This is a genomic window from Oharaeibacter diazotrophicus, assembly GCF_004362745.1.
Taxonomy (GTDB): domain Bacteria; phylum Pseudomonadota; class Alphaproteobacteria; order Rhizobiales; family Pleomorphomonadaceae; genus Oharaeibacter; species Oharaeibacter diazotrophicus.
In genome coordinates, this window is the sequence record NZ_SNXY01000006.1 from 505,108 (window position 1) to 616,050 (window position 110,943).

Genomic DNA, 110,943 nt, shown 5'->3' on the forward strand with positions numbered 1-110,943 from the left:
AAGCGGTTGGCGAGGCGGCCTGTGGCCGGGTCGCGCAGCACGAAGCACTTCTGGTTGGCGCGGATGGTGGCGCGGATCACCTCGTCCGGCACGTCGAGGAAGGCCGGGTCGAAGGCGCCCATCAGCACCACCGGCCACTCGACGAGGCCGGCGACCTCGGCGAGCAGGCCCTCGTCCTCGACCAGTTCGAGGCCGGAGGCGAAGGCGAGGTCGCGGGCGTCGTGCAGGATGATGTCGCGCCGGCGGGCCGGGTCGAGCACCACCTTGGCCTTCTCCAGCGCCTGGACGTAATCGTCGAAGCGCTTCACCTTGATCGCGGCCGGGGCGAGGAAGCGGTGGCCGTGGGTGACGTTGCCCGAGCGCACGCCCTCGACCTCGAAGTCGACCACCTCGGGCTCCTCGGTCTCGGGGCCGAAGGTGCAGACGATGCCGTGCAGCGGGCGGACCCAGCGCATGGTGCCGGCACCCCAGCGCATCGACTTCGGCCACGGGAAGCCGCGGATCACCTGCGTCACCACCTCGGCGACGATCGCCTCGGCGACCCGGCCCGGCTTGACCACGTCGGCGACCAGAAAGTCGCCCTTCTTCGGGTCGGAGACGACGCGGGCGTCGGCGCGCGAGGCGAGCCCCGCGCTCTTCAGGAAGCCGGCGACGGCGGCGTCGGGCGCGTCGACGCGCGGGCCTTTGCGCTCTTCGCGGAGGTCCGGCGAGCGGGCGGTGAGACCGTGGACCGTGAGCGCGAGCCGGCGCGGCGTCGCGAAGGCCTTGGCGCCCTCGTAGGTCAGGCCGGCCTCGACCAGACCGCCCGTGACCAGCGCCCGGAGGTCGTCGGCCGCCTTGGCCTGCATGCGGGCGGGGATCTCTTCGGAGAAGAGTTCGAGGAGGAGGTCGGGCATCTCGCAGCGGGTCCCTGGGGGAAAAAGCCGTCGAGGGTCTAGCCGGTCGGGGCGGAAATGTCACGGGGGCCGGTCGCCTCGCGCGCGAGGGCCCTTTCTTCCGTCACGCGGCGTCGGTACTGCTGCGGATGGCGGGGCGCGATCCGGTGGGAGGGGCGAGATGACCGAGGACGGACACGCGGCCCCGGCCGACGACGACGTCGCCGCAATTCCCCTCCGCGACGACGAGGGCGACCTCAACCCCGCCTTCGTCGAGATGCTGGAGGCCGCCGTCGAGGCGGCCGACCGCGACCGCGTCCGCGCGCTCGCCGGCGATCTCCACGAGGCCGACGTCGGCGACCTCCTCGACGCGCTGGCGCCGGACCTGCGCACGCCGCTGGTCGAACTCCTCGGCGACGACTTCGACTTCACCGCCCTGACCGAGGTCGACGAGACCGTCCGCGTCCAGATCATCGAGGAACTGCCGACGGCCACGGTCGTCGAGGGCCTCCGCGACATGGAGAGCGACGACGCGGTCTACCTGCTCGAGGACCTCGACGAGGCCGACAAGGCCGAGATCCTCGCCGGCCTGCCGTTCCCGGACCGGATCGCGCTGCAGCGCAGCCTCGACTATCCGGAGGAGACCGCGGGACGGCGGATGCAGACGGACTTCATCGCCGTCCCGCCGTTCTGGACCGTCGGCCAGACCATCGACTACCTGCGCGACCACGACGACCTGCCGGAGGAGTTCTACGAGATCTTCGTGATCGACCCCGGCTTCCGCCTGCTCGGCTCGGTGCCGCTGAACCGGCTGCTCAGGGCGCGCCGGACGACGCGGATCGACGGCGTCATGGCCGAGACGCGCCACCTCGTCCGCGCCACCGACGACCAGGAGGAGGTCGCCCGCCAGTTCGAGCGCTACAACCTCGTCTCCGCCGCCGTCACCGACGACGCCGACCGGCTCGTCGGCGTCATCACCGTCGACGACATCGTCGACGTCATCCAGGCCGAGGCGGAGGAGGACATCCGCGCCATGGCCGGCGTCGGCGACGAGGAGATCTCCGACAGCGTGGTCTACACGGTGAAGACGCGCTCGGTCTGGCTGCTGGTCAACCTCGCCACCGCCTTCCTGGCCTCCTCGGTGATCGGCCTGTTCGAGGCCTCGATCGAGAAGCTGGTGGCGCTCGCCGTGCTGATGCCCATCGTCGCGTCCATGGGCGGCAACGCCGGCACCCAGACCATGACGGTCGCCGTGCGCGCCCTCGCCACCCGCGAGCTCGACGCCAACAACGCCGGCCGCCTCGCGCTGCGCGAGATCGCGGTCGGCCTCGTCAACGGCGTCGGCTTCGCGATCCTGGTGGGCGGCATCGCCGGGCTCTGGTTTCGCGACCCGACTCTCGGCATGGTGTTCGGCGCCGCCATGATCGTCAACATGTTGGCCGCGGCCGCCGCCGGCATCGCGATCCCGCTCACGCTCGACCGGTTCGACGTCGATCCGGCCGTGGCGTCCGGCGTGTTCGTGACCACGGTGACGGACTGCGTCGGCTTCCTCGCGTTCCTCGGGCTCGCCACATGGATCCTCGTCAGCTGAAGCCGCGCCGCCCGTCCGCCGAGCGGCGCCCCGCCGGCAAGGGCCGCACCGGCAAGGGTCGGAAGAGGGCGCCGGCGCGGCCGTCCCGGCTGGCGCGGGCGGTCCGCGCGACGGCGATCGCGGCGGCCGGGTTCGTCACCTTCGCCGCCTGCGCGGTGATCGAGATCGCGCCCGAGGTGGCCGGGGTCTACCCGGTGCGCGGCATCGACGTGTCCTATTTCCAGGGCGACATCGACTGGCCGACGGTGTCGCAGGCCGGCACCCTGTTCGCCTGGATCAAGGCCACCGAGGGCGGCGACCGCTTCGACCCGATGTTCGATCGCAACTTCGCCGCCGCCGCCTCCGCCGGCGTGCAGCGCGGCGCCTACCACTTCTACTATTTCTGCCGGCCGGTGGAGGATCAGGTCGCCTGGTTCATCCGCAACGTACCGGTCGATCCGACCGCCCTGCCGCCGGCGCTCGACATGGAGTGGAACCCGCTGTCGCCGACCTGCCGCAAGCGCCCGCCGCGCGAGGAGGTGCTCGCCGACATGCGGACGTGGCTGACCGCGATCGAGGCGCACTACGGCAAGCGGCCGGTGATCTACACGACGGTCGACTTCCACCGCGACCGGCTCGAGGGCGCCTTCCCGGACTACCACATCTGGGTCCGTTCGGTCGCCGGACACCCCTCCCTGCGGTACGGCGAGCGCAAATGGCACTTCTGGCAGCACACCGCGACGGGTAGGGTCGCGGGCGTCCGCGGCGACGTCGACCAGAACGTCTTCTACGGCACGCCGGACCAGTGGAAGAGCTTCCTCACCGGCGAACTCGACCCGAACGCCTGATCGCCCCGTCCCGAGCCCGAGGTCACCCGATGTCCCGCCTCCGCCTGCTGCCGCTCGTAGCGGCGACGCTGTTCGCCTCCGCCGCGCCGGTCTTCGCCGAGGACGATCCGGCGGTGCCGACCGAGACCGACCGGCAGATGATCGACATGTGCCTCGACGAGAAGAAGCAGAACGGCGAGGTCGCCGAGGTCTGTGTCGGCCTCGTCGCCGAGCCCTGCCTCGCCGAGCCGGACAATCAGTCGACCCCGATGATGGGCGCCTGCCTCGACAAGGAGGCCACCATCTGGGACGACAATCTCAACGCGTGGTACAAGCAGCTCGTCGGCAAGCTCGAGGACGATCAGGTCACCGCGCTGAAGGAGAGCCAGCGCGCTTGGATCGCCATGCGCGATTCCACCTGCGCCTTCCAGGCCTCGCTCTGGGGCGGCGGCACCGGCGCCGGCCCGGCCGCCATCGAGTGCTTCATGCGCGAGACCGGCCACCGCGCGCTGTTCCTGCGGGCGCAGCTCGAGTTCGTCTCGGGCTGACATCGGGCGAGGGGGCTGCCGGGCGCGGTCGGCTCTTCTCGCCACCGGCCGTTCACCTTGGCCCGGTGCGGCGGGGCTGGCCGGGTTGCCGGGGGCGACTTACATGCGTAAGCATGGTGCGGAGGATCGCGCGCGAGCTCCGGCGCCGAATCAGTTCGAGAAGAAGGTTCCCATGATCTCCAAGGATCAGGCATTCGCCCGCCTCGACGACGAGGAGGAGAAGGACGAGAAGGCCAAGGACGCCGCGCCGGCGCCGCAGGTCGACAAGTATCTCTTCAAGTCGCGCACGGTGCTGATCACCGGTCAGGTTTCGCAGGAGCTCGCCCGCGACGTCACCGCCCGCCTGCTCGCCCTCTCGGAGGCGAGCGCCACCGACCCGATCACCGTGATCGTGTCCTCGCCGGGCGGCCACGTCGAATCCGGCGACATGATCCACGACATGATCCGCTTCGTGCCGGCCCCGGTGAACATCATCGGCACGGGCTGGGTGGCGAGCGCGGGGGCGCTGATCTACGTCTCGGTGCCGCGCGAGCGTCGCTTCTGCACCCCGAACACCCGCTTCCTGCTGCATCAACCGTCGGGCGGCGCCGGCGGCATGGCCACCGACATCGAGATCCAGGCCCGCGAGATCATCAAGATGCGCGACCGCCTGAACAAGATCTTCTCGGTCGCCACCGGCCAGCCGATCGAGCGGATCGAGAAGGACACCGACCGCGACTACTGGATGAGCGCGGCCGAGGCGATCGACTACGGCCTCGTCGGCCGCATCGTCGGCACCGCGGACGAGGTCGCCTGACGCATCCCGCACGGGGCACCGGCACGGCGCCGGCGCCCCGTCGCCACGGCGCGACGACGCAATTTCACGAGGGGCGCGTGATGATCCGATTCCGTTGTGTCCTGGCGGCGTCGGTCGTGGCCGTCCTGTCGGCCGCGCCGGCCTTCGCGATCGCGCCGAGCCCATACGACATGACCTACCGCATCCGCGGCGGCGGCGAGACCGCGCTGCTCGCCGACATGAAGGAGGGTGCCGGCCGCGTCGGCACGATCCCCGCCGGCGCCGAGGGCATCGTGCTGCGCTGGTGCCGCAGCGAGATCCCCTTCGGCGCCTGGCAGTTCGGCAGCCGCAAGGAGCAGCTGAAGCTGCTCGACGCGCGCTGGTGCGAGGTTTCCTACAAGGGCAAGGTCGGCGACGTCCCCGGTTCGGCGCTCGAACCGGAATGAGCCGGTCAGGGCTGTGAGGGGGCGGGGACGGCCGTGTTCTACCTGCTCTCCAAGCTCGCGTTCCTGGCCGTCCGCCCGTCGAACGCGGTCATCCTGGCGATGCTGATCGGGCTGGTCGCCCGCGGCACGCGCTTCCGCAAGTTCGGCACCCGGCTCGGTCTGTTCGGCCTGTTCGCGCTCGTCGTGTTCGCCTGGACCGGCGCGGGCGACGTGCTGATCAATCCGCTCGAGCGCCGCTTCCCGTTTCCCGAGCTCGGCGACACCCCGCCGACCGGCATCATCGTTCTCGGCGGCGTGCTCGACCCCTGGTCGACCCGGATGCACCACACCCCGCAGACCATCGACGGCGCCGAGCGGATCGCCGCCGGCATCGACCTCGCGCGCCGCTATCCGAGCGCACGGTTGGTCTATTCCGGCGGCACCGCCGACGCCCCGCCCGCGCTCGAGCCCGAGGCCGACATCGTCGGGCGCATGTTCGCCGAGGCCGGCATCGCGCCGGACCGCGTCGTGCTCGAGAAGCGCTCGCTCAACACCCGAGAGAACGCGCTGTTCTCCTACGATCTCGTCGGCCCGCGCTCCGGCGAGCGCTGGATCGTCGTCACATCCGCCTTCCACATGCCCCGGGCGATCGGATGCCTGCGCGCGGCCGGTTGGACCGGCCTCGTCGCCTACCCGGTCGACTATCGCGGCGATCCCCTGCCGGACATCGTCGACCTGAAGTCGGCGAGCGAGTCGCTGCTGCGCACCGACCTCGCGGTCAAGGAGTGGATCGGGCTGGTCGTCTACCGCTTCGGCGGCTTCACCGACGCACTGTTCCCGGCGCCCTGAAGCCGCGCTTTACCGGTGAGGATGATCAATCCTCGTCGTCGTCGAAATCGAAGTCGTCGAGGTCGTCGTCCTCGTCGGTCGGGGCCGGGGCGGCCGCGCGCGGCTCGAACACCGGCGGCGCCTCGCCCTCGGCGAGCGCACGGAAGCGCCAGAGGCCGCGCAGCGTCTCGGGATCGGTCGGCTTGCCCTTGCGCAGCACGACGATCTCGCCGGCGGCGGCGAGGCGCTTGGCCTCCTCCTTGATCGGCTTCATCAGCCGGCGCCAGATCTTCTCGTCGTGGCCGGCGATGGCGACGGCGACCTCCATCGGGTCGACGTTGCGGCCCGGGCCGCGTTCGGCGGCGAGGGACGTCATGCGGGCGCGGATCTCCGCCGCCTTCACGCGGCGCGGGTCGATGGTCAAGACAGGGCTCCGTAGAGCGCGTTGCGCGACTTCGAGAAGAACTGCCGGCGGACGAGGACGATCAGCACCAGGGTCGCCGACACCGTCAGGGCGTAGGGGCCGAAGTACCAGCCGAGAAAGCCGACCGACATGAAGAAGGCGCGCAGACCGCGGTTGAAGTGGGTGCCGGCGTACTGCACCAGACGGGTCGCGCGCAAGATGGCGGCCTCCATCTCCGGGGTGCCGGCATGGTCGCGGCCGGGAACGGCGCCGACCAGGATCGAGGCGTAGTTGAACAGCCGGTAGGCCCAGCCGAACTTGAAGAACGCATAGGCGTAGATCGACCCGAGGCACAGCGTCTTGACCTCGTAGGCGCCGCGGACGGAGGCCATTTCGAACGGCAGGTCGGCGACGATCGCGAGCACCTTGTCGGAAGCGTTGAGCAGCGCGAAGCAGCCGCCGAGCGCCAGCAGCGAGGTCGAGGCGAAGAAGGCGGTGCCGTTCTGCAGGCCCTGCATGATCGAGGTGTCGATCATCCGGAGGTCGCGCTTGCTCATCTGCCGGATCCAATCCTCCCGCGCCCGCGTCATGGCGTGGTTCAGCGACCGCCCGGCCCAGGGGCTGCTCTCGGCGAGCCAGGACTGGATCAGCCACGCGAACAGGAACCACGACGCGGCGAGAATGTCGGCGAGGGCGAACAGGGCGGCCTCCGGAGGCGAACGCACGGGAAGTGATCGTGCCGTCCGAGTCCGCCGCGATCAAGGCGTCGCCGTCGATTCGACGCCGGCCGCACGAAAGAAGGCCCGGCACCGCTGCGAGACGGGCCGGGCCTTGAAAGTCAGGGCCTTGGAGGATCAGGACAAAGGTCCTCGCCCTCATGAACGTCCGACCGGCCGGAAGGTTCCCGATTCTCGACGAGGCGAGGCCAGCCCCGAAACGACGAGGGCCCGGTTCCGTTCGGAACAGGGCCCTCGGGGGAGCGTCGGCGAGGGGGAGGGGGATCGACTCAGAATCATGGCGGTCGTACGGGTAGTGCCTTTCGCGCCACAAAGGGGAGTTGCGTCGATCAATCGCCGGGCTCAGGATATCGTCGTCAGCATACCTGCGATCCGTCCGAGCACTATCGTGAAGACTCGCCAAGTAGTCTGCCAGAACCTCGCGGAATCGCGTCCTCTCGCCGACGGAGGAGCAAGGTATGGGCGAGGTTGTAACGACGTAGGATTCCTGGAGCAATGACCGCGAAGTTTACGATTGTCCTCGCCAGCATCCCCGATCAAGAAAATGTTGTTGCGGAGATTTGGTGGGGGGATTCGATGTTTGCCGAGCTCCATCGTGGCCAGCGCGGCGAGGTCATGATCGAGATATTCACCGCGTCATCTCGTGACACGTGGCAATTTGAGTATACTGAAATGTTGAATGTAATTGATGAAGCCAAGCGCAAATTGTATTAGTATTTTACATATTTGATCACGGAGATGAGGGAGTCCTCATGATCGTCGACCAAAGACAGATGCAGGCTGTGCTTGCGCTTCCGGGTGACAGGCGATTCCTACACTTTGTAAAAGTGGTTGCCGATCGTCAGGAGGCCTGGGGCTTGTATCAGGATGGCTGGGCACTCGCGGCTACCGATGACGGAGTGCCGGTATTCCCGTTGTGGCCCGCGAGAGAGTATGCGGAGGCTTGTGCAGTCGGCGCGTGGGTCGACTATTCACCGCGCGGAATAAAACTCGACGACATTACGACTCAACTATTGCCGCGATTGAACGAAGATGGGGTATTGCCGGGTATATTTATGACGACAAAAGATAAAGCCCTTACGCCGACTATCGGAGAGCTTTTGGAATCAATTGAGGCGGAACTGAAAAAGTACTAGCATCAATGCAAAATACTCAACTTCGAGGCTTCATTGTTCTGCGGTGGGGCTTTGCTGTGCCCTCGCGCGCAGGTCTGTTGGTCGAAGTGGTCGCCGGACCGCGCACGCGCGCCGATAAAATGAGACCCTTCGCGGCGATCGCTTCAGCGATCGACCCGCCGGGGCGCCGGCGGCTCAGTTGCGGGCGGGGAGGGCGTAGAGATTGGAGAAGCCGGCGTCGAGGTTGGCGTCCTCGAGGGTCAGCGTCGGCGCGCTCGCGCGGTCGGCGGCGATCAGGTCGCCCTTCTCGACGACGTCGCCGGCCGGGGCGCGGTCCACAGCGTAGGCGGCGCCGACCAGGGCGAAACCGATCGAAACGGCGCAGGCCATCGTCACCAGCGCCATCGAGGCGCGCGGACGCAGGGAGCCACGGTCCGAGGCGGGGGCCGGCAGCAGGTCGGTGTCTTCGTCTTCCTGGAAGAGGCTCATGTCGGCCCCCTTCTTGGCTGGTTTCGAGAAGACCATAGTCGTTTCCCCGTACACGTCCCAATCACGGGTGCGCGACGACGCTTCACCATGTCAACGTCGCAGCGCGGCCCTTGTTCCACCCTATGGTTACGGGACGACGGGAATCGTCAGTTGGCGACCTGCTCGACCACGGTCAGCCCGGGCATGACCATGTAGGCCTCGGTCACGGTGTGCGGCAGCGCCACACCCGCGCACACGTCGGTCGCGGCGCCGGCGTCGCCGCGGCAGTCGGCCACCGAGGCGGCGCGGTCGTCCTTGGAGATCGGCGCGAAGTCGTACTCGGCGGCGCCGAGGTTCGTAAGGGCCACCGCGGCGACACCCGCCGCAATCGCCACGCGGACAAGTCCGCGTATCGCCGTCTTCGCCATCGTCTCGACCTCCGGGGGTTACTGGAACGCTCCCCACGAGACGACTTTCGGTCCGCTCGGTTATCGGATCCTGAATCGAATGTCGGGCAATCCGGTGAGGTTTGCGTAGGGTTTACGATCGGTTGACGACCTGTTGCCGAACGGTTGCGCGCCCTTGTTGCCACGTCGCGCCGATGCGGCTAATCCTTCCGGCCATGACGACCGCGCTCTATTCCGGCTCCTTCGACCCGGCCACCTTCGGCCATCTCGACGTCGTGCGCCGCGCCGCCCGGCTGTTCGACCGGCTGGTGATCGCGGTCGGCGCCCACCATTCCAAGTCCGCGGTGTTCACCCCCGAGGAGCGCGTCGAGATGCTGCGCGCGCTCGTGGCCCCGATCGCCGCCGAGACCGGCCGCACCATCGAGGTCGCGACCTTCGACGGGCTCGTCGTCGACGCCGCCCGCGCCGCCGGCGCGGGTGCGATCGTGCGCGGCCTCAGGAGCGTCACCGACTTCGACTACGAGGTCCAGATGGGTGGCATGAACGGCGCGATGGCGCCGGAAATCGACGTGGTCTACCTCGCCGCCGCCGCGGACGTGCGCCATATCGCCTCCAGCCTCGTCCGCCAGATCGCCGCGCTCGGCGGACCGGTCGAGGCCTTCGTCCCGGCCCTGGTGGCCGAGCGCCTCGTGGACCGTTACCGGACGCCGCGCTGATCGGCGCCGGCGCCAGACTGGGAGGAACGCCTTGCTAAAGACCCTCGCCGCGGCCCTGGCCGCCCTGTTCCTGATGGCCGTGGCGCCCGTGGCCGCCTCGGCCGCGGACACGCTGGTGATGGAGACCACCAAGGGCCGCGTCGTCATCAAGCTCCGGCCGGACCTCGCGCCCAAGCACGTGGCGCAGATCGAGAAGCTGGTGTCGCAGAAGTTCTACGACGGCATCGTCTTCCACCGCGTCATCGAGGGCTTCATGGCCCAGACCGGCGATCCCACCGGCACCGGTGCCGGCGGCTCGGACCTGCCGGACATCCCGGCCGAGTTCTCGCGCGCCCACTTCGCCCGCGGCACCGTCGGAATGGCCCGCGCCCAGGACCCGGACAGCGCCAACTCGCAGTTCTTCATCATGTTCGCCGACGGCGGCTTCCTCGACGGCCAGTACACCGTGTGGGGCGAGGTCGTCGAAGGTATGGAGACCGTGGACAAGATCGAGCGCGGCGAGCCGCCGGCGAACCCGGACAAGATCGTCTCGATGCGCCTCGGCCAGTGACGGCCGCGGGCACGAACGAAACCGACTTGAGAAGGAGGGCCGTCATGGCCGACATCAAGGATCCCGAGAACACCCTGGTCATGGAGACGACCAAGGGCCGCGTCGTCATCGAGATGCGGCCCGACCTCGCCCCGGGCCACGTCGACCACATCAAGAAGCTCGCCCGCGAGGGCTTCTACGACGGCATCGTGTTCCACCGCGTGATCGAGGGCTTCATGGCCCAGACCGGCTGCCCGCACGGCACCGGCACCGGCGGCTCGAAGTACCCGAACCTCAAGGCCGAGTTCAACGCCGAGCCGCACGTGCGCGGCACGGCCTCGATGGCCCGCGCGCAGAACCCGAACAGCGCCAACTCGCAGTTCTTCATCTGCTTCGACGACGCCCGCTTCCTCGACCGCCAGTACACGGTCTGGGGCAAGGTGATCGAGGGCATGGACAACGTCGACAAGATCAAGCGCGGCGAGCCCGTGCGCGATCCCGACAAGATCGTGTCGATGAAGGTCGCGGCCGACATCCCGGCCTGACCCTTCGCACATCCGATCCCGTCGGACGGGGCGGCGGCGGACCGGACGGTCGCCGCCGCCCCGTTCCGTTTCCGCCCGGCGGCGTTGCCAAGGCGCCCGGGCCCGCGCTACTCGTCGGCCATGGACGTCTCCCTCTTCGACTTCGACCTGCCGCCCGAATCGATCGCGCTGCGCCCGGCTTCGCCGCGGGATTCCGCACGGCTGCTGCTGGTGCCGCCGGACGGCGGCTTCGTCGACCACGTCGTCCGCGACCTGCCGGACCTGCTCGGCCCGGGCGACGTGCTCGTCTTCAACGACACCAAGGTGATCCCGGCCCAGCTCGCGGGCCTGCGCCTGCGCGAGGGCGCCGCCCCCGTGGCGATCTCGGCGACGCTGCACATGCGCGTCGGGCCCGACCGCTGGAAGGCCTTCGTCAAGGGCGCGCGCAAGCTCGCGGTCGGCGACCGCGTCGCCTTCGGCGCACAGGCGGGCGAGGGCGGCGCGCCGGCCTGCCTCGCCGGCGCGCTCGACGCCACCGTCGCCGAGCGCGGCGAGGACGGCGAGACCACCTTCGCCTTCGACCTCTCCGGCCCCGACCTCGACACCGCGATCGCCACGGTCGGTCACATCCCGCTGCCGCCCTACATCGCTGCCCGCCGTCCCGAGGACGCCCGCGACAGGGCCGACTACCAGACCGTCTACGCCCGCGAAGAGGGCGCGGTCGCGGCCCCGACCGCGGGCCTGCACTTCACGCCGGAACTGATGGCGCGGCTCGACGCCCGCGGCGTCGAGCGCCGGTTCGTCACGCTCCACGTCGGCGCCGGCACCTTCCTGCCGGTCAAGGCGGAGGACACCGCCGACCACCGCATGCACGCCGAGATCGGCCACGTCGACGCCGAAACCGCAGCGGCGCTGAACGCGGCGCGGGCCCGCGGCGGCCGGGTGATCGCGGTCGGCACCACCTCGCTGCGGCTGCTCGAAAGCGCGGCGGACGCCGACGGCACGATTCGCCCCTTTGCCGCCGCGACCGAGATCTTCATCACGCCCGGCTATCGGTTCCGGGCGGTCGACGGCCTCGTCACCAATTTCCACCTGCCGCGCTCGACGCTGTTCATGCTGGTGTCGGCCTTCGCGGGGCTGGAGCGGATGCGCGCGGCCTACGCCCACGCCATCGCGACGGGCTACCGCTTCTATTCCTACGGCGACGGCTCGCTTCTGCTGCCGGGCCGGCAAGGTCGAACGCCGGACGAATGAATATTGTGCGCCGGTGACGCGGCGGACTTTCTTCGTTCATGTCGGACAAGGAAGTATAGCAGGGTCGCACCACGTGACCGGGCCGATCCTTGTCGTCTCCGAACCGGGCGGATATAGAGCGCGTTGGAAACCTGCCGCGCGAGGCCCGGAGCGGACGAGGAGCGATCGAATGCGTGTTGCCGTACTCACGATGCAGAAGGACGAGGGGCGGCTACTGGAGAGCTGGATCGCCTATCACGGCCAGCTGTTCGGTACCGACGGCCTTCACATCGTCGACAACGGCTCGACCGACCCCTACACCCTCGACGTCCTCGGCAACGCCGCGCGCGCCGGCGCCAAGATCTTCCACAATCCGAGCCCGCGCGACTTCGAGCGCAAGGGCGAGATCATCAGCCGGATCATCGCCGAACGCTGCCGTCGGTTCGACATCTGCTTTCCGCTCGACGCCGACGAGTTCCTGGTCCGCTTCGACGACCGCCAGCCGACCTCGGACAAGGCCGCGATCGAGGCCGAGCTGCAGGAGTTCCTCGACAGCGGCAAGCAGGTATCGCGCCTCCTGGCGGCGATCTGGAACGAGCCGGGCTCGACGTTCGGCCACCACGCCCACCAGTACAAGGTCGGCCTGCGCTCGGACTTTCCGGTCAAGCTCGACCTCGGCCTCCACCTCTACGACCACGCCAACCGCCGCGACCTCGTCGACGCCGAACTGATCCACCGCGGCCGGCTCGGCATCATGCACTTCCACAACCGCCCCTTTGCCGACACGCTCGGGCGGGCGCGGTTGAAGCTGGCGCAGCGCGTTCGCGACTTCGAGCCGGCGACGCTGCGCGACTACAACGGCGCCGGCGGCCATCTCATCAAGTATTTCTTCATGACGCCGCAGGAGTACTACGCCCAGTTCTCCAAGCACGAGGTCGACCTCGCGCCGCTGTTCGCGCCCTACGGTCTCGAAGTTCCGTTCTCCCGCCTGCCGGACGAAGACGCCTCGACGTTGAGCGCCGCGATCGCGGCCAAGCCGAAGGCCAAGGGGAAGCCCGCGCCGAACACCGCCCCGGGCCTGACCGCGGCCGAACTGGAGCTGTTCCTGTCGGCCCTCAGGGTCGCGACCAACGTGCTCGAGTTCGGCATGGGCGGCAAGACCATCCTCGCCCGCGGCGTCGTCCGCGGCAGCCTGGTCGCCGCCCATTCGGATCCCGCCATGATCGAGAAGGTGCGCGGCGAGATCGGGGCCGGTCCGGGGAGCTTCGAACTGCTGCACGCCGACATCGGTCCGGTCGGCGCCTGGGGGTTTCCGACCAGCAAGCAGCAGAACCACCTCGACAACTATCACCTCGGCCTCGCGAACCGGATCACGCCCGACGTCGACTTCTTCCTGATCGATGGTCGGTTCCGTGTCGCCTGTGCGGCGATGGTCGCCGGCGCCATGGCGGCCGACGCCGTGGTCGCGATCCACAACTACCGGCCCCGCCCGCACTACCACGTCGTCGAGACGGTGCTGCGGCCGATCGCCGAGACCGGCGAGCTGACGCTGTTCGTGCGCCGGCGCGACGTCGACGCCGACACGATCGCCGCGCTGTTCGCCGACCACCGCGCCGATCCGCGCTGACGGAACGGCGCCTCGCGGATCGCCATCTCGCCGCAAACCCCGGACGCGTTCCGGCGCCCGCGTTCGCGCGGCCGCCGAACCGGCGCCGGCCGTGCCGCCACGTCGCCGAGACCATGCCGCGGCCCACCGGCGAGCCGACGCCGACGCGCGCCGATGGCATGCCCACCGGTCATTGCCGACCCGTGTCGGGGAATGGAATTGCGTTTCGGCGGGGTGTTCGCGCGGCCAGGGCGAAAGCATCTCCATTTTGAGGTTCCCTGACCTTCGCGACTGCGATATTCCTTCGCGCACGGTTTCGAGGCGAGTTCATTCCCGCGAACAGAAAGGATTTGGCAATGAAGGCTTTCGTCGTCGGTTTTCCGAAGTCGGGCACCACGAGCATCGACAAGGCGCTCGCGGCTTCCGGCATGCGGTCGGCTCACTGGAAGACGACGAAGGGTTACGTCGGTCAGATCATCTACCGCAATCTCTTCGCGGGCATCGATCCGCTCGCGGGTCTCGAGAACTTCGCCGCGATCACGCAGGCCGACGTCTGCCTGCCCAAGGAAAAGCTCAACTTCTGGCCGAACCTGGACTTCGCGGTGCTGCGTCAGATCCGCCGCTACCATCCGGAATGCGTGTTCATCCTGAACTACCGCGAGCCGCGTCTGACCGCCGACAGCATCCGTCGCTGGGGCGATCTGCGCCAGCGCATCAAGCAGTCGGACATCCCGGGCCTGCCGGCCGGCTACGGCGGCAACGACGAGCAGCTGATCACCTGGATCGAGAACCACTTCGCCGCCGTCCGCCACTTCTTCAAGGACGATCCGAAGTTCCTGGAACTCGACATCGCCGCGGCGGATGCGCCATACAAGCTCGGTGACGCCCTCGGCGTGGAGCTGAAGTGGTGGGGCAAGGCGAACATCAACCAGGTCAAGCCGATCGACGGCGGGCCGGCGATGGGCACCGGCGCGGTGGCGGCGGCGACGGGGGTCGAGACCTTCGAGCTGAAGCCGCGGTCGGCGGCACCGGCGGCGTGACGGGCGCGCTCGGCCGACCACGGACGGGATCTCGATGACCGAAGACACGACCGGGGCGGACGGCGGGGAATCCGCCGCCCGTCCGTTCTCGTTCCGCCTGCTCGCCACCGACGGCACCGCCCGCCGCGGCGAGATCACGACGCCGCACGGCGTGGTGCGCACCCCGGCCTTCATGCCGGTCGGCACGCAGGGCACCGTCAAGGCGATGTTCATGGACGACGTCCGCGCCACCGGCGCCGACGTCGTGCTCGGCAACACCTACCACCTGATGCTGCGCCCGGGCGCCGAGCGGGTCGCCGCCCTCGGCGGCCTGCACCGCTTCGCCAACTGGCCGCACACGATCCTGACCGACTCCGGCGGCTTCCAGGTGATGTCGCTCGCCCAGCTCCGCAAGCTCGACGAGACCGGCGTCACCTTCCAGAGCCACATCGACGGCCGCCGCTACGAGCTGACGCCGGAGCGCTCGATCGAGATCCAGGGCCTGCTCGGCTCCGACATCCAGATGCAGCTCGACGAATGCGTCCGCCTGCCGGCGCCGCCGGCCGAGGTCGAGCGTGGCATGCGGCTGTCGCTGCGCTGGGCCGACCGGTCGCGCCGCGCCTTCGAGGCGATGGGCGGGCCGGGCAAGGGGCAGGGGCTCTATGGCATCGTCCAGGGCGGCGACGTGCCGGCGCTGCGCGCCGAGAGCGCGCGGGCGCTCGCCGCGATGCCGTTCGAGGGCTATTCGGTCGGTGGCCTCGCGGTCGGCGAACCGCAGGCGGTCATGCTGGCGATGATCGAGGTGGTCGAGCCGCTGCTGCCCGTGGACAAGCCGCGCTACCTGATGGGCGTCGGCACCCCCGACGACATCCTCGAGAGCGTCGCCCGCGGCATCGACCAGTTCGACTGCGTGATGCCGACCCGCGCCGGCCGCCACGGCCTCGCCTACACCCGTTTCGGCAAGCTCAACTTCCGCAACGCCCGCCACGCCGACGATCCCCGGCCGATCGATCCCGAATCGTCCTGCCCGGCGGCGCGCGACTACAGCCGCGCCTATCTGCACCACCTCGTGCGCACCGGCGAGGCGCTCGGCGCCATGTTGCTGACCTGGGTCAACGTCGACTACTACCAGCGCCTGATGCAGGGCGCGCGCGACGCCATCGAGGCCGGCCGCTACGCCGACTACGTCGCCGAGACCAAGGACGGTTGGCGGCGCGGCGAGGGCTGACGCGCGTCAGGCCGCCGTGCCGGCGGCCTTGACCAGCTTGCAGCCGGCGATCCGCAGGCTGCCGTCGGGCTGGGTCTCGAGAAGGTAGAGCGCGGTGTAGCCGTCGCCGTCGGGGCCGACGACGAAGACTTCCTGGGCGAAGCCGCCCGGCACCGCCTGGAAGCGTCCGAAGGTGACCGACTTCGGCCGGTAGACCGGAGCGTATCCGCTCTTGACCATGCCCATGAAGACGTCGGCGCTCGGAAAGATCTCGCGCAGCCGCGGCGTCGCCAGCGACCATGCCGCGGCGCCGTCGTCGCTGCGGAAGGCGGAGATCTGGCGGTCGATCACCGCCCGGACGTCCGCCGCCTCGTCGGCGAGGACCGGGGAGGCGAGGATCGTCAGCACCGTCGCGGCCGCGAGCAATGTCCGCATGCTTCCCTCCGGGAGGCGGAGGCGCCGGGCGCCCCCTGGTGAATCGCCGATGCATGAAAAGGCTAGCATCGCCGCGCCGCCTGGAAAGGGGCGGATCGGCGACGACGGCGGCTTTCATGAAAATGTGATCGGTAGCAGGCGAATCGGGCGGGGGGATCAGAGCCGGCGCAGGTCCTCGGCGCGTTCGGCGACGTTAAGGCGGTCGACGAAGCCCTGCAGGATGAAGGTGGCGGCGAGCTTGTCGACCACCTCGCCGCGGCGTCGGCGCGAGGTGTCGGCCTCGATCAGCGTGCGGGTGACCGCGGCGGTGGAGAGCCGTTCGTCCCAGTAGAACACCGGCAGCGGCGTCAGCGGCGCGAGGTTGCGCACGAAGGCGCGGGTCGACTGGCAGCGCGGCCCCTCGCTGCCGTCCATGTTGACGGGCAGCCCGATCACCAGGCCGCCGACCTCGTGGCGGGCGGCGATCGCCAGCAGCTTCTCGGCGTCCTTGCCGAACTTGACGCGGGCGATCGTCTCGAGCGGCGAGGCGATCCGGCGGCCGACGTCGGAGAGCGCGAGGCCGATGGTCTTGGTGCCGAGATCGAGGCCGAGCAGGCGGGTGCCGGCGGGCAGGGCGGCGACGAAGGCGATCGGATCGGCGGACGGGGACGTGGTCATCGTCACCGCGTAGCACGCGGCGGCCGGCCGGTCACGCGGCGGCGTCGTCCCGGTCGGCGGGCTCGGACTCGGGCGGGATCAGCCGGCGCTCGAGGCTGGAGAGCAGGCGCGACGCAGCGGCTGGATCGGCGGCGGCGAGCGCCCCGAAAGCCTCCTCGGCGCGGTCCTCGAGGCTGCGGGCGTGGTGGGCCTTGATGGTCTCGACCCGGGTCACGATCGAGCGCAGGCGCTCGACCCCCGCACCCTGGCGCTCGTCGGCGATCTCGAGCACGGCCTCTGCGAGAATGCCGAGTTGCTTGCCGAAGCTCGCGACCTCCGCCACCACCTGCGCCTCGACCGTGCGGTCGCCGGCGTAGGTCTCGTCGGCGCGCGGGCGCGGCTCGTCCGGGGTGGTTCCGAGCAGGCCGAGCCAGGGGAAGGGCAGTCCGATCATGGCGTCGCTCTTGTGCGTTGCAGCAAGACTAGCCCGAAACGGCACGCCGGCGAAAGGGTTCAGTTGACCTGCACGGCATCGAAAGCCCGGCAATTCGCCGCAGCGGGCGAGCGGTTTTCCCTTTTCCCGCGCCGCGGGATCCCTAGATTGACCGGCGCGGGTGGACGAGGCGCCCGCGACAGCGCGGGAGACGAGACGTGAAGATCACCTGGTACGGACACTCGGCGTTCCGGATCGACTACGCCGACGCGGTCGTCCTGATCGACCCCTTCCTCAGCCACAATCCCTCCTTCGCCGGCAAGGTCGAGGACGTGACGGCGGGCGCGACCCACGTGGTGCTGACCCACGGCCACGGCGACCACCTCGGCGACACCGCGCCGATCGCCGAGAGGACCGGCGCCGTCGTCGTCGCCAACGCCGACATCTGCGGCTATCTCGGCGGTCTCGGACTGTCGCGCTTCGAGCCGATGAACACCGGCGGCACCGTGCGGCTCGGCGCCTTCTCGGTGACGATGGTCAACGCGCTGCACTCGTCGGCGACCCAGGTCGGCGGCATCTCGCACGCCCTCGGCAACCCCAACGGCGTGATCCTGAAGGCGGCCGGCGAGAAGGTGCTCTACCACATGGGCGACACCGACATCTTCGGCGACATGGCGCTGATCGACGAACTGCACCGGCCGCGGATCGGCATCGTGCCGATCGGCGACCGCTTCACCATGGGCGGCGAGGTCGCGGCCCACGCCTGCCGGCGCTTCTTCTCGTTCGAGACGGTGATCCCGTGCCACTACGGCACCTTCCCGCTGCTCGATCCCACCGCCGACGTCTTCGTCGAGGCGATGGGCGACCAGGCGGGCCGCGTGAAGGTGCTCGCCCCCGGCGGCTCGCTGATGGCCTGACGCCGTCAGCCGCGGCCCCGCTCCGGCGGGGCCGCGCAGACGCGGTTGCGGCCGGTGTGCTTGGCCTCGTAGAGCGCGGTGTCGGCGCGGCGGTAGAGGTCGCCGGCACTGCCGCCGAAGGCCATCGTGGCGACGCCGAAGCTCGCCGTGCACGAAATGCGGTGCCCCACGGCATCGATCGCCATGGCTTCGATCTGCTGGCGCAGATGCTCGGCCACCGAGAGCGCACCGTCGAGCGGCAGGTCCGGCAGCATCAGCGCGAATTCCTCGCCGCCGATGCGGCCGAGGAAGGTGTCCGGCGGGATCTTCAAGCTGCGGATCGCCTTGATGACCGCGTCGCCGCAGGAGTGACCGAACCTGTCGTTGATGCTCTTGAAGTGGTCGATGTCGAACACGATCAGCGACGTGCAGCCGTCGCGGCCCATCGCGGTGATGGCGCCGTGGGCGCGCTCGCGGAAGGCGTGGCGGTTCAAGAGGCCCGACAGGCTGTCGATGGTGGCGAGTTCGATCAGCCTGCGCTGCATCTTCAATGTCCGCTCGGCGACGCGCAGGCGCGCGCTGAGTTCGTTGGCCTTGGGCGGCTTCGACATGAAGTCGTCGGCACCGGCGTCGAGCACGCCGATCAGATGCTGGGCGTCGGCATTGGCGGACATGGCGATCACGTAGATCGGCCGACCGGCGTTGGCGAGCAGGCGCAGTTCCCAGCAGAGCTCGGTACCGGAGATCCCGGTCAGCTCGAGGCCGGTGACGACGACCTCGACCTCCGGTGTCGCCCGGATGTAGTCGAGCGCCATCTTGCCGTCGGTGAACATCACGACGTCCTCGGCGCGCGGCTCGAGGATCTGTTGGACGTAGAGCACTCCCGTGCGGCTTCCGTCCACGACGACGATGTGCATGGGCCCTCGGGGGATCTCGTTCGACGCTGATTCGGGTGGTGGCGCCACCAGTTGTCCACCATCGTGTGCACAGATCCTTAGCGCGGCGTTTCCCGGGCCGGCAAGACGGTCAAATGTACCCGTATCCTGCCGTGCGGCCGTGTCGCCTGGACGTTGGCGCGTGGGGCGCGGCTCTGCTATACGGCCGCGAACATCGCGAATGCAGAGAAGAGGTCGAGAGATCCATGTCCGTCGATACGGCCACCGTCCGCCGCGTCGCCCGCCTCGCGCGCATCAAGGTGAGCGACGACGAGGCCGAGCGGATGACGCACGAACTCAACTCGATCCTCGGCTTCGTCGAGCAGCTCGGCGAAGTCGACGTCGAGGGTGTCGAGCCGATGACCTCGGTGGTCTCCATGTCGATGCGCATGCGCGAGGACGTGGTCACCGAGGGGGCGGATCCGGCGCGCGTGCTCGCCAACGCCCCGGTCTCCGACCAGGACTTCTACACCGTGCCGAAGGTCGTCGAGTGAGCGGCGCCCGCCGCCCGCGCCGCCTTCGCCGCCCCTGCCAGACACCTCGCCGACGGGACCGGATCTCGTGACCGACCTCACCGCCTTCACCCTCGCCGAAGCCCGCGACCGCCTCGCCGCCGGCGACTTCACCGCGCTCGAGCTGACCGAGGCCTATCTCGCCGCCATCGAGCGCGCGCGCGTCCTCAACGCCTACGTGGTGGAGACGCCGGAGCGCGCCCTCGCCATGGCGAAGGCCTCCGACGCGCGCCGCGCCGCCGGCACGGTCGGGGCGCTCGAGGGCATCCCGCTCGGCATCAAGGACCTGTTCGCCACCGAGGGCGTCCACACCCAGGCCTGCAGCCACGTGCTCGACGGCTTCCGGCCGACCTACGAGAGCACCGTCTCGGCCAACCTCTGGGCCGACGGCGCCGTGATGCTCGGCAAGCTCAACATGGACGAGTTCGCCATGGGCTCGTCGAACGAGACGTCCTACTACGGCCCGGTCGCCAGCCCCTGGCGGCGCGCCGGTTCCAACGCCACGCTGGTGCCGGGCGGCTCGTCGGGCGGCTCGGCCGCCGCGGTCGCCGCGCGGCTCTGCCTCGGCGCCACCGCCACCGACACCGGCGGCTCGATCCGCCAGCCGGCCGCCTTCACGGGCACCGTCGGCATCAAGCCGACCTACGGCCGCTGCTCGCGCTGGGGCATCGTCGCCTTCGCGTCCTCGCTGGATCAAGCCGGCCCGATCGCCCGCACCGTCCGCGACGCCGCGATCCTCCTCCGCTCGATGGCCTCGGTGGACCCCAAGGACACCACCTCGGTCGACCGGCCGGTGCCCGACTACGAGGCGGCCGTCGGCAAGGGCGTCCGCGGCCTGAAGATCGGCATTCCCCGCGAATACCGCCTCGACGGCATGCCCGCCGAGATCGACGCGCTGTGGGAACGCGGCATCGCCATCCTGCGCGAGGCCGGCGCCGAGATCGTCGACATCTCGCTGCCGCACACGAAATACGCCCTGCCGGCCTACTACATCGTCGCGCCGGCCGAGGCCTCGTCGAACCTCGCCCGCTACGACGGCGTGCGCTACGGCCTGCGCGTGCCCGGCGACGACATCGTTGACATGTACGAGAAGAGCCGGGCCGCCGGCTTCGGCGCCGAGGTCAAGCGCCGCATCCTGATCGGCACCTACGTGCTCTCGGCCGGCTATTACGACGCCTACTACCTGCGCGCCCAGAAGGTGCGCACCCTGATCAAGCGCGACTTCGAACTCGCCTACGCGAATGGCGTCGACGCCATCCTGACGCCGGCGACGCCGTCCGCGGCCTTCGGCCAGGGCGAGAAGGGCGGCGGCGATCCGGTGGAGATGTATCTCAACGACGTCTTCACCGTGACGGTGAACATGGCCGGCCTGCCCGGCCTCGCGGTCCCCGCCGGCACCTCGTCCGAGGGCCTGCCGCTCGGCCTCCAGCTGATCGGCCGCCCGTTCGACGAGGAGACGCTGTTCACCATCGGCCGGGTGATCGAGGAAGCCGCCGGCACGCCGTCGCCGACGCCGTGGTGGTGAGGGGCGGGCGAGCTCGGATTCTCGCGCCAAGTGTTTGATTGCAAAGGATTTGCCACGATCGGTGCCCCATCCGGGACCCGATGGTGGCAAATCGAATGACATCAATGCCTTGGGCGGTTTCGATTTGCGCCGGAAACGATTGGGCGCGTCCCGGCCCCCGCCGATCGGCGCGTATGACAGCGGTCGCGGCGGCTGCTAGGCTCCGTGTCCGTTGAATCCCCGACGCGGCGTGCCCGAGATGACCCGTTCGACACTCCTCTGGCTCCAGGCCGGCAGTTGCGGCGGCTGCACCATGGCGGTGCTGGAGGAGGGCGCGCGCGGATGGTTCCGGGCGCTCGACGACGCCGGCATCGATCTTCTCTGGCACCCTTCCGCGAGCCTCGAGACCGGCGCCGAGGTGCGCGACATCCTCGTCGCGGTCGAGGACGGCGCGCGGCCGCTCGACATCCTCTGCGTCGAGGGCTCGATCCTGTGCGGGCCGAACGGCACCGGCCGCTTCAACCGGCTCGCCGGCACCGAACGCACCATGATGGACTGGGTGCGGGCGCTGGCACCGCGGGCGGGCGTGACCGTGGCGGTCGGCAGTTGTGCGGCCTTCGGCGGGATCCCGGCCGCGGGGCCGGACCCGACCGACGCCCGCGGCTTGGTCTTCACCAAGGAGACCCCCGGCGGCGTGCTCGGCGCCGGCTACCGCTCGCGCCTTGGCCTGCCGGTGGTGTCGGTGGCCGGTTGCGCGCCGCATCCGGGCTGGATCATGGAGACGCTGGCCGCGCTCGCCGCCGGCGACCTCTCCGCCCGCGACCTCGACGCCTTCGGCCGGCCGCGCTTCTACGCCGACCACCTCGCCCACCACGGCTGCAGCCGCAACGAGTTCTACGAGTTCAAGGCCAGCGCCGAGCGGCCGTCCGACCGCGGCTGCCTGATGGAGCACCTCGGCTGCAAGGCGACCCAGGCGGTCGGCGACTGCAACCAGCGCGCCTGGAACGGCGGCGGCAGCTGTACCGACGCCGGCTACGCCTGCGTCGCCTGCACCGCGCCGGCCTTCGAGGACATCCGCGGCTATCTGGCGACGCCGAAGGTGGCCGGCATCCCGGTCGGCCTGCCGCTCGACATGCCGAAGGCGTGGTTCGTGGCGCTCGCGGCGTTGTCGAAGTCGGCGACGCCGCGCCGGGTGCGCGACAACGCCCGCGCCGACCGGGTCGTGGTGCCGCCGGGCCGCGGCGAGGGCGGTCGATGACGCGTCTGGTGGTCGGGCCGTTCAACCGCGTCGAGGGCGACCTCGAAGTGACGCTCGACGTCGAGGACGGCGTCGTCGCCTCGGCCCGGGTGTCGACGCCGCTCTACCGCGGCTTCGAGCAGATCCTCGTCGGCCGTCCCGCCGGCGACGCGCTGGTGATCGCGCCGAGGATCTGCGGGATCTGCTCGGTGTCGCAGTCGATGGCGGCGGTGGCGGCGCTCCGGGCGCTCGGCGGCGTCGAGCCGGAGTCGAACGGGGTGCTGGCCGCCAACCTCGCCCACGCGGCGGAGAACATCGCCGACCATCTGACCCATTTCGCCGTGTTCTTCATGCCGGACTTCACCCGGCCGGTCTACGCGGGCCGATCCTGGTACGAGGCGGCCGCGACGCGCTACGCGGCGGTGTCGGGCACGGCGGCCGAGGAGTTCCTGCCGGCGCGGGCCCGGCTCCTCCAGATCATGGGCCTCGTCGCCGGCAAGTGGCCGCACAGCCTCGCCTTCCAGCCCGGCGGCACCACGCGCACGCTCGACCTCGGCGCGCGGATGCGGCTCCGGGCGATCCTGCGCGACCTCCGCGGCTTCTTCGAGCGCACCGTGATCGGCACCGGCCTCGACGCCTTTCTCGCGATCGCGACGCCGGACGCGCTCGCCGCCTACGCCGAGGCCGGACGCGGCGATCTGCCGGCCTTCCTGCGCATCGCCGCCGACGTCGGCCTCGACCGGCTCGGGCCGGGACCGGGGCCGCTGGCGAGCTTCGGCGCCTATCACGGCGACGGCGGCCCGCTGTTCGCCGCCGGCTCGTTCGACGCGGCGACCGGCTTCGCACCGCTCGATCCCGACCGCATCGCCGAGGACGTCACCCACGCCTCGATGCGCGGCGCCGGCGCGGTCCACCCGGCCCGCGGCGACACCGTGCCGGACGTCGACAAGGCCGACGGCTATTCCTTCGCCAAGGCGCCGCGGCTCGGCGGCCGGCCGGCCGAGGTCGGCGCGCTCGCCCGGCAGGCGGTCGACGGCCAGCCGCTGATCCGGGCGCTGCTCGCCCGGGACGGCGGCTCGCGGGTGACGACGCGCATCCTCGCCCGCATGGTCGAGATCGCGAGGCTCCTGCCGGCGATGGAGGGCTGGGTGTCTTCGCTCGATCCGTCGGCGCCGTTCTGCGCCGACGGCCGGTTGCCGACCGACGGCGTCGGCGAGGGGCTGGTGGAGGCGGCGCGCGGCGCGCTCGGCCACTGGATCGCGGTCCGCGGCGGCAAGCTCTCGCACTACCAGATCGTGGCGCCGACGACCTGGAACTTCTCCCCGCGCGACGCCGCCGGCGTGCCCGGCCCGCTCGAAGGCGCGCTGGAAGGCACCGTCGTCGGCGCCGAGGGCGCCGGCTCGGTGGCGGTGCAGCACGTGGTGCGCTCGTTCGACCCCTGCATGGTCTGCACCGCGCACTGAAGAAGTGCGCGGAACAGGCTGGCAAAGCTCGATTTTCTCTTCGTGCGGTCAGGTCCGCCCGGCGGCCCAGGCGGCGAGGTCGCCGGCCGGCGCGGCGCCGGTGAGGCTGCGGGCAATGCCGTCGCCCATCAGCGGCGCCAGCTTGAAGCCGTGGCCGGAGCAGGCCGACTGCACCGTGGCGCGGGCGCCGAGGGCGCGGACGTGGAACGCCTCGTCCTCGGTGACGGTGTAGAAGCAGGCCTTGCGCTCGAGGATGGTGTAGCGGTCGAAGTCGCGGTAGGCGAGGCGGGCCGCCGTCATCAGCCGCGCGACGTCGGCGTCGGTGCCCTCGCGGTCGCCGTCTGGATCGCCCGAGCGGGAGAACTCGTGGTCGCCGACCTTGAGGCGGGTGCCGGGGCGCGGCGGCAGCGTGTAGGTGCCGCTGTCCTTGCCGATGTCGATGAACACCGGCGCGTCGGCCCAGGCGCGGGCGAGATCGGTCGGGGGGGCGAGGAAGGCGACGGCCTGACGCGACGGCACGGTGACCGGCGCGAGATCCGGCACCAGCTTGGTCAGCCAGGCACCGGCGGCGATCACCACGTGGTCGCCGGAGAATTCGCGGCCGTTGACGGTGACGGTGCCGCGCTCGGCGTCGATCGCCGTCACCTTGTGGCGCGGATGGAAGACGACGCCGCGGTTCGCGAGCGTGCGGACGAGGTCGGTCAGGATGCGGATCGGGAACAGCACGCCGCCGCCGTCGGTCTCGACGACGCGGGAAAGGCCGGCGGTCTCGAGCATCGGATAGCGCGCGGGCACAGACGCGAGCGGCAGCTCGCGCCAGCCGACGTGGAGGGCGTCGAGGTCGGCGAGCGAGGCGTTCAGCCAGGGCACGTCCTCGCGCTGGACCACGACCACCGGCATCGGCTCGAAATGGCGGGCGCCGATGTCGCCGAACAGGGCGTCCCAGACCTGGAACGCCGCCGGCATCAGCCGGGCGTAGCCGTGCATCTCGCCGTAGGCGTGGCGGGTGATGCGGTGCTCGTCGTAGGAGGTCGCGACCGGGCAGGGCACCGGACCCTGCTCGAACACCTCGACCTGGACGCCGCGGCGGGTGAGCGCCCAGGCGGTGGAGAGGCCGGCGATGCCGGCACCGACGACGAGGACCTTCATGGACGACTTCCGGGATGGATGCGGCGGGGCGGCACGGTGGTAGCAACTCCGCCGGAGCTTGTCGACGACGGCGCCGATGCCCGCCGGGGCGACCGGCAACCATCGGACGCGATTTCCCGCGTCCGGGGATTTCCCGATCCCGAACTTGCGTCTAGCTTCCTCCGGTCCAACCGGAGGGTCCCATGACCAGACACCACGCCTCGGCCGCGCTCGTCGGCGCCGTCCTCGCGGCGACGCCCGCGCTCGCCAACGACGAGTTCTTCCCGACCTTCGGCAACACCGGCTACGACGTCCAGAGCTACGACATCGCCCTCGACGTCGACCCGGCCAAGAACACGATCGCCGGCGTCGCCACCCTGACGGTGGTCGCCGAACGCCAGCTCGGCGTGTTCACCCTCGATCTTGCCGGCCTCACCGTGTCGTCGGTGAAGGTGGACGGCGTCGCCGCCAAGTTCTCGCGCGACGCGGACAAGCTGAAGGTCGCCTCGCCCTTCCCGGTGCGCAAGGGCAACACAGCCCGCGTCGAGGTGCGCTACGGTGGCACGCCGACGCCGATCCAGGATCCGACCGCGCCGGGCGACCCGGACTACGTGCTCGGCTGGATGCACTACAAGTCGGCGCCCTACGCCCTCAGCGAGCCGGTCGGCGCGTCGACCTTCTACCCAGCCAACGACGAGCCGACCGACCGCGCCGCCTTCCGCTTCCGCATCACCGTGGACGAGCCGTTCACCGCGGTCGCCAACGGCGACCTCGTCGACGTGATCGACCGCGGCGCGCGCCGCACCTTCGTCTGGTCGATGCCGCAGCCGATGACGACGTGGCTCGCCACCGTGCACGTCAACAAGTTCAAGCTTTCGACCGCGATGGCCGGCCGCCGGCCGGTGCGGGTCTACGCGACCGCCGCCACCAAGCCCGCCGACGTCAAGGGCTACCTGAAGGCGGCCGCGATGATCACGTGGTTGGAGCCGCTGGTCGGGCCCTATCCCTACGCCTCCTACGGCTCGGTGACCGTCGACGACCCGGCGCTCTACTACGCGCTCGAGACCCAGGCGATGTCGACCTTCCCGACCGGCGCGGCCGACGAGTCGATCGTCGTGCACGAGCTGGCGCACCAGTGGTTCGGCGATTCGGTTTCGGTGCAGGAATGGCGGGACCTCTGGCTCGCCGAGGGCTTCGCCACCTACATCGAGACGCTGTGGCCGAACCGGAACGATCCCGCCGCGTTCGACGCGGCCATGGCCGGCCTCTACGACTACGCCAAGCAGAAGGCGCTCGGCCCGGCTGTGGTGGACGGCCCGGAGGAGATCTTCTCCAACCGCACCTACGTGCGCGGCGGCCTGACGCTCTACGCGCTCCGCCAGAAGGTCGGCGACAAGGTGTTCTTCCAGATCCTGAAGAGCTGGGCGTCCTGGTTCCGCGGCCAGGCGGTCGACACCCAGGACTTCATCGACACCGCCGTGCTCGTCAGCGGCGACCAGTCGGTGCGTCCGCTGCTCGACGCCTGGCTCTACCAGAAGCCGCTGCCGGACTTCCCGGCCGCGGCCTCCGGCGCCGCGCCGGTTGCGGCGAACGCCGCGGCGGTCGCCAACCTCGTCGGCCTGCGCTGCGGCCTCGGCCGTGCCCATGGGAGCCCGGCGGCGTCCTGCGGGAACTGAGCCGGCTCGACGACGAAGGCCCGGCGGTCCCCGTGTCCGCCGGGCGGGCCGGCCGGAGGTTTACACCGCGAGGTCCCGACCCTATGTTCCGCCCGCCGCGTCGGACGTCCGCCGCGGCGGGTGGCGGGGCCCGACGACCCCGGCCGGCCCGAACGTCACCTCAGCGACAAGGATCTCTCCCATGAGAGCCGAGACCGAGGCCATCGTCGACGAGATCAGGCAGGGTATGGCCCTGCTGAGGAGGCATCTTTGACTGGGATGCCTCCCAGCAGCGCATGGCCGAGCTGAACGGCTTCGTCGAGGATCCCACCCTCTGGAACGACCCGGAGCGCGCGCAGAAGATCATGCGCGAGCGCACCGATCTGGAATCGCGCATCAACGGCTACCTGAAGCTCGAGCGCGAGCTCGGTGACAATCTGGAGCTGATCGAGCTCGGCGAGATGGAAGGCGACGATACCGTCGTGACCGACGCCGAGGCGATGCTGCGCGAGCTTTCCAAGGAGGTCGTCCACCAGCAGACGGAGTCGATGCTCTCCGGCGAGGCCGACGGCAACGACGCCTACGTCGAGATCAACTCGGGCGCCGGCGGCACCGAGAGTCAGGACTGGGCGAACATCCTCTTGCGCATGTACACCCGCTGGGCGCAGCGCCGCGGCTACAAGGTCGAGGTGCTCGAGATGCACGACGGCGAAGAGGCCGGCATCAAGAGCGCGACCATCCAGATCAAGGGCCACAACGCCTACGGCTGGCTGAAGACCGAGTCGGGCGTGCACCGCCTCGTGCGCATCTCTCCCTTCGACAGCCAGGCCCGCCGGCACACCTCGTTCGCCTCGGTCTGGGTCTACCCGGTGGTCGATGACAAGATCGCCATCGAAGTCAACGAGGCCGACGTGCGCATCGACACCTACCGGTCGTCGGGCGCGGGCGGCCAGCACGTCAACACCACCGATTCGGCCGTGCGCATCACCCATCTGCCGACCGGCATCGCGGTGGCGTGCCAGAACGAGCGCTCGCAGCACAAGAACCGCGCCACGGCGTGGCAGATGCTGAAAGCCCGCCTCTACGAGGTCGAGCTGAAGAAGCGCGAGGAGAAGGCGATGGCCGACGCCGCCGGCAAGACCGACATCGGCTGGGGCCACCAGATCCGCTCCTACGTCCTGCAGCCCTACCAGCTGGTCAAGGACCTCCGGACCGGCGTCGAGAGCACCGCGCCCGGCGACGTCCTCGACGGCGACCTCGACGGCTTCATGGAGGCGACCCTCGCTCAGCGCGCCTTCGGCAAGCAGCCGCTGGAGATCAAGGACGTCGACTGACGGTCGCGTTCGCGGGTCCGAGAAGCGTTCGGCCCTCCCGCAAGGGAGGGCCGTTTTGCATTTGGCGTGGCGGTGTCCTGCCGTTCGGCCCACCGATCCGGATGACGTGTCGAGACCGTCCCGCCCCTACCGCAGGATGGCGCGGATGCGGTCGCCGGCCGAGAGGTAGGTCTCGGGGTTGACGGCGATGCCATTGACGCGGGTCTCGTAGTGCAGGTGCGGGCCCGTCGAGCGGCCGGTCGAGCCGACCTCGCCGATCACGGTGCCGCGGCGGACCTCCTGGCCGACCTCGACGTCGATCTGCGACAGGTGGGCGTAGCGGGTGGAAAGGCCGCGGCCGTGGTCGATCTCGACCATGTTGCCGTAGCCGCCGGTCGGGCCGGCGTTGACCACCCGGCCGGGCGCCGTCGCCTCGACGGCCTTTCCGGAGGGCGAGCGGAAGTCGATGCCGGCGTGGAAGGCGACCGAGCCGAGGAACGGATCGGTGCGCGAGCCGAAGTTCGAGGTGCGGTCGGCGCCCTCGATCGGCACCACCAGCGGCAGCCGTGCCACCGCCCCGCGGACCTTGCCGAGGGTGTCGAAGGCCTGGGAGGCGTCGGCCATGGCGGACGCCAGCGCCTCGGCGCTGCCGAGCGGCACGAAGGGCCCGCCGACGGCGTCGAGGGCGTCGGAGGCGTCCGCCTTTGTCGGCGCGGCGACCGCGAGCGTGACGCCGAGGCGGCCGACGACGCGGATGACCTCGTCGGCGCGCGCCTCGGCGGCGGCGGCGATGGTGCGGACCGTGCGGGCCTGCGCGGCGTCGAGGGCGGCGATCTCGGCACCGACGGCGGCGACGTCGACCTTGCCCTCCGAATCGGTCAGCGGCGCGGCGGAGCCGGTGACGATCGGATCGGCCTCGAGGCCACGGAAGGACGCGGCGGCCGATGCCTCGGCGCTCGGCGCGTAGCCGAGGGCGGCGGGGGCGGTCGAACCGGCGTCGGCGTGGTCGTCGTCACCGATCAGGCCGGAGGCGCGCGCCTTCTCGATCAGCTCGGACACCGCGCGCTGGCGGTCGCCGAGGCTGCGCTGGGCCGACAGCAGCCGCTCGACCTTCTCGTCGTAGGCGACCTGGTCGAGGATCTGCCGGCTGGCGATCTTGTCGATCTCGGCGCGCAGCGAGGCGATGCGGTCCTCGTAGGCCTGCTGGAGATCGGCGTTGCGGGCGAGCACCGTGTCGATCAGGTCGTCGCGGAAGACGAGATAGGCGGTGGCGCCGAGGAAGGCGACCGAGAGGGCGGCCCCGAGGGTCGCCACCGTCGCCGCCACCCACGGCCGGACCGTGAAGGTCCGCGTGGCGTCACCGCTGATGAGGACGATGCGGCGGACCGGGGCACGCTTGCGATACCGGTCCTCATCCCTGGCTCTGGCCATGATCCGCGCGACGCTCCCGATCACCCTGAACAGTTCTTGGGCAATTAGGAACCGTTAGGGTTAACGAAGGTTTAGCCGCATCGCGAAGTCTACGCCGCCGTCAGCCGGAAATGCGGGCGAGCGGTTTGTAGAAGCCCGGGGTCAGGCCGGCCTCGGCGCGGGCGCGGTCGTTGAACGGTGGCTTCAGCGCCCCGCGGAAACAGGTGCGGACCAGGGCGTGGAAGGTCGGTTCCGGGGCGCGGCGCTCGCGGTCGCACAGGAATCGGAACCATTTCGAGCCGAAGGCGACGTGGCGCTTCTCGTCGCGGTAGATCACGTCGAGGATGGCGGCGGTGTCGTCGTCGCCGTTGCGGCGGAGGTTGTCGGCCATGCCCGGCGTGACGTCGAGGCCGCGCGCCTCCAGCACCAGGGGAATCACCGCGAGGCGGGCGGTGAGGTCGTGGCCGGTCGATTCGGCCGCCTGCCAGAGGCCGTCGTGGGCCGGCAGGTCGCCGTAGGCGGCGCCGAGTTCGCCGAGGCGGCGGTCGAGCAGGCGGAAGTGCTTGGCCTCCTCGAGCCCGACCTGGACCCAGTCGTCGAAGAAGGAGCGCGGCACCTCGGCGTCGACGAAGCGGCCGACGAGGTCCCAGGTGAGGTCGACCGCGTTGAGCTCGATGTGGGCGAGGGCGTGGACCAGCGCGAGCTTGCCGGCTCCGGCCCCGCCGCCGCGGGTGCGCCGGGGCATCTCGCTCGGCGGCACCAGGATCGGCCGCTCCGGGCGCCCCGGCCGCGCCGGCATCGGCCGGCCGGTCAGGGCGGTGCCGCGGGCGAGGCGGCGGGCGAACCAGTCGTGCGCGGTGCGGTAGGCGAGGGCGGTCTTGGCCTCGAGGTCGGCGGTGGCGACGATGGCGCGCGCCCGTTCGTAGAGCGTCGCGCCGTCGGCCTCCGTCGGGCCCGGGTCGTCCACCGCGGTCACCTCAGAGCGCCTTGGCGGCGGCGAGCACGGCCTCGGCGTGGCCCGGCACCTTCACCTTGTGCCATGCCTTGGCGACCTTGCCGTCGCGCCCGATCAGGAAGGTGGAGCGCTCGACGCCCATGTAGGCGCGGCCGTACATCGACTTCTCGACCCACACCCCGTAGGCCTCGATCGCCTTGCGCTCCTCGTCGGCGCCGAGGACGACCTTGAGCTCGTGCTTGGCGCGGAATTTCTCGTGGCTCTTGACCCCGTCGGGCGAGATGCCGATCACCACCGCCCCGATCGCGTCGAATTCGTCGGCCAGACAGGAGAAGCCGATGGCCTCCTTGGTGCAGCCCGAGGTGTCGTCCTTCGGGTAGAAATAGACCACCACCGGCCGTCCGGCGAAGGCCGAGAGTGCGACGGTGCCGCCACCGTCGGTCGGGAGCGTGAAGTCGGGGGCGACGCTGCCTTCCGTGATCATGGTGTCCTTCGTCTCCTCGGGTGCCCGGGTCGTTCCGGCCGACGTCGCTTGTCGCACCGGCCGGAGGATCTACGCAAGCGAGGCGCGGGCGGATCCACGGCGCGGTGATGGCGCGGCGGGACGGCGATTGGTAGACTCGCCCATGCCGGATTGCACGGGTGGTTGGACGAGGAACCGGCGAGGCTGGATGGATTCCGAACACGACGACCTCGCGACCGCGGCCACGCCGGTGTCGCCGCGCCCCCGCCGGCGCGGCCGTCGCCTCGCTTGGACCGTCGTCGCATTGCTGGCGCTCCTCGTGGTCGGCGCCGGCGTCCTTGTGGCGCGCCTGCTCTCCGGGCCGATCTGGACCTCCGTCGGCACCGGCCGCGTCTCGGCCGAGGTGGCGGCGCGGCTCGGCCCCGGCGCGACGGCGGCCGTCGGCGTCGTCGGGCTGTCCCTGGACGAGACCTTCGCGCCGGTCGTCCATCTGCGCGACATTCACGTCGGCGTGCCCGAGTCGGGCACCGTCTCGATCGACACCCTCGAGATCGCCACCGTCTGGGGCGCGCTGACCGGCGGCGAGATTCGGCTGACGTCGATCGAGGCCGACCACGTGCTCGCCGACGTCACCGGCGGCGGCGGGGGACCGCCGCCGAGCGTGCCCGGCATCCTCGCCGCCCTCGACGGCGTGCTGCAGCAGACCGGCGTCGCCCACGCCGAGATCGATTCGCTGACGCTGCGCCGCCCCGGCGCCGACGGCGCGCCCGACACCATCCTCGACGCCGTCGCGGTCGACGCCGACGCCGCCGACGAGAGCGCGGTCACCGCCACGCTCGCCGGTGGCGGCGCCCGCGGCTCCTGGGCGATCACCGCCTCGATCGGCCCCGGCGACGACCGGGTGGCGCGGCGGATGACGCTGCGCACCCGCGGCCTCGACATCGCCGACGTCCAGGGCATGGCCGGCGACGACGCCCCCGCCTTCGGCGGCCCGGTGTCGCTGACCGGCACGGTCGGCATCGCCGCCGACGGCGCCGTGCTGGAGGCGCGCGGCGAGGTGGTGTTCGGGCCGGTCGAGCCCGCCGACGGCGGCGAGGCGCTGCTGCCGAACCAGAGCCGCGTCGGCATCACCTATGACGCCGACACCGGCACCATCGAGGTGGCGCCGTCGACCGTGCGCCTCGAGACCGCCCACGCCCTCGTCGGCGGCACCGTGCGGCCTCCGACCGCCGCCGACCGGCGTTGGACCTTCCGCCTCGCCGCGCGCGCCAGCGAGGACGACGGCACCAGCGCCGACGCCGTCACCGCCGGCAGCTACGATCCCGGCCAGCACCTGCTCTCGATCGACGAGTTCTCCGTCACCGGCGAAGGCACCCGCTTCGCCGCGGCGATGCGGCTGTCGCAGAGCGCGGGCGGCCTCGCCGGTGCCGTCTCCGGCGCCTTCGCCGAGATGCCGGTGGCGACGCTGAAGTCGATCTGGCCGCCGATGGTCGCCAAGGACGCGCGGCGCTGGGTGGTCGAGAACGTGGTCGCCGGCACGATTTCCGACGCCGCGGTCGACGTCACCGTCACGGCGGACGCGCTCTCGGCGACCGCGCGCACCGACGCGCGCGCCACCCTGGACTTCCGCTTCTCCGGCCTCGCCTTCCGCTCCTTCGACGACGGCCCCTTCATCCGCGACGCCGTCGGTACCGGCCGCTACGCCGACGACCGCTTCGAGATCGCGCTCGCCAGCGGCGTCGTCGACCTCGAGAACGGCCGGACGATGGCGATCGGTCCGGCCACCTTCACGGTGCCACTCGTTTCCAAGGACCCGCCCGACGGCGCCGTGCGCGTCCATCTCGAGGGCGACGGCCCGGCGACGCTGGCGCTGTGGAAACGGCTGCCGCTCGGCGACGGCGCCGCGCTCGACCTCGCCCCGGAGGACGTCGCCGGCCGGGCGGTCGCCGACGTCGACCTGACGCTGCCGCTGGTGCGGGACCTGCGCGCCGACCAGGTCACCTACCAGGGCCGGATCGCGCTCTCCGATGTCGATCTCGCCAAACCGATCGAGGGCCGGGCGCTCCGCGACGGCCAGCTGACCGTCGACGTCGGCGGCGGCGTCGCGCGGATCCATGGCAAGGCCATGGTCGACGGCGTTTCCGCCGACATCGACCTCTCCGAACCGCTCGACGCCGGCAAGCCCGGCTCCTCGGTGGTCCGGATGACGCTCGACGCCGCGGCGCGGCGCAAGCTCGGCCTGCCGTTCCCGGAGATGGTGTCGGGGGTGGTCGACGTCGCCGTCGAGACCGTGCCGTCGGATGGCGGCGCGCGCCGCCGCAAGATCTCGGTCGACCTCGCCAAGGCGGCGGTCGACCTGCCGGCCGTCGGCTTCGCCAAGCCGAAGGGCAAGCCGGGGACGCTGGTGTTCACGCTGGTGGAGGCGCGCGGCGGCACCGAGATCGACGACCTCGCGTTCCGCGCCGGGCCGGCCGCGGTCGAGGGCTCGATCCTGCTCGACGGCGACGGCGAGGTGCAGCGCGGCGTGCTCTCGACGCTGCGCTTCGCCGCCGGCGACGATCTCTCGATGAAACTCTCCCGCCGCGACGGCCGGCTCGTCGCCACCGTGGCCGGGCGTTCCCTCGACGGCCGCGCCCTGATCCGCCGCCAGCTGAAGGCCGGCGACGACGCCGGCGGCGACGAGGGCTCCGGCGGCGGGCCGGACCTCGACCTCGACGTCTCGATCGACGCCGTCACCGGCTTCGGCGACGAGCGGCTCTCGGGCGTCAACCTCTCCGCCCGCCTCGCCGGCGGCAGCGTCCGGGCGCTGTCGGTGACCGCCCAGACCGCCGGCGGCGGCGCCACCTCGGCGACGCTGACCCCGTTCGAGGCCGGCCGGCGCATCAGCGTCGAGGTCGGCGAGGTCGGCCGCGTGCTGCGGTTCCTCGACGTCTACGGCCGGGTCTTCGGCGGCCGCGCCACGGTCACCGGCTCGATCGACGACGCCGGCGTGCTGCGCGCCTCCCTCGACGGCTCGCGCTGGCGCATCGTCGAGGAACCGGCGCTGGCGCGGCTGTCGACGGCGGCGCAGGACGGCCCGACCGAAGGCTTGTCGACCGCCGACATCGGCCGCCTCCTCGCCGACATCACCTTCGCCGACGGTCGGCTCGGCATCGAGGACGGCGTCGTGCGTGCCGCCAGCGCCGGCCTGTCGCTGCAGGGCGACGTCGACTTCCGCCGCGACGTGCTCAGCCTCGGCGGCACCTACCTGCCGGCGAGCAGCCTCGACAGCCTGATCGGCAAGATCCCGCTCCTCGGCCAGACCGTCTTCGCCGGCGGCCGCGCCGGTCTCCTCGGCGTCTCCTTCCGCCTCACCGGCCCCCTCGACGACCCGAAACTCGGCGTCAACCCGCTGAGCGTGATCGCGCCGGGGATATTCAGGAAGCTGTTCGAGTTGAGGTGAAGGGGACGGTCGGCCGTCGGGCTTCGGCAGTAGGCAGTCGGGCTTCGGCAGTCGGCAGTAGGGCCTCGCGACGGTGATGCTCGGCGCGACACTCGCGTCCAGGCGCGCGATCGTTCTGCACACGCCCCTCGTCCGGCACGGAACCCCATCGCCCTCGGTTCCCGCCCGATTGGCACGGAAGCCCGCCGTTCTCTCTCCCCCCTCGAGGGGGAGAGTTGGAGAGAGGGGTGAGCGACACGTCCGCCGGTGCGGCGGTGGAGGCCGCGCACACCCCTCTCCCTGACCCTCCCCCACAAGGGGGGAGGGAACATGTCGAGGGGATGGACGGCGCAGTGCGAGTGCGGGATGCCTTCACTGCCGACTGCCGACTGCCGACTGCCGACTGCCGACTGCCGACTGCCGACTGCCGACTGCCGACTGCCGACTGCCGACTGCCGACTGCCGACTGCCGACTGCCGACTGCCGACTGCCGACTGCCGACTGCCGACTGCCGACTGCCGACTGCCGACTGCCGACTGCCGACTGCCGACTGCCGACTGCCGACTGCCGACTGCCGACCGCCGACCGCCGACTGCCGACTTCACACCGGCTGCAGTAGCCCGCGCGTCCGGCGATCGAGCGGCGGCCCCGTCGCGGAGCCGCCGGCCGAAGATCTGATCAGAACAGCTGACCGCGAATGGCCCCTTCGGGGAACTTCGTCGTGTGCAGGTTGACGTAGTACCGCTGCGGGTGCTCGAAGATCTCCTTCACGAGATTGCTGTCGACCACCGCGAGGCAACCCGACGCTGCCCCGGGATTGCCCGCGGTCGGCGGCGTCAGGGCGATCGCCACGTCGCCGTTGGCGCCGGCGATGCCCTTGTGGATGTGGAGCTCGGTCGGCGTGTCGAGGCCGAAGACCGTCACGCCCCAGCAGATCGTATTGTTGTTCACCTTGGTCAGGGTCGCCGTGCCGTGGCCCTTCACACTGCCGGCCAGCCCCACCTGATAGGCGCCGACCATGACCGCGAAGGCGTCGTCGGCAAGGGCCAGGGTCGGCGAAATCAGCAGCAGGACGGTCGCCGCCGCGGCGGCCTTCAATGTCGAAGTCATAGTGCCCCCCTCAAAATCAAATCCGGCCGAATGTGACGCGGACGGGCCGTAAACTTTGCGTAGTTTGCGGTGCCGTCAGGGAGGAATTACGGCGGAAAAGTGTCCGAGATGGAAAGTCGTTCTCGAATTCGTGGTAAGTATGCATGACGCAAGTCGAAGCGAGCCGAATTTGTGCTTGTTCTGTTTGGATTTCAACCCCGCGACTGGGCGCTTGCAAAGAAATTCAGCGTCGCGCCGTGCATCGCGCTCCAGACGGACGGAGTTCGCGCGTCACTGCGCCGTCGTGACCTTGCTTCTGACGGGGGGGGAAGCGGCCACGTGCCGGACGACGCGACGTTGGAAGTGTCGCGCACCCCGCTCCCCAACTCTCCCCACGAGGAGGAGGGGAGACGCCGAGGAGGTGGACAGCGTAACGCAGCGGAATACCTTCACTGCCGACTGCCGACTGCCGACTGCCGACTGCCGACTGCCGACTGCCGACTGCCGACTGCCGACTGCCGACTGCCGACTGCCGACCGCCCAAGCCCGACTGCCTTTCCCCCGTCACACCGGCTTCAGCAGCACGTGCTTCTTGCGGCCGAGCGAGAGCTTGATCGCGCCGACGTCCGAGAGGTCGGCGAGGCCGAGGACGCGCTTGGGGTCGGTCACGGTCTCGTCGTTGACCTTGAGGCCACCACCGTCGACCGAGCGGCGCGCTTCGCCGTTGGAGGCGGCGAGGCCGGCGCGGACGAAGGCGGCGAGGACGCCGAGGCCGGCCTCGAGCTCGGCGCGCGGGATCTCCACCGTGGGCAGGTCGGCGGCGAGGGCGCCTTCCTCGAAGGTGCGGCGCGCGGTCTCGGCCGCCGCGTCGGCGGCCTCGCGGCCGTGCAGCATGGCGGTGACCTCGGTGGCGAGCAGCTTCTTGGCCTCGTTGATCTCGGCACCGCCGAGGGCGGCGAGGCGGGCGACCTCGGTGAGCGGCAGCGTGGTGTAGAGCTTCAGGAAGCGTTCGACGTCGGCGTCCTCGGTGTTGCGCCAGAACTGCCAGAACTCGTAGGGGCTGGTCAGCTCGGCGTTGAGCCAGACCGCGCCTGCCGCGGTCTTGCCCATCTTGGCACCGGAGGCGGTGGTGAGCAGCGGCGAGGTCAGCGCGAACAGCTGGGGCGTGCCCATCTTGTGGCCGAGGTCGATGCCGTTGACGATGTTGCCCCACTGGTCGGAGCCGCCCATCTGCAGCACGCAGCCGGTGCGCCGGGCGAGCTCGACGAAGTCGTAGCCCTGCAGGATCATGTAGTTGAATTCGAGGAAGGACAGCGACTGCTCGCGGTCGAGCCGGAGCTTGACGCTTTCGAAGGACAGCATCCGGTTGACCGAGAAGTGGCGGCCCACGTCGCGCAGGAACTCGACGTAGTTGAGCTTCAACAGCCAGTCGGCGTTGTTGATCATCATGGCGTCGGTCGGGCCGTCGCCGTAGGCGAGGTAGCGGGCGAACACCCGGCGGATGCCGGCCATGTTCTCTTCGATCGCCTCGACCGTCAGCAGCTTGCGCGCCTCGTCCTTGAACGAGGGATCGCCGATCATGGTGGTGCCGCCGCCCATCAGCGAGATCGGCCGGTGGCCGGTCCGCTGCATCCAGTGCAGCATCATGATCTGGATCAGCGAGCCGACGTGAAGGCTGGTCGCCGTCGCGTCGAAGCCGATATAGGCCGTGATCGGACCCTTCACGCAGGCGGCGTCGAGACCCTCCGGGTCCGAGATCTGGTGAATGAACCCGCGCTCGTCGAGCGTGCGCAGGAAGTCCGACTTGAAGGCTCTCATGTCCCCGTTTCCTCGGTGTTTACCACGCCCCGCGCAGGCTCGCGCGGCGGAGCGGCGCTTCCTAGCAGGAAAGCGCCGCCTTGGCATCCCGTGACGGTACGGTTTCGCGGCGAGGGAGACGGACGATGACGGGTGCCGGTCCGGTCTGGGCGCTCGGCCTGATGAGCGGCACCTCGCTCGACGGGGTCGACGCCGCGCTGCTCGACACCGACGGCGAGACGATCGCCGGCATCGGCCCCACCCTGTTCAGACCTTACGGGGCTGACGAGCGCGCCGTGCTCCGCCGCGCCCTCGCCGACGCGCGCGGCCTCGACGACCGCCGCGCCCGTCCGGGCGCGCTGGCCGAGGCCGAGCGGATCGTCACCGACACCCACGCCGAGGCCGTGCGCGACCTCGTCGCCGCCGCGGCGGAGGCCGGGATCGCGCCACAGGTGGTCGGCTTCCACGGCCAGACCGTGTTCCACGCCCCGGCGCGGCGGCTGACCGTGCAGATCGGCGACGCCGGCCGGCTCGCGGCCGCCTGCGGTCTGCGGGTCGTCCACGACTTCCGCGCCGCCGACGTCGCGGCAGGCGGGCAGGGAGCGCCGCTGGTGCCGATCTTCCACCGGGCGCTCGCCGCCCGCGCCGGCCTGTCGCTGCCCGCCGCCGTGCTCAACGTCGGCGGTGTCGCCAACGTCACCCTGATCGGCGCCGACGGCAGGCTCGCCGCCTTCGACACCGGCCCCGGCAACGCCCTGATCGACGACGCCGTGCTCGCCGCCACCGGGCGGCCCTACGACGACGGCGGTGCGATCGCCGCGTCCGGCCGGGTCGACGGGACGGCGCTGGCGGCCCTCCTCGCCCATCCCTATTTCGCGGCGCCGCCGCCGAAGTCGCTCGACCGCGACGCCTTCGACGTCGGCCCGGTGGCCGCCCTCCCGTTCGCCGACAAGGTGGCGACGTTGACCGCCTTCACCGCGGCCGCGGTCGCGGCGGGCCTGCGGCTCGCCGGCGCGCCGGCCGCGACGGTGGTGGTGGTCGGCGGCGGGGCGCGCAACCGGAAGCTGCTCGCCATGCTCGCCGCCCGCACCGGCGCGACAGTGGTGCCGGCCGGCGACGCCGGCTTCGACGGCGACTTCGTCGAGGCCCAGGCCTTCGCGCACCTCGCGGTCCGCCGCCTCCGCGGCCTGCCGGCGACCTTCCCGGGAACGACGGGCGTGCCGGCCCCTACCGTCGGCGGCGACGTGGCGACGCCGGAGGGCGCTCACAGCCCGACGCCGAGCACCAGTCCATAGGCGGCGAGCGCGAGCAGGGAAAGCGAGAGCGCCGCCGCCGCGACGACGCGCACACCGGCCCGCGCCAGCATCCGGACGTCGACGCCGAGGCCGAGCGCGGCCATGGCGAGCACGGTCGCGGTGCGGGCGACGACGTCGATGGGAGCGATCGCGGCGTCCGGCACCAGTCCGGCGGCGCGGCAGGCCGCGGTGGCGGCGAAGCCGAGCACGAACCAGGGCAGCAGCGGCGGCCGCGACGCGGCGCCGGCCGAGGGCGCGCGGCCGGGGCGGACGAGCGAGAGCGCGAGGCAGACCGGCCCCAGCATGGCGACGCGCACCAGCTTCACCACCATGCCGATCTGCACCGCGATCGCTCCGAACGGCGCGGCCGCCGCCGCGACCTGCGGCACCGCGTAGACGGTGAGGCCGGCGAGGACGCCGAAGCCGGCGCGGTCGAGGCCGACGGCGAGGCCGGCCAGCGGTAGCAGCACCATCACCGCGATGCCGAGCGCGGCGGTGAAGGCGATCGAGACGGCGACGTCGTCGGCGTCGGCCGCGATCACCGGCGCCACCGCGGCGATCGCCGAGTTGCCGCAGATGGCGTTGCCGCAGGCGACCAGCAGGGCCATCCGGGCCGGCAGGCGCAGCAGCCGGCCGATCGCGAAGCCGGCGGCGATCGCCGCCACCACCAGCGCCGCGACGCCGGCGACCAGCGCGGGTCCCGCCGTCGCCAGGGCGGCCGGGTCGATGGCGGCGCCGAGCAGCGCGACCGCGACCTCGAGCAGACCTCGGCGGGCGAAGCCGACACCGGCTTGCCAGCGTGGGCCCGGAGCCCAGGCGGTCCGGACGACGGCGCCGCAGAGGATGGCGAGCACCAGCGCCTCGACCCAGGTGCGCCCGAACACGAGCCGCTGCCCGGTCTCGACGGCGACGGCCGCCGCGCCGACCGCGGCGCAGAGCGCGAGGCCGGGAGCGAAGTCGCGGAGGGCGGCGAGCGGACGACGGTGGACAAGGGCGGGAACGGGCATGGCGACCTCCGACGCTCGGACCCTAGGGGCGCCCGATCGATCTTTCCAACGCGACGTTCATGTGATTTCAATCGGAAGAATCGATCGATCGAGGCGCGCGGTGACGCTGGAGCAGCTCAGGATTTTCGTCGCCGTGGCCGAGCGGCAGCACGTCACCGCCGCGGCGCGGGCGCTGGCGATGACGCAGTCGGCGGCGTCGGCCGCGATCGCGGCGCTCGAGGAGCGCCACGACGTCCGGCTTTTCGACCGGGTCGGGCGGCGCATCGAACTGACCGACTCCGGCCGGCTGTTCCTCGACGAGGCCCGCGCCGTGCTGGCGCGCGCGGCGGCGGCCGAACGGGCGCTCGACGATCTCGGCAGCCTGCGTCGCGGGCGCCTCCGCCTCGTCGCCAGCCAGACCACGGCGGCCTACTGGCTGCCGCCGGTGCTCGCCGCCTTCCACGACCGCCATCCCGGCGTCGCCGTCGAGGTCGCGATCGGCAACACGCGGCGCGCGGCCGACCTCGTGCTCGCCGGCGAGGCGGACTTCGGCGTGGTCGAGGGCGTCGTCGACGATCCCGCGCTCGTCGTCCGCCCGCTCGGCCGCGACACGCTGGTGGTGGTGCAGGCGACGCCGCACCGGGGCGGACCGGTGGACGGGGCGTGGCTGCGGGCGGCGCGCTGGGTCACCCGCGAGCCCGGCTCCGGCACCCGCTCGGCCTTCGACGCCGCGCTCGGCCGGTTGGGCCTGGCACCGGACGATCTGACGGTGGCGCTGGTGCTGCCCTCCAACGAGGCGGTCCGCACCGCCGTCGAGGCCGGGGCGGGCGTCGCCGCGCTGTCGTCGCTGGTGGTGGGGCCGGCGCTCGCCGCCGGCACGCTGCACCGGTTGCCGCTCGATCTCGGTCCGCGGCCCTTCTTCGGCCTCGGCCACCGCGAGCGCTACCGCAGCCGCGCCTGCGACGCGCTGCTGGCGCTGATCGCCGAGCGGGAGGGTGGGGGCTGAAAACGCGAAAGGCCGGGCGGAGGCCCGGCCTTTCGGAGCGGTGTCGTCACGACGACGCGAGCGTCACTCGGCGTCGGCCATCGCCAGACGGCGGTCGAGATAGCCGCCGCAGGTGTCGATCAGCTCGTCCACCTTCTGGTCGAAGAAGTGGTTGGCGCCCTCGATCACCTTCTGGTCGATGACGATGCCCTTCTGGGTCTTCAGCTTGTCGACCAGCGCCTGGACGTCCTTGGTCGGGACGACCTTGTCGACGTCGCCGTGGACGATCAGGCCCGACGACGGGCAGGGGGCGAGGAAGGAGAAGTCGTGCAGGTTGGCCGGCGGCGCGATCGAGATGAAACCCTCGATCTCCGGGCGGCGCATCAGGAGCTGCATGCCGATCCAGGCGCCGAAGGAGAAGCCGGCGACCCAGCAGGACCGCGCGTCCGGGTGAATGGTCTGCACCCAGTCGAGCGCCGAGGCGGCGTCGGAGAGCTCGCCGGCGCCGTGGTCGAACTGGCCCTGGCTGCGCCCGACGCCGCGGAAATTGAACCGCAGGACCGCGAAGCCGCGCTCCTTGAACATGTAGAACAACCGGTAGATCACCTGGTTGTTCATCGTGCCGCCGAACTGCGGGTGCGGATGCAGGATCATCGCGATCGGCGCGTTGCGGCCCTTGGCGGGCTGGAAGCGCCCCTCGATGCGGCCGGCAGGGCCGTTGAAGATCACCTCGGGCATCGGACCTCTTCGTTTTCCGGGCGTTGATCGGGGGACGGCGGCATACGGTGTAATGCTTAGCCGCCCTTGACGGAGCACCGCCCGAGCCGGTAGTTTGTTTAGAACAATTCGAAACTGAACCCGTCGGGAACGGGTTCGCCGCTCGCGTCTGCACTGGCCTGCCGCCGGGTCCGCCGTCAAGGAAAATCGGTGGTCCGCGGGCTCGCCCGGGCCGGCATCCGGGCTAAGATGTGGGGTGCGCCGCGCCGATGTCGAGGCCGGCGCCCGTCGCTGCCACCCGCGGAACGGAGCCGATGGCCGAGGAACGCCTCTACATGGACTGGAACGCCGGCGCACCCGCGCGGCCGTCCGTGCGCGCCCTCGTCGCCGACCTCCTGACGCGGACCGGCAACCCGTCGTCCGTCCACGCCGAGGGTAGGGCCGCCCGGGCCGCCGTCGAGGCGGCGCGGCGCGAGATCGCGGCGCTGGTCGGCGCGGAGGCCAAGGGCGTAACCTTCACCTCCGGCGGCACCGAGGCGTCGGTCACCGTGCTCGCGCCGGACTGGACCCTGTTCGGCCGGCCGCACCGCTTCGACCGCCTGCTGGTCTCCGCCGTCGAGCATCCCTCCGTCGCCCGCGGCGGCCGCTTCCCGGCCGATCGGGTCGAGACGGTGCCCGTGGACGGCGACGGCGTCGTCGACCTCGGCGCGCTCGACCGCCGGCTCGGCGAGATCGCGGCCGCGGGCGAGCGGGCGATCGTCTCGGTGATGCTCGCCAACAACGAGACCGGCGCCGTCCAGCCCGTCGCCGAGGTCGCCCGCGTCGGCCGCGCCCACGGCGCGCTGGTCCACGCGGACGCGGTGCAGGCCGCCGGCCGGATGGCCGTCGACCTAGCGGGCCTCGGCGTCGACGTACTGACGCTGTCGGCCCACAAGATCGGCGGCATCCAGGGTGCGGGCGCGATCGTGCGCGGGGCGCACGGCTTCGCCTTCCCGCCGCTGCTGACCGGCGGCGGACAGGAAGGCTTCGCGCGCGCCGGCACCGAGAGCGTCGCCGCGATCGCCGCCTTCGGGCTCGCCGCCCGCGAGGCGCTCGCCGAGATCGCGGAGATGCCCGCCGTCGCCGCCCGCCGGGACCGCATCGAGGCGGCGATCCGGGCGGCGGCGCCGTCGGCGGCGATCTTCGCGGCGGGAGCGGCGCGGCTCCCGAACACCACGGCCTTCGCGATTCCCGGCCTTCCCGCCGAGACCGCGCTGATCGCCTTCGACCTTGCCGGCATCGCGCTCTCCGCCGGCTCGGCCTGTTCGTCCGGCAAGGTGCGCCCGAGCGGCGTGCTGACGGCGATGGGCGTGCCGGAGGCCCTCGCCAAGGGCGGCCTGCGCGTCTCGATCGGCCCGACGACCGACGACGCCGACGTCGACCGTTTCGCCGCGACATTCGCCCGGATCAACGCCGACATGACCAAAAGGCACGGGACGAAGGTCGCCTGAGTACCTATATGAACGTCTCAATTCCCACGGTCCTTGAAACCGCGCGGATGGAGTGGAAGATGCCTGCAGTCCAGGAAACCATCGAACAGGTGTCGGCGCTCGACGTCGACAAGTACAAGTACGGGTTCACCACGGAGATCGAGTCCGATCTCGCGCCCAAGGGCCTCGACGAGGGCACCGTCCGCTTCATCTCGGCCAAGAAGGGCGAGCCGGAGTGGCTGACCGAATGGCGCCTCGAGGCGTTCCGCCGCTGGCAGACGATGACCGAGCCGACCTGGGCGCGCGTCGACCATCCGCCGATCGACTTCCAGGACCTGCACTATTACGCCGCGCCGAAGAAGACCGCCGGGCCGAAGAGCCTCGACGAGGTCGACCCCGAGCTGCTGCGCACCTACGAGAAGCTCGGCATCCCGCTGCGCGAGCAGGAGCTCCTCGCCGGCGTCGAGCGGCCGCGCGTCGCGGTCGACGCGGTGTTCGACAGCGTCTCGGTCGTGACGACCTTCAAGGCGGAACTCGCCAAGCACGGCGTCATCTTCTGCTCGCTGTCGGAGGCGGTGCGCGAGCATCCCGAGCTGGTGCGCAAGTACCTCGGCACGGTGGTGCCCGTCACCGACAACTTCTACGCGACGCTGAACAGCGCCGTGTTCTCCGACGGCTCGTTCGTCTACGTGCCGAAGGGCGTGCGCTGCCCGATGGAGCTGTCGACCTACTTCCGCATCAACGAGAAGAAGACCGGCCAGTTCGAGCGTACCCTGATCATCGCGGACGAGGGCGCCTACGTCTCCTATCTCGAGGGCTGCACCGCCCCGAGCCGCGACGAGAACCAGCTGCACGCCGCCGTCGTTGAGTTGGTCGCGCTCGACGACGCCGAGATCAAGTACTCGACCGTCCAGAACTGGTACCCCGGCGACGCCGAGGGCAAGGGCGGCGTCTACAACTTCGTGACCAAGCGCGGCGACTGCCGCGGCCGCAACTCGAAGATCTCGTGGACGCAGGTCGAGACCGGCTCGGCGATCACCTGGAAGTACCCGAGCTGCATCCTGCGGGGCGACAATTCGCGCGGCGAGTTCTACTCGATCGCGATCTCGAACGGCCGCCAGCAGGTCGACAGCGGCACCAAGATGATCCACCTCGGCAAGAACACCACGTCGAAGATCATCTCCAAGGGCATCTCGGCGGGCCGGTCGAGCAACACCTACCGCGGCCTCGTCCAGGTCGGGCGCAAGGCCTCGGGAGCGCGCAACTTCACCAACTGCGACTCGCTTCTGATCGGCAACAAGTGCGGCGCGCACACGGTGCCCTACATCGAGAGCAAGAACGCCTCGGCGGTGGTGGAGCACGAGGCGACCACCTCGAAGATCTCCGACGACCAGCTGTTCTACTGCCTCCAGCGCGGCCTGCCGCCGGAGGAGGCGATCGCCCTGATCGTCAACGGCTTCGTCAAGGAGGTGCTCCAGCAGTTGCCGATGGAGTTCATGGTGGAGAGCCAGAAGCTCATCGGCATCAGCCTGGAAGGTTCGGTGGGGTGATGCGATGGAAGCGGCCCCCGCGACCGACCACGTCAACCACGGGATCTACGGCTCGGAGGAGGAGGCGCTCCAGGGCCTGATCGATCATCTGGTGGCGGCGGCGGATCCGGAAGCCATCTGGCTGTTCGGAAGCAGAGCGCAACGCAATCACCGCCCGGACAGCGACTTCGACCTTCTCGTCGTCGCCAAGCCGGGCGCGCCCTGGGGCAGCGACGACTACGAATTCATCTACAGGGCGACGAGCGGGACGCGCATCGGATGCGACGTCGTGCCCGTCGGCCACGATGACTTCGAAGAGGCGGCGACACTTCACACGACGTTGGTCTCGATCGTCGTGGACGAGGGTCGGAAGATCTACGAGGCGCGCTCGTGACCGCCGACTCCCTTCGTCTGAAGCGCATCAGGTCGTTCGTGACCCTGGCCGGGCGGGAACTCAGGGCCGCCGAACTCCTGGCCGCGGAGTTGCCCGCCGAGGCGACGTTTCAGGCGCAGCAGTCGGTCGAGAAGCTGCTTCGTGCCGTCATCGAAGCCGAGGACAAGAGAGCCGGCACCACGCACGACATTCGTCAACTCGCCGATCTGATCGGCTCCCAGCACGCACTTCGTCAATCCTTCCTGGCGCTCGAAGATCTGAGTTCCGCGGCGACCCGCTACCGATACCCGTCGGGCTCGGGCGGTCTCGCGGCCCCTCCGACTTCCGACGAACTCCGGACCACGCTGGCCGCGATCAGGTCGCTCACGATCGACGTGATCCGCTTCCTCGAAACGCGCCAGCTCATCTCGAAAGGCTGAACCATGCTCGAAATCCGTAACCTGCACGCCCGCATCGGCGACCGCGAGATCCTGCGCGGCATCGACCTCACCGTGAAGCCCGGCGAGGTGCACGCCATCATGGGGCCGAACGGCTCCGGCAAGTCGACGCTGTCCTACATCCTCGCCGGCAAGGACGACTACGAGGTCACCGAGGGCGACATCCTGCTCGACGGCGAGTCGATCCTCGAGATGGAGCCGAACGAGCGCGCCACCGCCGGCCTGTTCCTCGCCTTCCAGTATCCGATCGAGATCCCCGGTGTCGCCTCGATGACCTTCCTGCGCGCGGCCCTCAACGCCAAGCGCAAGGCCAACGGCGAGGCCGAGATCTCGACGCCGGACTTCATGCGCGTGGTCAAGGAGGCCGCCGGCCGGCTGAACATCTCGTCCGAGATGCTGAAGCGCCCGGTCAACGTCGGCTTCTCCGGCGGCGAGAAGAAGCGCAACGAGGCGCTGCAGATGGCGCTGCTCCAGCCGAAGATCGCCATCCTCGACGAGACCGATTCCGGCCTCGACATCGACGCGCTCAAGGTGGTGGCCGAGGCCGTCAACGCGCTCCGCTCGCCCGACCGTGCCTTCGTGGTGATCACCCACTACCAGCGCCTGCTCGACCACATCGTGCCGGACATCGTGCACGTGCTCTCGGCCGGCCGCATCGTGCGCACCGGCGGCCCGGAACTCGCCCACGAGCTCGAGAAGAACGGCTACGCGGCCTATGTCCAGGACGCGGCGTGAGGACATGAGCGACATGGTCAGCCCCACCCCCCTGCGCACCCCGGCCGAGGACGCGCTCCTGAAGCGCTTCCCCGCCGAGAAGGACGCGCTGCCCGGCGCTCCGGCGATCGCCGCCGCCCGCGAGGCCGCGTGGGCCGGCTTCGCCGCCGCCGGCCTGCCGCACCGCCGCGTCGAGGACTGGAAGTACACGGACCTGCGCGCCAACCTGCGCTCGATCGCCCCGGCCGCCGGCCCGGCCGACCTCGGCCGCGTCCGCGCGCTCGCGGAGGCGGTGCCGGGCGACGGCGCCCGCCGGATCGTGGTCGCCAACGGGCGCGTGGTCGCCGAGCTCTCCGATCTCGCCGACCTGCCGGCCGGCGTCACGGTCTCCCCGCTCGCCGACGCGCTCGCCGCCGGCGACGGTGCCGTGCTCGACCTGCTGCCCGAGGCGGCCGACAACGCCGCCGTCCGCCTCAACACCGCCTTCGCCACCGACGGCGTGGTGATCCGCGTCGCGGACGGCGTGGTGCTCGACCGCCCGTTCGAGATCGCGCACGTGGTCGCCGGCGCGGCCGCCGTCGCCACCGCGGTGCGCAACGTGGTCGTGGTCGGCGCCGGCGCGAAGGCGACGGTGATCGAGACGGTGGAGGCGACCGCCGCCGCCGCGCACCAGACCAACGTGGTGACGGCGCTCGTCGTCGGCGACGACGCCCACGTCGACCACATCCGCCTGCAGATCGAGCCGGTGGAGGCGCTGAGCCTCACCACCGTGTCGGCGACGATCGGCGCGCGGGCGACGCTGCACACGTTCAACGCCGCGCTCGGCGGCGCCGTGGCGCGCGCGCAGGTCTACGCCCGCTTCGCCGGCAAGGGCGCCACCGGCGGCTTCCGCGGCATCACCATGCTGTCCGGCCGCCGCCACGGCGACACCACGCTCGTCGTCACCCACGACGCCGAGGCCTGCGAGAGCCGCGAGCTCTACAAGGCGGTGATCGACGACGAGGCGCGCTCGGTGTTCCAGGGCCGCATCAACGTGCCGGCGCACGCCCAGAAGACCGACGCCCGGATGATGACCGCCTCGCTGCTCCTCTCCGAGGGCGCCGAGGCGAACGCCAAGCCCGAGCTCGAGATCTTCGCGGACGACGTCCAGTGCGGCCACGGCGCCACCTGCGGCGCGCTCGACGACGACCTGCTCTTCTACCTCCTCGCCCGCGGCATCCCGCGCGTCGAGGCGGAGAAGATGCTGATCCTCGCCTTCCTCGGCGAGGCGATCGACGAGATCGAGAACGAGGCCGTCCACGACGCCCTGATCCACCGGGTCGAGGCGTGGCTGGAACGGCGCACGCAGGGCGCCTGAACGTCGAGCTCTTTCCGGTCGGGGCACGGAGCCCCGACCGCCCCGCGGTCGACCCTCCCCACGAGGGGCCGGGTCGGAGACCGCCCGACCGTCCGGGATCAACGATGAACGGCGAGACCCCCCATTCCTACGACGTCGAAGCCGTCCGGCGCGACTTTCCGATCCTGTCGCGGACGGTCTACGGCAAGCCGCTGGTCTATCTCGACAACGGCGCCTCGGCACAGAAGCCGCGGGCGGTGATCGAGCGGATCACCCGGGCCTACGAGGAGGAATACGCCAACGTCCACCGCGGGCTCCACTTCCTCTCGAACGCGGCGACGGAAGCCTATGAGGAAGCGCGCGAAATCGTCCGGCGCTTCATCAACGCACCGTCGGTCGACGAGGTGATCTTCACCCGCTCGTCGACCGAGGCGATCAACCTCGTGGCAGCGTCCTGGGGCGGGGCGAACCTCGAGGAGGGCGACGAGGTGGTGCTCTCGATCCTCGAGCACCATTCCAACATCGTGCCGTGGAACTTCCACCGCGAGAAGAAGGGCGTGGTGATCAAGTGGGCGCCGATCCTCGAGGACGGCACCTTCGACCTCGAGGCCTTCGAGGCGCTGATCGGCCCGCGCACCAAGCTGGTCGCCATCACCCACATGTCGAACGTCACCGGCACGATCGTGCCGATCGCCGACGTGGTGCGGATCGCCCATTCGCGCGGCGTCAAGGTGATGGTGGACGGCAGCCAGGGCGCCGTGCACCTGCCGGTCGACGTCCGGGCGCTCGGCTGCGACTTCTACGTCTTCACCGGCCACAAGGTCTACGGCCCCACCGGCATCGGCGTGTTGTGGGCGCGGCGCGAACTGCTCGAGGCGATGCCGCCGTGGCAGGGCGGCGGCGAGATGATCCTCGAGGTCACCGAGGACTTCGTGACCTACAACGAGCCGCCGCACCGCTTCGAGGCGGGCACGCCGCCGATCGTGCAGGCGATCGGGCTCGGCGCGGCGCTCGCCTACATGGAGAGCCTCGGCCGCGAGGCCATCCTCGCCCACGAGGAGGACCTGCGCGACTACGCCATGGCCCGGCTTTCGGAGATGAACTCCATCCGCATCTTCGGCACCACGCGGGAGAAGGGCGCCATCGTCGCCTTCGAGATGAAGGGCGCGCACGCTCACGATGTCGCGACCATCATCGACCGCTCTGGCGTCGCGGTGCGCGCGGGCACACATTGTGCGATGCCGTTGCTGTCGCGCTTCGGCGTGACGTCCACCTGCCGCGCGTCCTTCGCGCTCTACAACACGAGGGCCGAGGTCGACGCGCTGGTGGCGGCGCTGCGCAAGGCCGAGACCATGTTCCGATGAGGTCCGACATGAACGAGCAGGCGACGACGGCGGAGACGACGCCGAACGCCGCGGCGGTGGCCGGATCGGCCATCCCCGCGGACGAACTGGCCCGCGTCACCGACGACATCATCCAGGCCCTGAAGACGGTCTACGACCCGGAGATCCCGGCCGACATCTACGAACTCGGCCTCGTCTACAAGATCGACATCGACGACGACCGCTTCGTCTCGATCGACATGACGCTGACCGCCCCTGGCTGCCCGGTCGCCGGCGAGATGCCGGGCTGGGTCGAGAACGCCGTCGGCGCCGTCGCCGGCATCACCGGCGTCAAGGTCTCGATGGTGTTCGATCCGCCGTGGACGCCGGACCGGATGAGCGAAGAAGCGCAGGTGGCGTTGAATTGGTATTGATGTGACGGCAGTCGGCAGTCGGGCTTCGGCAGTCGGTTGCCCCAGCGGACGGCGCGGCTGCAACCGCGTCCGACTGCCGAAGCCCGAAGCCCGACTGCCGCACCCTCCAGGAGTTCCCCACATGGCCATTGCCAGACGCAAGCTCACCGTGATGTCCGTCACCGAGGCGGCGGCGGAGCGGGTGCGCGAGATCATCGAGAACGCCGACGAACCCGTGGCGGGCGTCCGGGTCGGCGTCAAGAACGGCGGCTGCGCCGGGATGAGCTACACCATGGACCTCGCCCGCGAGGCGCCTGCGGGCGACGAGCGGATCGACGAGCACGGCGTCACCGTGTTCGTGGAGCCCAAGGCCGTGCTGTTCCTGCTCGGCACCGAGATGGACTTCGAGCGCACCACGCTGAAGACCGGCTTCGTCTTCCGCAATCCGAACCAGGTGAGTGCCTGCGGCTGCGGCGAGAGCGTGTCGCTGAAGCCGGCGGACCCCGAGGCGATCGGGGCCTGATACCGAGCCCGCGAGTTCCGACCCGTGGTCGGAGCACTGCGGGCGAGAAGCGCCCGACCCGGCGCCGGCCGAAAGGCCGAGACCGGTATGAGACGGGCGGGGCGGCGCGAGCGGCGGGCGGGCGCGAAATGCACCCGCATCCGATGGCCCCGGCGCCGTCATGGAACTGTCACGTGCGGGGGAATCCGCATAAGGTCGCGGCATCATGTCCGCTGCCGTCCTCCTCGCCGTCATCGTCGCCGCCGCGCTCCACGCCACCTGGAACGCCATCCTCAAGGCGGCCGCCGACAAGTCGTTCGGCTCGGTGCTGGTGGCGGCGACGGCGTCGGTGATCGCGGCCGTGCTGCTGCCGTTCCTGCCGCAGCCGGCGCCGGAGAGCTGGCCGTTCATCGCCGCTTCCTGCCTCTGCCAGACCGCCTATTTCACGCTGCTCGCCTTCGCCTACCGCCTCGGCGACATGAGCCAGACCTACCCGCTGATGCGCGGCACCGCGCCGCTGATCGTGGCGCTGGCGTCGGGACCGCTGGTCGGCGAGGCGCTGGCGCTCGGCGAATGGATCGGCCTCGCCACCATTTCCGCCGGGGTGATCGGCCTGTCGCTGATCGGGCGGATGAACGCCTCCGGCCGCGCCACCGTGTTCGCGCTCCTCAACGCGCTCGTCATCGCCGCCTATACCCTGATCGACGGCCTCGGCGTGCGCCGGTCCGGCGCGCCGATCGCCTACACGCTGTGGGTCGTGTTGATCCCGGCCTTTCCCTTGGTGGCCTGGGCGCTCTGGCGCCGTGGCGGCGCCTTCGTCGGCTATGCCCGCCGCAACCTCGGCCTCGGCTTCGTCGGCGGCTTCTCGACCATGACGTCCTACGGGCTGGCGCTGTGGGCGATGACCCACGCGCCGGTGGCCGTGGTGGCGGCGCTGCGCGAGACGTCGATCATCTTCGCCACCGCCATCTCCGCCTTCGTGCTCAAGGAACGGATCGGCGCCGGCAAGCTCGCCGTCACCGCGGCGATCGCCATGGGTGCCATCGTGTTGAGATTGGCGTGAAACCTTTCGACGTTAAGGTAAAAGCAAGCGTGCGATAGATAAAATCCGAATTGTTTTGTATCGAACGCTACCGATCACCCCAGTCACGGGAAGCGTCATGCGTTCATACGATCTGGTGGCCGCCGCCGCGGTGCTCGCCGGCGGCATTTCCGCCGCCCATGCCGACGTCGCGATCCCGCAGACGGCCGACCCGCTGCTCGCCAACCTCGCCATTCCCGCCGACGCCCCGCAGAAGGGGATGTGGTCGAAGGTGTCGGACTGGCCGCTGATCGGCCTGCACCTCGCGCTGATGCCGAGCGGCGTGGTGATGAGCTACGGCACCCCGCTCGGCAACGGCGTCCAGGACGGCCGCACCTTCGACATCTGGACGCCCGAGGCGGGCCTCGGCGCCGGATCGCACTACACTTTCCCGAACGCGCAGCAGGTCGACAGCTTCTGCAGCGCGGCGACCTATCTCACCACCGGCGCGATGCTGATCACCGGCGGCAACACGCCGGCGTCGGGCTATTCGGCGATGGCGAGCACCCGCTTCGACGCGGCGACGCTGTCGGCGACAAAGCTCGCCGCCGACCTCTCGGCGCCGCGCTGGTACGGCAGCATGATCACGCTCGCCGACGGCCGCGCCCTGGTGGTCGGTGGCGGCAAGCCCTACGAGGTCGGCGCCTACGGCGATCCCGCCGCCGCCGAGCGCGACGGCAAGGTCTCGACCACGCCCGAGGTCTACACCGAGGGCGCCGGCTGGAAGCGGCTCGACGGTGCCAAGAGCTCGGACGCCTTCGGCGCCACCAACAACAGGTGGTGGTATCCGCGCCTCTGGGTCGCGCCGGACGGCAAGGTGTTCGGCATCTCGAGCGACCGCACCTGGAAGCTCGATCCGGCCGGCAACGGCGCGATCTCGCAGGTGCAGACCTTCAAGTCCGGCCCGAGCGAGAGCACCCGGCCGAACATCGGTCCGACCTCGACCGCCGTGATGTACGCCCCCGGCAAGATCCTCCAGGTCGGCGGCAACGGCCTCGCCAACGGCTACGCCTCGTCGTCGTCGAAGGCGGCGACGGTGTTCGACATCAACGGCGCCCAGCCGGTCGTGACCGAGACCGCGCCGATGACCAACGCGCGCCAGTGGGCCAACGCCACCGTGCTGCCGAACGGCACCGTCGCGGTCACCGGCGGCACCCGCTATGCCGACACCGCCGGCGACAATGCCGTCTACGACACCGAAATCTGGTCGCCCGCGACCGGCCGCTGGACCCTCGGCGCCAAGTCGGCGGTCTACCGCGGCTACCACTCGGCGGTGATCCTGCTGCCGAACGGCGCGCTGCTCTCCACCGGCGGCGGCGTCCCCGGCCCGGTCAACAACTTCAACGCCGAAATCTACTATCCGCCCTACCTGTTCCGGGCGTCCGGCAACGGCGCAGTGCTGGCGACGCGGCCGACGATCACGGCGATGAGCGGGCTGTCGCTCGCCTATGGCGCGGCGTTCACCATCACCTCGCCCGAAGCCGCCAGCGTGACCTCCGGCGTGCTGATCGGCCTGTCGTCGACCACCCACAGCTTCAACAGCTCGCAGCGGCTGATCCCGCTGTCCGGCTCGCGCAACGGCACCGTGCTCACCACTCGGGCGCCGGCGTCGGCGGCGATCGCCCCGCCGGGCTACTACCTGCTCCACATCCTGAACGGTTCGGGCGTGCCGTCCCGCGGCGTGATCGTCTCGATCGGCCTCGCCAACCAGGCCAAGCCCGGCACCCCGGCGACCACCGTGCCGACCCTGCCGCTCGACGGCGCTTGGCGCTCGCTGGTGCCGACCAACTTCCCGACCTACCGCGTCCGCCACGCGGGCTATCTCGCCGGCATCTCGGCGATCGGCTCCACCTCGTCGGCGGTCGACAAGCTCGACTCCGCCTTCGCCATCCGCAAGGGCCTCGGCGACGCCGCCTGCTACTCCTTCGAGTCGCGCAACTTCCCGGGCTACTTCCTGCGTCACCAGAACTACCGTCTGCGCCTCGATCGCAATCCCGGTGCCGGTGACGCCGGCTATGCCGCCGACGCCACCTTCTGCGCCCGCCGCGGCATGACCGGCACGGACATCTCGCTCGAGGCGAAGAACTACCCGGGCTATTTCCTGCGCCACCGCAACTACGAGGTCTGGCTCGACCGCTTCGACGGCACCCCGGGCTTCAAGGCGGACTCGACCTTCTCGCTGGCGCCGGCCCTTTGAGGGCGGGATGACGACGGCCCCGGCGTCGCCGCCGGGGCCGGCTTTCCCGGCACGGCACGAAAAAAGGGACGTCCGGGCATCCGGGCGTCCCTTTTCGCATGGCGGGCGCGTCGACCGGGCCGGTCAGGCCACGGTGCCGTGGAGGTCGTAGGCGTCGGCGCGGTCGATCTTGACGGTGACGAACTCGCCGGCGCGGATCGGGCGGCGCGAGGTCAGGTGCACGGCGCCGTCGATCTCCGGGGCGTCCCACTGCGAGCGGCCCTTGGCGGCGGTGCCGGCGCTGTCGTCGACCAGAACCTGGATGCGCTTGCCGACGCGGCGCTGCAGCAGCTTGGCCGAGATCGCCTGCTGGTGCGCCATGAAGCGGTGCCAGCGGCGTTCCTTGACGTCGTCCGGCACCGCCGGAAGACCGAGGTCGTTGGCGGTGGCGCCGTCGACCGGCTCGTACTTGAAGCAGCCGACCCGTTCCAGCTTCGCCTCGGTCATGAAGGCGAGCAGTTCCTCGAAGTCCGCGTCGGTCTCGCCGGGGAAGCCGACGATGAAGGTCGAGCGGATCGCGAGGTCGGGACAGATCTCGCGCCACTTGCGGATCCGTTCCAGCGTCTTCTCCTGGTGCGCCGGCCGGCGCATCGCCTTCAGCACCGACGGCGCGGCGTGCTGGAACGGGATGTCGAGGTAGGGCAGGATCCGTCCGTCGGCCATCAGCGGGATGACGTCGTCGACGTGCGGGTAGGGGTAGACGTAGTGCATGCGCACCCACACCCCGAATTCGCCGAGCGCCTCGGACAGGTCGAGGAACTTGGCGCGGACCTCGCGGTCCTTCCACATGCCGGACTGGTACTTGAGGTCGACGCCGTAGGCCGAAGTGTCCTGGCTGATCACCAGGAGTTCCCGTACGCCGGCCTTTACCAGCCGCTCGGCCTCGCGCAGTACGTCGACCACCGGTCGCGAGACGAGGTCGCCGCGCAGCTTGGGGATGATGCAGAAGGTGCAGCGATTGTTGCAGCCCTCTGAAATCTTGAGATAGGCGTAGTGGCGCGGCGTCAGCTTGACGCCTTGCGGCGGCACGAGGTCGACGAAGGGGTCGTGCTTCGGCGGCACCGCCTCGTGCACGGCCGCCATCACGCTCTCGTAGGCCTGCGGCCCGGTGATGGCGAGCACGTTCGGGAAGCTCTCGCGGATCTGCTCGGGCTCGGCGCCCATGCAGCCGGTGACGATGACGCGGCCGTTCTCCTTCATCGCCGTGCCGATCGCCTGCAGGCTCTCGGCCTTGGCGCTGTCGAGGAAGCCGCAGGTGTTGATGATGACGACGTCGGCGCCGTCGTGCCGGCGGGCGATCTCGTAGCCCTCCGAGCGCAGGTGCGTCACGATCCGCTCGCTGTCGACCAGCGCCTTCGGGCAGCCGAGGCTGACGAAGGAGATCTTGGGGGAACGGGCATCGTCGCCGGTGGTCGCGGCGGGGGAGGTGTCGGTCATCGGCGCGGAGATCCGGGAAGCGCGGGCGCTCGCGCCCGCGGAGGTTCGTCGCGTGCAGATGCCGGGGAAATGCGCCGGGGTCAAGATCGGCGGGCGCAGGTCCGTCCCGCGGGCGCGACGTCGCACGCGGGGGCGATCGCTCGACACGGGGGCAGCGCCGCCATAGTTTCCCTGGCGATGCCGGTCGCGGTCAGCGGCCGACCGTCCCGTGCCCCGGTTGAACCATGATCGTCCGCCCCCTCGTCCTCCGCGATCCCATGGACGCCGTCCGTCGGCTGAAGGGGCTCGCGAACCTGACGTTCCTCGACAGCGCGATGTCGCATCCGACGCTCGGGCGGTTCTCCTTCGTGGCGGCGGATCCGTTCGGCAGCTTCGTGGTCGACGGTGGCCGGGTGACGTGGAACGGCGCGCCGGTCGACCTGCCGGGCGAGGCCGCCGAGCCGCTCGGCCGGCGGGCGCTGGCGGCGCTGAAGGCGCGGCTCGCGCTCTACCGCCAGCCGTCCGTGCCGGGCCTGCCGCCGTTCCAGGGCGGCGCGGCGGGCTATCTCGCCTACGACTTCGGCCGCCTGCTCGAACGTCTGCCCGAGCCCGCGGTCGCGCAAGGGGGCGTGCCGGCGCTGCAGCTCCACTTCTACGACGTCGTTCTGTCCTGGGACCACCGCGAGAACCGGGTGTGGCTGGTCTCGACCGGCTGGCCCGAGGCCGATCCGGTGCGGCGCGACCTTCGCGCCGCCCGCCGCGCCGACGAGGTCGAGGCGCTCCTGGCCGCGCCTCCCTCGGCGGACGAGGGAGCGGCCACGGCCGAACTCTCCTGGCGGTCCAACGTCACCCGCGCCGAATTCGAGGCGGCGGTGGCACGGACGCGCGAGTACATCCTCGCCGGCGACATCTTCCAGGCCAACATCGCCCAGCGTTTCGCGGCGACGCTGCCGGCGGGCTTCGATCCGCTCGCCTTCTACGCCGAACGTCTGCGCCGGGTGAACAAGGCGACCTTCGCGGCCTATCTCGACTACGGCGCCCTGAAGGTGGCCTCGTCCTCGCCGGAACGCTTCGCGCAGGTCTACGACGGCCGCGTCGAGACCCGGCCGATCAAGGGCACCATCCGCCGCTCCGCCCATCCGGCCGAGGACATGCACCTTTCGGCCGTGCTCGCCGCCTCCGAGAAGGACCGCGCCGAGAACGTCATGATCGTCGACCTGCTGCGCAACGACCTCTCCCGGGTCTGCCGGCCGCACACCGTGCACGTGCCGCAGCTGAACGGGCTCGAGAGCTACGCCACGGTGCACCACCTCGTCTCGGTGGTCTCGGGCGCGCTGAAGGACGGACTCGACGCCGTCGACCTGCTCGCCGCCGCCTTCCCGGGCGGCTCGATCACCGGGGCGCCGAAGATCCGCGCCATGGAGATCATCACCGAGCTCGAGCGCATCGAGCGTGGCGTCTACTGCGGCTCGATCGGCTATTTCGGCTTCGACGGCGCCGCCGACACCAACATCGCGATCCGCACCGTCTCCTTCGTCGGCGGCGAGGCGATCGTCTGGGCCGGCGGCGGCATGACGGCGCTCTCCAACCCGGCCGACGAATACGACGAGACCATCGTCAAGGCGCGCCGGGTGCTCGAGGCCTTCCGGCCGGAGGAGGGCGCGCGATGATCCTCGTGATCGACAACTACGACAGCTTCGTCGGCAACGTGGCGCGCTATTTCGAGGAGCTCGGCGAGCGCGCCGAGGTGGTGCGCAACGACGCCATCGGCGTCGACGAGATCGCGGCGCTGAACCCGCGCGCGCTGGTGATCTCGCCGGGACCCTGCACCCCGCGCGAGGCCGGCGTCTCCAACGCTGCGGTGGCGGCGCTGTCGGGCCGGATCCCGATCCTCGGCATCTGCCTCGGCCACCAGTGCATCGGCGACGTCTTCGGCGGCCGGGTCGTCCGCGCCCGCGAGCCGATGCACGGCCGCGCCTCGCTGGTGACCCACCGCGGCAGCGACGTCTTCGCCGGCCTGCCCAATCCCGTGCGCGTCGGCCGCTACCACTCGCTGATCGTCGAGATCGACGATCCCGACGGCCCGCTCGAGGTCACCGCCCGTTCCGAGAAGGGCGAGGTGATGGGCCTCGCCCACCGCGACCACCCGACCTACGGCGTCCAGTTCCACCCCGAGAGCATCCTGACCGAGGGCGGCCACGCCATGCTCGCCAACTTCCTGCACATCGCCGCGGCCTTCGCCGGCCGCGCCGGCGGGGAGGGCGGGCGGTGATCCTGGTCGACGGCGTCGCCTACGAGGGTACCGTCGCGCCCTTCGACCTTTCCGACCGCGGCTTCACCCTCGGCGACGGCCTGTTCGAGACCATGGCGGTGTTCGCCGGCCGGCCGTTCCGGCTCGACGCCCATCTCGACCGGCTCGCCGCCGGCCTCGCCGTGCTCGGCTTTTCGGTGCCGCGCGACCGGCTCGCCGCCGACGTCGCGACCGTCGCTGCCCGTGCGCCCGCTGCCGGCGGCGTGATCCGGCTGACGGTGACGCGCGGCGCCGGCGCGCGCGGCCTCGCCCCGCCGGCCGAGCCGAAGCCGACGGTGGTGGTCTCGCTCGCCCCGTTCAACCCGGCGCTGGTCGGCGAGCCGACCACCCTCGCCACCGTCGACGTCCGCCGCAACGCCGGCTCGCCGGTGTCGCGGCTGAAGGCGCTGCCCTATCTCGACAACGTGCTGGCCGCGCGGGAGGCGATCGGCCGCGGCGCCCGCGACGCGCTGATCCTCGACACCGCCGGCCGCGTCGCTTGCGCCTCGGTCGCCAACGTCTTCCGTCTCGCCGGCGACCGCGTGGAGACGCCGACCACCGACGCCGTGCTGCCCGGCATCACCCGGGCGCTGGTGCTGGAGATCGCGCCCTCGCTCGGGCTGGTGCCGGTCGAACGCGCGCTCACGCGCGACGATCTCGCCGGCGCCGACGCGGTGTTCCTGACCAACTCGGTGCGCCTCCTCCAGCCGGTGACGGAGCTCGACGGGATCCGCTTTCCTCGGGATGAGCGCCCCGCGGCGATCCTCGCCGCGCTGCGCGCCGCCGTCGTCGCGGAGTGCGGCGCGGGGCCGTGACGACTGGGCGACGGCCGGCGCGTCGCGGCGGTCGGCCGTGCTGCCGCATCCGGCCCGCCGGGCATGACGGGATGTTGATGGCCGGTGCCGCCCGCCCGCCTCGACGCCGGCCCGCATTTCCGCTTAAGTCCGCCGCGGCCGCGAACGTGCTATGCCCGCGGCCTCGATCCGGTCCGGGGCCCCGCCGATGCACGCCGACGTCACCCTCCTCGCCGCCCTCACCGCCGGGCTGATCTCCTTCCTCAGCCCCTGCGTGCTGCCGCTGGTGCCGCCCTATCTCGGCTTCCTCGCCGGCGCCTCGATCGAGGAACTGACCGGCGCCGGCGCCGAATCGCGGGTCGGGCGGGCCCGGGTGGTCGGCGTCGCGCTCGCCTTCGTGCTCGGCTTCTCCACGGTGTTCGTCGCGCTCGGCGCCACCGCCTCGGTGCTGGGGCAGTTGCTGATCCGCTGGTCCTACGAGTTGTCGCTGGTCGCCGGCGTCGTCATCATCGTGATGGGCCTGCATTTCCTCGGCGTGTTCCGCATCGCGCTGCTCTACCGCGAGGCCCGCTTCCACGCCGCCGGCGCCAAGGCCGGCCCGGCCGGCGCCTACGCCATGGGCCTCGCCTTCGCCTTCGGCTGGACGCCCTGCATCGGCCCGATCCTGTCCGGCATCCTCGCCGTCGCCGGCGCCCGCGACACGGTGGGCGAGGGCGCGATCCTGCTCGCGGTCTACTCCGCCGGCCTCGGCATCCCCTTCGTCGTCGCCGCGCTGTTCGCCGGCCCCTTCGTCGCCTTCCTGCGCCGCTTCCGGGCGCATTTCGACAAGGTCGAAAAGGTCATGGGCGGCGTCCTCGTCGCCACCGGTCTCCTGTTCCTCACCGGCGGCATGCAGCGCATCTCGTTCTGGCTGCTGGAGACGTTTCCCGCGCTTTCGCGGCTGGGGTAGGGGCGGGAGGCGGGGCGAGCGCTCGGATTGGCCGTTTACGTCACGTCGTGAACCCGGTTACTCTCGCCCGGACCGCGCATGCCTCGGCACCGGCCGTCGGCGACCGTGCGTCGCGTTCCGATCGCGCCGGGCGCATCGGGCATTGCACGGGGGACGTCGACGATGCGCCTTTCGTTTGGAATGTGTGCGGCATTCTTTCTGATGCAGGCCGGCGCATTGGCCGCTCCGGTCAACGACATGTTCGCCAAGAGGATTCAGATCTCGCCGGCGGACCTCGCCGCATCCGGCAATGCCGAGATGATCCAAGGCTCGCTGGTCGACGCCACGATCGAACTCGGTGAACCCTCGTTCAGCGTCGAAAGCCCCGGCCAGTTCAGCGTCTGGTACAGCTACAAGGCCGAAAAGACCGGCATCCACCTGTTCGCGCTGATCCCGGAGGACGACGCCTATCGCTCCTCGCTGCAGCTCGAGCTGTTCGCCGGCACGTCGATCCGCGGCCTTAAGCGGCTCGGCAAGGCCGGTGGGCCGATGCAACAGCTGCCTTTCGTTCCTTACAATCTCGTCGCCGGCCGCACCTACGTGCTGCGCGTTTCGACCGCGCTGTCCTACGCCGGCACCGACAGCTACTTCGCCCTCGCCGTCCGCAACACCGGCCCGAAGGGCGGCGTGGCCCTGCTGCCCGACCATTCCCTCGAGCGAACAATCGTGGACGACGTGATCGAAGCCGGCATCGGTTTCGTCGGCGCGCGGTTCCTGGCGATCAACACCGCGCAGAAGCCGGTAACGATCACGACGACGAACGTCCACCTCGGCCCCCAAGGCCACTATCTCGGTTCGGCTTTCTCGCGGACCGCGACCCTTCCGGCCGCCGAACTCGGGTCCAACGCCACGGCCGGCTGGGCCCTGCTGGGTTCGTCGGTGATCGCGGGGCCGGCGGTTGCTACCACCGCCGTACCGGTGACCGTGCGGGCCGGCTCCGCCCGTTTGACGGCGCGGTATCACGTCGTCTCCCGGACGACCAGCCCGACGACGACACTGGAGGCGTCGTTCCCGAAGATCTCCAACCCCGTGCGGATTCCCTATGGCACCAGCCGCACCGTCGGCCTCGATGTGCGCAACACCGGGTTCCGCGACGCCGTCGGCTGCCGTCTCGTCGGCTTCAGCCGGACCGCGGACCCGTTCGACTACGGCCGTTACAGTGCCGAGTTGAAGTGGAAACTCGGCGCCGCCGCCAACTCGCCGACTTTCGCAGTACCCGCCGGCGGCAGAGCGACACTCGCGGTGACGCTGCGTCCGCTGTGGCCGGGGATCGTCCATCCCGCCGCCAGGATCCTCGTGAACTGTGCAAACACGCCGGCGTTCCGGAACCGCCCCATGACGACGAACGCGATCGAGATCGACGCGCGCTGAGGGCGTGTCTACGTTCGGGCGTTTTCCGAGATACCGGGGAAACTGGAGGCCACGGAGGGAATCGAACCCCCGTGCACGGATTTGCAATCCGCTGCGTAACCACTCCGCCACGTGGCCTCACGGGCTCGGGTTCTAGGGGAGTTCGCGGAGCCGCGCAAGGGGGCACGGGGCCGTGAAAACCCTCGGGCGCGGGGGCCGCGGATAGATCCGAAGCGGCCCCGTGCGCGTAAGGTCGGACGGAAGCCGGCGCATCCGCGAGGCCGGACGACAGAGCCCGAGAGACCCCGCCCATGACGCGCCTCGTCGCAGCCTACCTCGCCGGTGTCGGCACCTTCCTGGCGGTCGACCTGTTGTGGCTGTCGGTGATCGCCCGCGACATCTACCGGCGCGAGATCGGCGCGCTGCTGCTCGAACGGCCGCTGGTCGGACCGGCCGCTGCCTTCTACCTGATCTACGTGGCGGGTGTGGTGGTGTTCGCGGTCAACCCGGCGCTGTCGTCGTCGAACTGGACGACCGCGGCGCTCTACGGCGGCCTGCTCGGGATGCTGTGCTACGGCACCTACGACGTCACCAACCTCGCGACCTTGCGCAACTGGTCGAGCACGATCGTGGTGGTCGACATCGCCTGGGGCACGCTGCTCACCGCGGTGACCGCGACCGTCGCCTATCTGGTGGCCGCCCGTTTCGGCTGATCCGGCAAGGTGCACAAGTCCGGCGTGAGACCTACCGATCCGATCCGGAGAAACAGCGATCCCGGCGCCGAAGGGCGGCCGGGACGCTAAATCGCGCTTCTTCAGGCCTGACGCTGCTGCCGGCGGGCGTCGAGGTGCTTGCGGGCGGCGCGCTCGGCGGCGAAGGCGTCGGGGAACACCTGGCCCTCGAGATCCTTGACGCTGTCCTCGAGCGCATGGAAGGCGAAGTGGCGGCCTTCCCGGACCAGGATGCCGACCGGGTTGTCGTGGACTTCGACGAGGTAGTTGTCGAACATGTCGGGAGTCATCCTCGAACGCCTGCCGGCTCGGAGCCGGTCTTTGATCGGATGGTCAAACGCAAGGTGCCGTCATCGGGATGCACGGCATCGACAGCGCGTTCGGCGCATGGTCGTCCGCTCGAGGAGTCGGGAGCGCGGAGAGGGAGACATCGGGGAACTCGTGGAGGTCGCGTGGGTGAAGTGGCGTGGCCACGTCGCCCCGTGGCCGGTCAGAGAGCGTCGACGCGGTGCATTCGGCACCACGTTTTCCCCGTGATCGATACGGTCGTCGTTCGGAGCATGGTTTCCACCAGCCGGTCGGCAACGATGCGAGAAGATCCGCTTCCCCGTGTCGGCGACGCGTTCGCACCCTGCCGACGCCCGATCACGTAGGCGTGTTCGCGCGCGATTGCAAGTCGGCCGGTTCGCATCCGGTACACTCCCCACGCGCCGATCCGCGGAAGGTCGCGGCGGAACCGGGGATGCACCGCACCGCCGCGCCTCCCCGAATCCGCCTTACGGTCCGGCGCCGACGCGGATCAGAACAGGCTGAGCTGGACGCCGCCGTTGGCCGGCTTGCGGAAATGCTCGGTGGTGAGCCGGGCGCGCGTCTTGTTGAGGCCGAGCCGCTTGGCCGCGATCTCGAAGCGGCGGCCGATCTGCCAAGCGTAGGGGCCGGTGCCGCGCATGCGCTTGCCCCATTCGGCGTCGTAGTCCTTGCCGCCGCGCATCGCCCGGAGCACGTTCATGACGTGTCGGAACCGGTCCGGGAAGGCGCGCAGCAGGAAGTCGCGGAAGATCTCCGACACCTCGAGCGGCAGGCGCAGCAGCACGTAGCCGGCCTCCGTGGCGCCCGCGGCGGCGGCGGCGTCGAGGATGCGCTCGATCTCGGAATCGGTGACCACCGGCACCACCGGCGCCACCATCACCCCGGTCGGGATGCCGGCGGCGGCGAGCTGGCGGATCGCCTCCAGGCGCTTCTCCGGCGAGGCGGCGCGCGGCTCCATCGCCCGCGCGGTGCGGCGGTCGAGCGTCGTCACCGAGATCGCCACCTTGGCGAGGCCGCGCTCGGCCATCGGCGCGAGGATGTCGATGTCGCGCGTCACCAGCGCCGACTTGGTGACGATGCCGACGGGGTGGCCGGTCTTCGCCAGCACCTCGAGCACCGCCCGGGTGATCCGGTGTTCGCGCTCGATCGGCTGGTAGGGATCGGTGTTGGTGCCCATGGCGATGGTGCGCGGCTGATAGGACGGCGCGCCGAGCTCGCGCTCGAGCAGCTCCGCCGCGTTCGGCTTGACGAACAGCTTCGTCTCGAAGTCGAGACCGGGCGACAGCCCCATGTAGGCGTGGGTCGGCCGGGCGAAGCAGTAGGCGCAGCCGTGCTCGCAGCCGCGGTAGGGGTTGATCGAGCGGTCGAACGAGATGTCCGGACTGTCGTTGCGGGTGACGATGGTGCGCGCCCGCTCGACCTGGACCGTGGTCTTCAGCGGCGGCAGATCGTCGGCCGAGCCCCAGCCGTCGTCGAACGCCGTCGCCGACGTCGGCTCGAAGCGGGCGGTCGGGTTGACGCCGGCGCCGCGGCCGCGGCGGCGCTCGGCCGCCACGGCCGTGCCGCCGAGACCGTCGGCGTGGACGTCGTCGCCGGGTCCGCCGGGCACGACGTCGGGACGGGGGAGGGCCCGCGGGCGGGCCGGGACGGAGGCCTTCACGGCTTGCACGAGGGGCTGCATCGCGGCGTCTCGGAGAGCTTCGGGAGGGGCTTCTGCGGGGGCTCGCCCGGAAGGTCGCCCGGGGACCGGCTCGGGGACTCGCCCGCGGACCTGCCCCGGAGCTTGCTTGGCGATCTGGCGGGTGGCGAACATTGCGTTCATGATTTGATCCTACCCCGATTTGCGAACGGATCAAGAACGAATTCGTTCCCCCACCCGAACACCCGTCCGGACGCGCCGGGATCGCGACGCGTGCGGCGGAAACGATGGAACGGCTTGAATATTCCGCCCGAAACCCGGATAGAGACCGGATGCTCTCCGTGGTGATCCCCACCCTCGACCACGAGGAACCGCTGGCGCTGACGCTGGCCTCGCTGGTGCCGGCGGCGGCCGACGGTACCGTGCGCGAGGTCGTCGTGGTCGACGGCGGCTCGCGCGACGACACCCGCCGCGTCGCCGACGTCACCGGATGCGTGCTCGTGGAGCGGCCGGGACCCCTGTCCGAGCGTCTCGCGGCCGGGGCGGCGGCGTCGAGCCGGGGCGAGTGGCTCTTGTTCCTGGAACCCGGGGTCGTGCTCGATCCGCGCTGGGAGGTCGAGGTCGCCACCTTCGTCGAGCGCACGGTGCGCGGCGGCCGCGCCGGCTCGGTCGCGGCCGTCTTCAGCTTCGCCCTCGACGACGTCACCGCCGGCGCGCGGCTGCGCGAATTCTTCGCCGGCATGGCGAGCCGGCTTACCGGCCTGCCGGACCGGGCGCAGGGCGTGCTGATCGCGCGCGAACATTATCGCCGCCTCGGCGGCCACCGGCCGCTGCCGGCGCTCGAGGACGTCGACCTCGTGCTCAGGATCGGCCGCGGCCGTGTGGTGCGCCTGCGCAGCCGCGCCGCCGTGGTCCGCCCCGCCGACGGATCGACGCGGCGCCGGGGCGCCGTCGCCGGCCTGCGCCGCGGCCTGTCGCGCACGCTCGCGGCGCTGCGCGTGCCCGTCGGACTGCTGACCGGGTTGCACGGGCGCGGGTGAGGCGCCGCCGGCGCTCGCCGCGGCGGGCCTCTCAATCGGTTCGATGTGGAACTCCGACTCTTTCGCGTCGTCGGCCCTGTGGTATCAGGGGAAAAAACCGGTCGAGGAGGAGATCGCGATGACCGAGAAGCGGCTGGTGGGGTCCGAACTCGACGAGGCGGCGCTGTATTTCCACCGCGAGCCCCGGCCGGGCAAGCTGGAGATCCGTGCCACCAAGCCGCTCGGCAACCAGCGCGACCTCGCGCTCGCCTATTCCCCGGGCGTCGCCGCACCCTGCCTCGCGATCGCCGCCGATCCCGCCCGCGCCGCCGACTACACGGCGCGGCAGAACCTCGTGGCGGTGGTGTCGAACGGCACCGCCGTGCTCGGCCTCGGCAACATCGGCCCGCTCGCCTCCAAGCCGGTGATGGAGGGCAAGGCGGTCCTGTTCAAGAAGTTCGCCGGCATCGACGTCTTCGACATCGAGATCGACGCCGCGACGGTGGACCGGGTCGTCGACGTGGTCTCGGCCCTGGAGCCGACCTTCGGCGGCATCAACCTCGAGGACATCAAGGCGCCGGAGTGCTTCGAGGTCGAGGCCCGGCTGCGCGAGATGATGCACATCCCGGTGTTCCACGACGACCAGCACGGCACGGCGATCATCGTGGCCGCCGCGGTGGTCAACGCCATGGAACTCTCCGGAAAGGCGCTGTCGCAGATCAAGGTGGTCGCCTCGGGTGCCGGCGCGGCGGCGCTCGCCTGCCTCAACCTCCTGGTCTCGCTCGGCGTCAGGCGCGAGAACGTCTGGGTCTCCGACATCGAGGGCGTCGTCTACGAGGGCCGCGAGGCGCTGATGGACCGCTGGAAGTCGGTCTACGCCCAGAAGACCGACGCCCGTCACCTCGGCGAGATCATCGTCGGGGCCGACGTCTTCCTCGGCCTGTCCGCCGCCGGCGTCCTGAAGTCGGAGATGGTGGCGAAGATGGGCGAGAAGCCGCTGATCCTCGCCCTCGCCAATCCCAATCCGGAGATCACGCCGGAGGAGGCGCTCGCCGTCCGCCCGGACGCGATGATGTGCACCGGCCGGTCGGACTATCCGAACCAGGTCAACAACGTCCTCTGCTTCCCCTACATCTTCCGCGGCGCGCTCGACGTCGGCGCGACGACGATCAACGAGGAGATGAAGGCCGCGGCCGTGCGCGCCATCGCGTCGCTCGCCAAGGAGGAGCCCTCGGACGTCGCGGCGCGCGCCTACGGCGGCGTCAGCGAGACCTTCGGGCCGAAGTACCTGATCCCTTCGCCGTTCGACAACCGGCTGATCCTCCGGATCGCCCCGGCGGTCGCGCGCGCGGCGATGGAGACCGGCGTCGCGACCCGCCCGATCACCGACTTCGCCGCCTATCTCGACCGGCTCAACCGCTTCGTGTTCCGCTCCGGCCTCGTCATGAAGCCGATCATCGCGGCCGCGAAGGAGCGTCGCGGCCGGGTGATCTACTCCGACGGCGAGGACGAGCGCGTGCTGCGCGCCGCCCAGGTGCTGATCGAGGACGACCTCGGCGAGCCGATCCTGATCGGCCGTCCCCAGGTGATCGAGGCGCGCTGCCTGCGCTACGGCCTGAAGATCCGCCCCGGCCGCGACTTCGCCTGCGTCAACCCCGAGGACGACCCGCGCTACCGCGACTACGTCGACCTCTTCCTCGACCTCGTCGGCCGGCGCGGCGTCACGCCCGACGCCGCGCGCACCATCGTGCGCACCAATACCACGGTGATCGGCGCGCTGGCGCTGCAGCGCGGCGAGGCGGACGCGCTCCTGACCGGCCTCGAGGGCCGCTTCATCAAGCGCGTGCGCGACATCCGCAGCGTCGTCGGCCTCGCGCCCGGCGCCTCCGACTATTCGGCGCTGTCGCTGCTGATCTCCAACCGCGGTCCGCTGTTCCTGACCGACACCTACGTCCGGCCCGACCCGACCCCGGCCGAGATCGCCGAGACGACGATCCAGGCCGCCGCCGAGATCCGCCGCTTCGGCATCGCGCCGAAGGTGGCGCTCTTGTCGGCCTCGAACTTCGGCTCGCGCGACCTGCCGTCCGCCGACAAGCTGCGCGCGGCGCTGGCGATCCTGCGCCGGGCGGCGCCCGACCTCGAGGTCGACGGCGAGATGCACGGCGACGCCGCGCTGTCGCCGCACGAGCGCGATCGCGTGCTGCCGAAGTCGACGCTGACCGGCGAGGCCAACCTCCTGGTGTTCCCGACGCTCGACGCGGCCAACATCACGCTCAACGTGCTGAAGATAGCGACCGACGCGCTCCACGTCGGCCCGCTGCTGCTCGGCACCGCCAAGAGCGCCCACATCCTGACGCCGTCGGTGACCTCGCGCGGCGTCGTCAACATGAGCGCCTTCGCGCTCGCCAGCGCGCGGGTCTGAAGCGGGGTTCCGGGCGCCGGCCATTTGTCTGCGCATTCGGGATTTCCCTCGGGGCGCGATCGCGGTTAGAATCGTGTCGCCGGCCGGCATATCGGCCGGCGCACGCCATTGTCCGCCGCGCCGTTTCCATGTCGGCGGGACGGTCCTCGCATTTCGACCCTGGGCACCACCGACGACGCGCCCCGCCATACTGCGGGCCGCCAGGGAGGCCGGACATGTTCGCTCGTGCATTCGCCCCGCTCGCGATCCTTCTCGGATCGAGCCTCGCCGCCGCGGCGGCTCCGCCCGTCAACGACGACTTCGCCAAGGCGCTGACCCTGCCGGTCGAGATCGGCATCATCGGCAGCCTGACCGGCGCGACGCCGGACCCGCTCGAATACAAGCCGACGGGCGACATGCCGACGCCGGTCGCCGTCTGGTACCGCGTCAAGGCGGCCGCCGACGGTATCCTGGTGTTCGACACCAGCGGCAGCGACCGGGACACGCTGCATCTCGTGTTGATCAAGACGCCGGTGGGCGGCGTGCCGACGCTGGTGACGGAGGTCGGCCCGACGCCGCTCCGCACCTCGCCGGGTGGCGACTCCATCGCCATGGCCAGCGTCGCCGTCGCGACCGGCGACGTCGTGACCGTCGGCGTCGCCGACGACGCCTCGCGCGTCTCCGACACGAATCCCGTACCGTTCCAGCTCAACACCCACGCCCTGCCGGTTCCCGTGATGGGCAACCAGCGCTTCCTCGTGCTGTCGCCGAACGCGTCCTTCGTCCTCGGGGCCCGGCTCTTCGACGACCCGAAGGCCTTCAAGATCCCGATGCCCAACGTGCTCAGCGTGGCGGGCGTGCCGGTCGACCAGCCGAAGGTGCAGACCGGATTTCCCTCGTCGACGCTGAAGCCCGAATTCGGCCGCTCCGGCGCGCTGGGCGCGAACTCGGCCGTGTCGCTCGAGCTCGCCTCGGTCGGCAACGGCCCGGCCTTCGGTCAGGTCGGCGCCTTCGTGCGCGACGCCGTCGTGAACCTCGTCTCCGCCGGCGAACTGGTCGGCCGCGCGGTGCAGCGCGTCTATCTGCTGAGCTTCACGACCGAGGCCAGTTCGAACGCGCTGCGCTACACGCTGAACCGGCGCAGCGACGCCGGCAAGCTGGGCGACCTCCGGCGGATCCAGATGGCGGTCACCAACACCTCGACCGCCATCGTCCGCGGCTGCTTCGTGATGACCTTGCCCTACACCTACGCCGTCGGCACCGGCGTCACGACCGGCTACGGCTGGAACTTCCGTTACCGCGCCTTCGACCCCAGGACCAACAAGGCGCTCGCCGGCTGGAACACGCCGGTCAACATCGGCAAGGGCGCCAAGGTCCGCTTCGACATCGAACAGCGCGTCCCCGCGCTCGGCTTCCACGTGCAACCGATGGTGCCGGTGTGCACGGAGCCGATGTCCATCGGTCTCGACTTCGACGTGCTGTTCGGCAGCTCGAGCCTCGTCGGTTTCGGCTACCCGACGGCGCTCGCCGACGCCCTGGTCCAGCCCGTCAACCTGCCGACCAACACGATTGCGCCGGCCGAGGGCAAGCCCGCCCCGGTGGTCTACACGGTGCGCAACTACGGCACCAAGCGCAAGCTGACGGTCTATCCGTCCGACCGCGTCCCCGGCATGCCCACGGAGGGCTTCGAGCCCGCGCCGGTCTCCCGCCAGATCTGTCAGGCCAACGCCGCCGGCGCCTGCGTCGGCAGCTTCCGCAGTTCGCTGACCCTCGACTTCGCCCCGGGCCAGACACGGACCTACCGCGTCCGCTGGATCCGCAACGCGGACCTGCCGAGCGGACGGGCGGCGCTCTACGTCAACGTGCTCCAGGGCGGCAATCCGGTCGGCGTCGCCGGCATCGCGATGGCGATGCCGAACTGACCGGCGGCCGTCAGCGGCCGGAGACGCGCAGCGCGGCGAGTTCGCTCAGGTAGACCTCGAGGTCGGTCCAGCCGGCGGCGGAGAGCGTGCGGGCGTTGGCGCCCGCGCGATCCGGCGGCAGGCCGTGGGCGACTTCCCAGTCGTCGGGCATGCCGTCGCCGTCGCGGTCGCGCGGGGGCGGCGGAGGAGCCCCGTCGAAGGCCGGCAGCAACGCGTCGCCGACCGGATTGCGGTCGGTCCGGCGCGGGTCGATCTTGCCGGCCGCGACCGCGCCGACCAGCCGGCGGTCCATCGGATCGCGCGGGAAGGCGCCGACGTTGCCGACCACGTAGGCCGGCAGCGCGTCAGGCGCCTTGCGCGCCACCCGCGGAAAGCCGGCGAGGGACGGGACGAGCTTCGCCCGGATCGGCGAGCGGTCGGGCCCGAACTGGGCGAAGTCGTTGCAGCAGTAGAACAGGTCCGTGCCGGAGAGCTCCGGCCGGGTCGACAGCCGGTTGCCGGCGAGGAGGATCCGGTTGCGCGCGGCGGAGGACGCCCGCAGCACGCCGTCGCCGAACATGGCGTAGGGGAAGGCGGGCCGCGTGACGAAGGCATTGTCGACGAGGGCGAGCCGGTAGAACAGCGGATAGGGCCGGCCGGCGCCGTCGGTGACGACATTGGTGTCCGGCGCGATCGCCACGTAGAAGGTCGGGTCCCAGTAGAGGTTGGACGTCACCTGCGCCGACAGGGTCGTGCGCGCCGCCGCCGGCGATTCCCGCGACATCTCCGGCAGTCGGCCCTGGATGCGCGCGAACAGGTTGCGGCTGAGCGAAATCCGGTCGAGCGGGAAGCCGAAGGCCGGATTGGAGTAGTTCATCAGCACGCCGCCGTAGAAGGCGTGGCTACCGATCGTCTCGGCGAGGATGCTATCCTGGATCGTGATCCGGCTCGAATAGGAGATCTCGACCGCCTCGTCGACGGCGTTGCCGATCGAGACGTGGTCGACGACGGCATTGCGGGTGTAGCGCAGGCGGAGGCCGTCGTCGGCCGGGCCGTCGGCGCCGGGCCGAAGCCGGACGTGGCGCAGGATCCAGTTCTCGGCGAAGCGGTCCGGCGCCCGGACGTCCTGGTCGAGGAACGGCGCCTCGTCGGTGATCAGGCCGCGCAGCGTGATGCCGCCGGGCGAGGTCTGGCCGGCGATGGTGACGTCGCCGTGGGTCAAGTGGACCTGGGCGTCGACCAGGCCGCTGACCTTGAACAGCACGTAGCGTGGACCGGTCATGTCCAGCGCCGCCTGCAGCGAGCCGGGGCCGTTCGCCGCCAGTGTGGTGACGTAGACGACGCGGCCGCCGCGCCCTCCGGTCGCCGCCGCGCCGAAGCCGTCGGCGCCGGGGAAGGCGGGCGGGTCGGCCGCCGCGGCCGGGGCGGCGGCGGTCGACAGGGCGAGGGCGAGGACGGCGGCGAGCGGGCGGATCCTGGTCGGGCGGGCGGTGGTCATCGGACGGCGGCTCCGGAGCGGATGCGCCGGATCCTGCACGATGGTGATTAACGTTCCGGTTCCGCGGCGCCATCGCCGCCGGCGAGCCGCGCCCGGACGGAGAGCATGTCGCGCCACGCGAGGCGCTTCTCGATCGGGCTGCGCAGCAGATAGGCCGGGTGGTAGGTCGGCAGCGCCGGAACGGTGCGCCGGCCGGTGTCGAAGCCCATCCAGCGGCCGCGCAGCTTGCGGATGCCGGACTTCGCGGCGTCGCCGCCGAGCAGCGTCTTGGCGGCCTGCCCACCGAGCAGCACCAGCACGTCGGGGTCGACCAGCTCGATCTGGCGCAGGATGAACGGCCGGCAGATCGCGACCTCGACGTCGCTCGGCTCGCGGTTGCCGGGCGGGCGCCAGTAGATGGTGTTGGCGATGTAGACGTCGCGGCCGCGGTCGAGCCCGATCGCCCGGAGCATGCGGTCGAGCAACTGGCCGGAGCGGCCGACGAAGGGCCGACCCTCGAGGTCCTCGTCGCGGCCGGGCGCTTCGCCGACGAACATCAGCCGGGCCGACGGCGAACCGTCGCCGAACACGAGGTTCTTGGCCGTGAGCTTGAGATTGCAGCCGTCGAAGCCGGCGAGGAGGTCGCGCAGCGCCTCGAGCGTGCCGGCGGAGGCCGCGGCCGTGCGCGCGGCCATCACCGCGTCGGAGGAGGACAGCGCGGTCGGCGCCGGCGCGGCGGAGGGCTGCGGCGGCGCCTGCCGGGCAGAGGCGGGCGCGCCGGCCGAGCCGGGGAGGGCGCGCTCGGCCCGCTGCGCGGGCGGCGTCGCCGGGCGCGGGCGGCGCTGGGCCTGCTCGGCCGCCGAGGCGGCGAAGCGGTCGATCGGCGCGTCGTCGAGCACGGCGTCGACGCCGGCGCCGGCGTACCACTCGAGCAGCGCCAGCAGGGCGTCGGATCCGCCGTCGGTCGGGGAGGGGGCGAGCATCATCGCTCACCTATAGCAGGACGGCGGCCGGGGTCGGAAGCCCGGCGATGGAACGGGCGCTCCAGAGGGATCTTTCGATCATTGTGCAGTGCACTATGAAAGTGGAACGAGCATTCCATATGGCGACTTAGAATTGACGTTGACGTAAGCGTCATTTCGCGGTTCATTCGCGGACCGAATGGCCCTATCAGAAAAGATGACGGAACGCCGCCTTTCGGCGGTGCGGCATGCGGGATAGAGTGCGCCTCCGCCGGCGCCGGGGGTGCGGCCGGAGGCCCGATGGGAGACGAGATGAGCGCGGTGGACCTGCCCGAACGCGAAGCCATGGAATTCGACGTCGTGATCGTCGGCGCCGGCCCGGCCGGTCTCTCCGCCGCGATCCGGCTGAAGCAGATCGCCGAGGAGACCGGGCGCGACATCTCGGTCGTGGTCCTGGAGAAGGGCTCGGAGGTCGGCGCCCACATCCTTTCGGGCGCGGTGGTCGACCCGGTCGGCATCGACCGGCTGCTGCCGGGCTGGCGCGAGGAGGCGGACCACCCGTTCAAGACCGCCGTCACCGACGACCGCTTCTACCTGCTCGGCCCCGCCGGCTACGCCCGCCTGCCGAACTGGGCGATGCCCAAGCTGATGGGCAACCACGGCAACTACGTCGTCTCGCTCGGCAACGTCTGCCGCTGGCTCGCCGGCAAGGCCGAGGCGATGGGCGTCGAGATCTACCCGGGCTTCGCCGCCGCCGAGGTGCTCTACGACGAGGCCGGCCGCGTGGTCGGCGTCGCCACCGGCGACATGGGCGTGCACAAGGACGGCACCCCGGGCCCGAATTTCCAGCGCGGCATGGAACTGCGCGCCAAGTACACGCTGATCGGCGAGGGCGTGCGCGGCTCGCTGGCCAAGGAGCTGATCGCCCGCTTCCGCCTCGACGCCGGCCGCGAGCCGGCCAAGTTCGGCATCGGCCTCAAGGAGCTGTGGCAGATCGATCCGGCCAAGCACAAGCCGGGCCTCGTCCAGCACTCGTTCGGTTGGCCGCTCGGCTGGAGCACCGGCGGCGGCTCGTTCCTTTACCATCTCGAGGACAACCAGGTCGCCGTCGGCTTCGTGGTGCACCTCAACTACGAGAACCCCTATCTCTCGCCCTTCGAGGAATTCCAGCGCTTCAAGCAGCACCCGCTGGTGCGCGACACCTTCGAGGGCGGCAAGCGGATCGCCTACGGCGCGCGCGCCATCACCGAGGGCGGCTTCCAGTCGGTGCCGAAGCTGGTGTTCCCGGGCGGCGCGCTGCTCGGCTGCTCGGCCGGCCTCGTCAACGTGCCGCGCATCAAGGGCAGCCACAACGCGGTGCTCTCGGGCATCCAGGCGGCCGACGCGGTCGCCGAGCAGCTCGGCCGCAACCGCAAGCACGACGAGGTGCTCGCCTACGAGCACGGCTGGCGCGCCTCCGAGATCGGCCGCGACCTCTGGAAGGTCCGCAACGTCAAGCCGCTGTGGTCGAAGCTCGGCACGCTGGCCGGCATCCCGCTCGGCGCGCTCGACATGTGGCTGAACGAGCTGACCGGCTGGTCGCCCTTCGGCACGCTGAAACACGGCAAGACCGACGCCGCCAGTCTGAAGCCGGCCAAGACCTACAAGCCGATCGCCTATCCGCGGCCGGACGGCAAGATCTCGTTCGACAGGCTGTCGTCGGTGTTCCTGTCGAACACCAACCACGAGGAGGACCAGCCGGTCCACCTGAAGGTCAAGGACGCCGCGCTGCAGCGTGTCTCCGAGCTCGGCACCTTCGCCGGCCCGTCGACCCGCTACTGCCCGGCCGGTGTCTACGAGTGGGTCACCGAGGGTACCGAGGTTCCGCGCTTCGTGATCAACGCGCAGAACTGCGTCCACTGCAAGACGTGCGACATCAAGGATCCCAACCAGAACATCAACTGGACGGTGCCTGAAGGTGCGGGTGGTCCGAACTATCCCAACATGTGATATCGGGAATGCGACGTTCCGGCGACTCGGGACTTCGCGACACTGATACGATGCTGTCGCATCGCCCGGTCGGGACGACTAGAGTCTCCGGACCGAGCGGGCGAATCGGATAGCGGGACGGAAACGCGCATGAGCCGTACGACGGACGACCAAGACATCGCAGCGCCCGGCGGCAATTGGACCGTCGTGGTCGCCGACGATCATCCGATCATCCAGTCGTCGGTCGCGCGGCTCCTCAAGAAGCGTCTCGGCCTGCCCAAGCAGCCGCTGCTCGCGACCAACTACGACGAACTCTGCGACGCCGTCACCGACGGCGGCGCCGACCTCCTGGTCGTCACGGACCTCGTCATGCCCGGCATGCGCGGCCTGGAATCGCTGAAGCGGGTGCGCTCGCTGGCGCCCGAGGCGATGGTGGTGGTCTATTCCTCCAACGCCAGCCAGCAGCTCGCCCAGTCCTGCCTCGAGATCGGCTGCAAGGGCTTCGTCGGCAAGCGCGCCGGCGAGGACGTGTTCATCGCCGCCATCGTCGCGATCCTCGAGGGCGGCACCGCGACCGAACTCGGCGAGAACCCCTCGGCGGTGCCGCAGGAGGTGATCGACCGCATCGCGCTGGTCGCCCAGCTGTCGCCGCAGCAGATGAAGGTGTTCCTGCTGCTCGGCGACGGCCTCCTCAACAAGCAGATCGCCTACAAGCTCGGGATCTCCGAGGCCACCGTGAAGGCCCACGTCGGCAAGATCCTGGAGACGCTCAACATCAATTCGCGCAGCCAGGCGGCGATCGCCTCGGCGTGGATGGTCGAACACGGCCTGATGTGATCGGGGGCGCCGGCCGGCGGAACCCTGTCCGGCGCCGGTTCCAACGGCTCGCGGCCGTCCGAACCGCACCGCGGGGCTGCCGTCTCGCGGTTGCGAGGGCCGTCGTTGTGCACCGCCGGTTCATCTCCGATTCAGATTTCCGGGCGGACCCTGTCGGATCGGGGTGCCGCCGGCCGGTCTTCGGACGCGGCGCCTCCGCACGGAAGGAGGCCCGGCGATGGTGCGTGCTCCGTTCCCCGGCTCCGCGTGGCTCGCCGCGGCGGCCCTGGCCTCGACCTGCCTCGCCGCCGCCGCTCCGGCCGGCGCCGAAGAGCGGGTCGACCTCGAACTGGTGCTCGCGGTCGACGTCTCCGGGTCGATGGACCGCGACGAGCAGGAGCTGCAGCGCGCCGGCTACGTCGCCGCGATCCGCTCGCCGGAGGTGCTGGCGGCGATCGAGGGCGGTCTCGGCGGGCGCATCGCACTCGCCTACGTGGAGTGGGCCGGCACCGACCGCCAGCGCGTCGTGGTGCCGTGGACGCTGATCGACGGCGCCGCGGCGGCGGAAGGCTTTGCCACCCGCCTCGCCGCCGCGCCGGTCGGCACCATGCGCGGCACGTCGATCTCCGGCGGGCTCACGGCGGCGGCGCAGCTGTTCCCCGGCAACGGCTACGTGGGTCTCCGCCGCGTCGTCGACATCTCCGGCGACGGGCCGAACAACATGGGCCCGCCGGTCGCCGCCACGCGCGACCAGGTGCTCGGCCTCGGCATCGTCGTCAACGGCCTGCCGATCGCGCTGAAGAGCGGGGCGGGCGGCACCGACGGCAGTCGCGGGCTCGCCGGCTATTATGCCCGCTGCGTGATCGGCGGCCCCGGTGCCTTCGTCGTCGAGGTCACCGGCCGCGAGCAGTTCGCCGACGCGATCCGGCGCAAGCTGGTGCTCGAGATCGCCGACGCCGGTGGCGGCGCCGATCTCGTCTTCGCCGAGCCGCTGCGCGACACCGGCTATTCCTGCGGGCGGTGACACGCCGGACGACGACGCGGCCGAGCGTGTTCGATCACTCCATCCGTTCGGGCAGGTAGTCCTCGCGGGCGAGGTCGGCGAAGCGGGTGAACTGGGCGTGGAAGGCGAGCTGCACCGTGCCGGTCGGTCCGTGGCGCTGCTTGCCGATGATGACCTCGGCCTTGCCGCGGACCTGCTCGAACTCGGCCTGCCACTTGAAGAATTCTTCGGTGCCTTCCTTGGGCTTGCGGCCCTGCATGTAGTACTCGTCGCGGTAGATGAACACGACCACGTCGGCGTCCTGTTCGATCGAGCCGGATTCGCGGAGGTCCGCGAGCTGCGGGCGCTTGTCGTCGCGGTTCTCGACCTGACGGGAGAGCTGCGACAGCGCCACGATCGGCACCTGCAACTCCTTGGCGAGCGCCTTCAGGCCGGTGGTGATCTCGGTGATCTCCTGGACGCGGCCGTTGGACTGCGAGCGCGCCGAACCGGACAGCAGCTGGAGATAGTCGACCACCAGGAGGTCGAGGCCGCGCTGGCGCTTCAGGCGGCGGGCGCGGGCGGCGAGCTGGGCGATCGAGATGCCGCCGGTGTGGTCGATGTAGAGCGGCAGCGTCTGCATGTACTGCGCCGCGGCGGCGAGCTTGGAGAACTGGTGCTCGTCGATCGAACCGCGGCGGATGTCGGACGAGGAGATCTCCGTCTGCTCGGCGAGGATACGCGTGGCGAGCTGCTCGGATGACATTTCCAGCGAGAAGAAGCCGACGATGCCGCCGTTGACGGTCTTCATCGTGCCGTCGGGCTGCTCGGCCGCCTCGTAGGCGGCGGCGACGTTGTAGGCGATGTTGGTGACCAGCGAGGTCTTGCCCATCGCCGGACGGGCCGCGAGGATGATCAGGTCCGAACGCTGCAGGCCGCCCATGGTGGCGTCGAGGTCGCGCAGGCCCGTCGAGATGCCCGAGAGGTGGCCGTCGCGCTGGTAGGCGGCCGCCGCCATGTCGACGGCGTCGCGCAGCGCGTCGGAGAAGGTGTGGAAGCCGCCCTCGTAGCGCCCGGTCTCGGCGAGTTCGAACAGCCGCCGCTCTGCGTCCTCGATCTGCGCGCGCGGCGGCATGTCGATCGGCGCGTCGAAGGCGATGTTGACCATGTCCTCGCCGATGCGGATCAGGTTCCGCCGGACCGCGAGGTCGTGGACGATGCGGCCGTAGTCCTCGGCGTTGATGATCGTGGTCGCCTCGGAGGCGAGACGCAGCAGATACTGCGTCACCGGCATCTCGGCGATCTGGGCGTCGGCGGGGTAGAAGGTCTTCAGCGTGATCGGCGAGGCGACCTTGCCGGCCCGGATCAGCTGGCCGATCTTCTCGTAGATCGCCCGGTGCGGCTCGACGTAGAAATGCACCGCCTCCAGGAAGTCCGAGACGCGGAAGAACGTCTCGTTGTTCATCAGCATGGCGCCCAACAGCTGCCGCTCGGCCTCCATGTTGTGGGGGGCGCTGCGGGCGAGGGCGGTGGCGTCTTCGATCTTGCGGGCCGGGGCGACCATGGGCTCGTGCGGGTCTCTTGGGACGGGCGTCCGAAACGGGGATCCCGTTCTAACGCCCGGATCGGCGGGTGGAACAGGCGACGTCGAGCTATGCGCGCGATTCACAGCCGAGCGCATCCCCGCGGCCACAAAGGGTCGAAAAGCGCCGCGACGCATTGACTCCAGGGCCCGTCGGAGTCCTGTCAATGTACCACTTTTGTTCCGCGCGGCAAAGAGGGACGTTCACGACGCCCGACCGACGGTTCGCCGTTCGTCATGGCATCACCCGGCAACCGAGCCGGCGAGTGCGGCGGCGAACGCGTCGGGGCGGAGCGGGGCGAAAGCGTCGGCGAGCCAGTCGCGGAAGGCGGCTTCGACCGGGCGGAGCGGGCGGCTGCGCGAGGCGACGAACCAATAGGCGAGGCCGGTCGGCACCGCGACCGGGAAGGGCGCGACGACGGCGCCCGCGGCGAGCGCGTCGGCGGCGAGCGTCTGCCACGCCAGCATGACGCCGGCGCCGGCCGCGGCGGCCTCGAGGCAGAGCGCGGCGTCGGAGAAGGTCGGGCCGCGGGTGACGATGTCCTCGTCGAGATCGACGGCCGCGAGCCAGTCGGTCCAGCGCACCAGCGTGCGGTGGTCGCAGATCGCCGGCACGCCCGCGAGGTCGGTCGGCGCACCGAGGCGCGCGGCGAGGCCGGGCGCGCAGATGGGGAAGATGACCTGATCGACGATCCGGGTCGCGCGCACGCCCGGCCAGTCGCCGCGCCCGACCCGGATCGCGACGTCGACGTCGGCGCCGTCGAGGTCGGCGAGCGCGGTCGAGGCGTCGATCCGGAGGTCGAGCCCGGGATGGGCGGACGCAAAGGCCGGCAGGCGCTGCACCAGCCACTTGGCCGCCAGCACCGGCGGCACGGACACGGTCAACCGGTCCGCGGGCGTCGGCTCGGCGAGCGCGACCGCGGCAGCGAGCGCCCGGAAGCCGTCGCCGAGGCCGGCGAGCAGTTCGCGCCCGAACGCGGTCGGCTCGAGGCCGCGCGCCGTCCGCACGAAGATGGCGCGGCCGAGCTGCCGCTCGGTCTTCAGGATCTGCTGGCTCACCGCGCCGACCGAGACGCCGAGCGCCGCCGCCGCCCGGGCGATCGAGCCGAGGCGTCCGGCGGTTTCGACCGCCCTGAGGCCGTTGAGGTGAACACGGGAGAGGACGTCCATGTAGTTTTCCTACAGCCTCGGCCCAATGAACTCCATGGCGGCGACGCCGGTGCTCGGCGAAGATCGCGCCGTTCCCCGCCGAGCCGGATCCTCCGCCGATGTCCTTCCTCTCCCGCCCCCCGATCGGGGCGACGCTGGCGCGCGCGCTGGCGCCGCCCGGCCACGACCGCGCCATGCCCGGCATCCCCGCTCCGCCGGCCGGCGATCTGCCCTATTGGCCCGACGCCGGCGCACCGGTGCTCGTCACCGGTTCGTCGGGCCTGCTCGGCGCACGGGTCGCCGCCCGCCTAGGCGCCCGGCGCGGCATCGACCTCCGCCCGGGGCCGTGGACGTCCGCGGTCGGGTCCGTGCTCGACCGGCGGCTGCTGGCGGAGGCGACGGCCGGGATCGACGCGGTGATCCACCTCGCCGGCCTGCACGCCCCCGACGTCGGCCGGGCGAGCGCGGCCGACTTCCACGCCGTCAACGTCGACGGCACCGCCGCGGTGCTGGAGGCGGCACGCCGGGCCGGGGCGCGTCGCTTCGTCCTCGCCAGTTCGACCTCGGTGTTCGGTGCGGCGATGGCGAGGCCCGGCACGGCGGTTCACGTCACCGAAGCGCTGCAGCCGATCCCGCGCGACGTCTACGACGAGACCAAACTCGAGGCCGAGCGGCTGGTCCTGGCCGCCGACGGCGCGTTTCCCGGCGGCACCGCCGTGCTGCGCCTCGCCCGCTGCTTCCCCGAACCGCCGCGCCTCAGGGTCTGGCACCGGTTCTGGCGCGGCCTGTCGGCCGCCGACGCCGCCCGTGCGCTTGTCCGCGCGACGCGGGTCTCGGCCGGCGGCGTGTTCGTGATCGCGGCCCGTACCCGCCTGCGTCCCGAGGACGCCGACGACCTCGCGCGCGATCCGCTCGCCGTGCTGGCGCGGCGCCATCCCGCGCTCGACTGGGCGCCGGAGCGCTGGGGCGACCTCGCCGCGGCCGGCATCGACCGCATCTACGACGCCCGCCTCGCCGCGGCGCGGCTCGGCTTCGTCACGCGCCACGACGGCGAGAGTTGGCACGAACGCGCCGAACGGACGCGCCGCCCAGCGCAGCCGTGAGGCGGCCGCCGTCGACACGTTCGTCCTTCGGCTGCGGGCGACGGCGGTATCGAGATTCTGCCGTTGCCGGTCGGCCTGGAACGGCCTCGGCGCAAGGGCGAGGACGACCGCGGCCGCCTCGGCCCGCACGCGTGACACGCTTGTCCGTCCGCCCCTCGACAGGCCGGATCGCGCGGGCTATGTCCCTGCGGCATCCCCAGTATCCGAAGCCGCGCCGCCATGATCGTCGACAGCCACTGCCATCTCGACTTCCCCGATTTCGCCGAGGACATTCCGGGCGTGATCGGCCGGGCCCGCGCCGCCGGTGTCGGGCTGATGGTGACGATCTCGACCCGCGTGCGCCGCTTCGACCAGATCCGCGCCATCGCCGCGGCCCATCCGGCGGTCTACTGCTCGGTCGGTACCCATCCGCACAACGCGGAGGAGGAGCTCGACGTCACGGTCGACGAACTGGTCGCGCTGTCGGCCTATGAGAAGTGCGTGGCGATCGGCGAGGCCGGGCTCGACTATTTCTACGACACCGCCCCGCGCGCCGCGCAGGAGCAGGGCCTGCGCACCCACATCGCCGCCGCGCGCATCACCGGGCTGCCGCTGGTGATCCACGCCCGCGACGCCGACGACGACATGATCCGGATCCTCGGGGAGGAGACCGCGGCCGGTGCGTTTCCGGCGCTGCTGCACTGCTTCTCGTCCGGCCGCGGGCTGATGGAGGCCGGCGTCGCGCTCGGGCTCTACGTCTCGTTCTCGGGCATCCTGACCTTCAAGCGCTCGGAGGAGCTGCGCGCGATCGCCCGCGACGTGCCGTCCGACCGGCTGCTGGTGGAGACCGACGCGCCTTACCTCGCGCCGCAGCCCTGGCGCGGCAAGCGCAACGAGCCGGCCTACGTCGCCAACACCTGCGAAGTCCTGGCGGGGGTCAAGGGCGTGTCGCCCGCCGAGATGGCCGCGACCACCACCGCCAACTTCCTCAGGCTGTTCGCCAAGGTCCCGCGCGACGCGGTGGCGACGGCATGAGCGGGGCGAGGCTGCGCTTCACGGTGCTGGGCTGCGCGTCCTCGCCGGGCGTGCCGCGCATCGGCAACGACTGGGGGTCCTGCGACCCGCGCAACCCGAAGAACCGCCGTCGCCGCGCGGCGCTGCTGGTCGAGCGCATCGCCGCCGACGGGGCGAAGACGGTGGTGGTGATCGACACCGGGCCGGACTTCCGCGACCAGATGCTGACCGCCGACGTCGCCTGGGCGGACGGGGTCGTCTACACCCATCCGCACGCCGACCACATCCACGGCATCGACGACCTCAGGTCCTTCGCGCTGAACCGCCGGCGCCGGGTCGCGGTCTACGCCGACGCCTTCACGTCTTCCAGGCTGCACGAGGCCTTCGGCTATTGCTTCTCGACGCCGCCGGGCTCGAGCTACCCGCCGATCCTCGACGAGCACCGCATCGAGCCGGGCCGCGCCTTCGCGGTCGAGGGGGAGGGCGGGGCGATCGACCTGCTGCCCTACCGCCAGCGCCACGGCGAGATCGACAGCCTGGGCTTCCGGATCGGCGGGCTCGCCTATTCGTCGGATATCAGCGCCCTGCCCGAGGAGAGCGAGGCGGCGGTGGCCGGCGCCGACGTCTTCATCGTCGACGCTCTCGGCTACAACCGCCACCCCAGCCACTTCTCGCTCGAGGAGGCGATCGCCTGCTCGCGCAAGGTCGGGGCGAAGCGCACCGTCCTGACCCACATGCACATCGGGCTCGACTACGACGCCCTGCACCGCGCGCTGCCGGCCGACATCGAGCCGGCCTACGACGGCATGGTGATCGACCTGCCGGCCTGAGCGGGGGAACCCGGTCCCGGCCGGGCCGTCAGGACGCGACGGGCGTCTTGCGCGCGCGCTTCGCCTTGGGCGCGGCCGGCGGGGCCTCGGCCTCCCGGCGCGCGACCTCGCGGTCGATCAGGTCGAGCGCGGCGTTGGCCTGCTCCTTCTGCTTCGGCGTTCCCCTGGTGATCAGCCGGACGGCGTTGACGCGGACGGTGGCGAGGGCCTCGGCGTCGAGGCCGGGCAGCATCTCGGCGATCTTCATGACGAGGCCCTGTGCACGAACACCCGGGAACCCGCGAACCCCTCGGCGGCGACCGGCCTGAGCCGGCTGTGCGGTTCGCGGCGCTGGCGCCGGTCGACGTCGCTCTGGATCACGTAGCTCGGATCCGGGCCGTCGGCCTCGTTGCAGCGGACGACGGTGTAGACGTCGACGGCCGGGACGCGGCCGTGCAGGTCGGGCACGACACGGACGGTCTGTCCGATCGCGAAGGGGTGGATTTCGGCTGACATGGCTGCCTTCTCCGTCGGTCGGGCCGCGCCGCCCGGGGCCGGAGGAGGCGACGGGGCGGGGCCCGGGAATGGAAAAGCCGGGCGAGCGCCCGGCTTTCTTGGCGTCGGCCGTCGCGCCGCGGTTGCGGCGCCACGCCGAGATCAGATCGACTGCAGGTTCGACGCGGCCATCTTGCCGGAGCGGCTGTCGCGCTCGACGTCGTAGCCGAGCTTCTGGCCCTCGACGATGCTGCGCAGGCCCGCGCGCTCCACGGCGGAGATGTGCACGAAGGCGTCGGGGCCGCCGTCGTCCGGCTGGATGAAGCCGAAGCCCTTGGTGGCATTGAACCATTTCACGGTGCCGGTGGTCATTTCGAGACTCCTCGGAAGAAAAAGGACCATCGCGACGCGAGCGCGCCGCAATTCTGGGATGACGATTTCTGAAGAGGAGAGTTCGAACGCCGCACGTGTCAGATGCGGATGAAAACCAAACTCGGCAAAACATCGACACGACCAAAATGGACCCGGTGGATCGATCTGTCAACGACTTGGAAATATTTATTCGCGCGCCGTCGAAGGCGCGGATATTTCTGGAACGACGTTTCGCGCGCGAGGGATCGTCGGTTCCGCGCGGCACGTCGGGACGCCGATCCGGCGCTCGTTCCGGCACTACCCGCGCGACTGCCATGCGACGCGGCATCGGCGATCCGAACGCCGAGGCGAAGGGCGCCGCCGTGACGGATGTTCCGCATGAAATGACAGGCGTTTTGACTTCCGCCGCAACGCTTGGTAGGTCGCCTCCATTCTGGGGCGGGGGTGGGCATGACGACTCTATCCGGCGGACTTCGGCTCGGCGTTTCGGCGATCGCCCTGCTCACGTGTCTTTCCGCTCCGGTGTCGGCCGAGCCCGCGCAGGCGCCGTCCGTGATCACCGGCACCGAAGAGGCCGACTACCTTTCCGGGACCGAGCGCTCCGACTTCATCTACGGTCTGGGCGGTGACGACCGGCTGTGGGGCGGTGAAGGCGATGACCGTCTCGACGGCGGGCCGGATGATGACAGCCTCGAGGGCGATGAAGGGGTCGACGTCCTCGTCGGTGGGCCGGGCGCGGACCGGCTCTACGGCGGCACCGACCAGCCGGTCCGGACGCAGGGGCCGCCGGAGGCCGACGTGGCCTCGTATCTCGATTCCCCGGCTGCGGTGGTCGTGGATCTCGGCGCCCGGCGCGGCATGGGGGCGGACGCGACCGGCGACACCTACTACGGCATCGAGGCCGTGACCGGCAGCGCCTACGACGACTTCATGTACGGCGACGACGCCGCCAATTTCCTCGCCGGCGGAACCGGCAACGACCGCATCTCGGGCGGCGACGGCGACGACGTCCTGATGCCCGGGACGGGCGCCGACGACGTGACGGGCGGCACCGGCATCGACACGCTGTCCTTCCGCGACCTCTTCCTTCCCGTCGAGATCCACGTCGGACGTCCCGCGCTGAACCGTGGCCCGGCGACGGAGGACGTGGTGCGCGACGTCGAGCGCTACGAGGGCGGCCGGGGCGAGGACCTCCTCGTCGGCAGCGCATCCGACGATTGGCTCGCCGGCAACGACGGCTCGGACCGCCTCGAGGGCGGTGACGGCGCCGACCAGCTGTTCGGCGGCGGCGGCGGAGACATCGTGGTCGGTGGAGCCGGTGACGACCTCGTCGACGGCGGCGGCGGCTGGAACGAGCTCCGCGGCGGGCCAGGCGCCGATCGCTTCGTCGCCGCGCGCGACCGCTTGGACGTGATCGAGGATTTCAACCGCTCGGAAGGCGATCGCATCGTCCTGCCCGCCGAGGCCTTCACGGATCGGGACGGCAAGCCCCTGCTCGAGCCGGGTCATCCGCCGCTGCTGATCGAGGGGGCGAAGGCCGTTCCGTACCTGCCGCTGCCGACGTTCAAGTATGCTCGTTACAACGGACTGTGCGACAAGTGCCTGTTCCTCGACCCCGACGGGACCGGTCCGCTGGAGCCCTACACGGTCGTCGGCCTCGCCGGTAGTCCGAGGCTCGACGCCGAGGACATCGTGATCCTGCCGCCACCGCCGGCCAACCTGATCCTGGGCGGTCCCCACGACGACAGCATCTTCGATACGGCTGCGGACGACGTCGTCGATCCGGGTCCTGGTGACGACAGTTTCACCTCGGTCTTCGGCGGATCCGACCGCGTGCTCGGAAGCCCGGGACGGGACTATGCTTCGGGGCATCCCGATTCCGCCGTGACGATGGACTACTCGAACTCGCCGGAAGGCATCTTGATCATGCTCGGTCGTCAGGATCGTGGCGGCAGGGGCGGTTACGCGGAAGGCGACGCATTGTCCTCCAGCGTCCGGCACGTGATCGGTTCGGCTTTCGACGACACCATGATCGGCCTGACCTATACGCCGGCCACGATCGCGGGCGGTGCGGGTGCGGATACGATCAAGGGCGGAACGATGGCCGACCGCATCCTCCCGGGGACCGGCGCCGATATCGTCGACGCCGGGGCGGGGCAGGACGTGGTCTCCTACGAGGACGTTCCCGGCGGGGTCGTCGTCGACCTCGGCAACCCCGCCCACAACGCAGGGGAAGCCGCGTTGGACAAGCTCGTCGGCTTCGAAAGCGCCGCCGGAACGGACGGAGGCGATCACTTGATCGGAACGAGCCTTGGCAACCGGCTGGAGGGTCGCTGGGGCAACGACCTTCTCGAAGGCAGGGGCGGGCGGGACGTCCTGGTCGGGGGCGCCGGATTCGACGATCTCAGGGGCGGTCCGGGGCCGGACAAGTTCGTCTACGAATCGCCGGTGGACGGCGGCCTCATGGGTGCCTACGGCGATCATCTCGACTTCGACCCCGCCGAGGGCGACATGATCGTGCTGTCGGCGGCCGGCTTCGGCAAGGGCTTCAGGCGTGGATGGCGGCCGGCCTTCGTCGCCGCGTCGGATCCGAAGCCGGCGACGGCGAAGCCGACCATCCTCTACCGGGTGCTCGACAAGCAGATCTGGATCGACCGCGACGGCACCGGTCCCGAAGTCGCCTTCCTGTTGGCCTCGGTCGACCACGACCCGATCGCCTCCAGCTTCCTAGTGGATCGGTGATTGCCTCTTGGTCATGCAGTTGGTGCACATCCCTTAACCGACTTTAACCACGGCATGCGCTGGTCGCATATCAGCCCGATCCCCGCGCCTCTACCGTCCTTGCTGCGATGCACATAAATTACGGGCATCGAAGAAATGACGAGCAGAGGAGGTTCAGATGTTCGAAGGCCTCAAGCAGATGTTCCACGTTCCGACCATGGCCGAGCGCGAGCGGGCCTATCTCGAGAACGCGGTGGACCGCTACGACCTGGAACTGCGCCAGCGCGAGATCGATCGCGGCCGTTTCCGTCGCCGCAGCAGCTACCCCTACTGACCGGACCACGGGCCGGCACCCGGCCCGTCCCGGCCCGATCCCCGGCGGGACGCCCGATCGATTGGCGCCCCGCGCCGGTGCAGGTTCTGCTGCATCGCAATATCCCGGCCGCCCGTAGGAGGCGGCCGTTCGGCGCCGCGACCGGCGGGATCGTTTGATCCCGAGCCGGTCCGTCCGCGCGACGTGTCGGCACCGGGTGCCGAGGTCGCGATCGGCGTTCCACTTCCGGATCGCCGGAATACGCCCGTTCGGGGCGTGCATTCGTCTTCGTCTTCTGCGAGAAGCGGTACCGGCATCGATGGTCCGGCACCGCAACGCCGGGCCCGTCCCGTCCGATTCGGACGGCCGGTCGATGCCCGGGGATCGCCCGTTTCGGCGATCCGGCATCTCACTTGCATGAGGAAGGCATTTCCATGAAGTCGATCGTCCTGGCCGCCGCGATGGTGCTGGCCACCGCCCCCTTCGCCGCCGCCGACAGCCCGGCGCCCGCGATTCCGGGCAGCTTCGACCCGATCCAGCGGATCTTCGTTCCCGCCCAGCCGCAGACCGCCCCGGCGGCGGCGCCCGTGTCCGTGGCGGGTCAGGTGTCCTACAGCTTCGCGATCACGGTCGCCTCGACCATCCCGACCTCGACCCCGATCGAGTGCGCCGTGCAGCTGACCCACATCGGCGCCACCGGCGGCGTCTACTTCGAGAGCGCGTCGACGACCGCGACGCGCTCCGGCACCAAGGCCAACTGCACGGTCAAGGTGCCCTATCTCTGGGCCCAGGCCAACAACCAGGGCTTCGTCCAGCCGCAGATCACGCTGTTCGCCGGCGAGAAGCGCCAGCTCGTCCACACGCTCGCGCCGTTCCTGCTGCCCGGCAACAACCAGACCCGCAGCTTCTCCCAGACCCTCCGGTTCTGACGGCGGCACGCGGTTCGCGACATGAATACGGCCGGGGTGCGTCGCGCCCCGGCCGTTCCGTTTCCGCGCGAGAGCGCCACCGGCTCAGGGCAGGGCGGCGGTGACGATGAACTCGACCTTGTAGTCCGGGGTCGCCAGCTTGGCCTCGCCGGTGGCGCGGGCCGGGGTCTGGCCGGGAACGACCCAGCTCTCCCAAACCTCGTTCATGGCGGCGAAGTCGGCGATGTCGGCGAGCCAGACGATGGTTTGCAGGATCCGGCTCTTGTCGGTGCCGGCGGCGGCGAGCAGGCGGTCGACCTCGGCGAGCGCCTGACGAGCCTGCTCCTTGACGTCGGAGCCGGGCTCGCCGACCTGGCCGGCGAGATAGACGGTGCCGTTGTGGACGACGGCGCCGCTCATGCGCGCGCCGGTGTCGATGCGGGTGATGCTCATCGGATCGTCTCCGTGGGAAGAATGGGCCGCGGAGCTATGGCCGGTCGCGCGGGCGCGCGCAAGCGCGTTCAGGAGAGCCCGAACTCGGCCCGGATCGCCGCGGTGTGCTCGCCGATCCGCGGTGCCGCCGCCGCACCCTTCGGACGCCGCCCGTCGACCCGGAGCGGCGCCGCGGTGGTCCGGATCGCGACACCGTCGCCGCGCGCCACCGTCTGCAGCATGTCGAGGCCGCGGAAGCCTTCGCTCGCGAACAGCGCCGGCCAATCGAGCACCTCGGCGCACCAGACGTCGGCCGGCTCCAGGATCGCCAGCCAATCGGCGGTGGTCGCCTCGGCGAAACGATCGGCGACGGCGCGCTTGATCTCGTCGCGGCGCTTGAAGGCGGCGTCGGCGGCGAGACCGGCGAGGCCGGGCATCCCGAGCAGGTCGGCGAGCCGGTCGAGCGGTGTCATCGCCAGTGCCAGCCAGCCGTCGGCGGTGCGGTAGACGCCGTAGGGCGCCGAGAGATAGGCGTGGGCGTTGCGGAAGCCCGAGCGCTTGGGGATCCGGCCGCCGTCGTTGAGGTGGGTGGTCAGCACCTCGAACTGGAAGTCGACCAGCGCCTCGATCAGGCTGGTCTCGACATGGGCGCCGCGTCCCGTGAGGCCGCGGCGGACGAGGGCGGCGAGCACGCCCTGGACGATGGCGTTGCCGGCGAGCAGGTCCGCGATCGCGAGGCCGAAGGGCACCGGACCCTGGTCGTCGTCGCCGTTCAGCCACATGACGCCCGAGCGCGCCTGGGCGAGCAGGTCCTGACCCGGCCGGCCGCGCCACGGGCCGTCGTCGCCCCAGCCGGTGATCGAGGCGTAGACGAGCCGCGGGTTGATCGCGGCGGCGGCCGCGTGGTCGAGACCGAGGCGGGCGATCACGCCGGGGCGGAAATTCTGGATCACCACGTCTGCGCGGGCGACCAAAGCCCGGATCGCCGCGAGGTCGGCGGGATCCTTGAAGTCGGCGGCGAAGCTCTGCTTGCCGCGATTGATGGCGTGGAACAGCGTGGAATCGCCGCCGATCTCGGTGTCCGACAGATAGAGCCGGCGGCAGAGGTCGCCACCGTCCGGCCGCTCGATCTTGATCACGCGCGCGCCGAGGTCCTGGAGGCGGAGCGCGGCGAAGGGGCCGGACAGGAACTGGCTCATGTCGAGCACGACGAGGCCGTCGAGCAGGCCGGGCTCGGCGGCGGCGGAGGCGTCTTCGGTCATGGTGGCGGCGCGGCTTCCCGTAGCGGCCGGATCAGGCCGGGAGGTTCCAGATGCGGCGGGCGTTGCGGTGGAGGAGGGCGGTGCGCTCGTGCTCGCTGCAGCCCGCGATCAGCGCGTGGGTGGCGGCGACCCAGGTCGACAGCGTGCCGCCGAGCGTCACCACCGGCCAGTCGCTGCCCCAGACGACGCGGTGCCAGCCGAAGGCGCCGATCACGTGCTCGACGAAGGGGCGGAGGTCGGCCAGCGTCCAGCCGGCCGGGTCGGCGTAGGCGATCACACCGGAGATCTTGGCGGCGACGTTGGGCCGGCGGGCGATCTCGGCGACGTGCTCGCGCCACGGATGCTCGGCGCGGTCCTTGACCGCGGGAACGCCGCAGTGGTCGAGCACGAACTGGACGTTCGGCGCGGCGTCGGCGAGGGCGATCGCCTTGGGGATCTGGTCGGCGCGCACGACGACGTCGAAGGGCAGGCCGGTGCCGGCGAGCCGGGCGATGTTGTCGCGGAACACGGCGCCCTCGGAGACGTCGTCCGGTACCACGTGCAGCACCCGGCGAAAGCCCTTCACCACCGGATTGGCGCGGGCGGCCTCCAGGAAGGCCGGGAATTCCGGGCTCTCCGGCCGGCAGGCGGCGATGGCGCCGCGCACCAGCGAGTCCGGCCGGGCCTGGAGCCCGGCGACCATCTCGATCTCGCGGCCGATGTCGTCCTCGGCGACGTCGACCTCCATGTGCAGCACGTCGGTGATGCCGACGCGGCGGGCCTCGCGCGCGTAGACGTCGTAGGAGAAGTCGTGGTCGAGCGCCGGCACGCCGGCGAGCCAGGGATAGGCGAGCCGCCCGCGGTCGATCACGTGCAGGTGGGTGTCGAGGATGGTCATGGGCAAGCTCCTCCCCGCGCGCCGGGCCTCCCGGCCCGTCTACGGTGGAGGGATCAGACCATATTTGAAGGAGGTGTTCAAATACGAATGTCGGTGTGCGTTCCTTCTCCCCTTGCGGGAGAAGGAGGGGCGTTGGCCCCGCGTCAGCCCCCGGCGGGGTCGCCCGCCGCGGACGCCGGACCGCCCATCAGGGCCGAGATCGCCCCGGCGGCCTCCAGGAGCAGGTGGATGGTCTGCGGCATGTCGGGCGCCGTGGGTTGGTTGAGGGGGGCGAGGTAAGGGCAGGTGAGGGCGGCGATGGCGCTGCCGTCGGGGCCGAGGACCGGGGCGGAGAGATTGTGCACGCCGGCGGTCTGCCAACTCGGCACCGCCTCGTAGCCGCGCGCGCGGACCTGGACCAGCCGGTCCGCGACGTGGCCGGGCTCGCCGGTGTCGTCGACGGTGCGCTCGTACTCCGCCGCCATCAGGGCGCGCTCGGCCGGCGAGCGGAAGGCGAGCAACACGTGGCCGGACCCGGTGTTGTAGAGCCCGACCGTCGCCCCGACGCGGATCGACAGGCCGTAGTAGCCCGGCGATTCCACCTGGGCGATCACGACGACGCGGCCGCGGTCGAACACCGCGAGGTGGCAGGCCTGGAGCGAGCGCCGGGTGAAGGCCCTCAGATGCGGCATCGCCTGGGCGACCAGTCGGCGCATCGGCGGGTGGCGGTGGGCGAGGGCGAACAGCTTCAGCGTCAGCTCGTAGCGGTCGCCGTCGGTGCGGCCGACGTAGCCGCGCCGCACCAGCCGGTCGAGCATCCGGTAGATCTCGTTGGGCGTGCGCTGCAGCGCCTTGGCGATCTCGGCCTGGGTCAGCCCACCCTCGATGTCGGCGAGCAGCTCGAGGATGTCGAGGCCCTTGTCGAGCGCGGGCGCGCGGTAGCGTTCGGTGTCGTCGACGGCGGTCATGGATCCTCGCCGGAGCGCTGCGGCGGCGGGCACCGTCGCTTGACGATGCGGGTATCGCCGCTTATCCATGAATAATCCATCCACCGATGAGTGGGGAAGGGGGCGCGGCAAGACGCCCTCGCGGAGGAGAGGGCAGATGACGCGCCACGGCCAGGTGATCGGGCTCGCGCCCGACAAGGTCGCCGAATACCGCCGCCTGCTTGCCGCCGTCTGGCCGGCTGTGCTGGCGCGGATCGCGGCCTCGAACATCCGCAACTACTCGATCTTCCTGAAGGAGCCGGAGAACCTGCTCTTCGCCTTCTTCGAGTACCACGGCACCGACTTCGACGCCGACATGGCGGCGATCGCCGCCGACGCGACGACGCGGGAATGGTGGGCGCTGTGCGGGCCTTGCCAGCGCCCGTTCGAGACCCGGCGCCCGGGCGAATGGTGGGCGGAGATGGACGAGGTCTTCCACGTCGACTGATCCCGTCCGCCGCCGCGGAGCCGCGCCGATGCCCTTCGACCCCGCCAGTCTGCGCCAATCCTGGCCGATGCCGTCGCGGCCCGCCCCGATCGTGACGATCGGCGCCGGCTCGGTGGTCGGCGACGCCCATTTTCCCGCCTTCCGCAAGGCCGGCCTGCCGATTGCCGGTCTCTACGACCTCGACCGCGACCGCGCGGCGACGCTCGCCGGCCGCTTCGGCGTGCCGCGGGTCTACGCCGACCTCGCCGAGGCGGCGGCCGAGCCGGGCGCGGTGTTCGACGTCGCGACGCCGCCCGGCGCGCACGCCGCCGTGCTGCGGGCGCTGCCGGACGGCGCCGCCGTGCTGATCCAGAAGCCGATGGGCCGCGACCTCGGCGAGGCCTCGGAGATCCTGGCGATCTGCCGGGAGAAGCGCCTCGTCGCCGCGGTGAACTTCCAGCTCCGCTTCGCACCGCAGTGCCTCGCCCTCGCCGACGCGATCTCGCGCGGCCTCCTCGGCGAGGTGGTCGACGTCGAGGTCCACCTCGCGATCCACACGCCCTGGCACCTGTTCGCCTTTCTGAAGGGGCTGCCGCGGGTCGAACTCGCGGTGCACTCGATCCACTATCTCGACCTGATCCGCAGCCTCGTCGGCGATCCGCTCGGGGTCCACGCCCGCACGCTCGGCCACCCGCGTTCGGAGATGGCGCAGACCCGCACCAGCGCCATCCTCGACTACGGCGACCGGCTGCGCTGCACGCTCTCGGTCAACCACGACCACGGCTTCGGCCGACGCAACCAGGTCGCCGAGATCCGGATCGACGGCCTCGACGGCGCCGCCCACCTGAAGCTCGGCCTGTTGCTCGACTATCCCCGCGGCGAGCCGGACGAACTCTGGATCCGCCCGGCCGGTGCCGGGGACTGGGTCGAGGTTCCGCTCGCCGGCGGATGGTTCCCGGACGCCTTCGTCGGCCGGATGGCCAACCTGCAGCGCTTCGCCGCCGGCGAGGACGACCGCCTCGTCGGCTCCGTCGAGGACGCCTGGACCACCATGGCGCTCGTCGAGGCGCTGTTCGACTCGAGCGCGCGGCCGGCGACGCCGCTCGCCGCCAAGCCCTGACGGGACGCCCCATGGAACAGGTCATCCATTACGAGGACTACGCGCTCGGCCACGTCCGCGTCACCACCGGCCGGACGATCACCGAAACGGATTTCGTCGTCCACGCAGGCCATACCGGCGATTTCTTCCCGCACCACATGGACGCGGAGTTCGCCAGGACGCTGCCGTTCGGCCAGCGCATCGCCCACGGCACCATGGTGTTCGCGATCGGCGTCGGCCTGACCGCGACGGTGATCAACCCGGTCGCCTTCTCCTACGGCTACGACCGGCTGCGCTTCGTGCGGCCCGTCTTCATCGGCGACACCATCCGCACCCGCGTCACCATCGCGGCCAAGGAGGACGATCCGAAGCGCGCCGACAAGGGCAGGGTGGTCGAGCGCTGCGAGGTGCTCAACCAGCGCGGCGAGGTCGTCCTCGCCGCCGACCACATCCTGATCGTCGACCGGAAGCCGGCGTGATGGCGACCCGACTCCGCGGCATGACCTGGAACCACCCGCGCGGGCTCGACCCGATGGTCGCGGCCGCCGCCGACTATCGCGCCCGGACCGGCGTCGAGGTGACCTGGGACGCCCGCTCGCTGCAGGACTTCGAGTCCTTCCCGGTCGAGGACCTCGCCCGGCGCTACGACCTGATCGTGATCGACCACCCGCACGTCGGCCGGGTCACCGCCGACGGCTGCCTCGCCCCGCTCGACGGCGTCGGCCGCGACGCCGACCTCGCGGCGATCGCCGCCGGCACGGTCGGGCGCTCCTTCGCCAGCTACGCCTGGCGCGGCCGGCAGTGGGCCCTGCCGATCGACGCGGCGACGCAGGTGCAGGCCTACCGGCCCGATCGGCTCGACGGCCCGGCGACGAGCTTCGAGGCCGTCGCGGCGCTGGCGCGGGCAGGGCGGGTCGCGATCCCGCTCCGGCCGCCGCACTCGCTGATGAGCTTCTTCACCCTCGCCGCCCACGCCGGCACGCCCTGCTCCGACACCGGGCCGGTGCTGATCGACCGCGACGCCGGCATCGCCGTGCTGGAGCGGCTGCGCGCGCTCGCCGCCGCGGTCGACCCGGCCTGCTTCACGATGGACCCGATCGCGGTGTTCGAGGCGATGGCGGAGCCGGAGGCGGCGATCTGGTGCGCGCCGCTGATCTACGGCTACGTCTCCTATGCCCGCGAGGGCTTCCGCGCCCGCCGCCTCGCCTTCGCCGACATGCCGACGGACGCCGGCCGCCCGCCCGTGGGGTCGGCGCTCGGCGGCACCGGCATCGCGGTGTCGGCGCTGCGGAACGACAGGGAGGCGGCGGTCAACTTCGCCTATTTCGTCGCCTCCGGCGCGGCCCAGCGCGGCGTCTACGCCGCCGGCGGCGGCCAACCGGGCCACGCGGCGGCCTGGGACGATGCGGCCGTCGACGCCGCGGCGGGCGGCTTCTACCGCGGCACGCGGGCGACGCTCGAGGGTGCCTGGGTGCGCCCGCGCCACGACGGGTATATGACCTTCCAGCACGAGGCGGCCGAACTGGTCAACGAGGCGCTGACCGCCGGCGGGCCGGCCGGTCCGTTCGTGGACCGGCTCAACGCCCGCTTCGCCGCGAGCCTTCCGACGACAGACCATGGCGGGGACCGATAGATGAAACTCGACGGCAAGACGATCCTGGTGACCGCGGCGGGGCAGGGCATCGGCCGCGCCGCGGCGATCGCCTTCGCGGCGGCGGGCGGGCGCGTGGTCGCCACCGACGTCAACGCCGCGGCCCTCGAGGCGCTGGCCGCCGACGCCGGCGTCGAGACCGCGTTCATGAACGTGCTCGACGACGGCTCGGTCGCCGAGGTGGTCGGCAAGGTCGGACCGGTCGACGTGCTGTTCAACTGCGCCGGCGTCGTCCACGGCGGCACCATCCTCGACGTCCAGGACAAGGACGTCGACTTCGCCTACGACCTCAACGTCAAGTCGATGATCCGCACCATCCGCGCGGTGCTGCCGGGCATGCTGGCCAAGGGCGACGGGTCGATCGTCAACATGTCGTCGGTCGCCTCCAGCGTGAAGGGCGTGCCGAACCGCTTCATCTACGGCACCACCAAGGCCGCCGTGATCGGCCTCACCAAGGCGGTGGCGGCCGACTACGTCGCCAAGGGCATTCGCTGCAACGCGATCTGCCCAGGTACGGTCGACAGCCCGTCGCTGCACGACCGCCTGCGCGCCCAGGGCGACTACGAGGCCGCTCGCGCCGCCTTCATCGCCCGTCAGCCGATCGGCCGGATCGGCACGCCGGAGGAGATCGCCGACCTCGTCGTCTATCTCGCGACCGCCACCTACACCACCGGCGCCGTCCACGTCATCGACGGCGGCTGGGTGAACTGATACGCGAAACCACGGAGGCACCGGTGCGTCCCGCGACGCTCCGGCGCATCCACCCGTTCCCCCTCGGGACGACCCCGCCGGCCGCGACAGCCGCCCGGCGACAGGCGAGAGGACAGGCATGAAACTCGTTCGTTACGGTGAGCCCGGCCGGGAGAAGCCCGGCCTGATCGACGCCGAAGGCCGCATCCGCGACCTCTCGGCCCACGTGCCCGACATCGCGGGCGCGGTGCTGGAGCCGGAGGGCCTCGCCGCCGTCGCCGCGCTCGACCCGTCGTCGCTGCCGGTCGTCGACGGCACGCCGCGCTTCGGGCCCTGTGTCGCCGGCACCGGCAAGTTCATCTGCATCGGCCTCAACTATTCCGACCACGCCGCCGAGACCGGCGCGACCGTGCCGCCGGAGCCGATCATCTTCATGAAGGCGACCTCGGCCATCACCGGCCCGAACGACGCCATCGAGATCCCGCGCGGTTCGACCAAGACCGACTGGGAGGTCGAACTCGGTGTCGTCATCGGCAAGACGGCCAAGTACGTCTCCGAAGACGACGCGATGGACCACGTCGCCGGCTACTGCCTGATCAACGACGTCTCCGAGCGCGCCTTCCAGATCGAGCACCACGGCCAGTGGACCAAGGGCAAGTCGGCCGACACCTTCGGCCCGATCGGCCCGTGGCTCGCCACCCGCGACGAGATCGCCGACCCGCAGAAGCTGGCGATGTGGCTCGAGGTCAACGGCCACCGCTTCCAGAACGGCACCTCGGCCACCATGGTCTACGGCGTGCGCTTCCTGGTGTCCTACCTGTCGCGCTTCATGAGCCTGCGCCCCGGCGACATCATCTCGACCGGCACGCCGCCGGGCGTCGGCATGGGCCAGAAGCCGCAGCTCTACCTGAAGGCCGGCGACGTCATCACCCTCGGCATCGAGGGCCTCGGCGAGCAGCGTCAGGTCTGCGTCGACGCCGCCTGACCGCACTGAAGGGCAGGGGGCTCCGGCGCCCTGCCCGTCCACGCCCGACGCGGTCAGCGCGCGAGGGTGATGTCGCCCTTCGTCATCGGGTTCGGCGTCGGCACCTTGGTCTGGTCGAAGTTGGCGTTGAGGGTAAGGTTGAGGCCGTCGGCGACCGAGATGTCCTTGGCGATCACGATCGTCCAGGCCGACAACGCGCCGATCAGGCCCTTCAGCAACCCGATTCCGCCCGGTGCGCCGACCTCGAGGCGGCTCTTCGGCAGGTAGAAGGTGCCGAGGAGGACCGGCGCGTCGCGGCTCTCGATGCGATGCGTACCCTCGGGATTGGCGCGATCCTCGAAGAACAGCATGCCGGCGAGCGGGCCGGTGAGCGGCGCCGTGAGGTTGATCGAGGTGTTGGCCGCGATGTCGAACACCGCACCGGCGCCGGTGAGATAGAAGCCGACGCCGAGACCGACGACCACGGCGGTGTTGGCGACCTCGAGCGGGCCGTCCTTGACGATGTAATTGCCGGGCAGGAACTTGGCGACCGTGCCGGCCCGGATCTTGATGCCGCCGCAGTAGACCCCGGGCGTCAGGATGGCGATCCCGATCGCGTTGTAGTTGGTGTGGGTGCAGGGGCCGACCGACGGCGGCGGCCGGTCGGCGAGCGGATCGGGCGTCGGCGGGCAGTCGGTCTGCGCGGCCGGTTCGATGGTGCCGCCGTTGCGCACGCCGCCGCCGGAGCACGTCACGCCGGCCGAGATCGCGCCGTTGCGCGCGGTCACGACGGCGTCGGTGGCGACCGAGTTGGCGCGTACGCCGCATTGCGGAGCGCTGATCTTTGCGGTCGTTACCGTGATCGCACCCGAGGAGGCCGGGTCGAGCGCCACGACGCAGGACGGCACGCCGCCGAGCACGCGCGCCTCGGCGCGGGCCTGGACCTGATCGGCGGTGCCGGCGAAGCGGGCGAGGAAATAGGTGTCGACCGCCTCCGTCAGCGTCACGGTGACCCTGTCCTTGGCGTCGGAGACCGAGCCCTGGAACGCGAAAGCTCGGTCGTCGCCGAGCGCCTGACGGGCGTGGGCTTCGGCGACGGCCAACACGGTTTCCCGGTTCGCGCCGGCGAGCCTGAGTTCGCGCGCACCCTGGAGCGCCCCGGCATCGGCGGCGGTCTGCAGAGAAGCGCGGGCGGTCGCGAGATTGGAATAGTCGACCGCCGCGCCGACCGCGCCGAACAGCACGGGCAGCGAGCACACGAAGGCGACCACGGCGTTGCCGCCGCGAGCCTTCCCGAACCGGGCGAGCGTGTCGAGTACAGGAACCGTCAATCGACTTCCCCCAATGGCGGGACCGACCTTCTGAAAACGCATCATTCTGGCATGGCGATCACCAACGGGAGCTTTCCAGCCGGAGCCATTCCGTCACATGGGAAAATTTCCGTTGCCGCGGGCGGAGAAAGAGCAGGGGCGGCGGCCTGCTCCGGCGTCACCCGCGCAGCGGGGACTTCAGCGCGGCCACGACGAAGTCGACCGACCGCTGCACGCGCTGGTCGACGTCCATGTCCGGCTCGAGGTGGAGGCGGCGCAGGAACACCAGCGGGTCGACCAGCGGATACACCGCGTCCATGGCGTCCTCGGCCGCGTCGAACGGGTCGTTGGGCGCGAGTTCGCCGCGCTCGATGCCGGCCGCGATCACCGTGGCGATGCGTGCCGCGATGCGCCGTTTGAACTCCGGCACGAAGGGCGGCTGGTCGAACAGCGTGGCGGACAGGAGCTCGATCAACTGCGGCGAGCCGGACGGCGCCTCCGAGAAGGCGGCCGCCAACGTGCCGACGATGCAGCGCAGTTCGTCGCGCACGGGACGGCCGGTGTCGAAGCGGACGAGGCGCGCCTCGACGTCGCACAGCCAGCCCTCCGCGAGGGCGTGCAGGACGGCCATCTTGCCGGGGAAGTGCTTGTAGACGTTCGCAGTCGACATCCCGGCCGCGGCCGCGACCGCGGCCATCGTCGTCGCGTCGTAGCCCACGGTGTCGAACAGCTGCCGCGCGGCCTCCAGGATGCCGGCCCGCGTCTCGGCGGGGTCGTGTCTCGAACGTCGTACCATGGCGGCGGACGATAGTAGAGGCAGGGGGCGCCTGTCACCACCGGGCCGACGGGCCGCCCAGGGAAACTTGCCGCAGTCGCGTGCCGGTGGGCCGGGGGCCGGTCGGCCTTCCCGACGCGCCCATGGAACTCCGCTCGGCGCATCGGGAGGCGGCGAGGATCGGTCGGCCAGGGGGACGACAGGAGGCTCGTGCCGGGCCATGGCGTCGTGCCGATCGCGCCGGAGGACGTCCGGCCGGTTCCGTGGATCCGAACGAGACGGGCTCTGGACGACGCTGGCCGGGGGCGATCCCGGGCCGTCCCGAGCGGTCGACGAACACGACGCGGGCGAGGGTCGGCGCCGAGCGGACTACGCGCCGAACGACTGGCGTGCCAGCACGCACAGGCGCGCCTGTCACGGTCCGGGCGAGCAGCTTCGGCCAAACCGGCACGAAGGGCGACGCGTCCGCCGACCCTTTCCGTGCATTACCCCGCCAGTCGCATAAGGAAGATTATGGAACCGAAAATGTGCCGCAAGGGGAGGACCGTGGTCGGTGTCCATCCGTTCCCGAGCTTTGGACATGGCCATGGTTCACGGGCCTCTCGCCGTCGTGGCCTATGCCATTTGCCCGTGCGCATGCCGGGCACTTCGCGCCGACCGTCGGTGTCGATGCCGCGCCCAACGATTGCCGTCATCGACACGATCCGCATGTTCCGACGGGTCGGTGGCGTCGAACGGCCGTCTTCTCCGCCATCCGACGCGGCGGCTGGACGTTCGGGAAAGCGCTGCCGAAGCGACGGCGCGAGACGCGCAGCTCGACGGAGCCGGTCTTCGTCTCCGGGTCGTGCTCCCGTTGGCCGCCGAACCGCGGCAGACGATCATCGTGTTCTTCTCGCCCCCGTCGGAACTGGTGCGGCGTTCGACGGCGCAGCCGATCCTCTCACGCAAGGCATCGGCGTCGGGGCTTTTTTCCACGAGCGCCCGCGGGCTGGGCATCTCCGCTCTCGCCGCGTTCGCCACCTCGCGAACCAAGACCGATGGCCCCGCGCGGCCCGTTCGTCGGGTCGGACGCCGCCGGCCACCGGCGGCTCGGCGTCCGACCCGACGATCCGGCCCATATGCGATCCTCGGCCGCCCCGCGCCCTTGTCCGGGAACCCGGATCCGATACCGTCGTTCGGGGTCGCCGGAATGGCCGAGCGGTCGGGTGTGATGTCGGTGTTGTGTCATGGAGCACTTCGAGGGTGGATGCCTGTGCGGCGACGTCCGTCTGGTGGCGACGGGCCGGCCGAATCGGATCGGCCTCTGCCACTGCCTGGACTGCCGCAAGCACCATGGCGCCCTGTTCTACGCCGCCGCGATCTTCCCGGTGGACTCGGTCGCGGTGACCGGGACGACCGGCTCCTACGCCGGCCGCCACTTCTGCCCGCGCTGCGGATCGTCGGTGTTCGCCGACGGCGGCGACGAGATCGAGGTCCATCTCGGCATCCTCGACGCGCCGGACCAGGTGGTGCCGACCTACGAGTGCTGGACGATCCGCCGCGAGGCCTTCCTCCCGCCATTCCCGGTGACCGAGCGCTACGAGCGCAACCGCGAGGAAGACGGTTCCTGAGCGACCCGGTTCGGACGACGCCAGCCGCGCACGGAGCGCCGTCAGAGAACGGACGACCCCCCGCATCAGCGATCGGTCGCGGCACCACCACCGACCCGTATTCGGCCCACCTCGCCGCCGCCCAGCCAGACGTACCGAGAGCTGCGCGACCAAGCCGGAACATCGCGGCGCGATCGCCCGATCGGCCGGGGCCACGTTCGACATGGCCGGCTGCGGGGCAGGGGCGGGCGCCTTGCGGCCTCGCCTTCCCGGCCCGGGCATCCGCGCCCCTCGCCTTCGCACACCGACGCGGCGGTCTGCGGTCGGCCACGATCCGTTTCCACCGATCGGCCCCGGCCCGCTCGCAGGACGAACCCGAGACATCCCCGGACCGTCGCAGCGTGCCTGCGTGTCGGTCGCCCGGTACGGCGTCGGGGCGCTCGCTGCCGGCGTCGCCGGACGGGAACAAGCTCCCCTCCCCGATCACACCTCCGTTTCGCCGCCCTCGCCTGCCGCCAGCGCTTCCGCGGCGGCACGGTCGAGCGCCAGAACCCGGCGCGCCAACGATGGCGGATGGCCGGCCCGGCACAGCGCAGCGAGATCGCGACGGTCGGCTGCCACCGGGTCGGCCGCCGGCCGCAATCGGAACGGACCGAGGCGGCGCCGGCGCGCGAAGACGGCGGCCAGCACCAGTTCGTCGGACCCGCCATCGGTGATCGCCGCTGCGGCGACCTCGGCATCGACGCCGCGTGCCGCCAGCGTCGCCGCCGTGCGCCGCCGCGAGTGGCCCTTGCGCCCGGCCACCGCCACCTTGGTCCCTGCGAAGGCGCGGTCGTCGACCAGCCCGAGCGCGGCGCAGTGCGCCACCACGCCGTCGACCAGACGAGCCGCCTCGGCGCGCTCCTCGGCGTTTCGGCGGTCCGAGGCGCGGCCTTCGGCGCGCTCGGCCTCGGCCGCGTCGAGCCGGGCCCAACGGTCCAGCCGACGGGTCAGTACGCGGCGGAGATCACCCTCGGACGCCGCGTAGCGTTCGAGATGGGCGAGGGCGGCCCGGCGCAGCCGGGTGCCCTTCCGGGATCCGTCCACCGCACGAACGGCACCCTCCTCCCCGTCATCCTCGGCCGATTCCGCCATGTCGCTGCCGTGAAACCCCCGACGAGCCCCCTGCCCGCTCGATTCCGATGAGAACAAAACGCTAACATCGTTCCGCGACATCGTCCAGACCCTGCACCGCCGGCACGGTGGAAACGGCGGTCGCCGCGGTGCCGTCGACCTGATAGAGGTCGTCGCGGATCCCCGAACCCTGCCCGAGTGGAGAGCGCCGCCCATGCGACCCGGTCGCGACATCGAAACGCTGATCGCCATCATGGAGCGCCTGCGCGATCCCGCGACGGGCTGCGCCTGGGACGTGGTGCAGACCTTCGAGACGATCGCGCCCTACACGGTCGAGGAGGCCCACGAGGTCGCCGACGCCATCGCGCGCGGCGACCGGGCCGACCTCTGCGACGAACTCGGCGACCTCCTGCTCCAGGTCGTCTTCCACGCCCGCATCGCCGAGGAGGAAGGTGCGTTCGCCTTTCCGGACGTGGTCGAGGCGATCACCGGCAAGATGATCCGCCGCCATCCCCACGTGTTCGGGCCCGAGGACGCGCGATCACCGGAGATGGCCAAGGGCCAGTGGAGCCGGATCAAGGCCGAGGAGAAGGCCGAGCGCCGCGCCCGCCGCGCCGCCGCCGGCCTGCCGACGGAGGAGGGCGGACTGCTCGCCGACGTGCCGGCCGCCCTCCCCGGCCTCGCCGCGGCGGTCAAGCTGCAGGATCGTGCCGGCTCGGTCGGCTTCGACTGGAACGACCCGAAGGCGGTCATCGCCAAGATCCGGGAGGAGATCGACGAGTTGGAGGCCGAGGTCGACGCCGGCGCGGCGGCCGACCGGGTCGAGGCCGAACTCGGCGACGTGCTGTTCGCGCTCGCCAACCTCGGCCGCCACCTGAAGGTCGACCCGGACAGCGCGCTCCGGCGCACCAACCTCAAGTTCCGCCGCCGCTTCGCCCACATCGAAGCCGCCCTCGCCCGCACCGGCCGCACCCCGGCCGACGCCGACCTCGCCGAGATGGAAGCGCTGTGGCAGGAGGCCAAGGGCGTCGGCGAAGGGTGAGGCGGGCGAAGGCGGAGGCCGCGTCGGACGGAATCGACCACCGGCCCCATGCCGCCTCGGTGTGGCGAGGATCGGGAGATCCTGGCCGACAACGCAATCTCTTGCCGCCGCTGCTCCGCCGGCCTCAGAACCAGCGCCCCCACGGAGGAAAGACCGCCGCGTATACGTCACCGAGAGGGACGCCGATGCGTTCGGCGATGCTGCCGCTGTTCCGATGCGATCGGGGGAACCACGCAGGGCGGTAGGAGTCGGCCGCGGCCGGGCCCGCCGTCGCGCGGAGATGGGCCTCGAGGGCTTCGGACCAAGGCCGTTCGACCTCGAGAGCAATGGCGTAGGGCAGCAACGTCTCGTAGATCCTCGGCGTCACCGCCGGAGCTCCGGCAATGGAGTTCCGCTCGATTTCGGTTGCGGAGAGGTAGAGTTTCAGACCCTGCAAACGGTCGAGGGCCTGTCGGCCGAGTTCGGTGGGCGCACTCTTCAGAAAGTAGAAGGCTCCGTTGATCGCGAGCAGGAGGCCGACGGGCACGGGAAGCGGCAGCTTGGAAGGGTCCGATAAGACCCGACCAACTGCTTCGTTCCAACCGAGAATGACAGCACAGAGCAATCCGGAAAAATATACCATTGGAAATAAAAGGACGATTCCATCAACAATACTTTCAGCCTCAAGAAAAATTCTAATCACGTATCGCAATCCCCATTGGCCAACTATGAAGCAAAAGGTGATAAATATGCTCGAACCTAGGTCGATTTCATTATGCGGTCCAATGATTGCAACCATTACAAATACGATGATGCTAGCCGTGATGCCGTACAGCATGAAACGGCCGGTGGACACGAAATAGCGCCCGTGGTTGTCACGGGCGACAGCGGTGTGGAACCGGCGGTAGTCGGAATTCATCAGGAACCCGAGGCCGAACATCGTAGGACGGTGGCCCGAGCTGTCGACGAGTTGGAAAGAGGTCGACCTGGGAAGCCGTTCGGCGATCGCCCGTTCGCCGGCCCCGATGTCGGCTGGAACCGATGCGGCCGTCCGGGTGATCCGGATCTCCTTGGGAAACTCCTCGACGACGACGATTCCCTTGACCGCGAGGTCGACCGCCGCGGCCGTGAACCCGCGCAAGTCGTCTCCGGTGATGCCGCGTCGAAGGATGTAGCGTGCGAGCGACGGCGACAGGTCGGGCGGTGGGACGAACTCCGGCTTCACCGCACCGGCCGGCGGGTCCCGGCCGACGGTCCACCAGACGACGAGATAGTATAACGAGACGAGGGCAGTGCCGACGACGGCGGCCAACCAACCGTACACTTGCGACAACGACTGGGCCCCCACCCTCGACCGCCGACGGGGCGGGCCTCGGTCGGGCCCGCCCCTCGCGACCTCAGGTTATCACGTCCGGCGCGGTGCGTCCCGTGCGGGCGGTTATGCCGGCGAGCTGGTCGGCGGCGGCGATGACCGGGGCGAGCGCCTCCTGGGCGTCGAGGCCGTGGCGGGCGACGTCGGGCTCGAAGGATTCCAGGTAGACGCGCAGCGTCGCGCCCTCGGTGCCGGTGCCGGACAGGCGGAACACTACGCGCTCGCCGCCGGCGAACATGACGCGGACGCCCTGCCCCTTGGTGACCGAGCCGTCGACCGGATCGTCGTAGGCGAAGTCGTCCGCGGCGGTGATCTCGAGACCGGCGACGGTGGTGCCGGGCAGCGTCGGCAGGAGTTCCCGCAGGCGGCCCATCAGGCTCTCGGCCGCGGAGGTGTCGACGGCCTCGTAGTCGTGGCGGGTGTAGAAGGTACGGCCGAACTCGGCCCAGTGGGCGTCCTGGATCGCCTTCAGGCTCTCGCCGCGCACGGCGAGGATGTTCAGCCAGAGCAGCACGGCCCACAGGCCGTCCTTCTCGCGGACGTGGTCGGAGCCGGTGCCGGCGCTCTCCTCGCCGCAGAGCGTGCAGCGGCCGGCGTCGAGCAGGTTGCCGAAGAACTTCCAACCGGTCGGGGTCTCGTAGCAGTCGATGCCGAGCTTGGCGGCGACGCGGTCGACCGCGCGGCTCGTCGGCATCGAGCGCGCCACGCCGGCGAGGCCGCGGGCATAGCCCTTGGCGAGGTGGGCGTTGGCGGCGAGCATGGCGAGGCTGTCCGACGGCGTCACCACCGCGCCGCGGCCAATCACGACGTTGCGGTCGCCGTCGCCGTCCGACGCGGCGCCGAAGTCCGGCGCGTCCGGGCCGGCCATCAGGTCGTAGAGCTCCTTGGCGTAGATCGGGTTCGGGTCCGGGTGGCCGCCGCCGAAGTCGGGCAGCGGCACGGCGTTGACCACGGTTCCGGGCGCGGCGCCGAGGCGGTTCTCGAGGATCTCCCTGGCATAGGGTCCGGTCGCCGCGTGCATGGCGTCGAAGCGCATCGTGAAGCCCGAGGCGAACAGCGCGGCGATGCGGTCGAAATCGAACAGGCCCTCCATCAGGACGGCGTAGTCGGTCACGGGGTCGACGACGTCGATCACGGTGTCGCCGACGACGGTGGTGCCGATCTGGTCGAGGCCGATGTCGGCGACGTCGGAGATGCGGTATTCGGTGATCGACTTGGTGCGGGCGAAGATCTCGGCGGTGACGCCCTCGGGGGCCGGTCCGCCGTTGGCGCCGTTGAACTTGATGCCGAAGTCGCCGTCCTCGCCGCCCGGATTGTGGCTGGCCGACAGGATGATGCCGCCGAAGGCGCCGGTGCGGCGGATGACGTTGGACGCGGCCGGCGTCGAGAACAGACCGCCCTTGCCGACGATCAGGCGCGCGACGCCGCTCGCCACCGCCATCTTGATGATGACCTGGATGGCGCGGTCGTTGAAGAAGCGGCCGTCGCCGCCGACCACCAGCGTCCTGCCCCCGACGCCACCGACGCCGTCGAAGATCGCCTGGACGTAGTTCTCGAGATAGCCCGGCTGCATGAAGACGCGGGTCTTCTTGCGCAGGCCCGACGTGCCGGGCTTCTGGCCCTCGATCGGTGTCGTCGGGATGATTCTCACGGTCATCGACGGTTCTCCAGCCTCGTCCCCCCGGGGGCGCCGCGCTTCAGGCGCGCCGTCCGGCGCCACGGTTCGGCCTGTTGTCGACGGGCGCCTCCGCGAATGCAAGCAGGGAACGACCGGGCAGCGCCGTCGGCCGGCCGGCGGGGCGCGGGACGACGTCGTCGGGCACGCCGTCCGGCCTTGTCGTCGCCAGCATCGGCTGCCAGCCGTGGCCGGGGCGGCCCCAGGGCAGCACGAAGGAGACCGGGTCGGCGTCGGCGTTGAGGAGGATCAGCACGGCCCGGCCGTCGTCCTCGAGATGGGGCAGCGTCGAGCCGCGCAGCACCACGCCGAAACAGCGGAAGCAGGGGGAGTTCCAGTTCTCCGGCGTCGCCGCCGCCCCGGTCGGCGCGATCCACTCGACGTCGAGCAGGCCGTCGCCGGTGCGCCGGTTGGCGTGCAGGAAGCGCGACTGGCGCACCACGGGGTGGTTGCGCCGCACCGCGGCGACGTGGGCGACGAAGGCGGAGAGGTCGGGATCGCCGCCGCCCTCCCAGTCGACCCAGCCGGTCGGGTTGTCCTGGCAATAGGCGTTGTTGTTGCCGCCCTGCCCGTTCGCGACCTCGTCGCCGGCGAGCAGCATCGGGGTGCCCTGGGCGAGCAGCACGGTGGCGACGAGGTTGCGCATCTGTCGGGCGCGGATCTCGCGGATGCCGGGATCGTCGGTCGGCCCCTCGCGGCCGTGGTTGGCCGAGTGGTTGTCGGAATGGCCGTCGCGGTTGTCCTCGAGGTTGGCCGCGTTGTGCTTGTCGGCGTAGGAGACGAGGTCGGCGAGGGTGAAGCCGTCGTGGGCGGTGACGAAGTTGACGGAGGTGTAGGGCCGCCGCCCCGCGCGGTCGTAGAGGTCGGCCGAGCCGAGCAGACGGGTGGCGAGGTCGGCCGAGACGCCGTCGTCGCCGCGCCAGAACCGGCGGACGGTGTCGCGGAAGCGGTCGTTCCACTCGGTGAAGCCTGGCGGGAAGCGGCCGACCTGGTAGCCGCCCGGGCCGATGTCCCACGGCTCGGCGATCAGCTTGACCGACGACAGCACCGGATCCTGGCGGATCGCCGCGAGGAAGCGGCCGTCGGGATCGAAGCCGGCCGGCTCGCGCCCGAGCGTCGCCGCGAGGTCGAAGCGGAATCCGTCGACGCCGAGCACCAGGACCCAGCGCCTCAGCGTGTCGAGCACGAGCCGCAGCACCGCGGGATGGCCGACGTTCAGCGTGTTGCCGGTGCCGGTGTCGTTGATGTACCAGCGCGGCCGCTCGGGGTTGAGCCGGTAGTAGGTGGCGTTGTCGAGGCCGCGGAAGGACAGCGTCGGGCCGAACTGGTCGACTTCGCCGGTGTGGTTGTAGACGACGTCGAGGATCACCTCGATGCCGGCGCCGTGCAGGGCGTCGACCATGGCGCGGACGCGCTCCAACGTGCCGATGCCGCGGGCCGGCCGGTCGTAGCGCGGCTCGGGCGCGCCGTAGGCGATCGGCGAGTAGCCCCAGTAATTGGTCAGGCCCTTGCGGGTCAGGAAGCTGTCGTCGATGAAGGCCTGGATCGGCAGCAGTTCCACCGCGGTGACGCCGAGGCGGACGAGATGGTCGAGCATCGCCGGCTCGGCCAGCGCCTCGTAGGTGCCGCGCAGGGTCTCGGGCACGCCCGGATGGCGCATGGTGAGGCCGCGCAGGTGCGCCTCGTAGACCACGCTGTCGCTCCACGGCCGCTTCGGCGCGGCGTGGGCGAAGGGCGCGAGCAGGCCGTCGTCGACCACCAGCGCCTTCGGCACCACCGGCGCGCTGTCGCGGGTGTCGAAACTGCCGTCGTCGTGGGTGTAGGGCTGGAAGCCGCACATCACGTCCGAGGCGCGGGCACGGCCCGAGAGGACGGCGGCGTAGGGGTCGATCAGCAGCTTGTTCGGATTGAAGCGGTGGCCGGCTTCGGGCTCGTAGGGCCCGTGGGCGCGAAAGCCGTAGGCGGTGCCGGGCACGACGCCCGGCACGTAGCCGTGGAAGACCTGGTCGGTGTATTCCGGCAGGGTCAGCCGGGCGTATTCGCGGCCGGTCAGCGGCGCGAACAGGCAGACCTCGATCGCGGTGGCGTTTGCCGAGAAGACCGCGAAGTTGGTGCCTTCGCCGTCGAAGGCGGCGCCGAGCGGCCAGGGCCGGCCGGAGCGGATCTCGAGCGGGCGGCCGCTCTCCGGATCAGCGGCCGGTCCCGATGCAGTCTTCATAGAGCTTCACGTATTCCGCTGCGGAGGATTCCCAGCCGACCGGGTGCGCCATCGCCCGTGCCTGCACCTTGCGCCAGGACTTGCGGTCGGCCCAGAGCGCGAAGGCGCGGTCGAGCACGAAGCCGAGGCCCTGGGCGGTGACCGGCGCGAACTGGAGACCGGTGGCGACGCCGGCCCGGACGGCGGCGTCGTTGGCGTCGATCACGGTGTCGGCGAGCCCGCCGGTGCGCGCCACCACCGGCAGCGTGCCGTAGCGCAGGCCGTAGAGCTGGGTGAGGCCGCAGGGCTCGAAGCGCGACGGCACCAGGATGGCGTCGGCGCCGGCCTGGATCAGGTGCGACAGCGCCTCGTCGTAGCCGATCCTGACGGCGACCCGGCCGGCATGGGTGTGGGCGGCCTCGTTGAAGGCGCGCTCGAGCCCCGGTTCGCCGGATCCGAGCAGGGCGATCTGACCGCCGCGCTGGACGATGCCGGAGAGGTGCGGCAGCAGGAGATCGAGGCCCTTCTGGCCGGTGAGACGGCTCACCACCGCAAAGACCAGCGCCTCGCCGTCCTGGTCGAGGCCCATGCGGGCCTGCAGTTCGCTCTTGCAGCGCGCCTTGCCGGCGGGGCGACGCTGCGAATAGGTGGCCGGCAGCAGCGGGTCGGTGTCGGGGTCCCAGAGCTCGGTGTCGATGCCGTTGAGGATGCCCGAGAACACGCCGGCGCGCTCGCCGAGCACGCCCTGCATCCCCATGCCGAACTCGGGCGTGCGCAGCTCCTGCGCATAGGTCGGGCTGACGGTGGTGATGCGGTTCGAGAACACCAGCCCGGCCTTCAGGTACGAGCACTGGCCGTAGAACTCGAGCCCGGCCGGCGTGAAGAAGCGCGGCGGCAAGCCGAGGGCCGCGAAGTCGTGGGCGCCGAACAGGCCCTGGAACGCCACGTTGTGGATCGTGAACACGGTGGCCGGCCGGCCGTCCGGCCCGCCGGCCTCGAGATAGGCCGGCACGAGCCCGGCCTGCCAGTCGTGGGCGTGGACGACGTCGGGCTTGAAGCCGTCGACGCCGAAGCGTCCGACCGCCGCACCGATCGCCGACAGGGCCGCGAAGCGGCGGAGGTTGTCGGGCCAGTCTCGGCCGTCGGGGCCGAGGTAGGGGTTGCCCGGCCGGTCGTAGAGATGAGCGGCCTCGAGCGCCAGCACCACGAGCCCGTCGGCCGTGCGCCCCTCGACGAGGCGGCCCGGGCCGCCGAAGAGGTCCGGATAGGTCGAGACCTCGCGGACGTCGGCGAGCTTGCCGAGGATGCCGGCGTAGGCCGGCATCAGCACGCGGACGTCGCAGCCGAGCCGGGCGAGCGCCAGCGGCAGCGCGCCGACCACGTCGGCGAGGCCGCCGGTCTTGATCAGCGGGTAGCACTCGGATGCGACGAACAATATCCGCACGACCAGTCCCTCGTCCGCCCCGGCCAACCGCGACGGAGGGCCTGCCGCATTGATAATTCGATCGGAGAACGAAGGCGAGTGCCCTGCCCCCTGCGCGACGGGAAAACGCGACGCCGCGTTCGGTTCCACAAGCAGTCGTTCGATATGGTTGACTAGGAAATCATCTTCGACTAGTTTCCTAGTCAACAGAGAGGTCGTCGTGTCGTCCCCACCTTCCGTCTCCGCCCTCACGGACCACGTCGGTTTCTGGCTGCGCATGGTGTCCAACCACGTTTCGCAGGCCTTCGCGACCAAGGTGGCCGAGCATGGGGTCACCGTGGCCGAATGGTGCCTGATGCGGACGCTCTACGGCCGCGAACCGACCGCCCCCAGCCGGATCGCCGACGAGATGGGGCTGACGCGCGGCGCGGTCACCCGTCTGGCGGACCGCCTGATCGCGAAGGGGCTTGTGGTGCGCGTCGCGAGCGCCGAGGACGGCCGCAGACAGACCTTGGCGCTGACGGCTCGTGGCTCGGATCTCGTGCCGCATCTCGCGGCGCTCGCCGACCGCAACGACACGGAACTCTTCGGCTGCCTCGGTGCCGACGAGCGCGCGGCGTTGGAGCGGCTGCTGCGCACCCTGGCCGATCGCGGCCGCATGACCGCCGTTCCCACCGACTGAATCCGCCCCAACCGACGAGGACCCTGTCATGGACGAGAGACGGCAAACCACCGCGCGCACCTGCCTCGAGGCGGCGGAACACGGCACCATGGCCTTTCCCGAGATCGTGGCGACGCTGGCCGCGGCGGGGTTCGAGAGCTATGCCGTCGACTTCCGCCGCGCCACCGCCACCTATTACCTGCCGGACGGCGACAGCATCGCCCTGCCCTCGCTCAGGGTCGAGGAACCCGTCGCCGCCATGTTCGACACGGCGCGCGTCCGGGCCGCCATTCGCGAGGCGCAACAGAACGCGCCCGGCTACACCTACGCCGGCTTCTGTCGCAAGGTGGTGGCGGCCGGCTGCGCCGGCTACGTCGTGTCCTTCACGGGCCGCCGCGCTCTCTACGTCGGGCGGACCGCGGAGACCCACGTCGAGCATTTTCCGCGCTGACGGCCGGTCCGCGACGGGCGGCCGGCCCGCCGCCAAGTTTCCGGAGCCGCCAGCCGGTCAGAGCCGGTCGATCATCTCCTGCGTGATCAGGCAGACGCCGCCCTCGCTGCGCCGGAAGCGGCGGGCGTCGAGTTCGGGGTCCTCGCCGACGACGAGCCCGGCAGGGATCACGACGCCGCGGTCGATCACGCAGCGCTTCAGGTGCGCACCGCGGTGGACCTCCGCGTAGGGCATGATCACGCAGTGCTCGACGTCCGAATAGGAATGCACGTGCACGCCGGTGAAGAGCAGCGACTTGTCGACCCGCGAGCCGGAGATGATGCAGGCGCCCGACACCAGCGACGACGTCGCCGCGCCGCGCCGGCCGTCCTCGTCGTGGACGAACTTCGCCGGCGGCACGATCTCGGCATAGGTCCAGATCGGCCAGTCGCGGTCGTAGAGGTCGAGCTTGGGGACGAAGTCGGTGAGGTCGATGTTGGCTTCCCAGAAGGCGTCGATGGTGCCGACGTCGCGCCAGTAGGGCTCTTCCTCGGTGCTGGCGCGCACGCAGCTGTCCGAGAACTTGTGGGCGACCGCCTTGCCGTTCTTCACGACGTGCGGAATGATGTCCTTGCCGAAGTCGTGGCTCGAGTTCGGATCCTCCTGATCCTTGCGCAGCAGGTCGAACAGGAACTTGGTGGCGAAGATGTAGATGCCCATCGAGGCGAGCGCGATGTCGGGCCGGCCCGGCATCGCAGGGGGATCGGCGGGCTTCTCGACGAAGTCGATGATCCGGCTGTTCTCGTCGACGTGCATGACGCCGAAGCCGGTCGCCTGCATGCGCGGCACCTCGATGCAGCCGACCGTCACGTCCGCGCCGGACGAGACGTGCTGCTCGAGCATCAGCTCGTAGTCCTGCTTGTAGATGTGGTCGCCGGCCAGGATGATCAGGTAGTCCGGCGCGTAGCTCTCGACGATGTCGATGTTCTGCGTCACCGCGTCGGCGGTGCCGAGATACCACTTGTCCTCGGCGACGCGCTGCGAGGCCGGCAGGATGTCGAAGCTCTCGTTGCGCTCCGGCCGGAAGAAGTTCCAACCGTTCTGCAGGTGGCGGATCAGCGAATGCGCCTTGTACTGGGTCGCCACCGAGATGCGGCGAATGCCGGAATTCAAGGCGTTGGAGAGGGCGAAGTCGATGATGCGGCTCTTGCCGCCGAAGTAGACCGCCGGCTTGGCGCGCCGATCGGTCAGTTCCTTCAGCCGGCTGCCGCGCCCGCCGGCCAGGACGAAGGCCATCGCCGTGCGGGCGAGGCGGCGATTGGTCCTCGAATCGTCGCGCATGTCGTAGCTCCTCCCCTCCTCCCGGTCCGTCGGCCAAGTCCCGCGGGCTCGGGATTCGTTGTGGCCGCCGTCGCGCCTCCTCGACGCCCGGTCGGCCCACTATATCGGGGAGGAAACGTTTGTCTGCCCTCCGGGCTCCCTCGCCGCCAGATTTTTCCACGGTGACCCGGGGCCGTAGCCCCGGAAATATCTTCGGAAATCGTTCTCCGGGCGGTCGGAGTCGGCCGGGTCAGACGATGCCGCCGAGGCTCGCCAGCGGGCCCGGCTCGGAGGCCGACATCACCACCACCTCGGTTCCCGCCGGCACCCGGCGATAGAGGTCGACGACGTCCTGGTTGATCATGCGGATGCAGCCCGACGACACGTTGGTGCCGATCGTCCACGGCTGGCTGGTGCCGTGGATGCGGTAGAGCGTGTCGCGGCCACCCTGGTAGAGGTAGAGCGCGCGGGCGCCGAGCGGATTCTCGAGCCCGCCGGGCATGCCGCCGGCCCACTCGCGCGCCTTCGGGTCGCGTGCCTGCATCTCGACCGGCGGGTGCCAGGACGGCCATTCCGCCTTGCGCTGGATCGTCGCCCGGCCCGACCAGCCGAAGCCCTCGCGTCCGACGCCGACGCCGTAGCGCATCGCGGTGCCGTCGCCGTTGACGAGGTAGAGGAACTTCTCGCCGGGATCGACGATCAGCGTGCCGGCCACCTCGGTGGTGTCGTAGTCGACCAGCTGGCGCAGGTACGGCGCCTTGATCTTGGTGAGATCGACCGCCGGCAGCGGGAAGCGCTCGTCGGGGACGGGGCCGTACATGGCGACGTAGCTCGGGTCGCGGCGCGGGTCGTAGAGCGCGGAGGCGATCGGCATGCCGGCCGGGCCCGCGGAGACGCAGGCCCCGAGCGAGAGCGGCAGCGCGGCGATCAGGAAACGGCGGGTGACCCGGGCGGAGCCCTCGGTGGCCGGGATACGGTCCTCGTTCATTCTTCAGCCTTGTCGTCGGTTGGCGATCCAACCGTTCAACGCCGCCAATTCGGCCGGAGTTCGTATTTCCACGGTCACATGGCCGTTATTGTACCGCTTCCGAGGACGCTGTTGCAGGATGGTGACGCTTCTCGGCCCGCCCTCACACGCGCTGGACGGCGAGCCGCAGCCCGAGGCCGACCAGGACCGCGCCGGCGACGCGGTTCGTCCACGCCGCCACGCGCGACGATCCGGCGAGCCGTCGCGACACCAGTCCCGCCAGCATCACCGCGACGAGATCGCCGAGGCCGAACAGGACGTTGACGATGGCGCCGAGCACGACGAACTGCATCCACACCGGCGCCGCCGCGGTGGGATCGGTGAACTGCGGCACGAAGGCGACGTAGAAGATCGCGGTCTTCGGATTGAGCACCTCCACGACGATGCTCTGCACGAAGGCGCGCCGCGCGCTCGTCACCGCGACCACCGGCGCACCGGAGCCGCCGCGGTTCAACAGCATCCCCACGCCGATCCAGACCAAATAGGCGGCTCCGGCGAGCTTGACGACGACGTAGAGCGTCGGCACCGCCTTCAGCAGCAGCGCCAGTCCCGCCGCTGCGGCGACGATGTGGACATAGCCGCCGCAGTGGAGCCCGAGCGAGGCCATCAGCCCGGCCCGGCGCCCCGCCGCCACGGTGCGCGCGGCGGCATAGAGCATCGACGGCCCGGGCACGAGGGTGAAGGCCGCCGTGGCGACGACGAAGGCGAAGAGCTGATGGTTCGGCGGCACGGCGCCCTCCCGGGGCGATTCGGATCCGGCGAGCATGGCAGAGCCGGCGCGTTCGCGGGCGGGAAACCCGTCGCGCCCGCCGCTCAGAGCTGCCCTTCGATCGCCGCCCGGTCGATCACCGAGCGCACGTCGACGATCCGCCCCTCGTCGACCTCGTAGAACACGTTCTCGTGGAAGCGCACCCGCCGCCCGTCCACGGGCAGGCCGAGGAACGTGCCGACGGGCGTGCAGTCGAACACGAGCCGCGCGGCGATGCGCGGCGGCTCGACGACGAGGAGCTCGATCCGGAACGCGAGGTCGGGGATATCCGCGACGTCGCGCTCCAGCATGGCGCGATAGCCGGCTAGCCCGAATGGCCGGCCGTTGTGACGGGCCCCGTCGGCGACGAAATCGCCGAGCCCGTCCCAGTCGCGGCGGTTCAGGCAGTCGAGATAGCGGCGGTAGAAGGCGGCGAGGTCGGCGGCGGTCATGGCGATGTTCCTCCTCGGCCGGACCCCCGCCTGCCGGCGCTCTCTCTGTTTGCCACGCCTTGAACATTCCCGCCACCGCTGTCGCATCGCTTCCGTCGGCTGTCGCATCCGTAGCTTGCCGGATGAAGCGGCGCGGTTCAGCCTGCCGTCCGGATCTGATCGAACGGCCTTTGGAGGCTTCCATGCGGGAACGGGCGCGCATCGTCATCATCGGGGCCGGCATCGCCGGCACGGCCACCGCCTATCACCTCGCCGAACTCGGCGTGACCGACGTGGTGGTGATCGACCAGGGTCCGCTCTACCGCACCGGCGGCTCGACCAGCCACGCCCCCGGCGGCATGTTCCAGACCAACTCGTCGCGGGTGATGTCGGCCTGGGCGCGCTACACCATCGGCCTTTTCGCCAGCCTCGAGGTGGACGGCGTCAGCGGCGCGGCCTTCCTCGGCGGCATCGAACTCGCCGAGACGCCGGAGCGCTTGCAGGAGGCCAAGCGCCGGCGCGGGCTGCAGCAGAGCTGGGGTATCCCGGGCGAGATCCTGTCGCCGTCCGAGGTGCAGAAGTTCATCCCGATCGTCGACCCGAAGAAGATCCTCGGCGGTCTCTACGTGCCCGACGACTGCATCGGCCGACCGGCGCTCGCCGCCGAGGCGATGGGCCGGGCGGCGGAAGCCGCCGGCATCGAGTTCCACGGCCGCGTCACCGTCACCGGCTTCGAGCGCGCCAACGGCCGGGTTTCGGCGGTGGTGACCGACCACGGCCGCATCGAGGCCGAGATGGTGCTGTGCTGCGCCGGCATCTGGGGTCCGAAGATCGGCCGCCTCGCCGGCGTGCCGATCGCGCTGCAGCCGATGGCGCACCAGTACGTCAAGACCGCGCCGTTGCCGATCCTCGAGGAGCTGTCGCAGGGCGGCACGATCGAGAGCGCGATGCCGCTGATCCGTGCCCAGGACCATTCGCTCTACTTCCGCCAGCACTTCGGCCAGTTCGGTATCGGCAACTACCGCCACGTGCCGCTGCCGGTGAACGCGGAGGACCTGCTGCCGTTCGACAAGGCGCCGCGGATGCCGTCGTGCCTCGAGTTCACGCCGGAGCACTTCGTCGAGTGCCACGAGGCCTCGCTGAACCTGTTCCCGATCCTCGCCAACGTGCCGCAGGCCGACGCCTTCAACGGCATCTTCTCCTTCCCGCCTGACGGCATGCCGCTGATGGGCGAGCACGCCGACCTGCCCGGCTTCTGGGTCTGCGAGGGTGTCTGGATCACCCACTCGGCCGGCATCGGCCGTTCGATGGCGCACTGGATGGTCGAGGGCGACCCCGGCATCGACATCCGCGAGGCCGACGTCAACCGCTTCGCCAAGTTCCAGACCACGCCGAAATACGTGCTGGAGCGCGGCTCCCAGCAGTATCGCGAGGTCTACGACGTCATCCATCCGCTGGCGCAGCCGACCGCGGTGCGCGGCCTGCG

General features: G+C 70.9%; 107 protein-coding genes and 1 tRNA gene (2 of these 108 cut by a window edge). 65 read left to right on the forward strand and 43 right to left on the reverse strand.

The features are described 5' to 3' along the window. Positions 1-896: the beginning of a glycine--tRNA ligase subunit beta gene (gene glyS, locus EDD54_RS02525; RefSeq protein WP_126536870.1), read on the reverse strand. It extends 1,144 nt beyond the left edge of the window; the window shows 896 of its 2,040 coding nt (coding positions 1-896); the start codon lies at positions 894-896; the stop codon falls past the left edge of the window. 160 nt (positions 897-1,056) lie between these two features. Between glyS and mgtE the strand changes: the two genes are divergently transcribed. From mgtE to EDD54_RS02555, 6 genes are all read left to right on the forward strand, one after another. After that, a complete protein-coding gene (gene mgtE, locus EDD54_RS02530; protein ID WP_126536869.1) occupies positions 1,057-2,466 on the forward strand; it encodes a magnesium transporter in 1,410 nt (469 codons plus the stop codon). Beyond that, on the forward strand, positions 2,448-3,293 hold the full coding sequence (locus EDD54_RS02535; protein WP_126536867.1) for a glycoside hydrolase family 25 protein: 846 nt from the start codon (positions 2,448-2,450) through the stop codon (positions 3,291-3,293). Before mgtE ends, EDD54_RS02535 begins: the two co-directional genes overlap by 19 nt. 29 nt (positions 3,294-3,322) lie before the next feature. Next, complete coding sequence (locus EDD54_RS02540; RefSeq protein ID WP_126536865.1) at positions 3,323-3,820, forward strand: lysozyme inhibitor LprI family protein; 498 nt, start codon at positions 3,323-3,325, stop codon at positions 3,818-3,820. A gap of 172 nt (positions 3,821-3,992) precedes the next feature. Then, on the forward strand, positions 3,993-4,616 hold the full coding sequence (locus EDD54_RS02545) for an ATP-dependent Clp protease proteolytic subunit (RefSeq protein ID WP_126536863.1): 624 nt from the start codon (positions 3,993-3,995) through the stop codon (positions 4,614-4,616). 80 nt (positions 4,617-4,696) lie between these two features. Beyond that, positions 4,697-5,041, forward strand: coding sequence for a hypothetical protein (locus EDD54_RS02550; RefSeq protein ID WP_126536861.1), 345 nt, complete (start codon positions 4,697-4,699; stop codon positions 5,039-5,041). Positions 5,042-5,074: 33 nt separating this feature from the next. After that, entirely contained in the window at positions 5,075-5,869 is a 795-nt protein-coding gene (locus tag EDD54_RS02555) for a YdcF family protein (RefSeq protein ID WP_126536859.1), read from the forward strand. 25 nt (positions 5,870-5,894) lie between these two features. Here EDD54_RS02555 and EDD54_RS02560 read toward each other — a convergent pair whose 3' ends face one another. Then, complete coding sequence (locus EDD54_RS02560; RefSeq protein WP_245515621.1) at positions 5,895-6,272, reverse strand: DUF3253 domain-containing protein; 378 nt, start codon at positions 6,270-6,272, stop codon at positions 5,895-5,897. After that, entirely contained in the window at positions 6,269-6,976 is a 708-nt protein-coding gene (locus EDD54_RS02565) for a DUF599 domain-containing protein (RefSeq protein WP_126536857.1), read from the reverse strand. The genes EDD54_RS02560 and EDD54_RS02565 overlap by 4 nt, the downstream gene beginning before the upstream one ends. 507 nt (positions 6,977-7,483) lie before the next feature. Here EDD54_RS02565 and EDD54_RS02570 point away from each other — a divergent pair. Then, on the forward strand, positions 7,484-7,702 hold the full coding sequence (locus tag EDD54_RS02570; RefSeq protein WP_126536855.1) for a hypothetical protein: 219 nt from the start codon (positions 7,484-7,486) through the stop codon (positions 7,700-7,702). Between the two features lie 38 nt (positions 7,703-7,740). Beyond that, on the forward strand, positions 7,741-8,124 hold the full coding sequence (locus tag EDD54_RS02575; RefSeq protein WP_126536853.1) for a DUF2750 domain-containing protein: 384 nt from the start codon (positions 7,741-7,743) through the stop codon (positions 8,122-8,124). Positions 8,125-8,298: 174 nt separating this feature from the next. Here EDD54_RS02575 and EDD54_RS02580 read toward each other — a convergent pair whose 3' ends face one another. Together EDD54_RS02580 and EDD54_RS02585 are read right to left on the reverse strand one after the other, a co-directional pair. Next, complete coding sequence (locus tag EDD54_RS02580) at positions 8,299-8,592, reverse strand: hypothetical protein (protein ID WP_126536851.1); 294 nt, start codon at positions 8,590-8,592, stop codon at positions 8,299-8,301. 146 nt (positions 8,593-8,738) lie between these two features. Continuing rightward, on the reverse strand, positions 8,739-8,939 hold the full coding sequence (locus EDD54_RS02585; RefSeq protein WP_126536849.1) for a hypothetical protein: 201 nt from the start codon (positions 8,937-8,939) through the stop codon (positions 8,739-8,741). A 254-nt stretch (positions 8,940-9,193) separates the two neighbouring features. Here EDD54_RS02585 and coaD point away from each other — a divergent pair, with 254 nt between their 5' ends. From coaD to tgt, 7 genes are all read left to right on the forward strand, one after another. After that, positions 9,194-9,694: a pantetheine-phosphate adenylyltransferase gene (gene coaD, locus EDD54_RS02590; protein ID WP_126536847.1), complete on the forward strand. Its 501-nt coding sequence runs from the start codon at positions 9,194-9,196 to the stop codon at positions 9,692-9,694. Positions 9,695-9,767: 73 nt separating this feature from the next. Beyond that, on the forward strand, positions 9,768-10,244 hold the full coding sequence (locus tag EDD54_RS02595; RefSeq protein WP_126541728.1) for a peptidylprolyl isomerase: 477 nt from the start codon (positions 9,768-9,770) through the stop codon (positions 10,242-10,244). 44 nt (positions 10,245-10,288) lie between these two features. Then, entirely contained in the window at positions 10,289-10,768 is a 480-nt protein-coding gene (locus EDD54_RS02600) for a peptidylprolyl isomerase (protein WP_207620352.1), read from the forward strand. 120 nt (positions 10,769-10,888) lie between these two features. After that, a complete protein-coding gene (gene queA / locus EDD54_RS02605) occupies positions 10,889-12,001 on the forward strand; it encodes a tRNA preQ1(34) S-adenosylmethionine ribosyltransferase-isomerase QueA (RefSeq protein WP_126536845.1) in 1,113 nt (370 codons plus the stop codon). A gap of 169 nt (positions 12,002-12,170) precedes the next feature. Continuing rightward, positions 12,171-13,607: a glycosyltransferase family 2 protein gene (locus EDD54_RS02610; protein ID WP_126536843.1), complete on the forward strand. Its 1,437-nt coding sequence runs from the start codon at positions 12,171-12,173 to the stop codon at positions 13,605-13,607. 335 nt (positions 13,608-13,942) lie between these two features. After that, positions 13,943-14,626: a sulfotransferase family protein gene (locus EDD54_RS02615; protein WP_207620378.1), complete on the forward strand. Its 684-nt coding sequence runs from the start codon at positions 13,943-13,945 to the stop codon at positions 14,624-14,626. A 34-nt stretch (positions 14,627-14,660) separates the two neighbouring features. Then, the gene (tgt, locus tag EDD54_RS02620; RefSeq protein WP_126536841.1) at positions 14,661-15,833 is read left to right on the forward strand and encodes a tRNA guanosine(34) transglycosylase Tgt; all 1,173 of its coding nucleotides are present in this window, start codon (positions 14,661-14,663) and stop codon (positions 15,831-15,833) included. Positions 15,834-15,839: 6 nt separating this feature from the next. Here tgt and EDD54_RS02625 read toward each other — a convergent pair whose 3' ends face one another. From EDD54_RS02625 to EDD54_RS02635, 3 genes are all read right to left on the reverse strand, one after another. Further along, on the reverse strand, positions 15,840-16,247 hold the full coding sequence (locus EDD54_RS02625; RefSeq protein WP_126536839.1) for a DUF4864 domain-containing protein: 408 nt from the start codon (positions 16,245-16,247) through the stop codon (positions 15,840-15,842). Between the two features lie 156 nt (positions 16,248-16,403). Continuing rightward, positions 16,404-16,904, reverse strand: coding sequence for a Holliday junction resolvase RuvX (ruvX, locus tag EDD54_RS02630; RefSeq protein WP_126536837.1), 501 nt, complete (start codon positions 16,902-16,904; stop codon positions 16,404-16,406). A 31-nt stretch (positions 16,905-16,935) separates the two neighbouring features. Beyond that, entirely contained in the window at positions 16,936-17,337 is a 402-nt protein-coding gene (locus EDD54_RS02635) for a hypothetical protein (RefSeq protein ID WP_126536835.1), read from the reverse strand. Positions 17,338-17,534: 197 nt separating this feature from the next. On the opposite strand from EDD54_RS02635, the gene EDD54_RS02640 reads away from it, so the two are divergent. Then, positions 17,535-18,233 carry a metal-dependent hydrolase gene (locus EDD54_RS02640; protein WP_126536833.1) on the forward strand — a complete coding sequence of 233 codons (699 nt, stop codon included), beginning with the start codon at positions 17,535-17,537 and terminating at the stop codon, positions 18,231-18,233. A 5-nt stretch (positions 18,234-18,238) separates the two neighbouring features. Here EDD54_RS02640 and EDD54_RS02645 read toward each other — a convergent pair whose 3' ends face one another. Continuing rightward, positions 18,239-19,129: a GGDEF domain-containing response regulator gene (locus tag EDD54_RS02645; RefSeq protein ID WP_126536831.1), complete on the reverse strand. Its 891-nt coding sequence runs from the start codon at positions 19,127-19,129 to the stop codon at positions 18,239-18,241. 224 nt (positions 19,130-19,353) lie between these two features. Here EDD54_RS02645 and gatC point away from each other — a divergent pair, with 224 nt between their 5' ends. The 4 genes from gatC to EDD54_RS02665 all read left to right on the forward strand — a co-directional run bounded on the left by gatC (position 19,354) and on the right by EDD54_RS02665 (position 23,863). Then, a complete protein-coding gene (gene gatC / locus EDD54_RS02650; protein WP_126536829.1) occupies positions 19,354-19,641 on the forward strand; it encodes an Asp-tRNA(Asn)/Glu-tRNA(Gln) amidotransferase subunit GatC in 288 nt (95 codons plus the stop codon). A gap of 67 nt (positions 19,642-19,708) precedes the next feature. Next, positions 19,709-21,184, forward strand: coding sequence for an Asp-tRNA(Asn)/Glu-tRNA(Gln) amidotransferase subunit GatA (gene gatA, locus EDD54_RS02655; protein ID WP_126536827.1), 1,476 nt, complete (start codon positions 19,709-19,711; stop codon positions 21,182-21,184). Positions 21,185-21,422: 238 nt separating this feature from the next. Continuing rightward, positions 21,423-22,421, forward strand: a complete 999-nt coding sequence (locus EDD54_RS02660) for an NADH-quinone oxidoreductase subunit B family protein (protein ID WP_126536825.1) — start codon at positions 21,423-21,425, stop codon at positions 22,419-22,421. Further along, positions 22,418-23,863, forward strand: coding sequence for a nickel-dependent hydrogenase large subunit (locus EDD54_RS02665; protein ID WP_126536823.1), 1,446 nt, complete (start codon positions 22,418-22,420; stop codon positions 23,861-23,863). The genes EDD54_RS02660 and EDD54_RS02665 overlap by 4 nt, the downstream gene beginning before the upstream one ends. Positions 23,864-23,911: 48 nt before the next feature. On the opposite strand, the gene EDD54_RS02670 is transcribed toward EDD54_RS02665, so the two are convergent. After that, positions 23,912-25,012, reverse strand: coding sequence for an NAD(P)/FAD-dependent oxidoreductase (locus EDD54_RS02670; protein WP_133673948.1), 1,101 nt, complete (start codon positions 25,010-25,012; stop codon positions 23,912-23,914). Between the two features lie 182 nt (positions 25,013-25,194). Here EDD54_RS02670 and EDD54_RS02675 point away from each other — a divergent pair, with 182 nt between their 5' ends. Beyond that, positions 25,195-26,667 carry a M1 family metallopeptidase gene (locus EDD54_RS02675; protein ID WP_126536822.1) on the forward strand — a complete coding sequence of 491 codons (1,473 nt, stop codon included), beginning with the start codon at positions 25,195-25,197 and terminating at the stop codon, positions 26,665-26,667. A 181-nt stretch (positions 26,668-26,848) separates the two neighbouring features. Then, positions 26,849-27,980, forward strand: a protein-coding gene (prfB, locus tag EDD54_RS02680; RefSeq protein WP_126536821.1) for a peptide chain release factor 2 whose coding sequence is annotated in 2 segments (ribosomal slippage) — positions 26,849-26,917 and positions 26,919-27,980 — 1,131 coding nt in all. Because the reading frame shifts where the segments join, the coding sequence is not laid out codon by codon here. 126 nt (positions 27,981-28,106) lie between these two features. On the opposite strand, the gene EDD54_RS23625 is transcribed toward prfB, so the two are convergent. From EDD54_RS23625 to EDD54_RS02695, 3 genes are all read right to left on the reverse strand, one after another. Then, positions 28,107-29,390, reverse strand: coding sequence for a M23 family metallopeptidase (locus EDD54_RS23625; protein WP_126536819.1), 1,284 nt, complete (start codon positions 29,388-29,390; stop codon positions 28,107-28,109). A gap of 100 nt (positions 29,391-29,490) precedes the next feature. Next, the gene (locus EDD54_RS02690) at positions 29,491-30,336 is read right to left on the reverse strand and encodes a ferritin-like domain-containing protein (protein WP_208112140.1); all 846 of its coding nucleotides are present in this window, start codon (positions 30,334-30,336) and stop codon (positions 29,491-29,493) included. A gap of 10 nt (positions 30,337-30,346) precedes the next feature. Then, positions 30,347-30,808, reverse strand: a complete 462-nt coding sequence (locus EDD54_RS02695) for a peroxiredoxin (protein WP_126536815.1) — start codon at positions 30,806-30,808, stop codon at positions 30,347-30,349. A gap of 187 nt (positions 30,809-30,995) precedes the next feature. On the opposite strand from EDD54_RS02695, the gene EDD54_RS02700 reads away from it, so the two are divergent. Next, complete coding sequence (locus tag EDD54_RS02700; protein ID WP_126536813.1) at positions 30,996-34,229, forward strand: AsmA-like C-terminal region-containing protein; 3,234 nt, start codon at positions 30,996-30,998, stop codon at positions 34,227-34,229. 657 nt (positions 34,230-34,886) lie between these two features. On the opposite strand, the gene EDD54_RS02710 is transcribed toward EDD54_RS02700, so the two are convergent. Beyond that, complete coding sequence (locus EDD54_RS02710; protein WP_126536811.1) at positions 34,887-35,318, reverse strand: CHRD domain-containing protein; 432 nt, start codon at positions 35,316-35,318, stop codon at positions 34,887-34,889. A 543-nt stretch (positions 35,319-35,861) separates the two neighbouring features. Next, complete coding sequence (gene tyrS, locus EDD54_RS02720) at positions 35,862-37,115, reverse strand: tyrosine--tRNA ligase (protein WP_126536809.1); 1,254 nt, start codon at positions 37,113-37,115, stop codon at positions 35,862-35,864. A 125-nt stretch (positions 37,116-37,240) separates the two neighbouring features. Between tyrS and EDD54_RS02725 the strand changes: the two genes are divergently transcribed. Further along, positions 37,241-38,389, forward strand: a complete 1,149-nt coding sequence (locus tag EDD54_RS02725; protein WP_126536807.1) for an anhydro-N-acetylmuramic acid kinase — start codon at positions 37,241-37,243, stop codon at positions 38,387-38,389. Here the strand turns inward: EDD54_RS02725 and EDD54_RS02730 are convergent. Next, on the reverse strand, positions 38,359-39,396 hold the full coding sequence (locus tag EDD54_RS02730) for a YeiH family protein (protein WP_126536805.1): 1,038 nt from the start codon (positions 39,394-39,396) through the stop codon (positions 38,359-38,361). The genes EDD54_RS02725 and EDD54_RS02730 overlap by 31 nt on opposite strands. A gap of 100 nt (positions 39,397-39,496) precedes the next feature. Here EDD54_RS02730 and EDD54_RS02735 point away from each other — a divergent pair, with 100 nt between their 5' ends. After that, the gene (locus tag EDD54_RS02735) at positions 39,497-40,381 is read left to right on the forward strand and encodes a LysR substrate-binding domain-containing protein (protein WP_208112141.1); all 885 of its coding nucleotides are present in this window, start codon (positions 39,497-39,499) and stop codon (positions 40,379-40,381) included. 63 nt (positions 40,382-40,444) lie between these two features. Here EDD54_RS02735 and EDD54_RS02740 read toward each other — a convergent pair whose 3' ends face one another. Next, a complete protein-coding gene (locus tag EDD54_RS02740) occupies positions 40,445-41,098 on the reverse strand; it encodes an alpha/beta hydrolase (RefSeq protein WP_126536801.1) in 654 nt (217 codons plus the stop codon). Positions 41,099-41,391: 293 nt separating this feature from the next. Between EDD54_RS02740 and EDD54_RS02745 the strand changes: the two genes are divergently transcribed. The 11 genes from EDD54_RS02745 (at position 41,392) to EDD54_RS02795 (ending at position 52,471) form a co-directional block, all read left to right on the forward strand. Beyond that, the gene (locus EDD54_RS02745) at positions 41,392-42,567 is read left to right on the forward strand and encodes a cysteine desulfurase family protein (RefSeq protein ID WP_126536799.1); all 1,176 of its coding nucleotides are present in this window, start codon (positions 41,392-41,394) and stop codon (positions 42,565-42,567) included. Positions 42,568-42,626: 59 nt separating this feature from the next. Next, complete coding sequence (gene sufB / locus EDD54_RS02750) at positions 42,627-44,096, forward strand: Fe-S cluster assembly protein SufB (protein ID WP_126536797.1); 1,470 nt, start codon at positions 42,627-42,629, stop codon at positions 44,094-44,096. Between the two features lie 4 nt (positions 44,097-44,100). After that, on the forward strand, positions 44,101-44,469 hold the full coding sequence (locus EDD54_RS02755; protein ID WP_126536795.1) for a nucleotidyltransferase domain-containing protein: 369 nt from the start codon (positions 44,101-44,103) through the stop codon (positions 44,467-44,469). Then, positions 44,466-44,888, forward strand: a complete 423-nt coding sequence (locus tag EDD54_RS02760; RefSeq protein ID WP_126536793.1) for a HEPN domain-containing protein — start codon at positions 44,466-44,468, stop codon at positions 44,886-44,888. Before EDD54_RS02755 ends, EDD54_RS02760 begins: the two co-directional genes overlap by 4 nt. 3 nt (positions 44,889-44,891) lie before the next feature. After that, the gene (gene sufC / locus EDD54_RS02765) at positions 44,892-45,641 is read left to right on the forward strand and encodes a Fe-S cluster assembly ATPase SufC (protein ID WP_126536791.1); all 750 of its coding nucleotides are present in this window, start codon (positions 44,892-44,894) and stop codon (positions 45,639-45,641) included. Positions 45,642-45,654: 13 nt separating this feature from the next. Further along, a complete protein-coding gene (gene sufD / locus EDD54_RS02770) occupies positions 45,655-46,977 on the forward strand; it encodes a Fe-S cluster assembly protein SufD (protein WP_126536789.1) in 1,323 nt (440 codons plus the stop codon). 104 nt (positions 46,978-47,081) lie between these two features. Beyond that, positions 47,082-48,320 carry a cysteine desulfurase gene (locus EDD54_RS02775; protein ID WP_126536787.1) on the forward strand — a complete coding sequence of 413 codons (1,239 nt, stop codon included), beginning with the start codon at positions 47,082-47,084 and terminating at the stop codon, positions 48,318-48,320. Further along, complete coding sequence (locus EDD54_RS02780; RefSeq protein ID WP_425374978.1) at positions 48,317-48,712, forward strand: SUF system Fe-S cluster assembly protein; 396 nt, start codon at positions 48,317-48,319, stop codon at positions 48,710-48,712. Before EDD54_RS02775 ends, EDD54_RS02780 begins: the two co-directional genes overlap by 4 nt. Before the next feature lie 121 nt (positions 48,713-48,833). Beyond that, entirely contained in the window at positions 48,834-49,214 is a 381-nt protein-coding gene (gene sufA / locus EDD54_RS02785) for a Fe-S cluster assembly scaffold SufA (RefSeq protein WP_126536786.1), read from the forward strand. Between the two features lie 205 nt (positions 49,215-49,419). After that, complete coding sequence (locus EDD54_RS02790) at positions 49,420-50,256, forward strand: EamA family transporter (RefSeq protein WP_126536784.1); 837 nt, start codon at positions 49,420-49,422, stop codon at positions 50,254-50,256. 97 nt (positions 50,257-50,353) lie between these two features. Further along, positions 50,354-52,471: an AbfB domain-containing protein gene (locus tag EDD54_RS02795; protein WP_126536782.1), complete on the forward strand. Its 2,118-nt coding sequence runs from the start codon at positions 50,354-50,356 to the stop codon at positions 52,469-52,471. A gap of 123 nt (positions 52,472-52,594) precedes the next feature. Here the strand turns inward: EDD54_RS02795 and rimO are convergent, their stop codons facing one another. Next, the gene (gene rimO / locus EDD54_RS02800; protein ID WP_126536780.1) at positions 52,595-53,947 is read right to left on the reverse strand and encodes a 30S ribosomal protein S12 methylthiotransferase RimO; all 1,353 of its coding nucleotides are present in this window, start codon (positions 53,945-53,947) and stop codon (positions 52,595-52,597) included. Positions 53,948-54,171: 224 nt separating this feature from the next. Between rimO and pabB the strand changes: the two genes are divergently transcribed. The 5 genes from pabB to EDD54_RS02825 all read left to right on the forward strand — a co-directional run bounded on the left by pabB (position 54,172) and on the right by EDD54_RS02825 (position 59,369). Further along, positions 54,172-55,596 carry an aminodeoxychorismate synthase component I gene (pabB, locus tag EDD54_RS02805; protein ID WP_126536778.1) on the forward strand — a complete coding sequence of 475 codons (1,425 nt, stop codon included), beginning with the start codon at positions 54,172-54,174 and terminating at the stop codon, positions 55,594-55,596. Further along, the gene (locus EDD54_RS02810; protein ID WP_126536776.1) at positions 55,593-56,198 is read left to right on the forward strand and encodes an anthranilate synthase component II; all 606 of its coding nucleotides are present in this window, start codon (positions 55,593-55,595) and stop codon (positions 56,196-56,198) included. Before pabB ends, EDD54_RS02810 begins: the two co-directional genes overlap by 4 nt. Further along, positions 56,195-57,031 (forward strand): aminotransferase class IV, encoded by an 837-nt coding sequence (locus tag EDD54_RS02815; RefSeq protein ID WP_245515622.1) that lies wholly within the window; start codon positions 56,195-56,197, stop codon positions 57,029-57,031. The genes EDD54_RS02810 and EDD54_RS02815 overlap by 4 nt, the downstream gene beginning before the upstream one ends. A 187-nt stretch (positions 57,032-57,218) precedes the next feature. Next, a complete protein-coding gene (locus tag EDD54_RS02820; RefSeq protein ID WP_126536774.1) occupies positions 57,219-57,959 on the forward strand; it encodes a cytochrome c biogenesis CcdA family protein in 741 nt (246 codons plus the stop codon). Positions 57,960-58,121: 162 nt separating this feature from the next. Next, the gene (locus tag EDD54_RS02825; RefSeq protein ID WP_126536772.1) at positions 58,122-59,369 is read left to right on the forward strand and encodes a hypothetical protein; all 1,248 of its coding nucleotides are present in this window, start codon (positions 58,122-58,124) and stop codon (positions 59,367-59,369) included. 43 nt (positions 59,370-59,412) lie between these two features. On the opposite strand, the gene EDD54_RS02830 is transcribed toward EDD54_RS02825, so the two are convergent. Next, positions 59,413-59,486 (reverse strand) — tRNA-Cys (locus EDD54_RS02830). Between the two features lie 173 nt (positions 59,487-59,659). Here EDD54_RS02830 and EDD54_RS02835 point away from each other — a divergent pair. Beyond that, positions 59,660-60,061 carry a DUF2177 family protein gene (locus EDD54_RS02835; protein ID WP_126536770.1) on the forward strand — a complete coding sequence of 134 codons (402 nt, stop codon included), beginning with the start codon at positions 59,660-59,662 and terminating at the stop codon, positions 60,059-60,061. A gap of 101 nt (positions 60,062-60,162) precedes the next feature. On the opposite strand, the gene EDD54_RS02840 is transcribed toward EDD54_RS02835, so the two are convergent. Together EDD54_RS02840 and EDD54_RS02845 are read right to left on the reverse strand one after the other, a co-directional pair. Continuing rightward, positions 60,163-60,357, reverse strand: coding sequence for a hypothetical protein (locus tag EDD54_RS02840; protein WP_126536768.1), 195 nt, complete (start codon positions 60,355-60,357; stop codon positions 60,163-60,165). 521 nt (positions 60,358-60,878) lie between these two features. After that, positions 60,879-62,069, reverse strand: a complete 1,191-nt coding sequence (locus EDD54_RS02845; protein ID WP_126536766.1) for a PA0069 family radical SAM protein — start codon at positions 62,067-62,069, stop codon at positions 60,879-60,881. Positions 62,070-62,359: 290 nt separating this feature from the next. On the opposite strand from EDD54_RS02845, the gene EDD54_RS02850 reads away from it, so the two are divergent. The 3 genes from EDD54_RS02850 to EDD54_RS02860 all read left to right on the forward strand — a co-directional run bounded on the left by EDD54_RS02850 (position 62,360) and on the right by EDD54_RS02860 (position 67,369). Continuing rightward, positions 62,360-63,067, forward strand: coding sequence for a glycosyltransferase (locus tag EDD54_RS02850; RefSeq protein WP_126536764.1), 708 nt, complete (start codon positions 62,360-62,362; stop codon positions 63,065-63,067). A gap of 118 nt (positions 63,068-63,185) precedes the next feature. Continuing rightward, entirely contained in the window at positions 63,186-65,468 is a 2,283-nt protein-coding gene (locus EDD54_RS02855) for an NADP-dependent malic enzyme (protein ID WP_126536762.1), read from the forward strand. Positions 65,469-65,683: 215 nt separating this feature from the next. After that, on the forward strand, positions 65,684-67,369 hold the full coding sequence (locus EDD54_RS02860) for a hypothetical protein (protein ID WP_133673950.1): 1,686 nt from the start codon (positions 65,684-65,686) through the stop codon (positions 67,367-67,369). A gap of 10 nt (positions 67,370-67,379) precedes the next feature. Here the strand turns inward: EDD54_RS02860 and EDD54_RS02865 are convergent, their stop codons facing one another. Together EDD54_RS02865 and EDD54_RS02870 are read right to left on the reverse strand one after the other, a co-directional pair. Further along, entirely contained in the window at positions 67,380-68,846 is a 1,467-nt protein-coding gene (locus EDD54_RS02865; protein ID WP_126536760.1) for a hypothetical protein, read from the reverse strand. Positions 68,847-68,893: 47 nt separating this feature from the next. Then, the gene (locus tag EDD54_RS02870; RefSeq protein WP_126536758.1) at positions 68,894-69,808 is read right to left on the reverse strand and encodes a uracil-DNA glycosylase; all 915 of its coding nucleotides are present in this window, start codon (positions 69,806-69,808) and stop codon (positions 68,894-68,896) included. Between the two features lie 291 nt (positions 69,809-70,099). On the opposite strand from EDD54_RS02870, the gene EDD54_RS02875 reads away from it, so the two are divergent. From EDD54_RS02875 to EDD54_RS02885, 3 genes are all read left to right on the forward strand, one after another. Then, positions 70,100-71,776 carry an electron transfer flavoprotein-ubiquinone oxidoreductase gene (locus tag EDD54_RS02875; RefSeq protein WP_126536756.1) on the forward strand — a complete coding sequence of 559 codons (1,677 nt, stop codon included), beginning with the start codon at positions 70,100-70,102 and terminating at the stop codon, positions 71,774-71,776. 129 nt (positions 71,777-71,905) lie between these two features. Next, positions 71,906-72,592 carry a response regulator gene (locus tag EDD54_RS02880; protein ID WP_126536754.1) on the forward strand — a complete coding sequence of 229 codons (687 nt, stop codon included), beginning with the start codon at positions 71,906-71,908 and terminating at the stop codon, positions 72,590-72,592. A gap of 217 nt (positions 72,593-72,809) precedes the next feature. Continuing rightward, the gene (locus EDD54_RS02885) at positions 72,810-73,595 is read left to right on the forward strand and encodes a DUF1194 domain-containing protein (protein WP_126536752.1); all 786 of its coding nucleotides are present in this window, start codon (positions 72,810-72,812) and stop codon (positions 73,593-73,595) included. Positions 73,596-73,629: 34 nt separating this feature from the next. Here EDD54_RS02885 and EDD54_RS02890 read toward each other — a convergent pair whose 3' ends face one another. Both EDD54_RS02890 and EDD54_RS02895 read right to left on the reverse strand, forming a co-directional pair. After that, positions 73,630-75,117: a replicative DNA helicase gene (locus EDD54_RS02890; RefSeq protein ID WP_126536750.1), complete on the reverse strand. Its 1,488-nt coding sequence runs from the start codon at positions 75,115-75,117 to the stop codon at positions 73,630-73,632. 261 nt (positions 75,118-75,378) lie between these two features. After that, the gene (locus tag EDD54_RS02895; RefSeq protein WP_126536748.1) at positions 75,379-76,305 is read right to left on the reverse strand and encodes a LysR substrate-binding domain-containing protein; all 927 of its coding nucleotides are present in this window, start codon (positions 76,303-76,305) and stop codon (positions 75,379-75,381) included. Positions 76,306-76,403: 98 nt separating this feature from the next. Between EDD54_RS02895 and EDD54_RS23140 the strand changes: the two genes are divergently transcribed. The 3 genes from EDD54_RS23140 (at position 76,404) to EDD54_RS02910 (ending at position 79,210) form a co-directional block, all read left to right on the forward strand. Then, entirely contained in the window at positions 76,404-77,387 is a 984-nt protein-coding gene (locus tag EDD54_RS23140; RefSeq protein WP_207620306.1) for an NAD-dependent epimerase/dehydratase family protein, read from the forward strand. A gap of 219 nt (positions 77,388-77,606) precedes the next feature. Then, complete coding sequence (locus tag EDD54_RS02905) at positions 77,607-78,401, forward strand: TatD family hydrolase (protein WP_126536746.1); 795 nt, start codon at positions 77,607-77,609, stop codon at positions 78,399-78,401. Beyond that, positions 78,398-79,210, forward strand: a complete 813-nt coding sequence (locus EDD54_RS02910) for an MBL fold metallo-hydrolase (protein ID WP_126536744.1) — start codon at positions 78,398-78,400, stop codon at positions 79,208-79,210. Before EDD54_RS02905 ends, EDD54_RS02910 begins: the two co-directional genes overlap by 4 nt. A 28-nt stretch (positions 79,211-79,238) precedes the next feature. Here EDD54_RS02910 and EDD54_RS02915 read toward each other — a convergent pair whose 3' ends face one another. The 3 genes from EDD54_RS02915 to EDD54_RS02925 form a co-directional block, all read right to left on the reverse strand. Continuing rightward, positions 79,239-79,457 carry a hypothetical protein gene (locus tag EDD54_RS02915; RefSeq protein ID WP_126536742.1) on the reverse strand — a complete coding sequence of 73 codons (219 nt, stop codon included), beginning with the start codon at positions 79,455-79,457 and terminating at the stop codon, positions 79,239-79,241. Beyond that, positions 79,454-79,705 (reverse strand): hypothetical protein, encoded by a 252-nt coding sequence (locus EDD54_RS02920; protein WP_126536740.1) that lies wholly within the window; start codon positions 79,703-79,705, stop codon positions 79,454-79,456. Before EDD54_RS02920 ends, EDD54_RS02915 begins: the two co-directional genes overlap by 4 nt. 141 nt (positions 79,706-79,846) lie before the next feature. Then, positions 79,847-80,056, reverse strand: coding sequence for a cold-shock protein (locus tag EDD54_RS02925; protein WP_126536738.1), 210 nt, complete (start codon positions 80,054-80,056; stop codon positions 79,847-79,849). A gap of 450 nt (positions 80,057-80,506) precedes the next feature. On the opposite strand from EDD54_RS02925, the gene EDD54_RS02930 reads away from it, so the two are divergent. From EDD54_RS02930 to EDD54_RS02940, 3 genes are all read left to right on the forward strand, one after another. Beyond that, the gene (locus tag EDD54_RS02930; protein ID WP_126536736.1) at positions 80,507-82,798 is read left to right on the forward strand and encodes a calcium-binding protein; all 2,292 of its coding nucleotides are present in this window, start codon (positions 80,507-80,509) and stop codon (positions 82,796-82,798) included. A 157-nt stretch (positions 82,799-82,955) separates the two neighbouring features. Next, on the forward strand, positions 82,956-83,111 hold the full coding sequence (locus EDD54_RS02935; RefSeq protein ID WP_126536734.1) for a DUF3563 family protein: 156 nt from the start codon (positions 82,956-82,958) through the stop codon (positions 83,109-83,111). Between the two features lie 413 nt (positions 83,112-83,524). Continuing rightward, the gene (locus EDD54_RS02940; protein WP_126536732.1) at positions 83,525-84,019 is read left to right on the forward strand and encodes a hypothetical protein; all 495 of its coding nucleotides are present in this window, start codon (positions 83,525-83,527) and stop codon (positions 84,017-84,019) included. Between the two features lie 84 nt (positions 84,020-84,103). Here the strand turns inward: EDD54_RS02940 and EDD54_RS02945 are convergent, their stop codons facing one another. The 4 genes from EDD54_RS02945 to EDD54_RS02960 form a co-directional block, all read right to left on the reverse strand. Continuing rightward, positions 84,104-84,451 carry a RidA family protein gene (locus EDD54_RS02945; protein WP_126536730.1) on the reverse strand — a complete coding sequence of 116 codons (348 nt, stop codon included), beginning with the start codon at positions 84,449-84,451 and terminating at the stop codon, positions 84,104-84,106. A gap of 68 nt (positions 84,452-84,519) precedes the next feature. Then, the gene (locus EDD54_RS02950; RefSeq protein ID WP_126536728.1) at positions 84,520-85,692 is read right to left on the reverse strand and encodes a CaiB/BaiF CoA transferase family protein; all 1,173 of its coding nucleotides are present in this window, start codon (positions 85,690-85,692) and stop codon (positions 84,520-84,522) included. 31 nt (positions 85,693-85,723) lie between these two features. Beyond that, positions 85,724-86,569 carry an amidohydrolase family protein gene (locus tag EDD54_RS02955; RefSeq protein WP_126536726.1) on the reverse strand — a complete coding sequence of 282 codons (846 nt, stop codon included), beginning with the start codon at positions 86,567-86,569 and terminating at the stop codon, positions 85,724-85,726. A 143-nt stretch (positions 86,570-86,712) separates the two neighbouring features. Beyond that, positions 86,713-87,516: an IclR family transcriptional regulator gene (locus EDD54_RS02960; RefSeq protein WP_126536724.1), complete on the reverse strand. Its 804-nt coding sequence runs from the start codon at positions 87,514-87,516 to the stop codon at positions 86,713-86,715. A gap of 136 nt (positions 87,517-87,652) precedes the next feature. Between EDD54_RS02960 and EDD54_RS02965 the strand changes: the two genes are divergently transcribed. The 6 genes from EDD54_RS02965 to EDD54_RS02990 all read left to right on the forward strand — a co-directional run bounded on the left by EDD54_RS02965 (position 87,653) and on the right by EDD54_RS02990 (position 92,386). Then, positions 87,653-87,982, forward strand: coding sequence for an L-rhamnose mutarotase (locus EDD54_RS02965; protein WP_126536722.1), 330 nt, complete (start codon positions 87,653-87,655; stop codon positions 87,980-87,982). 28 nt (positions 87,983-88,010) lie between these two features. After that, positions 88,011-89,081: a Gfo/Idh/MocA family protein gene (locus EDD54_RS02970; RefSeq protein ID WP_126536720.1), complete on the forward strand. Its 1,071-nt coding sequence runs from the start codon at positions 88,011-88,013 to the stop codon at positions 89,079-89,081. 11 nt (positions 89,082-89,092) lie between these two features. Further along, complete coding sequence (locus EDD54_RS02975) at positions 89,093-89,539, forward strand: MaoC family dehydratase (RefSeq protein WP_126536718.1); 447 nt, start codon at positions 89,093-89,095, stop codon at positions 89,537-89,539. Then, positions 89,539-90,693 carry an extracellular solute-binding protein gene (locus tag EDD54_RS02980; protein WP_126536716.1) on the forward strand — a complete coding sequence of 385 codons (1,155 nt, stop codon included), beginning with the start codon at positions 89,539-89,541 and terminating at the stop codon, positions 90,691-90,693. The genes EDD54_RS02975 and EDD54_RS02980 overlap by 1 nt, the downstream gene beginning before the upstream one ends. Then, the gene (locus tag EDD54_RS02985; protein ID WP_126536714.1) at positions 90,694-91,422 is read left to right on the forward strand and encodes an SDR family oxidoreductase; all 729 of its coding nucleotides are present in this window, start codon (positions 90,694-90,696) and stop codon (positions 91,420-91,422) included. Positions 91,423-91,540: 118 nt separating this feature from the next. Further along, on the forward strand, positions 91,541-92,386 hold the full coding sequence (locus tag EDD54_RS02990) for a fumarylacetoacetate hydrolase family protein (protein ID WP_126536712.1): 846 nt from the start codon (positions 91,541-91,543) through the stop codon (positions 92,384-92,386). A gap of 53 nt (positions 92,387-92,439) precedes the next feature. Here EDD54_RS02990 and EDD54_RS02995 read toward each other — a convergent pair whose 3' ends face one another. Together EDD54_RS02995 and EDD54_RS03000 are read right to left on the reverse strand one after the other, a co-directional pair. Then, a complete protein-coding gene (locus tag EDD54_RS02995) occupies positions 92,440-93,696 on the reverse strand; it encodes a TadE/TadG family type IV pilus assembly protein (RefSeq protein WP_165644318.1) in 1,257 nt (418 codons plus the stop codon). Between the two features lie 157 nt (positions 93,697-93,853). Then, the gene (locus EDD54_RS03000) at positions 93,854-94,471 is read right to left on the reverse strand and encodes a TetR/AcrR family transcriptional regulator (RefSeq protein ID WP_126536708.1); all 618 of its coding nucleotides are present in this window, start codon (positions 94,469-94,471) and stop codon (positions 93,854-93,856) included. A gap of 1,205 nt (positions 94,472-95,676) precedes the next feature. Between EDD54_RS03000 and EDD54_RS03005 the strand changes: the two genes are divergently transcribed. Beyond that, positions 95,677-96,060: a GFA family protein gene (locus EDD54_RS03005; protein WP_126536706.1), complete on the forward strand. Its 384-nt coding sequence runs from the start codon at positions 95,677-95,679 to the stop codon at positions 96,058-96,060. Between the two features lie 462 nt (positions 96,061-96,522). Here the strand turns inward: EDD54_RS03005 and EDD54_RS03010 are convergent, their stop codons facing one another. Continuing rightward, on the reverse strand, positions 96,523-97,254 hold the full coding sequence (locus EDD54_RS03010; RefSeq protein WP_165644319.1) for a regulatory protein RecX: 732 nt from the start codon (positions 97,252-97,254) through the stop codon (positions 96,523-96,525). 112 nt (positions 97,255-97,366) lie between these two features. Here EDD54_RS03010 and mazG point away from each other — a divergent pair, with 112 nt between their 5' ends. Further along, positions 97,367-98,194 carry a nucleoside triphosphate pyrophosphohydrolase gene (gene mazG / locus EDD54_RS03015; protein ID WP_126536702.1) on the forward strand — a complete coding sequence of 276 codons (828 nt, stop codon included), beginning with the start codon at positions 97,367-97,369 and terminating at the stop codon, positions 98,192-98,194. A 124-nt stretch (positions 98,195-98,318) separates the two neighbouring features. Here the strand turns inward: mazG and EDD54_RS03020 are convergent, their stop codons facing one another. The 4 genes from EDD54_RS03020 to glgA form a co-directional block, all read right to left on the reverse strand. Next, positions 98,319-99,485 (reverse strand): DUF2207 family protein, encoded by a 1,167-nt coding sequence (locus EDD54_RS03020; RefSeq protein WP_165644320.1) that lies wholly within the window; start codon positions 99,483-99,485, stop codon positions 98,319-98,321. Between the two features lie 85 nt (positions 99,486-99,570). Further along, positions 99,571-101,202 carry an alpha-D-glucose phosphate-specific phosphoglucomutase gene (locus EDD54_RS03025; protein ID WP_126536698.1) on the reverse strand — a complete coding sequence of 544 codons (1,632 nt, stop codon included), beginning with the start codon at positions 101,200-101,202 and terminating at the stop codon, positions 99,571-99,573. 40 nt (positions 101,203-101,242) lie between these two features. After that, positions 101,243-103,438, reverse strand: a complete 2,196-nt coding sequence (gene glgX / locus EDD54_RS03030) for a glycogen debranching protein GlgX (RefSeq protein WP_126536696.1) — start codon at positions 103,436-103,438, stop codon at positions 101,243-101,245. After that, positions 103,410-104,861 (reverse strand): glycogen synthase GlgA, encoded by a 1,452-nt coding sequence (glgA, locus tag EDD54_RS03035; RefSeq protein WP_126536694.1) that lies wholly within the window; start codon positions 104,859-104,861, stop codon positions 103,410-103,412. Before glgA ends, glgX begins: the two co-directional genes overlap by 29 nt. Before the next feature lie 256 nt (positions 104,862-105,117). On the opposite strand from glgA, the gene EDD54_RS03040 reads away from it, so the two are divergent. Then, a complete protein-coding gene (locus EDD54_RS03040; protein ID WP_126541724.1) occupies positions 105,118-105,522 on the forward strand; it encodes a MarR family winged helix-turn-helix transcriptional regulator in 405 nt (134 codons plus the stop codon). A 28-nt stretch (positions 105,523-105,550) separates the two neighbouring features. Next, positions 105,551-105,952, forward strand: a complete 402-nt coding sequence (locus EDD54_RS03045; protein ID WP_126536692.1) for a DUF1398 domain-containing protein — start codon at positions 105,551-105,553, stop codon at positions 105,950-105,952. Between the two features lie 57 nt (positions 105,953-106,009). Here EDD54_RS03045 and glgC read toward each other — a convergent pair whose 3' ends face one another. From glgC to EDD54_RS03065, 4 genes are all read right to left on the reverse strand, one after another. Further along, positions 106,010-107,272 carry a glucose-1-phosphate adenylyltransferase gene (gene glgC / locus EDD54_RS03050; protein WP_126536690.1) on the reverse strand — a complete coding sequence of 421 codons (1,263 nt, stop codon included), beginning with the start codon at positions 107,270-107,272 and terminating at the stop codon, positions 106,010-106,012. Between the two features lie 229 nt (positions 107,273-107,501). Beyond that, entirely contained in the window at positions 107,502-108,239 is a 738-nt protein-coding gene (locus tag EDD54_RS03055; RefSeq protein ID WP_126536689.1) for a L,D-transpeptidase, read from the reverse strand. Positions 108,240-108,381: 142 nt separating this feature from the next. Next, complete coding sequence (locus EDD54_RS03060; RefSeq protein WP_281008990.1) at positions 108,382-109,008, reverse strand: LysE family translocator; 627 nt, start codon at positions 109,006-109,008, stop codon at positions 108,382-108,384. Between the two features lie 83 nt (positions 109,009-109,091). After that, the gene (locus EDD54_RS03065) at positions 109,092-109,478 is read right to left on the reverse strand and encodes an ester cyclase (protein WP_126536684.1); all 387 of its coding nucleotides are present in this window, start codon (positions 109,476-109,478) and stop codon (positions 109,092-109,094) included. A gap of 182 nt (positions 109,479-109,660) precedes the next feature. Between EDD54_RS03065 and EDD54_RS03070 the strand changes: the two genes are divergently transcribed. Continuing rightward, positions 109,661-110,943, forward strand: partial view of a GcvT family protein gene (locus tag EDD54_RS03070; RefSeq protein WP_165644321.1) — the 5' portion only. 1,192 nt of this gene lie beyond the right edge of the window; 1,283 of the gene's 2,475 nt are visible here — the first part of the coding sequence; it begins with the start codon at positions 109,661-109,663; its stop codon lies off the right edge, out of view.

Bases quoted from the DNA above. Each gene is read 5' to 3' on its own strand.
- EDD54_RS03025 (WP_126536698.1), bottom strand. From the start codon at position 101,202: ATGACCGTGAGAATCATCCCGACGACACCGATCGAGGGCCAGAAGCCC.
- EDD54_RS02600 (WP_207620352.1), top strand. From the start codon at position 10,289: ATGGCCGACATCAAGGATCCCGAGAACACCCTGGTCATGGAGACGACC.
- EDD54_RS02625 (WP_126536839.1), bottom strand. From the start codon at position 16,247: ATGCGGACATTGCTCGCGGCCGCGACGGTGCTGACGATCCTCGCCTCC.
- EDD54_RS02885 (WP_126536752.1), top strand. From the start codon at position 72,810: ATGGTGCGTGCTCCGTTCCCCGGCTCCGCGTGGCTCGCCGCGGCGGCC.
- EDD54_RS03000 (WP_126536708.1), bottom strand. From the start codon at position 94,471: ATGGTACGACGTTCGAGACACGACCCCGCCGAGACGCGGGCCGGCATC.
- EDD54_RS02610 (WP_126536843.1), top strand. From the start codon at position 12,171: ATGCGTGTTGCCGTACTCACGATGCAGAAGGACGAGGGGCGGCTACTG.
- EDD54_RS23625 (WP_126536819.1), bottom strand. From the start codon at position 29,390: ATGGCCAGAGCCAGGGATGAGGACCGGTATCGCAAGCGTGCCCCGGTC.
- EDD54_RS03045 (WP_126536692.1), top strand. From the start codon at position 105,551: ATGGACGAGAGACGGCAAACCACCGCGCGCACCTGCCTCGAGGCGGCG.
- EDD54_RS02710 (WP_126536811.1), bottom strand. From the start codon at position 35,318: ATGACTTCGACATTGAAGGCCGCCGCGGCGGCGACCGTCCTGCTGCTG.
- EDD54_RS23140 (WP_207620306.1), top strand. From the start codon at position 76,404: ATGTCCTTCCTCTCCCGCCCCCCGATCGGGGCGACGCTGGCGCGCGCG.
- glgX (WP_126536696.1), bottom strand. From the start codon at position 103,438: ATGAAGACTGCATCGGGACCGGCCGCTGATCCGGAGAGCGGCCGCCCG.
- EDD54_RS02615 (WP_207620378.1), top strand. From the start codon at position 13,943: ATGAAGGCTTTCGTCGTCGGTTTTCCGAAGTCGGGCACCACGAGCATC.
- EDD54_RS02545 (WP_126536863.1), top strand. From the start codon at position 3,993: ATGATCTCCAAGGATCAGGCATTCGCCCGCCTCGACGACGAGGAGGAG.
- EDD54_RS02890 (WP_126536750.1), bottom strand. From the start codon at position 75,117: ATGGTCGCCCCGGCCCGCAAGATCGAAGACGCCACCGCCCTCGCCCGC.
- glgC (WP_126536690.1), bottom strand. From the start codon at position 107,272: ATGCGCGACGATTCGAGGACCAATCGCCGCCTCGCCCGCACGGCGATG.
- EDD54_RS02990 (WP_126536712.1), top strand. From the start codon at position 91,541: ATGAAACTCGTTCGTTACGGTGAGCCCGGCCGGGAGAAGCCCGGCCTG.
- EDD54_RS02835 (WP_126536770.1), top strand. From the start codon at position 59,660: ATGACGCGCCTCGTCGCAGCCTACCTCGCCGGTGTCGGCACCTTCCTG.
- EDD54_RS02985 (WP_126536714.1), top strand. From the start codon at position 90,694: ATGAAACTCGACGGCAAGACGATCCTGGTGACCGCGGCGGGGCAGGGC.
- EDD54_RS02820 (WP_126536774.1), top strand. From the start codon at position 57,219: ATGCACGCCGACGTCACCCTCCTCGCCGCCCTCACCGCCGGGCTGATC.
- EDD54_RS02780 (WP_425374978.1), top strand. From the start codon at position 48,317: ATGAGGTCCGACATGAACGAGCAGGCGACGACGGCGGAGACGACGCCG.
- EDD54_RS02535 (WP_126536867.1), top strand. From the start codon at position 2,448: ATGGATCCTCGTCAGCTGAAGCCGCGCCGCCCGTCCGCCGAGCGGCGC.
- EDD54_RS02925 (WP_126536738.1), bottom strand. From the start codon at position 80,056: ATGACCACCGGCACCGTGAAATGGTTCAATGCCACCAAGGGCTTCGGC.
- tyrS (WP_126536809.1), bottom strand. From the start codon at position 37,115: ATGAGAGCCTTCAAGTCGGACTTCCTGCGCACGCTCGACGAGCGCGGG.
- EDD54_RS02930 (WP_126536736.1), top strand. From the start codon at position 80,507: ATGACGACTCTATCCGGCGGACTTCGGCTCGGCGTTTCGGCGATCGCC.
- EDD54_RS02865 (WP_126536760.1), bottom strand. From the start codon at position 68,846: ATGACCACCGCCCGCCCGACCAGGATCCGCCCGCTCGCCGCCGTCCTC.
- sufD (WP_126536789.1), top strand. From the start codon at position 45,655: ATGGTCAGCCCCACCCCCCTGCGCACCCCGGCCGAGGACGCGCTCCTG.
- EDD54_RS02945 (WP_126536730.1), bottom strand. From the start codon at position 84,451: ATGAGCATCACCCGCATCGACACCGGCGCGCGCATGAGCGGCGCCGTC.
- gatC (WP_126536829.1), top strand. From the start codon at position 19,354: ATGTCCGTCGATACGGCCACCGTCCGCCGCGTCGCCCGCCTCGCGCGC.
- EDD54_RS02950 (WP_126536728.1), bottom strand. From the start codon at position 85,692: ATGACCGAAGACGCCTCCGCCGCCGCCGAGCCCGGCCTGCTCGACGGC.
- EDD54_RS02595 (WP_126541728.1), top strand. From the start codon at position 9,768: ATGGCCGTGGCGCCCGTGGCCGCCTCGGCCGCGGACACGCTGGTGATG.
- EDD54_RS02870 (WP_126536758.1), bottom strand. From the start codon at position 69,808: ATGCTCGCCCCCTCCCCGACCGACGGCGGATCCGACGCCCTGCTGGCG.
- sufB (WP_126536797.1), top strand. From the start codon at position 42,627: ATGCCTGCAGTCCAGGAAACCATCGAACAGGTGTCGGCGCTCGACGTC.
- EDD54_RS02695 (WP_126536815.1), bottom strand. From the start codon at position 30,808: ATGATCACGGAAGGCAGCGTCGCCCCCGACTTCACGCTCCCGACCGAC.
- EDD54_RS02795 (WP_126536782.1), top strand. From the start codon at position 50,354: ATGCGTTCATACGATCTGGTGGCCGCCGCCGCGGTGCTCGCCGGCGGC.
- EDD54_RS02745 (WP_126536799.1), top strand. From the start codon at position 41,392: ATGGCCGAGGAACGCCTCTACATGGACTGGAACGCCGGCGCACCCGCG.
- EDD54_RS02970 (WP_126536720.1), top strand. From the start codon at position 88,011: ATGCCCTTCGACCCCGCCAGTCTGCGCCAATCCTGGCCGATGCCGTCG.
- EDD54_RS02580 (WP_126536851.1), bottom strand. From the start codon at position 8,592: ATGAGCCTCTTCCAGGAAGACGAAGACACCGACCTGCTGCCGGCCCCC.
- EDD54_RS02660 (WP_126536825.1), top strand. From the start codon at position 21,423: ATGACCCGTTCGACACTCCTCTGGCTCCAGGCCGGCAGTTGCGGCGGC.
- pabB (WP_126536778.1), top strand. From the start codon at position 54,172: ATGATCGTCCGCCCCCTCGTCCTCCGCGATCCCATGGACGCCGTCCGT.
- EDD54_RS02955 (WP_126536726.1), bottom strand. From the start codon at position 86,569: ATGACCATCCTCGACACCCACCTGCACGTGATCGACCGCGGGCGGCTC.
- coaD (WP_126536847.1), top strand. From the start codon at position 9,194: ATGACGACCGCGCTCTATTCCGGCTCCTTCGACCCGGCCACCTTCGGC.
- EDD54_RS02895 (WP_126536748.1), bottom strand. From the start codon at position 76,305: ATGGACGTCCTCTCCCGTGTTCACCTCAACGGCCTCAGGGCGGTCGAA.
- EDD54_RS02675 (WP_126536822.1), top strand. From the start codon at position 25,195: ATGACCAGACACCACGCCTCGGCCGCGCTCGTCGGCGCCGTCCTCGCG.
- EDD54_RS02935 (WP_126536734.1), top strand. From the start codon at position 82,956: ATGTTCGAAGGCCTCAAGCAGATGTTCCACGTTCCGACCATGGCCGAG.
- queA (WP_126536845.1), top strand. From the start codon at position 10,889: ATGGACGTCTCCCTCTTCGACTTCGACCTGCCGCCCGAATCGATCGCG.
- EDD54_RS02850 (WP_126536764.1), top strand. From the start codon at position 62,360: ATGCTCTCCGTGGTGATCCCCACCCTCGACCACGAGGAACCGCTGGCG.
- EDD54_RS02575 (WP_126536853.1), top strand. From the start codon at position 7,741: ATGATCGTCGACCAAAGACAGATGCAGGCTGTGCTTGCGCTTCCGGGT.
- EDD54_RS03010 (WP_165644319.1), bottom strand. From the start codon at position 97,254: ATGTCGCGGAACGATGTTAGCGTTTTGTTCTCATCGGAATCGAGCGGG.
- EDD54_RS02540 (WP_126536865.1), top strand. From the start codon at position 3,323: ATGTCCCGCCTCCGCCTGCTGCCGCTCGTAGCGGCGACGCTGTTCGCC.
- rimO (WP_126536780.1), bottom strand. From the start codon at position 53,947: ATGACCGACACCTCCCCCGCCGCGACCACCGGCGACGATGCCCGTTCC.
- EDD54_RS02975 (WP_126536718.1), top strand. From the start codon at position 89,093: ATGGAACAGGTCATCCATTACGAGGACTACGCGCTCGGCCACGTCCGC.
- sufA (WP_126536786.1), top strand. From the start codon at position 48,834: ATGGCCATTGCCAGACGCAAGCTCACCGTGATGTCCGTCACCGAGGCG.
- EDD54_RS02905 (WP_126536746.1), top strand. From the start codon at position 77,607: ATGATCGTCGACAGCCACTGCCATCTCGACTTCCCCGATTTCGCCGAG.
- mgtE (WP_126536869.1), top strand. From the start codon at position 1,057: ATGACCGAGGACGGACACGCGGCCCCGGCCGACGACGACGTCGCCGCA.
- EDD54_RS02980 (WP_126536716.1), top strand. From the start codon at position 89,539: ATGGCGACCCGACTCCGCGGCATGACCTGGAACCACCCGCGCGGGCTC.
- EDD54_RS02960 (WP_126536724.1), bottom strand. From the start codon at position 87,516: ATGACCGCCGTCGACGACACCGAACGCTACCGCGCGCCCGCGCTCGAC.
- EDD54_RS02700 (WP_126536813.1), top strand. From the start codon at position 30,996: ATGGATTCCGAACACGACGACCTCGCGACCGCGGCCACGCCGGTGTCG.
- EDD54_RS02910 (WP_126536744.1), top strand. From the start codon at position 78,398: ATGAGCGGGGCGAGGCTGCGCTTCACGGTGCTGGGCTGCGCGTCCTCG.
- EDD54_RS02965 (WP_126536722.1), top strand. From the start codon at position 87,653: ATGACGCGCCACGGCCAGGTGATCGGGCTCGCGCCCGACAAGGTCGCC.
- EDD54_RS02875 (WP_126536756.1), top strand. From the start codon at position 70,100: ATGAGCGCGGTGGACCTGCCCGAACGCGAAGCCATGGAATTCGACGTC.
- EDD54_RS02915 (WP_126536742.1), bottom strand. From the start codon at position 79,457: ATGAAGATCGCCGAGATGCTGCCCGGCCTCGACGCCGAGGCCCTCGCC.
- EDD54_RS03065 (WP_126536684.1), bottom strand. From the start codon at position 109,478: ATGACCGCCGCCGACCTCGCCGCCTTCTACCGCCGCTATCTCGACTGC.
- EDD54_RS02845 (WP_126536766.1), bottom strand. From the start codon at position 62,069: ATGCAGCCCCTCGTGCAAGCCGTGAAGGCCTCCGTCCCGGCCCGCCCG.
- EDD54_RS02920 (WP_126536740.1), bottom strand. From the start codon at position 79,705: ATGTCAGCCGAAATCCACCCCTTCGCGATCGGACAGACCGTCCGTGTC.
- EDD54_RS03005 (WP_126536706.1), top strand. From the start codon at position 95,677: ATGGAGCACTTCGAGGGTGGATGCCTGTGCGGCGACGTCCGTCTGGTG.
- EDD54_RS02790 (WP_126536784.1), top strand. From the start codon at position 49,420: ATGTCCGCTGCCGTCCTCCTCGCCGTCATCGTCGCCGCCGCGCTCCAC.
- EDD54_RS02940 (WP_126536732.1), top strand. From the start codon at position 83,525: ATGAAGTCGATCGTCCTGGCCGCCGCGATGGTGCTGGCCACCGCCCCC.
- EDD54_RS02810 (WP_126536776.1), top strand. From the start codon at position 55,593: ATGATCCTCGTGATCGACAACTACGACAGCTTCGTCGGCAACGTGGCG.
- tgt (WP_126536841.1), top strand. From the start codon at position 14,661: ATGACCGAAGACACGACCGGGGCGGACGGCGGGGAATCCGCCGCCCGT.
- EDD54_RS02570 (WP_126536855.1), top strand. From the start codon at position 7,484: ATGACCGCGAAGTTTACGATTGTCCTCGCCAGCATCCCCGATCAAGAA.
- EDD54_RS02740 (WP_126536801.1), bottom strand. From the start codon at position 41,098: ATGCCCGAGGTGATCTTCAACGGCCCTGCCGGCCGCATCGAGGGGCGC.
- EDD54_RS02855 (WP_126536762.1), top strand. From the start codon at position 63,186: ATGACCGAGAAGCGGCTGGTGGGGTCCGAACTCGACGAGGCGGCGCTG.
- EDD54_RS02635 (WP_126536835.1), bottom strand. From the start codon at position 17,337: ATGATCGGACTGCCCTTCCCCTGGCTCGGCCTGCTCGGAACCACCCCG.
- ruvX (WP_126536837.1), bottom strand. From the start codon at position 16,904: ATGACCACGTCCCCGTCCGCCGATCCGATCGCCTTCGTCGCCGCCCTG.
- EDD54_RS02730 (WP_126536805.1), bottom strand. From the start codon at position 39,396: ATGCCCGTTCCCGCCCTTGTCCACCGTCGTCCGCTCGCCGCCCTCCGC.
- EDD54_RS03040 (WP_126541724.1), top strand. From the start codon at position 105,118: ATGGTGTCCAACCACGTTTCGCAGGCCTTCGCGACCAAGGTGGCCGAG.
- mazG (WP_126536702.1), top strand. From the start codon at position 97,367: ATGCGACCCGGTCGCGACATCGAAACGCTGATCGCCATCATGGAGCGC.
- EDD54_RS02550 (WP_126536861.1), top strand. From the start codon at position 4,697: ATGATCCGATTCCGTTGTGTCCTGGCGGCGTCGGTCGTGGCCGTCCTG.
- EDD54_RS02665 (WP_126536823.1), top strand. From the start codon at position 22,418: ATGACGCGTCTGGTGGTCGGGCCGTTCAACCGCGTCGAGGGCGACCTC.
- EDD54_RS02725 (WP_126536807.1), top strand. From the start codon at position 37,241: ATGACGGGTGCCGGTCCGGTCTGGGCGCTCGGCCTGATGAGCGGCACC.
- EDD54_RS02670 (WP_133673948.1), bottom strand. From the start codon at position 25,012: ATGAAGGTCCTCGTCGTCGGTGCCGGCATCGCCGGCCTCTCCACCGCC.
- EDD54_RS03055 (WP_126536689.1), bottom strand. From the start codon at position 108,239: ATGAACGAGGACCGTATCCCGGCCACCGAGGGCTCCGCCCGGGTCACC.
- EDD54_RS02755 (WP_126536795.1), top strand. From the start codon at position 44,101: ATGGAAGCGGCCCCCGCGACCGACCACGTCAACCACGGGATCTACGGC.
- EDD54_RS02775 (WP_126536787.1), top strand. From the start codon at position 47,082: ATGAACGGCGAGACCCCCCATTCCTACGACGTCGAAGCCGTCCGGCGC.
- sufC (WP_126536791.1), top strand. From the start codon at position 44,892: ATGCTCGAAATCCGTAACCTGCACGCCCGCATCGGCGACCGCGAGATC.
- EDD54_RS02860 (WP_133673950.1), top strand. From the start codon at position 65,684: ATGTTCGCTCGTGCATTCGCCCCGCTCGCGATCCTTCTCGGATCGAGC.
- EDD54_RS02645 (WP_126536831.1), bottom strand. From the start codon at position 19,129: ATGCACATCGTCGTCGTGGACGGAAGCCGCACGGGAGTGCTCTACGTC.
- EDD54_RS02880 (WP_126536754.1), top strand. From the start codon at position 71,906: ATGAGCCGTACGACGGACGACCAAGACATCGCAGCGCCCGGCGGCAAT.
- EDD54_RS02840 (WP_126536768.1), bottom strand. From the start codon at position 60,357: ATGTTCGACAACTACCTCGTCGAAGTCCACGACAACCCGGTCGGCATC.
- EDD54_RS02825 (WP_126536772.1), top strand. From the start codon at position 58,122: ATGCGCCTTTCGTTTGGAATGTGTGCGGCATTCTTTCTGATGCAGGCC.